The organism is Exiguobacterium algae, from assembly GCF_018617875.1.
GTDB lineage: Bacteria > Bacillota > Bacilli > Exiguobacteriales > Exiguobacteriaceae > Exiguobacterium > Exiguobacterium algae.
Map to the genome: position 1 here is coordinate 1 of NZ_JACSKZ010000006.1, position 94233 is coordinate 94233.

96 protein-coding genes, 2 tRNA genes, 1 rRNA gene, 1 CRISPR repeat array and 2 riboswitches are annotated in these 94233 nt (G+C 46.8%); of the genes, 66 read left to right on the forward strand and 33 right to left on the reverse strand.

Annotated elements, in window-relative coordinates; genetic code table 11:
- Positions 1-87, forward strand: a 5S ribosomal RNA gene (rrf, locus tag KNP03_RS12195); the annotation flags it as partial.
- Between the two features lie 64 nt (positions 88-151).
- Here rrf and KNP03_RS12200 read toward each other — a convergent pair.
- Entirely contained in the window at positions 152-529 is a 378-nt protein-coding gene (locus KNP03_RS12200) for an HIT family protein (RefSeq protein WP_214829622.1), read from the reverse strand.
- A 109-nt stretch (positions 530-638) separates the two neighbouring features.
- Complete coding sequence (locus KNP03_RS12205) at positions 639-1421, reverse strand: sporulation protein (protein WP_214829624.1); 783 nt, start codon at positions 1419-1421, stop codon at positions 639-641.
- Between the two features lie 138 nt (positions 1422-1559).
- Between KNP03_RS12205 and KNP03_RS12210 the strand changes: the two genes are divergently transcribed.
- The 7 genes from KNP03_RS12210 (at position 1560) to KNP03_RS12240 (ending at position 5002) form a co-directional block, all read left to right on the forward strand.
- Positions 1560-1636, forward strand: a tRNA-Met gene (locus KNP03_RS12210).
- Positions 1637-1661: 25 nt separating this feature from the next.
- Positions 1662-1738: transfer RNA gene (locus KNP03_RS12215), tRNA-Met, on the forward strand.
- Positions 1739-1845: 107 nt separating this feature from the next.
- Positions 1846-2295: a tRNA (adenosine(37)-N6)-threonylcarbamoyltransferase complex ATPase subunit type 1 TsaE gene (gene tsaE, locus KNP03_RS12220; protein ID WP_214829626.1), complete on the forward strand. Its 450-nt coding sequence runs from the start codon at positions 1846-1848 to the stop codon at positions 2293-2295.
- Positions 2292-2948: a tRNA (adenosine(37)-N6)-threonylcarbamoyltransferase complex dimerization subunit type 1 TsaB gene (tsaB, locus tag KNP03_RS12225; RefSeq protein ID WP_214829627.1), complete on the forward strand. Its 657-nt coding sequence runs from the start codon at positions 2292-2294 to the stop codon at positions 2946-2948. The genes tsaE and tsaB overlap by 4 nt, the downstream gene beginning before the upstream one ends.
- Positions 2941-3402, forward strand: a complete 462-nt coding sequence (gene rimI, locus KNP03_RS12230) for a ribosomal protein S18-alanine N-acetyltransferase (RefSeq protein ID WP_214829630.1) — start codon at positions 2941-2943, stop codon at positions 3400-3402. The genes tsaB and rimI overlap by 8 nt, the downstream gene beginning before the upstream one ends.
- Positions 3399-4421: a tRNA (adenosine(37)-N6)-threonylcarbamoyltransferase complex transferase subunit TsaD gene (tsaD, locus tag KNP03_RS12235; RefSeq protein ID WP_214829632.1), complete on the forward strand. Its 1023-nt coding sequence runs from the start codon at positions 3399-3401 to the stop codon at positions 4419-4421. Before rimI ends, tsaD begins: the two co-directional genes overlap by 4 nt.
- A gap of 14 nt (positions 4422-4435) precedes the next feature.
- Positions 4436-5002, forward strand: coding sequence for a hypothetical protein (locus KNP03_RS12240; RefSeq protein WP_214829633.1), 567 nt, complete (start codon positions 4436-4438; stop codon positions 5000-5002).
- Positions 5003-5043: 41 nt separating this feature from the next.
- Here KNP03_RS12240 and KNP03_RS12245 read toward each other — a convergent pair whose 3' ends face one another.
- A complete protein-coding gene (locus KNP03_RS12245) occupies positions 5044-6027 on the reverse strand; it encodes a zinc-binding dehydrogenase (protein WP_214829634.1) in 984 nt (327 codons plus the stop codon).
- A 113-nt stretch (positions 6028-6140) separates the two neighbouring features.
- On the opposite strand from KNP03_RS12245, the gene KNP03_RS12250 reads away from it, so the two are divergent.
- Complete coding sequence (locus KNP03_RS12250; protein WP_214829635.1) at positions 6141-7004, forward strand: LysR family transcriptional regulator; 864 nt, start codon at positions 6141-6143, stop codon at positions 7002-7004.
- Between the two features lie 26 nt (positions 7005-7030).
- Here the strand turns inward: KNP03_RS12250 and KNP03_RS12255 are convergent, their stop codons facing one another.
- The 5 genes from KNP03_RS12255 to KNP03_RS12275 all read right to left on the reverse strand — a co-directional run bounded on the left by KNP03_RS12255 (position 7031) and on the right by KNP03_RS12275 (position 11700).
- On the reverse strand, positions 7031-8194 hold the full coding sequence (locus KNP03_RS12255) for an iron-containing alcohol dehydrogenase (RefSeq protein ID WP_214829636.1): 1164 nt from the start codon (positions 8192-8194) through the stop codon (positions 7031-7033).
- Positions 8195-8197: 3 nt separating this feature from the next.
- Positions 8198-8491: a putative quinol monooxygenase gene (locus KNP03_RS12260; protein WP_214829637.1), complete on the reverse strand. Its 294-nt coding sequence runs from the start codon at positions 8489-8491 to the stop codon at positions 8198-8200.
- Between the two features lie 86 nt (positions 8492-8577).
- Entirely contained in the window at positions 8578-9240 is a 663-nt protein-coding gene (locus tag KNP03_RS12265; protein WP_214829639.1) for a type 1 glutamine amidotransferase domain-containing protein, read from the reverse strand.
- Positions 9241-9394: 154 nt separating this feature from the next.
- Entirely contained in the window at positions 9395-9802 is a 408-nt protein-coding gene (locus KNP03_RS12270; RefSeq protein WP_214829641.1) for a hypothetical protein, read from the reverse strand.
- The gene (locus KNP03_RS12275) at positions 9799-11700 is read right to left on the reverse strand and encodes an ABC-F family ATP-binding cassette domain-containing protein (protein WP_214829644.1); all 1902 of its coding nucleotides are present in this window, start codon (positions 11698-11700) and stop codon (positions 9799-9801) included. The genes KNP03_RS12270 and KNP03_RS12275 overlap by 4 nt, the downstream gene beginning before the upstream one ends.
- 150 nt (positions 11701-11850) lie before the next feature.
- On the opposite strand from KNP03_RS12275, the gene KNP03_RS12280 reads away from it, so the two are divergent.
- From KNP03_RS12280 to KNP03_RS12300, 5 genes are all read left to right on the forward strand, one after another.
- On the forward strand, positions 11851-12507 hold the full coding sequence (locus tag KNP03_RS12280; protein ID WP_214829645.1) for a redox-sensing transcriptional repressor Rex: 657 nt from the start codon (positions 11851-11853) through the stop codon (positions 12505-12507).
- Positions 12507-12725: a twin-arginine translocase TatA/TatE family subunit gene (locus tag KNP03_RS12285; protein ID WP_214829647.1), complete on the forward strand. Its 219-nt coding sequence runs from the start codon at positions 12507-12509 to the stop codon at positions 12723-12725. The genes KNP03_RS12280 and KNP03_RS12285 overlap by 1 nt, the downstream gene beginning before the upstream one ends.
- Positions 12726-12728: 3 nt before the next feature.
- Positions 12729-13517 carry a twin-arginine translocase subunit TatC gene (gene tatC / locus KNP03_RS12290; protein WP_214829649.1) on the forward strand — a complete coding sequence of 263 codons (789 nt, stop codon included), beginning with the start codon at positions 12729-12731 and terminating at the stop codon, positions 13515-13517.
- Positions 13518-13638: 121 nt separating this feature from the next.
- Positions 13639-14112 (forward strand): hypothetical protein, encoded by a 474-nt coding sequence (locus tag KNP03_RS12295; RefSeq protein ID WP_214829651.1) that lies wholly within the window; start codon positions 13639-13641, stop codon positions 14110-14112.
- 3 nt (positions 14113-14115) lie between these two features.
- Positions 14116-14697: an NADPH-dependent F420 reductase gene (locus KNP03_RS12300; RefSeq protein WP_214829653.1), complete on the forward strand. Its 582-nt coding sequence runs from the start codon at positions 14116-14118 to the stop codon at positions 14695-14697.
- A 42-nt stretch (positions 14698-14739) separates the two neighbouring features.
- On the opposite strand, the gene KNP03_RS12305 is transcribed toward KNP03_RS12300, so the two are convergent.
- Entirely contained in the window at positions 14740-15075 is a 336-nt protein-coding gene (locus KNP03_RS12305; protein WP_214829655.1) for a TM2 domain-containing protein, read from the reverse strand.
- 117 nt (positions 15076-15192) lie between these two features.
- Between KNP03_RS12305 and KNP03_RS12310 the strand changes: the two genes are divergently transcribed.
- Both KNP03_RS12310 and KNP03_RS12315 read left to right on the forward strand, forming a co-directional pair.
- Positions 15193-15351 (forward strand): hypothetical protein, encoded by a 159-nt coding sequence (locus tag KNP03_RS12310; RefSeq protein ID WP_214829657.1) that lies wholly within the window; start codon positions 15193-15195, stop codon positions 15349-15351.
- Positions 15348-15746, forward strand: a complete 399-nt coding sequence (locus tag KNP03_RS12315) for a hypothetical protein (protein ID WP_214829658.1) — start codon at positions 15348-15350, stop codon at positions 15744-15746. The genes KNP03_RS12310 and KNP03_RS12315 overlap by 4 nt, the downstream gene beginning before the upstream one ends.
- 17 nt (positions 15747-15763) lie before the next feature.
- Here the strand turns inward: KNP03_RS12315 and KNP03_RS12320 are convergent, their stop codons facing one another.
- Together KNP03_RS12320 and KNP03_RS12325 are read right to left on the reverse strand one after the other, a co-directional pair.
- Positions 15764-15973, reverse strand: a complete 210-nt coding sequence (locus KNP03_RS12320; RefSeq protein ID WP_214829660.1) for a YdiK family protein — start codon at positions 15971-15973, stop codon at positions 15764-15766.
- Positions 15974-15990: 17 nt separating this feature from the next.
- The gene (locus KNP03_RS12325) at positions 15991-16686 is read right to left on the reverse strand and encodes a CPBP family intramembrane glutamic endopeptidase (RefSeq protein ID WP_240544609.1); all 696 of its coding nucleotides are present in this window, start codon (positions 16684-16686) and stop codon (positions 15991-15993) included.
- A gap of 213 nt (positions 16687-16899) precedes the next feature.
- Here KNP03_RS12325 and groES point away from each other — a divergent pair, with 213 nt between their 5' ends.
- From groES to KNP03_RS12365, 8 genes are all read left to right on the forward strand, one after another.
- Complete coding sequence (gene groES, locus KNP03_RS12330; protein WP_214829662.1) at positions 16900-17184, forward strand: co-chaperone GroES; 285 nt, start codon at positions 16900-16902, stop codon at positions 17182-17184.
- A gap of 38 nt (positions 17185-17222) precedes the next feature.
- Positions 17223-18857 (forward strand): chaperonin GroEL, encoded by a 1635-nt coding sequence (gene groL / locus KNP03_RS12335; RefSeq protein ID WP_214829664.1) that lies wholly within the window; start codon positions 17223-17225, stop codon positions 18855-18857.
- Positions 18858-19558: 701 nt separating this feature from the next.
- The gene (locus KNP03_RS12340) at positions 19559-20845 is read left to right on the forward strand and encodes a competence protein CoiA family protein (protein WP_214829666.1); all 1287 of its coding nucleotides are present in this window, start codon (positions 19559-19561) and stop codon (positions 20843-20845) included.
- Positions 20846-21035: 190 nt separating this feature from the next.
- Positions 21036-21380, forward strand: coding sequence for a hypothetical protein (locus tag KNP03_RS12345; protein WP_214829668.1), 345 nt, complete (start codon positions 21036-21038; stop codon positions 21378-21380).
- A gap of 260 nt (positions 21381-21640) precedes the next feature.
- On the forward strand, positions 21641-22681 hold the full coding sequence (locus KNP03_RS12350) for an OB-fold nucleic acid binding domain-containing protein (RefSeq protein WP_214829670.1): 1041 nt from the start codon (positions 21641-21643) through the stop codon (positions 22679-22681).
- A gap of 2 nt (positions 22682-22683) precedes the next feature.
- On the forward strand, positions 22684-24120 hold the full coding sequence (locus tag KNP03_RS12355; protein WP_214829672.1) for a tripartite tricarboxylate transporter permease: 1437 nt from the start codon (positions 22684-22686) through the stop codon (positions 24118-24120).
- Positions 24121-24301: 181 nt separating this feature from the next.
- Entirely contained in the window at positions 24302-26452 is a 2151-nt protein-coding gene (locus tag KNP03_RS12360; RefSeq protein WP_214829674.1) for an ATP-binding domain-containing protein, read from the forward strand.
- 11 nt (positions 26453-26463) lie between these two features.
- A complete protein-coding gene (locus KNP03_RS12365; protein WP_214829676.1) occupies positions 26464-27363 on the forward strand; it encodes a DUF5655 domain-containing protein in 900 nt (299 codons plus the stop codon).
- Positions 27364-27410: 47 nt separating this feature from the next.
- On the opposite strand, the gene KNP03_RS12370 is transcribed toward KNP03_RS12365, so the two are convergent.
- Positions 27411-27986, reverse strand: coding sequence for a cysteine hydrolase family protein (locus tag KNP03_RS12370; protein WP_214829810.1), 576 nt, complete (start codon positions 27984-27986; stop codon positions 27411-27413).
- Between the two features lie 152 nt (positions 27987-28138).
- Here KNP03_RS12370 and KNP03_RS12375 point away from each other — a divergent pair, with 152 nt between their 5' ends.
- Positions 28139-28561 (forward strand): Lrp/AsnC family transcriptional regulator, encoded by a 423-nt coding sequence (locus KNP03_RS12375; RefSeq protein ID WP_214829678.1) that lies wholly within the window; start codon positions 28139-28141, stop codon positions 28559-28561.
- A 77-nt stretch (positions 28562-28638) separates the two neighbouring features.
- Positions 28639-29331 (forward strand): DUF3841 domain-containing protein, encoded by a 693-nt coding sequence (locus KNP03_RS12380; protein WP_214829680.1) that lies wholly within the window; start codon positions 28639-28641, stop codon positions 29329-29331.
- Positions 29332-29348: 17 nt separating this feature from the next.
- On the opposite strand, the gene KNP03_RS12385 is transcribed toward KNP03_RS12380, so the two are convergent.
- The gene (locus tag KNP03_RS12385) at positions 29349-29579 is read right to left on the reverse strand and encodes a hypothetical protein (RefSeq protein ID WP_214829682.1); all 231 of its coding nucleotides are present in this window, start codon (positions 29577-29579) and stop codon (positions 29349-29351) included.
- 120 nt (positions 29580-29699) lie between these two features.
- On the opposite strand from KNP03_RS12385, the gene KNP03_RS12390 reads away from it, so the two are divergent.
- The 8 genes from KNP03_RS12390 (at position 29700) to KNP03_RS12425 (ending at position 34724) form a co-directional block, all read left to right on the forward strand.
- Positions 29700-30443, forward strand: coding sequence for a nucleotidyltransferase domain-containing protein (locus tag KNP03_RS12390; protein WP_214829684.1), 744 nt, complete (start codon positions 29700-29702; stop codon positions 30441-30443).
- A gap of 5 nt (positions 30444-30448) precedes the next feature.
- Positions 30449-31495: a flavin monoamine oxidase family protein gene (locus tag KNP03_RS12395; protein WP_214829686.1), complete on the forward strand. Its 1047-nt coding sequence runs from the start codon at positions 30449-30451 to the stop codon at positions 31493-31495.
- Positions 31496-31586: 91 nt separating this feature from the next.
- Positions 31587-32048 (forward strand): hypothetical protein, encoded by a 462-nt coding sequence (locus KNP03_RS12400; RefSeq protein WP_214829688.1) that lies wholly within the window; start codon positions 31587-31589, stop codon positions 32046-32048.
- Positions 32049-32078: 30 nt separating this feature from the next.
- Positions 32079-32546, forward strand: a complete 468-nt coding sequence (locus KNP03_RS12405) for a hypothetical protein (protein WP_214829689.1) — start codon at positions 32079-32081, stop codon at positions 32544-32546.
- Between the two features lie 76 nt (positions 32547-32622).
- Positions 32623-33048, forward strand: a complete 426-nt coding sequence (locus KNP03_RS12410) for a DMT family transporter (RefSeq protein ID WP_214829692.1) — start codon at positions 32623-32625, stop codon at positions 33046-33048.
- A gap of 11 nt (positions 33049-33059) precedes the next feature.
- A complete protein-coding gene (locus tag KNP03_RS12415; protein WP_214829694.1) occupies positions 33060-33719 on the forward strand; it encodes a Crp/Fnr family transcriptional regulator in 660 nt (219 codons plus the stop codon).
- 12 nt (positions 33720-33731) lie between these two features.
- On the forward strand, positions 33732-34205 hold the full coding sequence (locus KNP03_RS12420) for a DMT family transporter (RefSeq protein ID WP_214829695.1): 474 nt from the start codon (positions 33732-33734) through the stop codon (positions 34203-34205).
- Between the two features lie 33 nt (positions 34206-34238).
- Positions 34239-34724 (forward strand): hypothetical protein, encoded by a 486-nt coding sequence (locus KNP03_RS12425; RefSeq protein ID WP_214829697.1) that lies wholly within the window; start codon positions 34239-34241, stop codon positions 34722-34724.
- 141 nt (positions 34725-34865) lie between these two features.
- Here the strand turns inward: KNP03_RS12425 and KNP03_RS12430 are convergent, their stop codons facing one another.
- From KNP03_RS12430 to KNP03_RS12440, 3 genes are all read right to left on the reverse strand, one after another.
- Positions 34866-35594, reverse strand: a complete 729-nt coding sequence (locus tag KNP03_RS12430; protein ID WP_214829699.1) for an ATP-binding cassette domain-containing protein — start codon at positions 35592-35594, stop codon at positions 34866-34868.
- A 9-nt stretch (positions 35595-35603) separates the two neighbouring features.
- Positions 35604-36329, reverse strand: coding sequence for a hypothetical protein (locus tag KNP03_RS12435; protein WP_214829701.1), 726 nt, complete (start codon positions 36327-36329; stop codon positions 35604-35606).
- Positions 36330-36443: 114 nt separating this feature from the next.
- Positions 36444-37940, reverse strand: coding sequence for a phytoene desaturase family protein (locus tag KNP03_RS12440; protein WP_214829703.1), 1497 nt, complete (start codon positions 37938-37940; stop codon positions 36444-36446).
- A 200-nt stretch (positions 37941-38140) separates the two neighbouring features.
- Here KNP03_RS12440 and KNP03_RS12445 point away from each other — a divergent pair, with 200 nt between their 5' ends.
- Positions 38141-38527, forward strand: coding sequence for a hypothetical protein (locus KNP03_RS12445; RefSeq protein ID WP_214829705.1), 387 nt, complete (start codon positions 38141-38143; stop codon positions 38525-38527).
- Between the two features lie 30 nt (positions 38528-38557).
- On the opposite strand, the gene KNP03_RS12450 is transcribed toward KNP03_RS12445, so the two are convergent.
- Positions 38558-39163: a TetR/AcrR family transcriptional regulator gene (locus tag KNP03_RS12450; protein WP_214829707.1), complete on the reverse strand. Its 606-nt coding sequence runs from the start codon at positions 39161-39163 to the stop codon at positions 38558-38560.
- Positions 39164-39334: 171 nt separating this feature from the next.
- Here KNP03_RS12450 and KNP03_RS12455 point away from each other — a divergent pair, with 171 nt between their 5' ends.
- Together KNP03_RS12455 and KNP03_RS12460 are read left to right on the forward strand one after the other, a co-directional pair.
- Positions 39335-40063, forward strand: a complete 729-nt coding sequence (locus tag KNP03_RS12455) for an ABC transporter ATP-binding protein (RefSeq protein WP_214829709.1) — start codon at positions 39335-39337, stop codon at positions 40061-40063.
- Positions 40056-41069 (forward strand): ABC transporter permease, encoded by a 1014-nt coding sequence (locus tag KNP03_RS12460; protein ID WP_214829711.1) that lies wholly within the window; start codon positions 40056-40058, stop codon positions 41067-41069. Before KNP03_RS12455 ends, KNP03_RS12460 begins: the two co-directional genes overlap by 8 nt.
- A 16-nt stretch (positions 41070-41085) precedes the next feature.
- Here the strand turns inward: KNP03_RS12460 and KNP03_RS12465 are convergent, their stop codons facing one another.
- Entirely contained in the window at positions 41086-41631 is a 546-nt protein-coding gene (locus KNP03_RS12465) for a GNAT family N-acetyltransferase (protein ID WP_214829713.1), read from the reverse strand.
- 253 nt (positions 41632-41884) lie between these two features.
- Here KNP03_RS12465 and KNP03_RS12470 point away from each other — a divergent pair, with 253 nt between their 5' ends.
- From KNP03_RS12470 to KNP03_RS12490, 5 genes are all read left to right on the forward strand, one after another.
- Positions 41885-42367, forward strand: a complete 483-nt coding sequence (locus KNP03_RS12470) for a hypothetical protein (protein WP_214829715.1) — start codon at positions 41885-41887, stop codon at positions 42365-42367.
- A 279-nt stretch (positions 42368-42646) separates the two neighbouring features.
- Positions 42647-46813: a type II CRISPR RNA-guided endonuclease Cas9 gene (cas9, locus tag KNP03_RS12475; protein ID WP_214829717.1), complete on the forward strand. Its 4167-nt coding sequence runs from the start codon at positions 42647-42649 to the stop codon at positions 46811-46813.
- 15 nt (positions 46814-46828) lie between these two features.
- Positions 46829-47710 (forward strand): type II CRISPR-associated endonuclease Cas1, encoded by an 882-nt coding sequence (cas1, locus tag KNP03_RS12480; RefSeq protein ID WP_214829719.1) that lies wholly within the window; start codon positions 46829-46831, stop codon positions 47708-47710.
- Positions 47707-48027: a CRISPR-associated endonuclease Cas2 gene (gene cas2 / locus KNP03_RS12485; RefSeq protein ID WP_240544611.1), complete on the forward strand. Its 321-nt coding sequence runs from the start codon at positions 47707-47709 to the stop codon at positions 48025-48027. Before cas1 ends, cas2 begins: the two co-directional genes overlap by 4 nt.
- Positions 48024-48893, forward strand: a complete 870-nt coding sequence (locus tag KNP03_RS12490; protein WP_214829721.1) for a hypothetical protein — start codon at positions 48024-48026, stop codon at positions 48891-48893. The genes cas2 and KNP03_RS12490 overlap by 4 nt, the downstream gene beginning before the upstream one ends.
- Positions 48894-48961: 68 nt before the next feature.
- Positions 48962-49920: a CRISPR direct-repeat array (repeat unit 36 nt; unit sequence GTTTTAGACCTGTGTAGTTTTAGAGCAGTAGACAGC).
- A gap of 103 nt (positions 49921-50023) precedes the next feature.
- Here KNP03_RS12490 and KNP03_RS12495 read toward each other — a convergent pair.
- Positions 50024-51520: a DHA2 family efflux MFS transporter permease subunit gene (locus KNP03_RS12495; protein WP_214829723.1), complete on the reverse strand. Its 1497-nt coding sequence runs from the start codon at positions 51518-51520 to the stop codon at positions 50024-50026.
- 156 nt (positions 51521-51676) lie between these two features.
- On the opposite strand from KNP03_RS12495, the gene KNP03_RS12500 reads away from it, so the two are divergent.
- From KNP03_RS12500 to KNP03_RS12530, 7 genes are all read left to right on the forward strand, one after another.
- Positions 51677-52549, forward strand: a complete 873-nt coding sequence (locus KNP03_RS12500; protein WP_214829725.1) for a TetR/AcrR family transcriptional regulator — start codon at positions 51677-51679, stop codon at positions 52547-52549.
- A gap of 256 nt (positions 52550-52805) precedes the next feature.
- On the forward strand, positions 52806-53819 hold the full coding sequence (locus KNP03_RS12505; RefSeq protein ID WP_214829727.1) for a LacI family DNA-binding transcriptional regulator: 1014 nt from the start codon (positions 52806-52808) through the stop codon (positions 53817-53819).
- 198 nt (positions 53820-54017) lie between these two features.
- Entirely contained in the window at positions 54018-55325 is a 1308-nt protein-coding gene (locus KNP03_RS12510; protein ID WP_214829729.1) for an ABC transporter substrate-binding protein, read from the forward strand.
- Between the two features lie 60 nt (positions 55326-55385).
- Positions 55386-56285 (forward strand): carbohydrate ABC transporter permease, encoded by a 900-nt coding sequence (locus tag KNP03_RS12515; RefSeq protein WP_214829730.1) that lies wholly within the window; start codon positions 55386-55388, stop codon positions 56283-56285.
- Between the two features lie 3 nt (positions 56286-56288).
- Positions 56289-57218, forward strand: a complete 930-nt coding sequence (locus tag KNP03_RS12520) for a carbohydrate ABC transporter permease (protein ID WP_214829731.1) — start codon at positions 56289-56291, stop codon at positions 57216-57218.
- A gap of 24 nt (positions 57219-57242) precedes the next feature.
- Positions 57243-58595 (forward strand): GH1 family beta-glucosidase, encoded by a 1353-nt coding sequence (locus KNP03_RS12525; protein WP_214829732.1) that lies wholly within the window; start codon positions 57243-57245, stop codon positions 58593-58595.
- A gap of 86 nt (positions 58596-58681) precedes the next feature.
- Positions 58682-58927, forward strand: a complete 246-nt coding sequence (locus KNP03_RS12530) for a hypothetical protein (RefSeq protein ID WP_214829733.1) — start codon at positions 58682-58684, stop codon at positions 58925-58927.
- Positions 58928-58960: 33 nt separating this feature from the next.
- Here KNP03_RS12530 and KNP03_RS12535 read toward each other — a convergent pair whose 3' ends face one another.
- From KNP03_RS12535 to KNP03_RS12560, 6 genes are all read right to left on the reverse strand, one after another.
- The gene (locus KNP03_RS12535) at positions 58961-59926 is read right to left on the reverse strand and encodes a quinone oxidoreductase family protein (protein ID WP_214829734.1); all 966 of its coding nucleotides are present in this window, start codon (positions 59924-59926) and stop codon (positions 58961-58963) included.
- Between the two features lie 110 nt (positions 59927-60036).
- Positions 60037-61365, reverse strand: coding sequence for a PTS sugar transporter subunit IIC (locus KNP03_RS12540; protein ID WP_214829735.1), 1329 nt, complete (start codon positions 61363-61365; stop codon positions 60037-60039).
- Positions 61366-61377: 12 nt separating this feature from the next.
- On the reverse strand, positions 61378-62784 hold the full coding sequence (locus KNP03_RS12545) for a GH1 family beta-glucosidase (RefSeq protein WP_214829737.1): 1407 nt from the start codon (positions 62782-62784) through the stop codon (positions 61378-61380).
- A 14-nt stretch (positions 62785-62798) separates the two neighbouring features.
- Entirely contained in the window at positions 62799-63107 is a 309-nt protein-coding gene (locus tag KNP03_RS12550; protein WP_214829739.1) for a PTS sugar transporter subunit IIB, read from the reverse strand.
- A complete protein-coding gene (locus KNP03_RS12555; RefSeq protein WP_214829741.1) occupies positions 63104-63451 on the reverse strand; it encodes a PTS lactose/cellobiose transporter subunit IIA in 348 nt (115 codons plus the stop codon). The genes KNP03_RS12550 and KNP03_RS12555 overlap by 4 nt, the downstream gene beginning before the upstream one ends.
- A gap of 152 nt (positions 63452-63603) precedes the next feature.
- Positions 63604-64314: a GntR family transcriptional regulator gene (locus KNP03_RS12560; protein ID WP_214829742.1), complete on the reverse strand. Its 711-nt coding sequence runs from the start codon at positions 64312-64314 to the stop codon at positions 63604-63606.
- A 291-nt stretch (positions 64315-64605) separates the two neighbouring features.
- Between KNP03_RS12560 and KNP03_RS12565 the strand changes: the two genes are divergently transcribed.
- Together KNP03_RS12565 and KNP03_RS12570 are read left to right on the forward strand one after the other, a co-directional pair.
- Positions 64606-65118, forward strand: coding sequence for a hypothetical protein (locus tag KNP03_RS12565; RefSeq protein ID WP_214829744.1), 513 nt, complete (start codon positions 64606-64608; stop codon positions 65116-65118).
- Positions 65119-65209: 91 nt separating this feature from the next.
- On the forward strand, positions 65210-65581 hold the full coding sequence (locus KNP03_RS12570) for a hypothetical protein (protein ID WP_214829747.1): 372 nt from the start codon (positions 65210-65212) through the stop codon (positions 65579-65581).
- Between the two features lie 8 nt (positions 65582-65589).
- On the opposite strand, the gene KNP03_RS12575 is transcribed toward KNP03_RS12570, so the two are convergent.
- Positions 65590-65931 (reverse strand): hypothetical protein, encoded by a 342-nt coding sequence (locus KNP03_RS12575; protein WP_214829750.1) that lies wholly within the window; start codon positions 65929-65931, stop codon positions 65590-65592.
- Between the two features lie 411 nt (positions 65932-66342).
- Between KNP03_RS12575 and glmS the strand changes: the two genes are divergently transcribed.
- From glmS to KNP03_RS12605, 6 genes are all read left to right on the forward strand, one after another.
- Positions 66343-68139 carry a glutamine--fructose-6-phosphate transaminase (isomerizing) gene (gene glmS, locus KNP03_RS12580; protein ID WP_214829754.1) on the forward strand — a complete coding sequence of 599 codons (1797 nt, stop codon included), beginning with the start codon at positions 66343-66345 and terminating at the stop codon, positions 68137-68139.
- A gap of 143 nt (positions 68140-68282) precedes the next feature.
- On the forward strand, positions 68283-68552 hold the full coding sequence (locus KNP03_RS12585) for a PTS sugar transporter subunit IIB (RefSeq protein ID WP_214829757.1): 270 nt from the start codon (positions 68283-68285) through the stop codon (positions 68550-68552).
- A complete protein-coding gene (locus KNP03_RS12590) occupies positions 68542-70572 on the forward strand; it encodes a BglG family transcription antiterminator (RefSeq protein WP_214829760.1) in 2031 nt (676 codons plus the stop codon). Before KNP03_RS12585 ends, KNP03_RS12590 begins: the two co-directional genes overlap by 11 nt.
- Positions 70573-70739: 167 nt before the next feature.
- The gene (locus KNP03_RS12595) at positions 70740-72161 is read left to right on the forward strand and encodes a PTS mannitol transporter subunit IIBC (protein ID WP_214829763.1); all 1422 of its coding nucleotides are present in this window, start codon (positions 70740-70742) and stop codon (positions 72159-72161) included.
- 45 nt (positions 72162-72206) lie between these two features.
- A complete protein-coding gene (locus tag KNP03_RS12600) occupies positions 72207-72638 on the forward strand; it encodes a PTS mannitol transporter subunit IIA (RefSeq protein ID WP_214829766.1) in 432 nt (143 codons plus the stop codon).
- On the forward strand, positions 72639-73787 hold the full coding sequence (locus KNP03_RS12605; protein WP_214829769.1) for a mannitol-1-phosphate 5-dehydrogenase: 1149 nt from the start codon (positions 72639-72641) through the stop codon (positions 73785-73787).
- A gap of 37 nt (positions 73788-73824) precedes the next feature.
- On the opposite strand, the gene KNP03_RS12610 is transcribed toward KNP03_RS12605, so the two are convergent.
- The gene (locus tag KNP03_RS12610; RefSeq protein WP_240544613.1) at positions 73825-76182 is read right to left on the reverse strand and encodes a bifunctional diguanylate cyclase/phosphodiesterase; all 2358 of its coding nucleotides are present in this window, start codon (positions 76180-76182) and stop codon (positions 73825-73827) included.
- A gap of 140 nt (positions 76183-76322) precedes the next feature.
- Between KNP03_RS12610 and KNP03_RS13620 the strand changes: the two genes are divergently transcribed.
- Both KNP03_RS13620 and KNP03_RS12620 read left to right on the forward strand, forming a co-directional pair.
- Positions 76323-77177 carry a CPBP family intramembrane glutamic endopeptidase gene (locus tag KNP03_RS13620; RefSeq protein ID WP_338082737.1) on the forward strand — a complete coding sequence of 285 codons (855 nt, stop codon included), beginning with the start codon at positions 76323-76325 and terminating at the stop codon, positions 77175-77177.
- 5 nt (positions 77178-77182) lie between these two features.
- Positions 77183-77698, forward strand: coding sequence for a GNAT family N-acetyltransferase (locus KNP03_RS12620; protein WP_214829774.1), 516 nt, complete (start codon positions 77183-77185; stop codon positions 77696-77698).
- 32 nt (positions 77699-77730) lie between these two features.
- Here the strand turns inward: KNP03_RS12620 and KNP03_RS12625 are convergent, their stop codons facing one another.
- The 3 genes from KNP03_RS12625 to KNP03_RS12635 form a co-directional block, all read right to left on the reverse strand.
- Positions 77731-79236, reverse strand: a complete 1506-nt coding sequence (locus tag KNP03_RS12625) for an N-acetylmuramoyl-L-alanine amidase family protein (protein ID WP_214829778.1) — start codon at positions 79234-79236, stop codon at positions 77731-77733.
- 189 nt (positions 79237-79425) lie between these two features.
- Entirely contained in the window at positions 79426-79677 is a 252-nt protein-coding gene (locus KNP03_RS12630) for a hypothetical protein (RefSeq protein ID WP_214829780.1), read from the reverse strand.
- 65 nt (positions 79678-79742) lie between these two features.
- Positions 79743-80417: a hypothetical protein gene (locus KNP03_RS12635; protein ID WP_214829783.1), complete on the reverse strand. Its 675-nt coding sequence runs from the start codon at positions 80415-80417 to the stop codon at positions 79743-79745.
- A gap of 259 nt (positions 80418-80676) precedes the next feature.
- Between KNP03_RS12635 and KNP03_RS12640 the strand changes: the two genes are divergently transcribed.
- Positions 80677-81942 carry a tetratricopeptide repeat protein gene (locus tag KNP03_RS12640; protein ID WP_214829786.1) on the forward strand — a complete coding sequence of 422 codons (1266 nt, stop codon included), beginning with the start codon at positions 80677-80679 and terminating at the stop codon, positions 81940-81942.
- Between the two features lie 100 nt (positions 81943-82042).
- On the opposite strand, the gene KNP03_RS12645 is transcribed toward KNP03_RS12640, so the two are convergent.
- Together KNP03_RS12645 and KNP03_RS12650 are read right to left on the reverse strand one after the other, a co-directional pair.
- On the reverse strand, positions 82043-82360 hold the full coding sequence (locus KNP03_RS12645) for a hypothetical protein (RefSeq protein WP_214829789.1): 318 nt from the start codon (positions 82358-82360) through the stop codon (positions 82043-82045).
- 199 nt (positions 82361-82559) lie between these two features.
- On the reverse strand, positions 82560-84401 hold the full coding sequence (locus KNP03_RS12650) for an ATP-binding protein (RefSeq protein WP_214829792.1): 1842 nt from the start codon (positions 84399-84401) through the stop codon (positions 82560-82562).
- A gap of 220 nt (positions 84402-84621) precedes the next feature.
- On the opposite strand from KNP03_RS12650, the gene KNP03_RS12655 reads away from it, so the two are divergent.
- From KNP03_RS12655 to KNP03_RS12680, 6 genes are all read left to right on the forward strand, one after another.
- Positions 84622-85227, forward strand: coding sequence for a flavin reductase family protein (locus KNP03_RS12655; RefSeq protein ID WP_214829795.1), 606 nt, complete (start codon positions 84622-84624; stop codon positions 85225-85227).
- Positions 85228-85396: 169 nt separating this feature from the next.
- On the forward strand, positions 85397-86350 hold the full coding sequence (locus KNP03_RS12660; protein ID WP_214829797.1) for an AAA family ATPase: 954 nt from the start codon (positions 85397-85399) through the stop codon (positions 86348-86350).
- Positions 86347-87417 (forward strand): DUF58 domain-containing protein, encoded by a 1071-nt coding sequence (locus KNP03_RS12665; protein ID WP_214829799.1) that lies wholly within the window; start codon positions 86347-86349, stop codon positions 87415-87417. The genes KNP03_RS12660 and KNP03_RS12665 overlap by 4 nt, the downstream gene beginning before the upstream one ends.
- Positions 87414-89510: a transglutaminase domain-containing protein gene (locus tag KNP03_RS12670; protein ID WP_214829801.1), complete on the forward strand. Its 2097-nt coding sequence runs from the start codon at positions 87414-87416 to the stop codon at positions 89508-89510. Before KNP03_RS12665 ends, KNP03_RS12670 begins: the two co-directional genes overlap by 4 nt.
- A gap of 41 nt (positions 89511-89551) precedes the next feature.
- Positions 89552-89652, forward strand: a riboswitch (purine riboswitch).
- 109 nt (positions 89653-89761) lie between these two features.
- On the forward strand, positions 89762-91285 hold the full coding sequence (gene guaA, locus KNP03_RS12675; RefSeq protein WP_240544617.1) for a glutamine-hydrolyzing GMP synthase: 1524 nt from the start codon (positions 89762-89764) through the stop codon (positions 91283-91285).
- Between the two features lie 135 nt (positions 91286-91420).
- Positions 91421-91522: riboswitch (purine riboswitch) on the forward strand.
- Positions 91523-91610: 88 nt separating this feature from the next.
- Complete coding sequence (locus KNP03_RS12680; RefSeq protein ID WP_240544614.1) at positions 91611-92972, forward strand: NCS2 family permease; 1362 nt, start codon at positions 91611-91613, stop codon at positions 92970-92972.
- A gap of 29 nt (positions 92973-93001) precedes the next feature.
- Here KNP03_RS12680 and KNP03_RS12685 read toward each other — a convergent pair whose 3' ends face one another.
- Entirely contained in the window at positions 93002-93835 is an 834-nt protein-coding gene (locus KNP03_RS12685) for a VanW family protein (protein ID WP_214829805.1), read from the reverse strand.
- Positions 93836-94233 lie beyond the last annotated feature (398 nt).

Below are 94233 nucleotides of genomic sequence, written 5' to 3' on the forward strand. Positions count from 1 at the left end.
GTTCCCATGCCGAACACGGAAGTTAAGCGTCTCAGCGCCGAAAGTAGTTGGGGGATCTCCCCCTGTGAGGATAGGACGTTGCCAGGCAACAGCGAAGACGACCGAGCATAGCGCTCGGTCGTTTTTTTGTTCTTGAAATTCTACTATTGATTTATTCAGGACGTTTCAACCAATGTCGTAATCCCTTTCCAGCGTGCGGTCCGTTCGTGTAACGTGGAATGACATGAAGATGTGCATGGGGAATGGTTTGGTTCGAAGCGGTTCCGACATTCCAACCGAGTGTATATCCGTCGGGGTGGAACCGTTCATCGAGATGTAATTTCGCAGCGTGGAGTAGTTCGTATGTATGCTGCCACTCTAAAGGAGTTAATTCGAACGTCGTCGCACGATGTTCTTTCGGAACGATGACGCCCGAGCCGACGAGAACGTCCTGCTCATGATCATGCATGAGGAAATAACAAGAGTCATTCTCAGCAATGATTGTTTGATGTGGGTCACGCATGGGGTGGCAAAATGGACAATAGGTCATGCTTCGTACACTTCCTTTCTCCATAACAGTGTATCAGAAAAGGTACTCAGACAAGGTTAAACCAGTTGATTGACTAGGATTAAAGAGAAACCGTACACAAAAACACCGCTCACGAGGAGCGGTGACTACGTAGTGTCTCTTGAATGCCGACACCGAGTTGTTCACGTTCACGTTCTAATTGGTCCCAGGTGAGGGAGCGATGTCGAAGCTCGACATCGTTTGCGATGGATTCAAGTGTACGTTGATGCTCTATGTTGTCCAGCCAATAATAGATGTCGACACCGTCTTCATCGAGGCGCCAGAATGATTTTACCACCTCGAACTCATCTGCCCATTCACCGACTGGTCTGAAGCCATATTTTTCAACAAACGGGTACGGCCTTTCTTCTCCGAGTGGATCAATGACATTTCGGACGAACATTGGCTCGAGCCCGGCATGTTCCGTTGCTTCAAGCAGCCGTTTCAGTTCAGGCATCGGCTCCACTTCAATATGTTCGAGAACGTCGAACCAGACACGTTTCGTCTCATTGTCCCATAATGTAGCTTCCACACTGTAAGGTGCGCCTGCTGTAGAAGGGGCATACATGGTCAGTTCAAAAGAAAAGGGAATATCTTCTTTTTCACCCGGCTCCAGCGCGGCAGATAGTGGAATCGGCACTTCTTGAATGTCGGCTTCCCGATTAAACTCGTTCCCTTCAATCGTAATATCTTTAAATGTCGTCAAAAAGTTGAGTGTCAACTCTTGCAGACGGACGACATTCGTTGTTGGATTCGAAACGTGTAGCGTACCCGTCACTTCTTGTTTTGGGATGAATGTCACCGGATCAAACGTGATCTCCGCTTCAATCTCTGAAAAGAACCATTTTTTAAATCGATTTCCCCATTTTGACATGATGGTCGCGCCCCTTTTTCTAATAGATATGACTCCTTTATGTGTTCCCGATTCCAAAATACGAAAAACATGTAGAAAAAGGTTGCATTTTATAACTGTCTCGCTTATTATAGAGGATGTCGAAACAATTCAAACCATCGCGGGGTGGAGCAGTCTGGTAGCTCGTCGGGCTCATAACCCGAAGGTCGTCGGTTCAAATCCGGCCCCCGCAACCAATTTTTATTTAATTTCATATGTCGTCGCGGGGTGGAGCAGTCTGGTAGCTCGTCGGGCTCATAACCCGAAGGTCGTTGGTTCAAATCCAGCCCCCGCAACCAATTTTTTAATGAGATAGCGAAACGATGGCGTTTCGTGTTTTTTTTTGCATAAAATGGAGTGTACAATGAGTACGTATCGCTACAACCGATAAAAAGGAGAAACATTCATGTATACATTGATAACCCATTCCGCGGCGGAGACGCAGGCGATGGCAGAGAAACTTGCCACGCTCGTCGAAGCAGGAACGGTCATTACGCTAAACGGTGATCTCGGAGCCGGGAAGACGACATTCACCCAAGGATTCGCAAAAGGATTAGGGGTGACACGTAACGTCAACAGTCCGACGTTCACCATCATGAAGCAATACAAAGGTCGCCTCCCTCTCTACCATATGGATGTGTATCGTCTCGAGGACACGGGGGATGACATCGGACTAGAAGAGTATATAAACGGAGACGGGGTTGCCATCGTCGAATGGTCAAACTTAATCGAGTCCTCCCTACCGAATGAGCGATTGGCGATTACAATCGAGCGGACTGGAGACGAGGAACGAAAAATCACACTCACACCGACCGGTACATCGTATGAACAACTCGTCAAGGAGGTGCTCGCATGAAACAATTGATGATTGATACGGCAACGACACGTTTATCTGTCGCATTAAGTGAGGCTGGAGAAATTCAAGCCGAAGCGACGGTCATGGTGTCAAAAAACCATGCAGTGACCCTTATGCCGATGATCGAGCAATTGATGACAGCCGTTAAATGGACGCCGAATATGCTGGAGCGGATCATCGTCACGACAGGACCAGGCTCTTATACGGGGATCCGGATCGGGGTGACAACGGCTAAAACACTTGCCTACACGCTCCGTATTCCACTCATAGGAGTCTCTGCCCTTCAATTGATGGCGGCGGCACCGAATTCAGATTTGCCCGTCGTCGCACTGATCGACGCCCGTCGTGGCAATGCCTATATCGGACATTATCAGAAGAATAAAGCAGTCACACCGGATATTCACGCTTCTGTATCCGATTGGCTCAAAGTGAACGGACAAGCGCGTTTCATGGTAGTAGGTGATGTCGAACCGTTTCGTGACACGTTGGCTGACTATGATTACGTCGAGGCACCGGCCGCGCACAGCTATGGCCGCGCCAGTGATTTAGTTCTGTTTGCCGATGAAACAACGGACGTGCACGCTTTTGAACCGGAGTACCTTCGTTTGGCGGAAGCAGAAGCGAAATGGTTAGAGGGACAAAACAATGGCTGACGTCACAATTCGCCGGATGACGTGGCTCGACGTGGAAGAAGTCGCGAAAGTCGAGGCGGCCTCTTTCTCCATTCCGTGGACGAAAGAGGCATTTATGAACGAGATGCTTCGAAATGATCAAGCGGTCTATTTCGTCGCCGTCCATGAAAAACGGGTCATCGGATTCGTCGGGGTTTGGAAAATCGTCGACGAAGGACACATCACGAATATTGCTGTCTTGCCCGAGTATCGGGGACAAGGGATCGGTCAAAAATTGTTAGCCCAACTCGTCGCTTATGCGCGGGAGAAGGACTTAGTCGGATTGACGCTTGAAGTCCGCGTTTCAAACGTCGGGGCGCAGAAGTTATATGAACAATTCGGTTTTCAACAAGCGGGTCGAAGAAAACGCTATTATCAAGATAATAATGAAGATGCCTTTATTTATTGGGTCAAGTTAGGAAGTGAATCAGAATGAACACATCACTCATCCTTGCGATTGAGTCGAGTTGTGATGAGACGTCGGTTGCCATCGTTCGTGATGGAAAAACCCTCTTGTCTAACGTCGTCTCGTCGCAAATCGAGAGTCATAAACGTTTTGGCGGGGTCGTGCCGGAGGTGGCGTCTCGCCATCACGTCGAGCGGATCACATACGTCATCGATGATGCGCTCAGTGAAGCAGGCGTGACGATGGAGGAGATCGATGCGGTCGCGGCCACGCAAGGACCCGGTCTTGTCGGAGCGCTTCTTGTCGGGATTAGTGCGGCCAAAGCACTCGCTTTTGCGCATCAATTGCCGCTCATCGGTGTCCACCATATCGCTGGTCACATTTACGCGAATGAATTGGTGGAAGAAATGGAATTCCCACTCGTCTGTCTCGTCGTCTCAGGAGGGCATACAGAGCTCGTCTATATGCCGGAGCATGGGACGTTTGAAGTCATCGGTGAGACACGTGACGACGCAGCAGGTGAGGCCTATGACAAAGTGGCGCGTACGCTCAAGCTCCCTTATCCAGGTGGTCCTGCAATCGACCGGTTGGCGGCTTCCGGGGAAGACACGTACAACTTCCCGCGTGTACGTCTCGAGCCGGGCAGCTTTGACTTCAGCTTCAGTGGTTTGAAGTCATCGGTCATCAATGCGGTCCATAATGCCGAACAGCGTGGTGAAATCGTAGTGCCGGAGAACCTGGCGGCAAGCTTCCAAGCAAGTGTCGTCGAAGTGCTCGTGGAAAAAGCGATCCGCGCGGTGAAAGAAAAAGGAGCGAAGCAACTCCTCGTTGCCGGTGGGGTTGCGGCGAACCGTGGCCTGCGTGCGGCGTTGGCGGAAGCGACCGAACGGGAAGGAATCCGTCTTGTGATTCCGCCGCTGGATTTGTGCGGCGACAATGCCGGGATGATCGGAGTAGCGGCACATCATGCGTATATGCGAGGGAAGCGCGATACGCTAGCGATGAACGCGGTTCCTGGGTTATCCTTAGAAGAGAGCATGTCAGTCTAGGGGGAAACAGAGAAATGATGAAACGCATCATAATTGGGGGACTCGTCGTCCTGCTCGTCATCGCGACATTTTTACAAGTACGTGAAATCATCCGTGCCTATACTATCGCCTATCAAGAAGAAATCGTCCCGGAAGAGACACGCGTGAAATCACTCACTGGGGAAGAGTCGCTTGAAGGAATCGGTCGCGTGACAGGTGAAAACACCCTCGTCGAGTCTTTATATGGCTATCGAAACGTGGTCGACCAGGAAACGAAGAGTGTCATTGTCGTCGACCGGAACCTTGGAGTACAGCCGAAGGCGAGCGACGCCTATTACGAGATTGAGTCGGGACGGGAAGCAACAGAAGAGGAAGCAGCGAAGTTTGACGACCTCGTCGAAGAACTCGATACGCAGCAACTGTTCGCTCAAGTCATTTCGACACATGAAGCACGTTATGTGACGAACCGGGAAGAACCGCTCACGTTCTATAAGGTGTTCGTCCGGGACGTGGATACGAACGAATATGTCTTCTTTATCACGGAAGACGGCATTAAACTTGATTTTCACCGTATCGGATTCCAACCGCTACGATACTTTTAATATGAAGAGAGGCCAGCGTATTAAAACGCTGACCTCTTTTTTCATGCCTTCAAGTTGGCAACGATTTTCCCGACGACGTGTCGGTCTGAGAGTTCGACCAACTTCTTCGGGATATCCGCAAATGGAATTGTCTCTTGAATCATCGGTTGAATCTCACCCGCTGCAAGCAGTTCGAGCATGTGCGTACCGATGCGGACGATGTTTGCTTCGCTCACACGGTCTTGTTGATGATGAATCGCATTGAGTGCGACCTCATGGTAGGAGATGACACGTGTGAAAGGTTTGATGACACTCATGTCAGGGGCTCCTGCGATATGGGCGATGTGTCCGTTGTAGGCGATGACTTGGAGGGAAGCGGTCGCCGTCTCACGACCGACGGGATCGATGACGGCATTGACACCGTGACCGCTCGTCAATTCCATCACTCGTTGTTGCCAGTCTTCCGTATTGTAGTCGATCGCTTCGTCCGCTCCGAGCTGTTTGACCCAGTCATGGTTACGCGCTGAAGCGGTCGTGATGACGCTTTTCCCGAGATACTTCGCAAGTTGAATGGCAAAGCCACCGACACCGCCGGCACCAGCATGAATGAGGATTGTATCAATCGCATTCATCGGAAGTTTTTCAAAAATGGCTTGATACGCCGTGAATCCAGCTGTCGGTAAAGCGACCGCATCAGCGAACGAGATCGATTCCGGAATCGGTACGACCATGTGCGCCTTTGCACGAGTGAACTCGGCGAAACCACCCCATTCATTCCAGTTGCTGTGATAGAGGACGCGGTCACCGACTTGTACATTCGTCACGTCATCCGCGACAGCGGCAATCGTACCCGCGACATCGAGCCCGAGGACGTGAGGGTATGACCATTCGGGTTTGCCGTTGGTTGCCGTTTTATAGTCGACCGGGTTGAGCCCCGCATATTCTCCCCCAATCAATACCTCGCCGGAACGAAGTAATGGTGCATCGACCTCCTCGATTTGCATCGTCTGCCATGTGTTCGGTTCATGTAGTAATAAAGCTTTCATCTAACAGCCACTCCTTATAAAATTATTTATCGATATATCCTTTAAACGTTATTTGTCTTATGATTTACTCCCTTTTATACTGAAGATAATGAATACAAAAGGAGTTTACACAGATGATTGATTTTGAATGGTATCGCAGCTTTATACACGTGTACCAACAACGTTCCGTATCGGCAGCGGCGCGTGTCCGCTTTTTGACCCAACCGGCTGTTAGCCAACATATCGCCGCACTCGAAGCAGAACTCGAAACGTCCCTCTTCACAAGGGCACCACGTCAGATGATTCCGACAGACGCAGGGAAGGAGTTGTACACACAAGTGGTCGGCTTGATCGACCGTCTCGAGGAACTATCGCTTGAGGTGAAATATGTCTCAGGGGAGCAACCGCGTCCTGTCCTCAAGTTCGGTGGACCGACCGAGTTCGTCACACATGAGATTATACCCGCTTTGCCGCTTGATGCTGCACAGTACATCGCAGATTTCGGGATGACAGCAGATTTAATTAAACGCTTAGCGGACGGTGAGCTCGACTTCGTCATCGCGACGAAGCGGATGGATGAGCCAGGGATCCAATACGTCCCGATTGCCGACGAATCGTTTTTGTTAGTAGCACCGAACGATTGGGAAATCCCAACCGACGAGTTAAAAGATTGGATGGATCGTCAGCCGTGGATCAGTTACGGATTGGAGCTTCCCATCATCCGTCGATACTATCAGACACAGTTCGGGGAACGCCCAGACATCCGTCCGGAGATGATCTTACCAAACGTCGACGCGATCCTTGCGGCAATCGAATCGAAGTGCGGCATCAGTATCTTACCGAACTATTTGATTCGACATGCACTCGAGCGAGGAAGCGTTCAAATCGTAGCACCGGAGCGTTTTGCGACGAACGTCATTTATCTCGCGCATCGGACAGAGTCGAAGCATGACCCCGTCATCAACCAAGTCATCCAAGCGTTGCAGGATGCAAAATGAAGTAGGACCCATGAGGGCCCTACTTTTTATAATGCATTTTTTAGGATTGTTGCTACGTCTTGTTGACGGAGCGGGACGTACTGACCGATCTGTTCGGCGACCATTGCCCGTTCTGCCATCAATTCGAGATGTGTGGCGTCAATTTCATAATCACTGAGACGTGACGGTGCGCCGATTGATGTCCAGAAGTCTTGTAACGCCTGAACCGTCTCCTTGACGAGCACGTCATCCGACTTGCCATTCACGTCAATACCGAAGACGCGTTCACCGAGTTGAATAATGCGCTCGGGACGTGTCTTCCCAACATAGCGAAGCCATTCCGGGAAGAGAATCGCAAGTCCGCCACCGTGTGGGATATCGTAGACGGCAGAGACCGCGTGTTCAATCATATGAGTCGCCCAGTCCGTCTTCACGCCCATCGATAATGTCCCGTTTAAGGCAAACGTTCCGTTCAACAACATCGTTTCCCGTGCGTCGAAATCATTCAAATTTTCGACGAGGCGAGGTGCCGTTTCCATCATGGTCCGTAAAATCGATTCCCCGAACCGTTCTTGGAGTAGGGCGTTCTCTGAAGCGTGGAAATATTGTTCGAAGACGTGCGACATGATATCGACGATTCCGTATACGGTTTGGTTCGCCGGTACACTCAACGTATAGGTCGGGTCGAGTACGCTGAATTTCGGATAAGTGAGGGGCGAGCCGAACGAGCGCTTATCTTGCGCCTCCCAGTTTGTGATGACGGCGCCACCGTTCATTTCCGATCCCGTTGCCGCTAATGTCAAGACTGTCCCAATCGGTAATGCATCTGTGACGGGGACTTGTCGTGTCACGATGTCCCACGGATTCCCGTCATATTTTGCACCGGCTGCGATTCCTTTCGCGCAGTCGATGACGCTACCTCCACCGACAGCTAGGATGAGGTCGATTTGATGTTCATGGACTAAGTCGATCCCTGTTTGAACTGTCGTTAGACGCGGATTTGGTTCGACACCAGAAAGTTCGACGACGGTTACGTTCATGTCGGCTAATAGAGCGGTTACTTCTTCATAAAGACCGTTCGCTTTGATGCTCCCTCCACCGTATAAGAGAAGGACGCGGTCCCCGTATCGTGGGATTTCGGTGCGGAGTGATTCAAGTTGTCCTTTTCCGAATAAGAGTTTGGTCGGGTTGTGATATTGAAAACGTTCCATTGATTAGTCAACCTCCTTGATTTCTTCTAAAAATTGAACGTCGCGACTAGCGAGAAGTGCCTCTGCTTCTTTGCGATACGTTTGATAGTGGGGTGAGGCGATATGCGCATCGAGTGCCTCCTTGTCGTCCCACTTTTCATAAAAGACGAACGCGTCCGGGTTGCCTTCAACACGATGTAGCGTATAGAAGACACAACCTGCCTCTGCGCGTGATGGAGTGACGACTTGACGTAAGTGTGTCTCGAGCGCGGACCCGAGACCAGGCTTCGCTTGAATCTGGGCTAAGATGGTAATCATCTTCATTCCTCCTCATCTATAAAACCCGCCTGTTCGAGAACAGGCGGGTCGTCCTCTTTCATCGATTGGCAACGAGAAAGAATCGATTAGTTTAACGTGTTGATGACGGCTTTTGCGACAGCAACGGTCGATTGTGGATTTTGGCCTGTTACCAAGTTTCCATCGACTTGAACGTTTTCTGTGAAGTTGTCTGCGAGCACGATGTTCGCACCGAGTTCACGAAGACGCGTTTCAAGTAGGAACGGCATGTAGATATCAAGACCTGTCGCACGTTCTTCTTCATCCGTGAACGTCGCAATCGTTTTACCGTTCACGAGTGGTGTGCCGTCAGACAATGTCGCACCGACAAGACCAGCGGGACCGTGGCAGACGGCAGCGACCGTTTTGTCTGCTTCAAATAGTGAACGGATAGCAACATTCAACGCTTCGCTTTGTGGAAGGTCGAACATCGTTCCGTGACCACCTGGCATGAAGATGGCATCGAATTGGTCGAAGTTTGTGATCGTCTTCAAATCGATTGTGTCTTCGAGAAGGGGAGCCGTCGCTTGAATGTCAGCAGGTACTTCTCCTTCTAAACTGCGTGCGTCGATTGGAGATTGACCACCGTTCGGGCTAGCGACCGTGATGTCATATCCTTGTTGTTTGAATTCGACGTATGCCTCACCAAACTCGGATAACCAAAGTCCAGTCGCGTGACCTTCCTTCATTTCTTTTGCGTTCGTCACGACCATTAATACACGTTTACTCATCTGTCATTCCTCCTAAGAAATAATCCGTTGTTTCGGTATGTGACTAGAATAACGCGCACTTTAACGAAAAACAAATTAAGAAAAAACACCTTATCTATAAATAAATTTATACATAAATGAAAAAGCCGTCCCCTTCAAAAAGAGGACGGACTGTTCAGGCTTTCGGTTGTCGAAAATTCTCCCGATGCCACGTGTTGATGCGGCTGATGATGAAGACGATTAAGGCCAGGATCCACATGAAGAAGGTCTCTTCATAAAAGTGGGCCCACACCGAACCGGGTGCATAAAAGCTGTAGACGGTGACGTCGACCGGCCAAACAACAAGACGGATGAAGAGTGTACTCATCAACATTCCGCTCATCAGGCTGATGATAATCCCGGTCCACGTCTGAATGACAAATCCGATTACGAGGGGTAAGAAATAAAACAAGATAGACGGCACGACAGTAGGTTCCCCGCGGATGAGTTCAGAAACGTACTCGGTTCCGGTCGGCACGATATAGGCCAGACCGGTCAAGAACGCCTGAATCCATTCGATCCGCATGGCGCGGGTTCGCATCATGAATGGAGTTCCTCCCATTCTGCATACAGCGCCGTGATGGATGCCTTCGCCGCATCGGATTCGGTCGACAGTTCCTGAGCACGGGCGAAGTCGTTAAAGACGTCAGGCTCACAGAGGAGCTGTTCGATTTCTTCAAGGCGGAGTTCATGTTGTTCAATCATCTGTTCGATTTCCTCGATACGCTGTTTGATGCGTCGTTCTTCCCGCTGCTGAATTTTATCGGCGCGTTGTTTTTTGACGACGACCTGCTTCGTCTCCTCGCGTGCGAGGCGGGCCAACTCTTCGAGCTCTTCTTTCTTCTCGACGTAGTACGAGTAGTCCCCGAGGTATTCATCGATGCCGTTCGGCGTGATTTCTAACACACGTGTCGCCAGGCGGTCGATGAAGTAACGGTCATGGGAGACGAAGAGGATGGTTCCCGGGTAATCCAGCAGGGCGTTCTCTAGAATCATTTTCGAGTCGAGGTCCAAGTGGTTCGTCGGCTCGTCCAGGATGAGTAGATTCGGCTGCTCAAGTTTAAGCTTGGCGAGCGTCAAGCGGGCGCGTTCTCCACCTGACAGTTCATGGACACGCTTCATAACGTCATCTCCGCTGAAGAGGAACTGTCCGAGGAGGCTTCGTACTTCCTGCTCGCGCATGAGCGGCCAGTCGTTCCAAATCTCGTCGATGACGCGGTTGGTATCGGACAAGTTTTGTTGCTCCTGGTCGTAATAGCCGATCTCGACGCCGGTCCCGTAACGGATGTCTCCGGTGAGGGCGGTCTGTTGCTTCGTCAGCACTTTCAAGAGTGTCGACTTCCCGACCCCGTTTGGACCGACGAGGGCGACCGATTCACCGCGCTGTAATTGGAAGCGAAGATTCTGGGCGATCGGTTCTTCATACCCGATGGCAAGATCGCTCGCACTGAGTACGTCGTTTCCGCTTTGCCGTTTGATTGTGAACGAGAGGACGGCGCTGCGCTCGTCTCCGTCCGGTGCCTCGAGACGGTCGACCTTCTCAAGACGCTTCCGGACGCTTTGTGCGCGCTTCGTCGTCGTCGCGCGGGCGATGTTGCGCTGAATGAAGTCCTGCATCTTCGCGATTTCTTCCTGTTGCGACTCGAACTGCTTCTTCTCCTGCTCATAAAGCGCGGCCTTCTGCTCGAGGTACTTCGTGTAGTTTCCGACGAAACGACGGCTTCTGTGGCGGGACAGCTCATAGACGACCGAGACGACCCGGTCGAGGAAGTACCGGTCGTGCGAAACAATCAGGACAGCACCTTTATAGCCACTCAAATATTTCTCGAGCCAGGCGAGCGTCTCGATGTCCAAATGGTTCGTCGGCTCGTCCAGGATGAGCAGGTCCGGGCTTTGGAGAAGCATCTTCGCCAAAGCGAGTCGCGTCCGTTGCCCACCGGAGAGCGTATCGATGCGGCGTTCGAAGTCCTCGGGATAAAAACGCATCCCATGGAGCACCGAGCGGATTGTCGCCTCGTATTGGTAACCGCCCCGGTCCTTGAACGTGTGTTGCTCCTCATCGTACGCGGCAAGCAAACGTTCATATGCGGCTGCATCATTTAGGATGCGCTCAGATCCCATGTCGGCTTCCATGCGGCGAAGAGTCTTTTCCTGTTCAATCAAGTCGGTGAAGACGGTGATCATCTCGTTCCAAATCGTCTCGTCCGACTCTAGCCCGGAGTCTTGGGCGAGATACCCGATTGAGACATCTTTCGGCTTCATGATGTCACCCGAATCGTAATTGTATTCGCCGGCGATGACTTTCAGGAGGGTCGACTTGCCGGCACCGTTCCGACCGACGAGGGCAACGCGTTCCCCTTCCTGGATTTCCAGTTTAACGTTCTCTAAAATCGGCTCAACACCGAATGATTTGGATAAGTTGTTAACTTGCAGTAGGATCAAGTGAAAAAACCCCTTTCTCTCTATTTAGTATACTGTATTTTTCAGTGTTTTTAGGTATATTCATTGAGTGCTTATGTGAATTCGTTTACAATCAAGGTGTATGAAATTTAGATTCGTTTGTAACGTGTCGTAAAAAGGAGGCTCTTTCCGTTGAGTCAAAACGAACCAAAGATTCCACAAGCGACAGCCAAACGGTTGCCACTATATTATCGGTTTATTCAAAGCCTACATGCATCAGGTAAACAGCGTGTCTCCTCTGCCGAGCTAAGTGAGGCAGTCAAGGTCGATTCAGCAACGATTCGCCGTGACTTCTCGTACTTTGGGGCGCTCGGGAAAAAGGGTTATGGCTATAACGTGCAGTATCTGTTAGACTTTTTCCGTAAGACACTGAACCAGGACGAGATCACAAATGTCGCCTTGGTCGGGGTCGGTCATCTTGGGACCGCATTCGTCAACTATAACTTCCTTAAAAACAATAACACACATATTGTCGTCGGGTTCGACGCAGACGAAACAAAAGTCGGCACGACGATGTCAGGTGTCCCAATTCATCACGTCGATGAGATGGAGCAAATCATGAAGCAAAATAAAATTGATGTCGCCATTCTGACGGTACCGTCGGCCTATGCGCAGTCGGTCGCGGATGATTTGGTCCGCTACGGCATCAAAGGGATTTTGAACTTCACACCGGCACGACTTACTGTACCGGACACGGTTCGCGTCCACCATATCGACTTGTCGATTGAGCTGCAGTCACTTATTTACTTTATGCAACATTATCCAACCGCTGAGGGGGTTCATCAATAATGGAATTACTATCATCATCACTCGTCGTCGGGATTCCGGGTGGTGCGAGCCTGTTCGTCATCGCCATCATCGCGCTCATCATCTTCGGACCGAAGAAATTGCCGGAGTTCGGGCGTGCTGCCGGACAGACGCTCCGTGAGTTCAAAAATGCCACGAACGGCATGATGAACGAGCACGAAGAGAACGACAAGAAAGCTATCGAAAAGAAAGAGCAGTAAGCCATGAATCATCAACCTGATCAAGAGCGGGAACTTACCGATCACTTGACAGAGCTGCGGAGACGACTGATGCTGTCTGCATTTGTCGTCTTTGCCTTCTTTTTGATGGCTTTGCCGAGTGTGAAATATGTGCTCGCTTATTTGCAAGAAGACCTCGTCGAGCGAGGACTCGAGCTGAACGCCTTTGGGGTAGCGGACCCGCTCATGATTTACTTGAACCTGGCGCTCATCATCGGGCTCATCGCGTCGAGCCCCTTCCTACTGTATCAACTGTGGGCGTTCGTCGCACCCGGTCTGCATCCGAATGAACGAAAAGGGACGCTCGCGTATATTCCAATCATCTTCGGGTTGTTCTTGATCGGCCTTGCGTTTGCCTATTACTGGCTGTTCCCGCTCGTTTTGGATATCTCCACAGACCTTGGTCAAGACCTTGGACTCGAACAGATCATCGGGGCGAACAATTACTTCACGTTCTTGTTACAACTGACGATTCCGTTCGGTCTCTTGTTCCAGTTGCCGGTCGTGACGATGTTCCTGACCCGGATTGGTGTCGTGACACCGTACTTCTTATCGAAGATTCGGAAATATGCATACTTTGCGTTATTCGTAGTCGCGGCATTCATCACACCGCCGGACTTGACGTCGCACCTTATGGTGTCATTGCCACTCTTCTTCCTCTATGAGATCAGTTTATCGATTTCACGCATCACCTACAAAGGGGTGCTCCGCCGGGAGAAAGAAGCGATGGTGCAGGAACAGATGGATTTAATGAAACAGATGAATGAGAAATAAGCATCGTACATTGTGCGGTGCTTTTTTGTATTTGAATGATGGGGGTTTTTCACAGTGAAAAGGCGGGGATTTGAATAGGGAACGTGATTCGTCGCTGTTGTATAAAAAAGGAGGAACTCCTATGGCCAAGAAGGAAAAACAACCGTATCATATCGTCACCTTCACCTTCCCGGAAGAGTCAATTTCGTATCAGGCGTTCAGCAAACTGAAGAAATACCATGCAGAGGGGCTCGTCGGTTTTGAGCAGCTCGTCGTGATCAAACGCGAAGACAACGGTGCGTTCTCGTTTGAGGATGCGGCTCAACTTGAACCCGTCAACAAATCGACGAAAGGGGCACTGATCGGCATGGCAGTCGGGATACTCGGAGGGCCGTTCGGTATTTTATTCGGGACGTTAACCGGTGGACTCATCGGCGGTTCGAAAGATGTGAAGCATCTCCAGGACATCCAAGACACGTTCAAGCGGACAGTCGGGAATATTGAACCTGGACAAACAGGGGTCATGGCGATTGGGGATGAGTTCGATCCATCGATTTTGGATGGTCTGGCAGAAGAGTTTGGCGGTACGGTGACACGGACAGACGAGGAGTTGTGAGCGATGAAGATTGGGATACTCGGTGCGGGAAAAGTCGGTCGAACGCTAGGACACCAATTTGAACATGCCGGTTATGAGGTCTACTACGGGACGCGCACAGAAGGCGAGGGAACATTGACGCTCCAGGAAGTCGCGACACAAAGTGACTTACTGTTTCTTTGTACGCCGTTTGCGGCTGCCGTCGACCTTCTTCCGTTATTAAAAGACATGGACGGGAAGGTTTTGGTCGATGTGACGAATCCGATTGCCATCGAATTCGATGAAATCGAGCGGCCGGGTGGAACCTCAGGGGCCGAACACCTCCAACAACTCGTTCCGAATGTGCGAATTGTGAAGGCGTTCAATCAGACCGGGGTCGAAAACCTGGAACAACCGAACGGTTCGATGATGTTCGTCGCGGGTGACGACACGGAAGCGGTAGCACAAGTCGCCGCACTCGCCAAAGAAATTGGATTTGATGTACACGTACTCGAACAGTTAAAGCTGGCCAGAGAGTTAGAGTCGCTCGCGTGGCTGTGGATTCACTATGCGGTGAAAGAGCGGAAGGACCGTCACTTTGCCTTCTACTTAAAAGAAACCAAATAAAAAAAGACGATCGTGGCAGATTGCCTCGGTCGTCTTATTGTATTAGAAAGCAGCTGTGCGTTCTTCACGAGCTTGGAGTTGCTCGATTGTTTCGCGCTCGATTGTTTCCACTTCTTCTTGTGACCATTTTGGCATCAAGAAGGCGTCAACGAGTGCCCAAATTCCAGTGACGAGTGTACCGATTCCGATTGTTAAGACAACAATCAATGTCATCGCGATCGCCGATTTTGTTTTGCCGAAGTAGTAACGGTGGGCACCGAGTGCGCCAACGAAGAACCAAAGCAAGTATGCGACAACCATGTTACGCTTACGCTTTTCTACTTCGCTGTTGACGAAGAGCAAGTCTTCTGTCGAAAGGTTAGCTTTAGAAGGATTCATGATTTCCCTACTTTCCCATAAGATAGTATAATAATTTCAGTCTTCATTATATCGGAAAAAAATAGGCATTACCATGATTTTCTAATAAGTATTTATAAAAAAGTGGGGTAAAATTGGATGGTATTTGCGATATTGACGTTTATTGTGGCATTTTTACATGTGGTGGGAGGAGCGGTCGTTCTACATAAATTTCCACGCTATAAAATGATGGCCATCAGCATGATTGTACTTGGATTCGTTTATGGTGGACTGACGGTCGCGGTGACCGGGTTATGAACGGTGGACTTTCAAACAAGGCGTTGAGAGCGAGCGTTTCGCATAAAGCGATCTACCAAGTCTTCACGTTTATCTTTTTGGGGCTCATGATGATTGAACTCTTGATGGGCGATTTGCCATCAAGATCGTGGACGCTGTGTTCCATCTGGTTTTATGCGTGGCAGCGTGAACGTGCCGTTGGAGGGGGACCCGATCACGTGATCGCCCAATCGAATCATTGGACGCTTCAACTGCTCATCTTCTCTCTGCTTGTCGGTTACTTCGTTTCCCAGAGTATTGAGCTGAACGTTTCCGTTCCGACGATGATCGAGTACGCTTTTTCCTTCTTACTTACACTGAGAGGGATGACCTTAGTCTATGCGCTTCGTCAGCATAAAAATAGCCCAAACCTGTAACAAGGCTTGGGCTATTTTTATGCTGACTTATTGTTACCGTCTTTTTTGACTTTTCGAGCAAGTGCCAGGATTTGATACACTTTGAAGAAGTCATAAGCGGCGACGGCGATGATAAAGTATGACCAAAAGCTGAAGCCATACTCTTGTACCGAATAGTAAGCGAGTACGGTGAACAATACACCGAACGAGAGGCTGAAAAGCATCATCACTTTTAATTGTCGCGGCATGGAGAGCCACCTCATTTCTACATTAAAAATAATACAAGCATCACGAGCGCGTTGTTGAACGCGTGGATGGCGATTGGGACAATCAGACGCCGTGTTTTTGCATAGGCGACCGAGAAGGCGAAGCTCATCGCGATATACACAAGAAATCGATTATCCTGGTGGATGAACGCAAACAGGATTGAGCTGACAGCGAACGCGATCCAAAACCCGAACCAGGTGTTCAGGTTTCCGAACAGGATATGACGGAACAAAATCTCCTCGATGATCGGTCCAAGTAAGATGACCGGCAAAATCATGAGCGGGATGACCTCGACCATATCCGCGATGCTTTGTGTGTTCATCGACTCGACGAACTCTCCGGTGATCGCCGTTTCAATCAGGTTCGCGACGATGACGAGCCCGTATTGCATCAAAATCCCGAGCCCGATCCATTTGACCGTGTCGTTCAAGTTCGACTGGATGCCTTGTGCTTTATATTGTTTCAAATCCGGCCAGATGAGGACCAGTGAAACGATGATGGTGACAGTAAACCCGATGGCCATCCATAATCCGACAAACGTATCCGTCAACCATCCCGGACGCAGCTCACTGATGGCAAACGGGAATAATTGGACGAAGGCGTATAATAAAATCGGGGTAAGGTGCCGGAGGCGAATGTTAGGGGCCATCGAAAAACGGGTATTTATCGATTGGTTTGAGTTTAGAGTAGCCAATTCAACACGTCCTTAATCATAAGAAGTTACCTATCTTTTACCCATTGTAACAAATAAGGTCTCTTGACCGCGAGTAGGAGTATTTTTTCGTGCACACTACTTGATTTTTTAATCGTCGCATACTACACTAATCAGTGTTAGCACTCCTTTTTGATGAGTGCTAAAACCTTACGATACACATTACATCATTCATATTCGGAGGAGGGTTTTTCCATGTTAAAACCATTAGGCGATCGTGTCATCATCGAAGTCGTGGAGAAAGAAGAAAAGACGATCGGAGGCATCGTGCTTCCTGATACGGCAAAAGAAAAGCCGCAGCAAGGGAAAGTCGTCGCAGTCGGTACGGGCCGCGTGACAGACCAAGGCGAGCGCATCGCTCTCGACGTGAAAGAAAATGATTTGGTCATCTACTCGAAGTACGCAGGTACCGAAGTGAAGCATGATGGAAAAGAATACTTAATCGTTCGCGAGAGCGACATTCTCGCAATCGTAGGCTAATCACCATTATTCAAAAACTTTTTAGGGGGAAATGAACGATGGCAAAAGATATCAAATTCTCAGAAGACGCACGTCACGCAATGCTTCGCGGGGTCGACGCACTGGCTGACGCAGTAAAAGTAACGATTGGACCAAAAGGACGTAACGTCGTCCTCGAGAAGAAATTCGGTTCACCGCTCATCACAAATGACGGCGTGACAATCGCGAAAGAAATCGAACTTGAAGACCGCTTCGAAAACATGGGCGCGAAACTCGTCGCGGAAGTCGCGTCGAAAACGAACGAAGTCGCGGGGGACGGTACGACAACAGCGACAGTCCTCGCACAAGCGATGATCCGTGAAGGGCTCAAAAACGTCACAGCGGGCGCAAACCCGATGATCCTTCGTAAAGGAATCGACAAAGCGGTCACACGCGCGCTCGATGAGTTGAAGTCGATTTCAAAACCAATCGAATCAAAAGAAGCAATCGCACAAGTTGCGGCCATCTCGGCAGCGGACGAAGAAGTCGGTGAATTGATCGCAGAGGCGATGGAGCGCGTCGGCAACGACGGTGTCATCACAATCGAAGAATCACGCGGCTTCACGACAGAACTCGACGTCGTTGAAGGGATGCAGTTCGACCGTGGCTACCTTTCACCATACATGATCTCAGACTCTGACAAGATGGAAGCGGCACTCGACAACCCGTACATCTTGATCACAGACAAGAAGATTTCAAACATTCAAGAAATCATCCCAGTGCTCGAGCAAGTCGTGCAACAAGGGAAACCGATCTTGATCGTCGCAGAAGACATCGAAGGTGATGCACTCGCAACACTCGTCTTGAACAAGCTCCGTGGAACGTTCAACGCGGTTGCGGTCAAAGCTCCAGGATTCGGTGACCGTCGTAAAGCGATGCTCGAAGACCTCGCGACACTCACTGGTGGTCAGGTCATCACAGAAGACCTCGGTCTCGATCTTAAATCAGCATCACTCGACATGCTCGGTCGCGCATCGAAAGTCGTCGTCACAAAAGACACAACGACTGTCGTCGAAGGCGCAGGAAACGAAGACGCGATCAAAGCACGCGTTCAAACAATCCGCAACCAAATCGAAGAGACAACGTCTGACTTCGACCGTGAAAAACTCCAAGAGCGTCTCGCGAAACTCGCTGGTGGCGTAGCCGTCGTTAAAGTCGGTGCAGCGACGGAGACAGAGCTCAAAGAGCGTAAACTCCGCATCGAAGACGCACTCAACGCGACACGTGCGGCAGTTGAAGAAGGAATCGTTGCGGGTGGTGGGACATCACTCATCAACGTGATCCCAGCCGTTCGTGCGCTCCTTGCAGAAGTGACAGCGGATGAAGCGACAGGTGTCAAACTTGTTCTTCGTGCACTCGAAGCACCGGTCCGTCAAATCGCGGAAAACGCGGGTGAAGAAGGCTCGGTCATCGTTGAGAAGCTTAAGAACGAAGCAGTCGGCATCGGATACAACGCGGCGACTGGCGAATACGTCGACATGATTGCACACGGTATCGTCGATCCGGCGAAAGTGACGCGTTCAGCACTCCAAAACGCAGCATCTGTTTCAGCGATGTTCCTCACAACAGAGGCTGTCATCGCAGACAAGCCAGAAAAAGACGCTCCTGCAATGCCTGACATGGGCGGCATGGGTGGAATGGGCGGTATGATGTAATACTTTAGAGAGTCCCTTTACTTATGAGGGGCTCTCTTTATATATGAACTTCTCATAACGAAACTTAGATTTTTATCGAAAAGATAGCTGGAAGGAGCGCGAAAGCTTGATGTATGAGTTATTAGGTAAAATATTATTCAGTGTTAATCTTTTCTATCCTCTACTTTTAGTTTCAGCTATTTTAATAATATACGCTATTTTTAAACGATCTTGGATTGTGATGGTCATAAGTGCTTTAACCTTATTACCAAGTACTTTGTATTTTCTTTATACTGCACCACCATTTCAATTTTCTATCATGATAACGTTGATACAACTATTCGTTGCTGCGTTATTCTATAAGAAGTCAAATAAAGAATATAAGAGCTTCACTTCATAACTTTTATTTTGTCCTTCCTTATTTCGAGATAAAAGGAAAGAGGATTTTAAGGTGAGAAGTTCCGGCAGAATAAAGTACAATGCATGAGCGGCATGATTTAAGTCATACGCATTTACAAGAACCATTCATCAGCGAAGCTGGTGGATGGTTCTTGTCGTTATTGATTACTAACACTCGGATTAATAAGTGGCAAAGTTAGTTAAGAATTCTTCTTCACTACGGATTATAGTCTTAAAGTGTTTTATGTGTTATATAATGGTATTGATAAAACGGAAAAGTAATATAATGTATTTTAAAACCGTTATAGTAGGAGGGATTGATTTTGCAAGAAGCGATGTATGAAGGAAAGAATATAACTTTATCAGTATTATTAGATGGAAAGAGAGAAATTAGTGAACTGAAAAAAAGTTCGGCTAAAGGAGCATTTAGCTGCCCATATTGTAATGAAACACTGAATTTAAAGTCTGGAAATAATCGAATACAACACTTCGCTCATCGGCATTCCGAGTCATGTGAACCCTCCATTGAAAGCGAAAAATATCATAAACAGGTTGAAAGAGAGTCAAAACAGCATTCAGTTATAAAAAACTTTATTCATGATGAATTAAAAGCTCAACAAAAATTAAATAAAGAACTCGAAGTTGAATACGGTTTTGTAGCAAAAGCTACTGAAAAGTGGCGTTACTATCCTGATATTATCGTAAAGAATGTGGAAAAAGAAATTGCGATTACGGTGCTTACAAATGTGACAAAAAATCGAGATGAAAGATTGGCTAGTCAAATTATTAAACGGAATACATACTTTAAAGAAAAGGGACTTATACCGATTTGGTTCATTGAAAATACAGAACAGTCGATTGATTTAGGTCGTCATGTGATCCATCTTTGGGAAGCTGAATTAAATCTTGCAATGAAGACTCCTGAAGATTTAATGTGGGAAACCTTATTGAATGAAACAAAGAGTGATCAATCCTTATTCGAACTATTCGATTACCATCATCAAAATACTCCGAATTCTTATAAGGTTCGAAGCCTTTACTACATTCAATCTAAAGAAGATCGTATCCAATTCTCTGTTCGACGCTTTATTGAAGATGAGCAAAAAAGTCCATTCCGAGCATTTGCCTTAAATGGAGGATATGAAATAAGCCTATCTACTGCCATGCTGACTACTAAAACCTTACAGCTAAGCGATCCGAAAATCGAAATGCAGCTAAGGAATTCATTTTTACAAGAATTGGAGCAGAAGAAAAAAGAACATTTGGCAAAACAAAAAGAAATCGCAGACGCAAATAGAACTGAATTACTAAACAAGCGTTACGATTCGTCAAAACGCCAAGTAAGCTCAAAGAATTTACTAACAAAAAACCATTTTCGAACGGCAATTTTAGAATATATCAAAACTGGTAGGTTAAGATTGATAAATGCTGACGATGTAGCAGACTATCTAGTACTTAATGGTGCTTCAAATGAGTCATACAATACAGGACGCTACAAAATTTACTCAGACGTCTGTGCTTGTCTCGATCAATTGGCCGAAGAAAATATAATTGAACTTTCGTCAACGGGCGGGCAGCGAAATAGAACATATGTTGTAAAAAATATATAAAACTATAAAACACCTTAATAGCCTAATTGCTCGATACTGTAACGCAAGTCTACGGGATTCAGATGGCCTGATAGACGTTGCTACAAGAATATGATGATATTGGCAAAAGGACAATGCACTTGTTCTTACTTATAGAACGAGTGTAGGTCATCTTTCACGTAGAATGATGTGCTAAAAGGAGCAGCAGAATATGAGACGAAGAATATCTATAGTTATGATAGCAACTGTCTTTTTGCTAAGTGGTTGCGATGGAATTGATAAATTTGGAACCAATGCGGATCATGCTGCTGAAGAAGCAGAGCGTGGGATGGAAGGACGAGCAGAAGCGTTTGAATACGAGGAAGAGCAATATCAAGAGTATCTAGAAATGGTTGAAGAGTTAGAGCATCTCCGAGAGAGAAACGAAGAGTTGGAAGAAGAAATCTTTAACTTAACAGAGTATCGAGATAGTCGTGAAGATGCATATGAGTATTTTTGTGAATATGGGAACGACGAGGTTAGTGAAGCAACGTATAATGAATTATGCCAATATTGATTATCGAAATGAGCATCGTCCAAATAGGACACGATGCTCATTTCTTTTCACAAAACGTTTCGCTTAAGAAAAGAGAGCAATGGCATGCTGCAGCTTTTTCAGTTCAGCCTATATGAATATTGCGGAGAAAGGGAGCCGCTGGTGAAAAGCTATGCAAGGAGTATCGATTTTTATGTTGAATCAACAATAAAGCAAGGTCTGTCTCAGTTTTGTTTGAAAACACTTGGACTTTAGAAAACCATTCGTTCTTAGGAGGACACATGAGTAATCGGAATCGTTCCTATCAGTTAATTATTATACTAATTCTGTTTTTATTTTTAGGTACGTCTGGATGGTTAAGTTATAAAAACGCTTCAATTGATGTACTCGCTGATCATGTTCCAGTGTCTAGTTTGAATGAACTTTCACAGTTAAAAGTTGGAGAACCCGTAAAAGTGATTGGCGTCATCAAACGTACATATATTTCGAAGGAAGGCATATTAATGTTTACGCTGCAGGAAGAGAACAATGAAGTTGCCATCTCTGTTTTTCCCAGTTTTGGACGTCTGAATAAAGATTTTCAAATTGGTGATCAAATTCAAGCGCAAGGTATCTTATCCACTTATAAAAATCGATATCAACTTCAACCATTTTCGAAAGACTCGATTCAGTTCATCAAGAGAAGTCTAGATGAAATCGGGGTGGTTCAGACACCACTTCATAAGATTGATGACTATCGAGATGAGAGAGTAATAGTGAAGGTGGATGAAATACACAATGTTTATAGTTTCACGAGTCAAGCAGAAAAAACACACTTAAGCTTTATCGTAAGTGATGGGGATTTAGAAGTGGAAGCAATTATGTTCGAAGGATTGTGGTCTGAAGAAGATCGAAGAGTTCTCAATACGTCAAAAGATCTCTATTTAATTGCCGAACCTAAAAAAGAATTTGATGAGTGGTCGTTAATTGTATATGAGGTCTTTGATGATATTGAAGGCTCGGACTTGGTAATTGATGAGTCGTTAAATCAAGATGAGGTATACATCAAATTATCTAATATAAATCGTTACCTCGGAGAAGAAGTATCCATCGGACCCGTATATTTTGATGGATTTGAGATTTATACAAGTCAGTCGGGTAAAGAACATCTCCGATTTAACGTTCAACAAGACACCGCTATCGTAAATGCGATTCTATTTGAAGGAAACTGGTCGGATCGTGACCTTAAAATGATGACGGTTGATCAAGAATATTACATTGAAGCGACAGTGGATGAATACGATGGTGAGATTTCACTTATTGTCAATGAGATTAAGGAGTAGACATGGAAGTCATAGTGATCCTATTTTCAATCATTGCTGGAATTATGACCGGAGTTATAACCGGTCTAATCCCAGGTATACATGTCAATACAATCGCTGCGATTATGGTCAGTCTTTCTACAGTTTTATATGGATATGGGATGGATGGAACAAGTATTGCAGTATATATCGCATCGGTTGCGGTGACACACGCCTTTTTTGACTATATACCAAGTTTATTTTTAGGCGTTCCGAATGATGAGGTGTTTGCTTTGTTACCAGGTCATCGGATGGTTAGAGAGGGTAGGGGGATTGAGGCATTAAATCTTTCCATCAAAGGGAGTTGGAATGGAGTTCAGATAGGTGTTGTGATTTTGATTATCGTGTTAATTATGCAATCAAGAGGGATTGATTTACTTGGAGCAGTAGATGCATATATCAGACCTTACTTGTTTTGGATTTTGCTGACTACCTCCCTAATTCTCATTCTAAGTGAAGCACGAAAAATTTGGGCTTTGTTGATATTCATGTTAAGCGGTTTATTCGGAATAATCGTCTTGGGATCTCCACTGGTCCCGAGCACGGGGGCGGCATTCAATGGTCTGTTTCCTGCGCTTGCAGGAATTTTTGGGGTGAGTGGATTGATTCTGTCTTTATTTGAAAGGACAGGTGATTTTCCTGAACAAAAAAATAGTACGGAACTTCCCATGAGTTCATTTGGAGTATTAAGTAGTTCAGTTCGAGGTACGGGTGCTGGAATGGCAGTTGGACTGTTGCCTGGATTGGGTGCTGCGAACGCAGCGACATTACTACTAATGATTGAAAATTATTTGGGGAAAAATAAGAAACGGGATACCTCGACCTACAGTTACATTGTGACGACAAGTGCAATCAATACATCTGACACACTCTTTGGGATTGCGGCTCTTTACTTTATTGAAAAGACGCGTAGTGGAGCATCGGTTGCGATGTCTCAACTGTTTGATGGAACATTTCCCTTATTCGCATTAGTCGCAGTGATCATTGGAATAGTGATTTCTGGATTTGTGGCAATGACAGTCATGCAACACTACAGCATGTACATCGCGTATGCAATTTCAAAACTGGACTTCAAAGAACTGAACCTAGCAGTATTAATCTTTCTAGTGTTATTCATTTATTTAACACTTGGTAGTTGGGGTATTGTCATTTTAATGGGAGGTGCCTATTTAGGGTTACTTCCTCCATTATTACATGTACGTCGGGCGCAAGCGATGGGATTCTTTTTAGTTCCTGTGATGCTATTTTATTCAGGTCATCAAGCTAATATCGTATCTTACTTACATCTTGAAGCAAAAATTAAGTATTACGAAGAATTAGATGTTACAAAAATGGCTCTGTACTTATTGAGTTCATTAGGAGTTTCCAGCTTGATGTACATTTTGAGTGTACTAATTAAGAGAGTTTGGATGAAAAGATAGCGAGCTGTTAAAAACAAGTCTGTCACTATGGGCTTTTCGTTCATGTTAAAGTGTTGTAATTAAATTTATAACTCATTATAAATAATCATTCAAATTCAAAACATTCATCAAGAAGAATAGGAATCACCCCTCTCATTTCTGGTAAAATAAGTATATGAAGTGATAGGGGGAGGAATAGTTTGTGAAAGTAGTAGACCGAGAACAAAAACGTTTAGATGATTTTTGTTCGGTTATTGAATCTCATTTATATGGGGATTCACCAAAAGAAAATCCGGGTCTTGAGTCAAGTGATTATGAAATGATTGACATGAGAGGTCATTCGCGTCGTAGTGATAATACTCAAGAGCGTCGACAATACGAAGATACGTTGAGAGAACTGTATGCATTTACTTTTCACATTGATTATGAAGGGGAAGAGGAGTCCTATCCTGTCGGGAAGTTTGGGGTGGCACATCCAAAATCACCCGATATCCCGTTGGTTCTTGACTGGCGAAGTGAGATGGCGATGAGAGCCTCAATGTTCAATGGAGAAGTCATTGAGACACAGGGTGGAAATATTGTTGGGGTGACACAACTGGAATTAGACCGGAGACATCGACGGGTCGTCAATGCGAACCATCAGAAAGCCTCATCAGGTCGGGCGAAGAAATTTACACAGCGATTCACCGAACAAATCAAATCGACATTTAAGAAACCTGAACCAGACGTCAAACCAACTACTTTCATGGAGAAAGAACTGACGAAAAAGCAAAAAGACCGCTCGATTGACGGGTTCATCGCGACACGACAGGCGGAGCAGAACCATATCATTCAAGCGCCGGTCAATACATATATGATTGTTCAAGGAGCAGCTGGAACGGGGAAATCTTTGACGGCACTTCATCGCATGTCTTATCTACAGTATCAAGATATCCGTCGTAACATGCTATATTTGGCACCGAATGAGGCGACGATCCATCAACTACTGAAGGATGCAGATCATCTACAAATTAAATCGGTTTCGACAATGACGTTTGACGATTATGCAATCCACTTGAGTAAAAAATACTTAAATCAAGAGGGGCGAAAAGAATTACTGCCATTGTATGAATCAAATACGCTTCTTAAATGGACTGACGAAGCATTAGTCGAATGGAATGAAGATATTTGTGAAACATTAAAGAGCTATAATCCCCTTGATGAACTGAATGAATTGCATCAAAGAGCATATGATATGTGGGTATTTGGACAAGGAACTTTTCCTGAGAAAAGGAAACGAGTTATTCAAGAGATTAGGAGTGAATTTGAACGAATTGATATTATAAACAGGCAAGCATATGAGGAAGAATACATTCGTGATGTTGCAATATGGACGAAGTTTTTAAATGCGGATAGTCGGGGCGGTTTGACTGAATTGATGAGGGAAAATGTTGAGAATCGAATAGCTGCAGAAAAAGCGGAGAGGGAAGAATTTCTTACGTTTTGGAGTAATATTTTACTCATTGATGCGTCTATGGTTTGGAAAATGTTAAAAAACCCCTTGATGTTAGACCACTTAAAAGTGGACATTGATGAAAGTGTGCTAGATGCCTGGCATCGATTCAAAACACCATCAAAAATTGATTTGTTTTTCTGGTTATACCTTCACTATGAAACGAATGGTTATCCTAAAAAGTGGAGTCACTTATTCATAGATGAAGCACAGACGCTTCGTCCAGTCGATTTGATGGTACTCGAGAAAGTTTGTCACGGAATGACCGTGTTTGGCGATACACTGCAAAGTTACCAAAGCTTAGAAACGAAGTCTTGGAAACCAATTGAAACGTACGGGAAGTCGGAATGGAAAGTTGAGTATTTAACGAAAACGTTCCGAACAGCGAAGCCAATTGTCGACTTAGCGAAAGAATTACTCCGTGATGCAGGGCACGACACATCATGGATTGATCCGTTTAACCGTAGTGGGAAGCCGGTCGAATTTTTAAGAACGAAAAAAAGTCGCGAATTAAAAGAGGTGTTGGCGCGTTGGCGGCGTGAACAATATTCGATATGCATTGTCACTTCGACGATGGAGCGAGCAACATTCCTACATCACAAACTTCAACTTCCCACACAGCTGATTCAATCGGAGACGACTAAAGTTGGAGAAGAAATTGTCATCTCGACAATCGACTATTTGCGAGGAATGGAATTTGATGCGGTTCTGCTTATGGATGTCGATCAAACGCATTATCCAGACAGACCAGAGGAGGCACGACGTTTGTACGTTTCACTAACACGAGCGTTACACGAGGTAGTGTTACATACAAAAGAGGAATATTCATTACTACTAGCTAATCACTTCTTAGAAGTGTAAAGGGGATCAATATGGGCGATTTAAAATTATTTCGAGTGTCAGAACATCAAACAGAAGAATTGCATGGTCAATCCATGACCATCGAAAAATCACTACAGCAACTATTTGAACGAAATTTAGAACAGTTGTTAGGGATTCGTTTTGTCGCATCCGAGTATAGTACCGGAAGAACACATGGGGGACGAATCGATACGCTCGGGTTAGATGAAAATAATTCCCCGGTAATCATAGAATATAAGCGCTCAACGAACGAGAACGTTATTAATCAAGGTCTATATTACTTAGATTGGCTCTTAGATCACCAAGCAGAATTTGAGTTATCCATATTGAATCAATATGGAAAAGAAATCTCTAACATGATTGATTGGAGTAACCCTCGTCTTGTCTGTATTGCAGGTGGATTTACAAAATATGATCAGCATGCTGTGAAACAGATCAATCGAAATATCGAGTTATATCAATATAAATATTACGATACGGGGCTGCTATTACTTGATCTGGTGAATGCGACGACAGCAAAACCGGTCGTCGGAACTGCAGAGATTGGGAATACAAGTAAAACTGTGAGTGATTATTTAAAGCAAGCCACTCGAGAATCAAAAGATCTCTTCGATTCGGTGGTTACTTATCTGATGTCTCTTGGGGATGATGTTCAAGAGAATGTGACAAAGCATTATATTGCATATAAACGTATTAAAAATTTTGCTTGTGTTGAATTTCACCCGAGCACTCAGAAGATTTTGATGTATGTAAAAGTGGATCCTGACACAGTGGTGCTCGAACAAGGATTTACACGTGATATGCGCGGAATTGGTCATTTCGGAACCGGAGATTTAGAGATTGTCATTTATACTTCGGATGACTTTGAAAAAGCAAAACCCCATATTCAAGTAAGTTATGAAGCCAATTGATGAAAGCATTCGAAAAAATGACTACAGAAGAAAGAAGTACGATCTCGTCACAGAGACCGTACTTCTTGTTCGTTCATCATTAAAATCACTTCTTCAGTCGTTTGAATCTTCGCAAACTCCTCATTCAAATTGGCGAGGGTCACGTTATGGATAACTTCGGCCGGAATCCATTGTCCGCTCAATAATTGACGATCGAATGTTGCCGTCGCGTCAGACACGAGAATCGGATTGAACCCTAAGTTTCCTGCCATCCGTGTCGTCGTCTCGACACAGTGATTGGTCGTCAATCCGGTGACGACGACCGATTCGGCTCTCTGCTCCTCCAAAATCTTTTGTAAATCGGTGCCGATGAAGGCGCTGTTCACGCTCTTTGTCACAATCCAATCCTGTTCCCGAGGTTCAATGAAATCCTGAAATACATGACCTTCCTTTTGAAAATGGAATAAAGAATTTGTCTGTGTGGAAATATGCTGCACATAAATAATCGGTTGGTTCAGCTGTTCCCATACATGAATTAAGCGGGCGATATTTGTTTCGCACATCGGGTTGTTCCGTTCTCCCCAACTCGGATCATGAAATGCTTTTTGTACATCGATGACGAGTAATGGGATAACTTGTGTAATTTTCACTCGATTTCCCCCTATCAAAAAGTTATCTTTAGTTTAGAAAGATTAGTTGGCTTAATACATAAGAAATTGATGGAAGTTTATGAATCATGCTTTTAAAAAGACTGTATTTTTATTTCTATACCTTACTTTTAAAAGGAGACTTTGCAATGGACGAAATCGATCGGCATATCATCGGAATTATGCAGGAAAATGCTCGAATTTCTGTCACGGACCTCGGGAAGCGAATCGGGTTATCGACGCCTGCCGCGAACGAACGCTTGAAGCGGTTGGAGGAACGGGGTGTCATTACAGGTTATCGCGCAATCATCAATCCTGAAAAAATGGACAAACAAGTGACCGCGTTTATTCTGTATGACACACATCGATGTGAGGCGTTCCGCGAATTTTGTAAAGATCATGGGAGTGTCGTCGAGTGTCACCGTCTTGCGGGTCAATACAGTTATCTCGTGAAAATCGTCACGGAGAATGTCCGCACTCTCGAGGCGTTCATCGATGCATCGATGGCTTACGGACAGCCGTCATCTCTCATCAACCTATCCTCTCCCGTTCCCTTTAAGCCAATCGTATAAAAACCTCACAAACTTTTTTAACAGCCTCCTTCCAATGTTTTTTGTAAGCTGTTGGGAGACATGAATGAAAGGGCTGAATGAATTTGGGGATTTACTATACTTATCAACGTGAAGAGGCTTGGAAAGTGGCATTGGAGAAAGGGGAGTTGATTGCGACAGGTGAACATGCCCTATTTACCGATCCCGTTTATGATAACTTTAAACCTGCATATGACTGGATGGTCGAGCAATACGAGGAACGAATTGGCATTTCAATGAATGGAAATTACCCGATTTGGTGCTGGGATGAGTTCCCTGACCTTGGGAGAGGGGGACATGTGGGGCAAGGCAATAAAGGTGTGGTATTGACCGTCGAGATTCCGGACGAAGAGGTTCTCGCTTCGGAGTTTTCTTATTGGCACCATGTGTTAGGGGATTTTCCATTGTATGAAACCTTGGAAGAATATGATTCGGATGAGATGCCGCCTCCGGAAATTATTCGTCAATCATGGAATCGAATCTTTGATAAAGCATGGTGCGAAGCTTCCGTCGTGGACCAACCGAATGTCGAACTGGTCTATCAACATGTCGTTCACCGAATTGATTTGAGCCAGGTTCGCGCCGTCATGCCGTTTGTCGACCGCAAAGAGGGTTGGTGGCATGCTGTTTGTGGAATCGGATGGCGTATCGGATATAAACTCGGCCTTATCCGTTCCAAACCGTTCCAGTGGAACAATCAATCGAATCAGTCTGAATCATTTCCGTTACATATGAAGGGAGATGTAATGTAAAACGCAGCGAACCTAAGTCAGCTGCGTTTTGCATTTGGATCTAATTGTTGTTCGATGCGGTCGAGTCGTTCAATCAAAACTTGGAATTGTTCTGCATTTTGACGTTCGAGCTGGAGTTGTTCCGTCGCTCGCGCCTCATGACGGCGAACCACCCGAACAATCCACCAAATCAAGATGATTGGTACGATTAGCATTAGAAGTAATGGTAAAAGCGCTACGAGTAGTTCAAGAATTGACACTTGATTCATCACTATTCCTCCTTCATCCTTTTTCATTATACTTCCAAAACAATCCAGAAAGAAATAGGGCGATGGTAGCGTCATTCATCCATTATTCGTTAAGCTAATGAGAGAAGAGGAGGATTCAATATGAAACAACCGACCCGACTTGGAACAGACCAAGCAGGTTATGTCATCAATCCGACCTCCCGAGACTCCATACAACCTGATTTCAAATCAGTCCTCAGCAAAACCATCAACCTCCTGAACGGAGTGTTCGGGGATAACCTGCATAGTGTCTATCTATACGGAAGCATCGGGCGGGGAACGGCTGTCGTCGGTCGATCGGACTTGGATTTGACCGTGCTCGTTCACGAGGATGTTGATACAACTGAATTGATGGAACAGACGGAGCGGTTGTTGAAGGAACATCGGGAAGTGATCAAAATCGATTACGATATCGGAAGGGTTGATACAGCGCTCGATCCAAACAAGCGGTTTGAGTGGGGCTTTTGGCTCCGGCATCTTTGCACCTGTATTTATGGAGAAGATTTATCCACCCGCTTCCCCCTCATGAAGCCGGATGTGCACGTGAGTCAGGCGTTAAATCAGGATTTTCCGATTCGACTCGTTGCCGTGCGGGAACAGCTAAAGAGCGGAACAATCTCATACATCGAAAAGCGTTCGATGGTGAAACGGGTCATTCGGGCATGGTATCTCACCATCAACGCCCGAGATGAAAGTTTTGCCATGACCATTGAAGAACAAATGGAAATCCTGCGCCTCTATTTCCCGAAAGATGATCGGATTCATCGTTTAGAAGAGCTCATATACCGTGAGGAAATGACAAATCGCGAACTATTAGAAGTGTTGAACGAAATCGATTGGACGTGATCACGATGACAAAACAAGTCACAATCATCGGAGCGGGGGTGAGCGGACTCTATGCGGCACACCTCCTTCAAAGAAAAGGAGTTGACGTCACCGTCTTTGAGGCACGTGACCGGATTGGAGGACGAATTCTCTCGATTGATGGATTCGACCTCGGTCCGACGTGGTATTGGCCGGATACGGAACGGACGATGTCACGACTTGTCGAAGAATTGGGGCTCGAGACGATCCTTCAATATACGACAGGGGACATGATGCTGGAGCGTCAGACGACGACCGCACCGGAACGGCACACGTTACCGGACGAGAGCATTGTCGTGTCCCGTCGAATCAAAGGCGGGATGACGAAACTCGCCGAAGCACTGCATCGTACGTTACCGGAAGGGACGGTACGACTCGGGCAGCGTCTTACGTCGATCCAAAAAGAAGAAGACCGCGTCACGCTAACCTTCAATCGGAATGCACCGTTCACAACCGATGCGGTTATTTTGGCACTTCCGCCACGCCTCGTCCCGAACATTCAAATCGAGCCGCCACTCGCATCGAACGTGATGAGATCCCTGCAGACGACGCCGACATGGATGGCGTCTCAGGCAAAAGCGTTGATTGTCTACAAGCACCCGTTCTGGCGGGCGGATGGCCTGTCCGGGTTTGGGATGAGCTGGGTCGGACCGCTTCAGGAAATTCATGACGCTTCCCCGATGGATGGGCGCGGAGCGCTGTTCGGATTTTTTCAGATGCCATCGTATGAACGGGAAGCACTAGGGGAAGGGCAAATCAAGACGCGTGTCTTTGAACAGCTGGAGAAACTGTATGGAGCGCAAGCGAACACGTTCCTCCAATTCTATTTTGTCGACTGGGCAAATGATGCCGATACAGCGACGGAAGCGGACAAACTCCCGCTCACGGCGTTTCCGACGTATGGACCGATCGATTTGGGGGATCGTCTCCATTTGATTGGTTCCGAGACAGATGCCCAGTTTGGCGGGCACATTGAAGGGGCGCTGCGCTCGGCGGAACGGATTGTAGACGAACTGACAAATCATGCGATATGAGAGAGGAGGGACTGTTTCCCTCCTTTTTAATTTGTAAAAAAACGGAACTTATTCTACTTTTTTAGCGTATATTGATAAAGAGGTGACGAAGATGAATAAACAAGAACGGTTGGACCAAGTAACGACCATGAAAGAACAATGGCTATTCAAACGGATCGCGCTCGGGGTTTTGGCGGGTCTTTCGATTTACCTGTTGTTGCAGGAAGTGGTACCGGTAGGCGTTGGCGTGATGGCCATCGGGATCACGCTATTCCTGTTGCACCACTATTTGATGCAAGAAGCGCATGTTTTGAAAGAACTGACGGAGAACGAACGGGTGAAACGAATCGTCCTGCTGCAATATCGGCTGGATACACTGTTTATCGTTCTCATCGCATTGTTGTTTCCACTCACGATGCGTTTCATGCCGGGGTCATGGAGCACGCAGATGTTGTACATAGGAGCTGGTGTTTATATTTTGTGGACGCAAAGAAGACTTGACGGTCAGTTACGTCAGTTGGATGAACATCAACCGACACGTCGGGAGATTCAACGCAACCGCTTTTCATTTTAAAGATCGGATTTAGAAGAAGGGGACAATCATATGATTGGAAAAGAACAACGAATCAAACAATTGCGCTCTCAAGCGAACCGTGACTGGTATTGGCGTTACTGGGGATTTGTCACGAGTCTCGTGATTGCCGCCGTCCTTGCTTACCAGGACATGTCGAATCTGGCACTGGTCCTCGTCGTGATGTTCTTTCCGAGGCTTTGTGCGGAGTGGCGCAAAACCAAACTGCTTCTCAGTTTCAACGAGGATACACGATATTGCCGTCTGGTCCACGCCGGATTTGGATTGCAATGGATCGGATTTGTCACGCTTATCGGTCTGGTTCTCGCCTATCAGGAAGAGTGGATCACGCTGACGAACTTGGTAGGCGTCGTTCTTTTGATCATGGGGAGCGGAGAACTGCTTACCCGGAAGGTGAACCGGGCCGTTCGAAAAGTGGATGCAGACCATGTGACGGACAAAATGGTTAGACAGGCGGAAATAGAACGCCGGGTGAGTTGACGCTGTTTCAGGACATCGGTCCTTTCGATCCTTTCTTCGTTATTGTTCACTAGAAAGAACGAAAGGGGATGTCGAGATGAAGGGAGTCGTATTCGCCATCAGTGGCGGTTTTTTTCTCACGCTTCAAAGTGTCGCCAACGCACGGATCAGTTCACATATCGGGACGTGGCAGGCGGCAACCCTGACGCAGTTCACCGGATTTGTCGTTGCGCTACTCATCATGTTGATGCTACGGGACCGGACGTATATCGAGATGCGACATGTGCAGCCGCTCTATTTGTCCGGCGGGGCGTTCGCGGCACTCATCTTGTTCAGCAACATGACCGCCGTCCACGCGCTCGGTGTCACCTTGACGATTTCTTTGTTCCTCATCGCCCAGTTGACCCTTGCCCTCCTCATCGATTGGCGTGGTTGGTTCGGGATGGTACGCCGTCAGTTAAGCGTACCACAGCTCATCGGTGTCTTGATGATGGTTGCCGGGGTGGTGATTTTAAAATGGTAGGAGGCAAGTCCGTGGTTACGAACTATCTCGAACAGTTTCAGCTCGATGTGTTACCTGAACAAGCGATCGATTTCCTTCGACTCGAACATTTCTCACCCGGAGACGTCATTTGTGCGCAAGGGGATGAGGCGGGGCATCTCCGCTTTCATGTGAAAGGGAAGATTCGGGTCTCCCATACATCGGTGTCGGGGAAACGGCTCGTCCTGTCGTTCAAATATCCGCTCGATTTGATCGGGGATATCGAGTACGTCAGGCGGACGCCTTATTTGAACACGGTCGAGGCGGTCACGGACGTCGAAATGCTCGTCATTCGATTTGATGACTTGGCACGGCATGCGACCGATGCGGTTCCTTGGCTCCACTATCTGCTTGAAGAAATCACGCGGAAGTTCGAGTTGAAATCGCAGTCGCTCAGCTTCAACTTGTTTTATCCGGTCGAGGTACGACTCGCGAGTTACGTGCTGTCGATGACACCGGACGACCCATCGCTTGGCTCGACAGTCGATGATTTGAATGATATTGCAGATCTGATCGGGACGAGCTATCGACACGTCAATCGGACGTTACGACGCTTCGTCGAAAAGGGATACATCGAGCGGGACCGACGGCGCATTACGATTGTGGACCGGGAAGGATTGCTTGAAGTTGTCGGGGAAAGTATTTATGAATAGGGGGCGAGTCGGATGGTGATTGGGATGGTACTCGCTGTCACCGGCGGGATGCTCGTCTGTGTGCAAAACACCTTTAATGCGAACGTCAAAAAGCGTGTCGGTGCGTGGGCGACGACGACACTCGTTCTCGGGCTCGGTTTTTTGGCATCGCTATTACTCGGGTTATTCAGTGAAGGGATGAACCTTTTCCGTGTCGATGAGATGGAGGCATGGTATTGGTTCAGTGGTATCCTTGGGATTGGGGTCGTCATGAGTGTCACGCAAGGCGTTGAGCGGCTCGGTCCGAGCTACGCCATCTCGATTGTGATGGTGTCGCAGATTTTGTTTGCCTTACTTTGGGATACGCTCGGCTGGTTCGGTCTCGAGGCCGTTCCGTTCACGGGGAAGACGGTACTCGGAATCGTCTTGATTGTCGGGGGCGTACTCGTGTTTCAGTTGAGCGGGAACGGACAAAACGTACGCACGCCGGCTGAACGCGCGAGCTAAGAAAAACGAACAGATGAGTCAGGGGGAAGGCGGATGGTTGAAAAGCATGAACGATTACAACAAATGGTCGAGCGCGATCTCGATGCGAGAAGCACAGGTTTCATTTTCGGAATCGCAGGTCTTTTCGTTGTTCTGACCGCTACGGTGATCCAAGGAGTTACTGTGACCACAATGGCAATGGCCTTTTTGGTGACGCAGCTGCCTACATTGTATCAATCGTGGCAACGGATGAAGCTGTTGAGCACATTCAACAAGGATCCACAATATCAACAGCTCGTAAGTCGTGAGTTCACGATTGTATTGACGATGTTTGGCTCACTGGCCAGTTTCACCTTCATCTCAAGATTCTTTACGGACTCGGTTTTGGAACTGGTGGGTTTCAGTTTGATTTGGTTCATCCCGCTTGTCATTTGGTACATGTCGGTACAACGCGAACTGGCTCAAGTCGATCCGGAACACGTGTCACATCGTGAGTTACGACGGGCTTGCCGTGACGCCTTGCGTGAACAGACCGACTGAAGAGTCTGTACCCGATATAAAACCAGCTCCGGAAACGTGTCCGGAGCTGGTTTTTTCATGAGAACATCGCAATCAAGTAGCCGCAGATGACCATGCCAATCGTATAAAATTTAAAGCGGTGTCGTTCCCAAAACGAGTCATTCATCGTGTCACCGCCACATCGTCAAGCGGCGTGTCGACCATTCGAACGAATGCTTCGTCCGGGTCGGTCGTTCCAGACTCGTCGAGCCAGTCTTGGAAGTCACCTTCATATAAAATACGTCCACCGTGCAGGAAGATGACGTGGGCATCGAGTTGAGCCAAGTCGTGTAGTTGATGCGTCGAAATGAGACACGTCTTGCCCTCGTCGACGAGTCGTTGTAGGCGGCGCATGATTTGAATGCGGGACGCCGGGTCGACTCCGCTCGTCGGCTCATCAAATAAATAAAGAGATCGTTTGATTGAAGATAATAGTGTCACGAAGAGCCATTTCTTCTCCCCAACCGACATCTTCCCGAGCTTCATCGTCCATAGATGTTCGAACAGTTCTTGTTCGCGAGAGGTTGAAAGGTTATTCATGTACGATTCGAGTTTCTTGAAGTCGGGGCGCTGCGACAGACGTCCGATGAAATAGGCGAAGTCCTTGCCTGTCAACTCATGATGGTTATACATGAGTTGTGTCAAATACAGCATGTCCGTCGTCGGAACGAGGTCGAGTGACGCTTTGTCAACGGGAAGGGTACCCGTCATACAATCAAACAGTGTCGTCTTCCCGGCACCGTTCAGTCCGATTAAGACGTTCAGTTTATTTGGTTGTAGCGTGAACGAGACGTCATCGAGTACAGGACGTGTCGCTTTCGGATAGCGATAAGTGAGTTGGTTTACGTGCATAAGAACCTCCTAGCGTGTGATGAGTGAGACGAGACTGAAGCGTTTCAACGCAATCGCACCGATGATGAAGTAACCGAGTACGGCAAGGAATGTCGCCCATACTCCAAACGAGAGTTCGACTTGAGTCGTCAGATGCAGCAATCCGAGCGCGAATTCATGGAGTGTATAGAACGGGTTGAGGAAGCTGAACCATTGATCGGGTGATTTTGTCGCTAATATGAAGAGCGGAAACATCAGAATGTTCGCGAACGTCCCGAGACTCGATACCTTCACTGGAAGTGCCGTGACGGCGACACTGGCAACTGCGAACGGGATACTCCCGATCAATACGAGTAAAGACGTTGCAATCAACTTGAACGAGAAGAAGCCATGTACGAGCGTGACGACCGTTGTGAATAAAAGCAGGCTGATGGATGCGAATAAGAGCTGTGCTAAGATGACGGCGATGACATACGTCAGTTTGTTCCCGGAAATCATCACGTACGTTTTCATCAGTCCATATTCGCGCATGCGAGCGAGTTCGATACCGACACCATTCACATATGTAGCAAGGACAATGTATACCCAAAAATAAGCGATTTGTCCGTAATATTCTGCAGGTGTCGCTTGATGAACACCTGATAATGGTGTCGTCAAAGCGATGACGAGTGGAATTCCGAGTGTCCAAAAGAATGGAACTTTATCCGTGACGACCACTTTGGCATACATAAATAAATAACTTGTGATTTGATGCATCCTGTTCCTCCGTTTGTATGTTTGATTGTTTGTATCGTAGCACAATATACGGAAGGTGATTGGAAAAAGTTTCAAAAAAATAATCCCTCATATCGAATGAGGGATGAAAGAAAATCATTTCACTTTGTCCCGCTTTGCAATCTTGTCGCTCACTTGCTGACCGCTCAGCGTCACCATCGGCATGCCGCCGCCTGGATTGACGGTCCCTCCAACGAAGTAGAGGTTGTCGTACAGCTCGCTCTGTTTCTTATGCTTGAAGCCACCGTTTCGCTTCTTGTCGGAGACGGTCCCGTAAATCGCTCCGCGGTCGGAACCATACGTCCGTTCAATGTCGTGTGGCGTCCATACATCCCGCGTTACCGTATGTTCGCGTAAACCATCCAGTCCCATCCGTTCCAGCTTGTCGAGCACCCGCTCTTCAAACGCGGCATACTCGTCCTCGGTGAACGGTTCGTCCTGAATATACGGGATATGCGGTAAGATTTTAATGTTCTCATAGCCGGGCGGTGCCTGTGTCGGGTCCGTCTTGTTGACGTTGACCAGATAAATTGTCGGGTCGTCCGGTAGCTCATGCTTCTCGAACACCTTGTCCATCTGCTCATGCAAGTTTTCCGAGAAGAAGAAGTTATGATGCGCGAGCTGCGGATAGGATTTCTTCACACCGAGATGCAGGACGAAGCCGGAACTGGCCGGTTCATACTTTTTCACCAGCTTCTCGACATACCGTTCGTCCGCGTCGACCATCTTCTGATAAAACGGGATCACTTCCATGTTTGAGACGAAGTAATCGGCCGAGCGGAGACGCCCGTCTGAAAGTTCGATCGCTGTGATGTTTTTGTTCACGGTATGCACACGGACGACACCTTCTCCGGTATGGAACTGGACACCGATCTCTTCCGCGAGCTTCGTCAATCCTTCCGCGAGTTTGTGCGTGCCGCCTTCCACGTACCAGCATCCTTGCGCGTATTGCATGTAAATCATCATGTTGAGGACGGCCGGGGCACTGTAAGGGGAAGAACCGACATATTTCACGTAATACGACAGCATGTCCCGGAGGTGCGGGTTCGAGATTCGTTTGTTGATGGCGCTATACATCGTGGACGTCAAATCAAATCCAAACAGTGTCGGAAGGATGCCCGTTTGTAGGACGGCGCCTAAAGGGGATTCGAATCCTTCGTTTAAGTATCCTTTTTCTGTCGTCTTATAGATGCGTTCGGCATATTTCAGGAGTTCACGATATTCCTTCATGTCTTGTTTCGACAGCGTCGGGTTGGCACGGTGCATCTGTTCGAGGTCGTGATAGAGGTCGAGCGTCGTGCCGTCGGGGAAGAAAGAGCGCCACTCGAGTTCCAGACGTTTGATCGGCACATAGTCCTCCATCCGTTTGCCACTGCCCCGGAATAGTTTGTCGAAGATATGCGGCATCGTCAAAATGGAAGGGCCGAGGTCAAAACCGAAACCGTCTTTCTCAAGGCGGTTCACTTTCCCGCCGAGATGCTTGTTCTTTTCATAGAGGGAGACGTCATATCCTTTTTGTGCGAGCGAGATGGCCGCGGATAACCCGCCCAGACCTCCTCCGATCACGATGACCGATTTCTCAATTTTTTGCATAGATCCGCCGCCTTTCAAAAATGTGTTGGGTTAAGGATGAAAGCTACTCGTTTTATTCCCTTAAGACGGTGAATCGAACACATTTTTACGCATTCAATAAATCCACACAAAGATGTCATCCCCCGGAGTGGGGAAGTTTTGTATAGTAAGGCTAGAAGGATTGGTTAAAGGAAGAGACCGGATGAAGGTAGGGAAGTGAAATGAACATCAAATCGATTACGCTTTTATTTGAGAATGGTGAGGATATGCGATTCTCCATTGAACAAGTCGAGTCATGTCGGATGAAAGACATTCAGGACGGGGCTCGTGTCGTGGCTGACGGCCAAATAGTTCAGGAAAAAGTGATGTACGGACTCGACCTTGTATTGAAGGCTTCAGCGAATGAAATCGCGTGGGAGGGCGACGAAGCACCGTTCGCTCGCATTCAAAGACTGGCGGACCTCCGTCATCTCTCATTCGAATTTGAAGGGATGCGAGGGAAAACGTATCGGGTGGCGTGGCACGATCTCAACGCATCAAGCAATGCATACCAACAGACGACACTTGATGAGACAGGTGAACTGCATATACTCGTACAGGTCCCATAAAACCTGCCTCCCGCTTTGCGCGGGAGGCATTTATCGGTTGCGCAGGCCGCCGGCGACGAGCGGCCCTTCAAACGTGATCGTGTAAATGATGCGGGCGATATCTTCTGCCGTCTCATCGGTGGACGGTTTGTTCAGCCATTCGTAAATGACCCCCATATGTGCGGAAGAAATATAGGAAACGAGATATTCAGACGGCACGAGTGCTTTCGTTGCATCGTACAGGATTGCCGGGGAGCGCTGGAACAGCGCGGCATGCATATAGGCGCGCAGTTTCGCTTGAAATGCCGGGTCACCGTTCGGTCCGAGGAGCGGTTTCATGATGATTTGATTGTCCTCGATGAACCGGATAAAGGGGACGAGGAAATGGTATGAGGCTTCGGTCCGCTCGTCACCCAAAATTTTTGGGATATTGCGGATGAGTTTCTGTTCCGCTTCTTCAAAAATTTCCCCGACACACTTCTCCATCAACTCAAACTTATCTACATAATGACTGTAAAACGTACCGCGATTGATCCCGGCCCGCTCGGTCAATTGCTTCACGGTGACGGCATCGAATCCGTTCTCCTCAATTAATTCGAGAAAGGCCTCTTTGATCAATTTTTTCGTTCGCACGACACGTAAATCGGTCTGTTCCATCTTTTTTCCTCTTTTCTTCAACATTTCAGCTCCAACTGTTGGAAAACCAACACGGTGACGAAGATTGACGATTGTTGCCTCACTTTTCTAGGACTATACTAAAACTATAAACCAACACGGTGTCTATTATCTAGGTTAAACAAATTCGGACATCGCAAAGGAGTGGGGAAGATGAACATTCAGTTGACACACGTCGAGAAGTCGTTCGGTGAGCAGTTAGCCATCAACGACATCGACTTTACCATTCAATCCGGTGAGATTTGTTGTTTGCTCGGGCCATCCGGGTCCGGGAAAACGACGCTCATCCGGCTCATGATCGGGGCGCTCGCACCGGACCAGGGAACGGTGCGCGTCGGCGAGACGAAGATGCCAAGCATGAGCATGCTCCGCCAGATCGGATTCATGCCACAAAACGACGGACTGTATGAAGATCTGTCGGCCGAGGCGAACCTCGAGTTCTTCGGTTCGATCTACAAATTAGGGAAGAAGGCGCTAGAGGCGCGGATCACGGAAGTACTCGCCCTCGTCGATTTGACACAGGACCGCAAAAAGCTCGTCCGGAACTTCTCCGGGGGGATGAAGAAACGGTTGTCGCTCGCAATCGCGATTCTTCACAAGCCGGACGTGTTGTTCTTAGACGAACCGACGGTCGGGATCGACCCGATTTTGCGCCGGCAAATTTGGGATCAGTTTCAGACGATCCGTGCAGAAGGGACGACCATCATCGTCTCAACTCACGTCATGGACGAGGTCCTTGAGTGTGACCGGGCCGCACTCATTTATAACGGTCGCCTAATCGCCTATGATACGGTGCAGCATTTATTGGATCAGACAGAGAACGGCCGGGTCGAGGAATTGTTCTTGATCGCCGGTGAACAGGAGGTGGGAGAACATGCGTAATTTAGCGAAGCGTGTCATCTTCCAGACATTGAATGATAAACGAAGCGTCGCCTTGATTTTAATCGCCCCGCTTCTCATCTTGACGCTCGTCTACTTCTTACTCGGAGATTCGGATTATGTGCCGACCGTCGTCCTGGATGAAGACGCACAGGAACAGCTTGTCGAAGCATTCGAGGAGGAGACGTTGGTCGTGAAGCAGGCCGCATTCGACGACCCGAAAACGTATATCGAAGACCATGAGGATGTCGATGCTGTCTTTGAAATGACACCGGACGGGACAGCCATCACGTTACGCGAACCGTCAACGAAGTCATCAAAAGCCGTCCGCGAGATTCAGGATGCTCTCACGACACTGAACCCCGCGGTTGAGATGGATACGGCATTCGTCTATGGGGAAGAAGACCAATCGACCTTTGACTCGTTCGGCTTCGTCTTCTTATCGCTTTTCTCATTCTTCTTCGTCTTTATCTTGTCCGCGATGGCGCTCGTAAAAGAACGAAGCGGGGGGACACTCGAACGGTTATTGATGACACCGATCAAACGGGCACAGGTCATCCTGGGCTATACGGCAGGTTACGGTGTGTTTGCCATCGTGCAATCGATCTTCATCGTCCTTTACTCGATTTATGTGCTCGGTCTCGCGTCGATCGGCAATATGGCGTGGGTCATGTTGACGATGCTTCTCATGGCAGGGACGGCCGTCTTGTTCGGTGCGACGATTTCCGTGTTTGCCCGTTCTGAGTTACAGGTCGTGCAGATGATCCCGTTCACGATCATCCCGCAAGTATTCTTCTCGGGACTGATTCCACTCGATTTGATTCCTTACGGGCTCGGGAATTTGAGTTACGTCATGCCGATCTATTACGGAGCGACAGCCATCAAAGAAGTGATGGTGTATGGAAGCGGGTTCGCAGGCATTTGGATTTACCTCCTCGGTTTGATCGTTTATGCCGGAGTCCTTTTCCTCTTGAACATGCGTGCGCTCGGAAAGTATCGGGGACATTAAAAAAAGACTTGATTGCTCAAGTCTCAAACGTGCGTCCCATTAAAAGGGTATCGTAATATGAACCATCCGCGAGGCGTTTGTCTTTTCGCAACACGCCTTCGACTTCAAAGCCGTACCGCTTATAAAGCGAGGCGGCTTTTTGGTTGGTTTCGAGCACACTTAAACTCATTTTGACGAGTCCGATTTGCTCTGCCCAATCGATTGAGGCTTGAAGAAGAGCAGACCCTAAACCGAGTCCCCAATAGGCTTCTAATACCCCGACACCGAATTCGACGACATGGGCTTTTCGTGACAACGGGCTGCCCTCACAACGTGAAAAGCCGACAATCCTGTCCTGGACCGTCGCCACGAGAAACAAGTGGTTACCCGTCTCTCGGTCATTTTGGATGAGCCGTTGAAAAGCTTGTTCATCCAGGACGCCTTCCCCCGGTGCCCGGTCTAAAAATTCCGTTTCTTCGTCTACTTTGGCGCGGACCGCGGTGAGTTCATGTGCGTCGGCGACTTCAGCTGTTCGAATCGTGCAGGTTAGATTGTTTTTTATATAGGTGACCGGTTGAATCATGAATTTCCTCCTCGTATTTATGCATATAAAAAAAGCATCTTGTCGATGCCTCTCCTGACTGCTTATTGACGTTTAAATAAGAGGACGACGCCCGTTACGAAAAGCGCAAGTCCACTGTACAACCTTACTTGTTTGCAAGTCACGATCCTTCACCCCTAAACTCAAATCTTCTATTATCAGAATAATCGAAAAAACCGAAAAAGGGAACGAAAACCAATTTATTCATTGTAGAATAATCTGGAGGTGAATCAAGATGAATAAAGAAGAACGAGCGATTGAACTAAAACGATTCCAAAGAGGACGAATGATGAAACGAATTGCATTTATACTTGTATTGGCCATCCTGATGGTAAGTCTTATCGAACTTGTCATCATGAAGTCAGAAATCGATATCGAGGTGTTCGTCGATTTTATGATTGGCTTCATCCTTGTCCTGTCTTCGCTTCTGTCGGCCTGGCTTCAATATGAGGAGAAAGAACTGTCCCAGAGCTTGACGGAAATCGAAGAAGCGAAGATGCTGATTGGAAAACAGTATTTTTGGACATACATTTGTATGATTGCGACCCCGACGATTTTATACACGGTTGTCCTGACAGAGTTTTACTTCCTCATGTTTCCGTTTATCCTTTCATATTTTGTCACTGCGGCGGTTGAGGGATACTTTGAGGACCGCGTCCAGGAAATAGATGAGGGACATCCGATTAAAGATGAAATTGACAAGGTATCGTTGTGGTGAAATGAATAGACAGTGCGAGCGGCGAAAGCCGCTTTTTGTTTTGAACTGCATAATAAAAACCCCATTGAGAACAATGGGGTGAGGCGTCAAAACGCCACTGTTACGCTTTAAGCTTATTTTAACTTACCTGTGTAGTTGTACAGCAGTAGATCTGTACAACCCCATTATAGATGACACAGAATTTTATGTCAAATCAAATATCATAAAAATTGGTTATAAATTAGATATTAATGGTAATCTATAAGAAGGATAGTTCTTAATTAAAGGAGCGTGATTCGAGTGAGTAAGAAGTCGAGAAAGCGTTACGAGAACAGCATAAAAGAACGATACGATGGAAATTATTCAATTGGACTAGACATTGGGACGAACTCGGTAGGCTGGGCGGTTATTGACGACTCCTACCAAATTCCTGTTTACAAAGGAAAGAAAGCGTGGGGTGTGCGACGGTTCGATCAAGGAAATACAGCAGAAAACCGCCGTTTGAAACGAGGTTCAAGAAGACGGATTAATCGGCGTAGGAAGCGTCTTGAGTATTTGAAAGAGATATTCCAAATCGGTTTGAATGAAATCGATGAAAAATTTTTAATAGCCCATGACTTGATTGATCAGGAAGATAGCGCGCAGGCGATTGAGAAATTCAAGCGAGATTCAACTATGCACTCGCTCCAAAAAGTGTTAAAAGTCATCAGCAAAAGTCAGAAGGAGTATCAAGAGTTAATCGCTACATATCCGACGATGTTCCATCTTCGGTACGACATCATTTCAAATCCAAATCGAAAGTTTGATTTACGACTCATTTATTTAGCGCTCCATCATATCACGAAAAAAAGAGGTCACTTTATTCAAGAAGGATTAGAAGTGAAAGAGTTGCTTAACGTTGATGTACAACAAATCCGAAACATTATTGAGGAAATTTCCACTCACTACTCAGATGAACCGATTAGCTTAACTAATGAAGAAGCGGAACAGTTATCAACTATCTTACGAGATACTCATATAACAAGGAATGACCGAGTGAAGAAAGCGAAGAAAATTCAAAAATCACTTGATCACTTCGCAAGAGCACTGTTAGGGATGAAGTTCTCGGTTACTAAATTGTTTAATATCGATGACGAGGACAAAAAAATCGAATTTAACAAAGAGCTCGAACCACAGTTAGAGGAGTTGTCTGATATCTTGGACGATATCCAAACACATTACTTATTCGATTTGCAATCAGTATACACATCTCTTGTTTTTGAAGATGTAATGCAGGGGAGTCATTATTTTTCAGAAGCAAAGGTAAAGGAGTTTAACACATATAAAGAACAACTCTTACAACTTAAAGAGCTGTTGAAACCGCACGAAATGCTTTATAAACAAGTTTTTATTACACCGAAACCTATCATGAAAGAGTGGAAAAAAACACGAGAGAAAACGTTATATAAACAATTTTCGCTGCTTGATCGCTACAACTACAGTGATATCAGTTCAAAAAATGACATTTTAGATCACGAAGCATTTTGCAAGTCGCTTGAATCCGTATTGAAAAAAGTGACTGATTCAAATGAAAAAGAAGAAATATTGGATGAACTGGAAAAGAGAAAATTTTTACTTAAATTAAATCGACGAGATAACGGAACTATTCCATATCAGTTACATTTGGCCGAAGCAGAAAAAATTCTGGAGAATCAGAAGAAATTTCACGATGTGATTGATGATGAAATGATTGACCGAGTCTGTAAATTGATATCATTTAGAATTCCTTACTATGTCGGTCCCCTTACGGATAACGGGAATTCGGAGTTCGCCTGGATGGAGCGTACAGGGCAAGCGGTAAGACCATGGAATTTTGACGAGACGGTGGATCATGCCACAAGTGCCGAGCGTTTTATTTCACGTATGGTCGGAAACTGTACGTACTTGTATAAACAGCGTGCGTTGCCGAAGCAATCGTTAACGTATCAATTGTTTGAAGTGTTAAATGAAATCAACGTTATAAAAGTGGACGGAGTGCGAATCAGTAAACCGGAACGAGACGAACTGCTTAAACTCTTTTTAAAGCAGAGCAAAGTAAAAATTGCTGACGCAAGTAAATGGCTAGGAGATAAGAAAATATCAGGGACGGCGAAAGAAACGGAATTTTCGAGCTCCCTAAGAAGTTGGCACGAAATGAGTCGGATTCTTGGCGACATCAATCCGGATAAGGTCTTTTCAGAAGCGTTCGATTCGCAACATGGTCAACGATTTGAAATGGCAGAAAATCTAATTTTATGGTCTACCGTCTTCACGGACCGGATGATATTGAAAAGTAAGATTGAACAGACCTATCCCGAGTTTAAAGGCGCCAAACAAGTGTTAGGTCTTAAATACACGGGGTGGGGCCGCTTATCAAACCGCCTTTTGGTCGAGATGGGTGGGAAAGGTCAGCATAATGGCATACAGACGCTGATGTATGATTGGAAACTTGGGAAGGGCAAAGATGAAATTTGCTATGGATTTCAGGAAATCATCACCGATAAAAATCTTGGGTTCAAGGAAGCGATACAAAGCTATAACCGCGAAACACTAGGGGAAGATCATCGTATCAAATTAGAGTGGATTGAAGACTTGGCAGGGTCACCTGCTATTAAACGCGGTATTTGGCAGTCGTTTCAGCTGGTAGAAGAATTAGAACGTATTTTTGGAAGACCGAAGCGAATTGTGGTCGAAATGGCTCGAGAAGATCAGCTCAATCCAAAACGAACGAAAAGCAGAGAAGATCAATTTAAAGAAATTGCTGAAAAATTCCCTGAAGACGTAACGTTACAAAGGTTGAAAACAGAGAACCTTGATTGGGGAGATGTAAGAACGTGGCTTTATTGTACCCAAAAAGCTCGATGTGCCTACTCGAATGAAACATTAGATCGCAATCTTCTGCACCTATATCAAATTGACCATATCGTTCCGTACAGCATTTCGCTTGATGACAGTCTTGATAATAAAGTGCTTGTCAAAAGTAAATTAAATCAAGATAAAGCGGATCATTTGATGCCACTTGAAATTATACCTGAGCGTCGACATTCTGAAATGAAACAGAAGTGGCGTGAATGGCATGAAAAAGGATTGATCTCGAGTAAAAAGTATCATCGGCTATTAATTGAAACGATTACGCCAAATATGGCTGAAGGATTTATCAATCGGCAACTCGTTGAAACTAGACAAATCACAAAGCATGTTGTCGAGATGTTAAACCACCGCTATGCGAAAGAAGATAATCCACCGGATATACTCGGACTAAAAGCTGGGGTAAATGTAAAAGTTCAAAAGGATTTAGGTATTGTGAAAGTTCGGGAAGTGAACGATAAACACCATGCAATTGATGCATACATGGCTGCAACGATTAGTGAGTATGTATACACGATTGGAAAAGGTTCATGGATTGATGGAAAAGCATATTGGAAAAGAAATCGTACGGGAGATCAGTTGAACGATTCTTATCGAAAGAAAAATACTTGGATTGTAAAAGAAATGAAGAAGAACGGCTTGGTGAGTGCGCAAGGTGAACCGTTGACGGAAGCAAATAGTAAAGCAATCTATAATTGGTTCCTTAAGCAAATTGATGATTCACGTTTCTGTATTACGAGGAAACTTGAATCGAGTGGAGAAGATCGGAAATTTTGGAACGAAACACTCTACTCTCCTAAATCAAAAACAAGTACATTGCCGAACAGCGTAGGGAAGCAGTATCTAGGTATTAATGACAGTGTGAAAGTAGCGGAATCCATTCTTTGTTCACTGCAAGTGAAAAAAGGAAAACGTTCTTCGACCGAATATCGGGTAGAGTCAATCAGTCATTACGAACGAGATGAACCAAAAGACCGGTTGCTCGAATATCGATTTAGCAGGGAGTTGGGGGAAAAGTATGAGCTGGGATCAGTAAAAGTGATTAGAAGGCTACCATTGAACACGTTATTGTTAACAGATGGTTATCCGGTACATCTATTATCAAAAAAAGAGGTCCGGAACGCCAATCAGATTGATTTTTCTCAAAATATGTTGAAAAAGATCAATTCACTCCAAAAAAGTGCTGAAATCGCAGATTTAATTAATCTCATTAGAGGACTCGAAGAGCAAGTAAGACATCACTTCATTTTTGCATCTGAAGGACAGTTAAAAGAAATGAAGGAATCGATTGAAGATTTGACAAAAAAGCTAGACTCAATAAAAACGGATGATGCTAAGCATATTAATTCACAAGGCGAACTTGAAATGAGCTCGGAAGTGGGGAAAGAAGTTCGTCAAATGGTCCAAAGGCTAATTATAGTACTCCAACCTTCAAGTAAACGTGTAGACGAGTGGAAAGGGATGGGCCGTTTAAATTTAAACGTCTTAAAATCCAGTGATTTGAAAGTTGTGACTCAATCAATTACCGGACTTGAGGAGCGAATTGAGGTACTGAAACGAAATGGGGAGTATGTCTGTTGACTAGGGAGGCAGGTCATGGGATTTCGTAACTTAATCATCACACAAGAATCACGTCTGTCATCGCAACAAGGGTATCTCGTAGTCACAATGCCGGAAGATGTCCATAAAGTGCACTTAAGTGAACTTGACGCGATCGTTTTGGAAAATCCAAGGGTGAAGGTATCCGGGGTGCTGTTAAATCAACTTAGTCAGCATAACATTTCCCTAGTTCTTTGCGACGACAAGCATCATCCATCAACGATGATGCTTCCGTTGCACGGGAATTTTCATCGAGTCAAAAATATTAATCAACAAATTGCATGGAAAGAAGATGTGAAAGAACGTGTTTGGCAAAAAATTATCCAACATAAGCTGTCTATGCAAATTCAAATTTTAAACACGTTTCAGCGTGATGCATCGCTCTTAGCGGAATATGTTCAAAATGTCGAACCTGGTGACGCGACGAATCGCGAAGGATTGGCCGCGAAAGTGTATTTCCATCAATTATTTGGTAGTTCTTTTATACGAGGTTCAGAAAATCCTGAAAACTGGGCACTAAATTATGGGTATGCCATTTTGTCCAGTTATTTTTCTAGAACGATTGCCGCAAAAGGATATTTGACGGAGCTAGGGATTAAACATAAAAATGAGTTCAATGCCTTAAACTTAGCCTACGATTTGATGGAACCGTTTCGACCGCTTGTGGATCAACGTGTAAAAATGCTAGTTCAAAACGAGTTTACTCAAAAAGAACGGCATCAATTGCTTGATGTAGTTAATGAAAAGATAAAGATTAATGAGACTGTTCAATTTTTACCTAATGCAATCGATTTGTATTGTCAAAATATTTTCAATGAATTAGATGGGAAAGAAGAGAAGCTAATGGCGCTACATTGGAATAAGAGGAGGAAAGGATGAGTTTTCGATACATGCGACTGTTCGTGATGTTCGATTTACCTGTTGAAACGTCTGCCCAAAAGAGACAGTATCGGCGTTTTCGGAAATTTTTAATTGAAAAAGGGTTCATTATGGAGCAGTACTCGATTTATAGCAAACTTGTGCTAAATCATTCCGTAGCTAGCAGTTATCAAAAACAACTCAGGGCCAATTTACCACCGCAAGGAAATATTCAAATGTTAATTATTACTGAAAAGCAGTATTCAGACATCATCGTACTTAGAGGAGAAAAACAGACAAATATCGAATCTTCTACAGAGCGGAAGGTTATTTTATGAATATTTCTTGGGGCAATCACGACTTGTCAATTGCAATATATGATGGTGAATTCAATGTGATTCATTTTGAGAGTCAACGGGACTATCAGTTATGGAATGAGCCAATCATGCGCCTTGTTAAGCAAGTAAAAGGGGATATCGAAATTGATATTAATGTTTGTTCTGAGGATGGGAAGGAGCTGAAGCCATCTCAAATACTTTATATAAGTGCCACGAATCAAGATGCTTTGGAACAACGTGCTCTCCTAAAGCTGATTCACGGAAGAATCCGTGACATCATTGAGCAAAACCCAATCTTGTTCGAAACGTATGAAGAAATTCACGCTCAGCTTGTTCACCTATTCAGTTCGACCTATTTTGAGGATACTTTAAGGGGATTTGAACTCGATTTTGATGTCGAACGTCTCAGTTTAATCAAATTAATCGAAGCGATCCCGTTTGAAGTTGTACCTGAAAACGGTGAGAACTGGGAAGTGAATTCTCGGAAAATCAAGGAAACGATTATATCGCTGCACATAGAAGCAAATCCTGATTGTCAGCTCATTATTCTCGATTATCCAGAGCATAGAATGTCAATTCGTGAAAAACAGAAGTTTATCGAGTATTTGAAAACGCTATCTCAGACGGTCCTCATTGTGACAAGTGATTATCATTTCTTAAAAGCTGTGAATCATGTTGACCATCTACAAATGATCAGTGATTTAGGTGAACGGTATCCGATTTCTGAAGTGGTTCTGGAACAACAGCTCTTCTATTCTGAAGACGCAGGTGTATTAGAAAAGACACTTGCACAGATGTTGGGAGTTGTTTCATTTTATTCTTCAGAAGAGCAAAAAGCGATTGAAAGTGTGTTGAAACAATTATAAAAAAGATGGGAAGACTGCTTCTTCTGCTTCTAAAAGGCTGAAACCTAAAATTAAACCTGTAATTTGAGGTTTTAGACCTGTGTAGTTTTAGAGCAGTAGACAGCTGGATGCTCTCCAGTTCCTCCGCGCTCGGCGTTTTAGACCTGTGTAGTTTTAGAGCAGTAGACAGCAGCATCACCTCGCGTTGCATCGCTTTGACCGTTTTAGACCTGTGTAGTTTTAGAGCAGTAGACAGCACTTAATGGTTCCAATGTATTCTTAGTTCGGTTTTAGACCTGTGTAGTTTTAGAGCAGTAGACAGCTGCCTCAGACGGGAACGCGATGGTCTTATAGTTTTAGACCTGTGTAGTTTTAGAGCAGTAGACAGCAAACGAATCAGAATAATCGACCGATTCCAAGTTTTAGACCTGTGTAGTTTTAGAGCAGTAGACAGCAACGTGTCGAAGAATACACCGCATTTTTGCGTTTTAGACCTGTGTAGTTTTAGAGCAGTAGACAGCCGCATCCATCAAGTGATTGTATTCATCGATGTTTTAGACCTGTGTAGTTTTAGAGCAGTAGACAGCCAGCGACTTCGGCGGCTCTTTGACAAGTTCGTTTTAGACCTGTGTAGTTTTAGAGCAGTAGACAGCTTGGCAGACGTAGCAACTTCAGTATCAAACGTTTTAGACCTGTGTAGTTTTAGAGCAGTAGACAGCGCTGATGCCACTCCTGTTGCGCTTTCGTCAGTTTTAGACCTGTGTAGTTTTAGAGCAGTAGACAGCCTCGCGCAGTTGGAAGAAGTTCCCCCCGCGTTTTAGACCTGTGTAGTTTTAGAGCAGTAGACAGCATCCGTCAAAGACCTGGCGCTCGGCATTCAGTTTTAGACCTGTGTAGTTTTAGAGCAGTAGATAGCAGCCGATGCCTCACATTTTGTCTCGGTTGTGTTTTAGACCTGTGTAGTTTTAGAGCAGTAGATAGCCCGACCAGGTTGAACTCCTGCGTCTGGTACGTTTTAGACCTGTGTAGTTTTAGAGCAGTAGATAGCTTGAAACGAATCATCGAAGAGCACGTGAAAGTTTTAGACCTGTGTAATTTTATTTTTGACTAACTTAAAAGCCGTTCTGAGACCTCAGAACGGCTTTTTACAATTAATTCGCTTCTTTCAATTCTTCCACAGTTTCTTCGTTAAAGTCGAGTTTCTTCACGTCGACGCGTTTCACGAAGAATGCCAGGAGGAGGGCCAACAGGTTCATCCCCAAGGCGACGAAGAACGAATATTGAATTCCGGCAAGCAGTGCTTGTTGGGTGATTGCACCCATCGTGCCCTCTGTTAACGTTGCAGGGTCGATCCCTGTCATCAATGACTCGGCTTCCGTTTTCGTGACCGAGTTCATGATTGTCACGAGGACGGCTGTTCCGATGGCACCCGACACTTGCTGGGCCGTGTTGTTGATGGCCGTTCCGTGTGGGTTGAGATGGGTCGGCAACTGGTTGAGTCCGTTTGTCATGATCGGCATCATGACCATCGACATTCCGAACATGCGGAGCGTATACGTTAAGACGATATACGTGTAGGTCGAATCAAGTTGTACGTGTGCGAGCATATACGTCGAAACGGCTGTGATCGATAGCCCGATGATGGCAAGCAGTTTTGGACCGAACCGGTCAAAGAGTTTCCCGGTGATCGGTGACATGATGCCCATGATCAATGCCCCAGGGAGCAACATGAGTCCGGAATGGAGCGGCGAGATGCCGCGTACACTTTGGACGTATGCCGGTGTCAAAATCATCCCGGAGAACATGGCGACCGCATTGACGATTGCAATGACAGAAGCAAGTGCGAACATCGGATGTTTATAAGCGCGTAAGTCGAGAAGCGGTTTCTCCATGTTGAGCTGACGGATGACGAAAGCAACAAGTGAAATGCCACCGACAATCAAAGTCGTCAAGACGATCGTGTCGTCCCAACCGTCAGAGCTGGCCGAGCTGACACCGTACAAGATGCCCCCGAATCCAAGTGTTGATAAGACGAGGGATACATAATCGAGCGATTGATCTTTGTTTTGGACCATGACATTCTCCGCTTTCCAAATCGCCAGTCCGAGACCGAGGATCGCAAGCGGCAAGATCATTTCAAACAACACACGCCAGTCATAGTATTCTACGATGTATCCGGAAAGCGTCGGTCCGATTGCGGGTGCCGAGATCATGACGAGACCGAAAATCCCCATTGCCGCGCCACGTTTTTCACGCGGGAAGCTGACGAGCATGACGTTCATGAGGAGTGGTCCAAGCGTCGAAGCACCGGCTGCCTGAATCATCCGCCCCGTGAGCAACCAGCTGAAGTTCGGAGAAAAGGCTGCGATAGCTGTCCCGACTGTGAAAATCGCCATCGAGGTGATGAACAGGTTTCGGTTCGAGAAGCGGGTGATCAAATACGCAGATGCCGGTACGAGTACCCCAGTGACGAGCATAAAGCCGGTCGCGAGCCATTGGACCGTTGAATAGTCGGCAATCTCAAGGTCAATCATAATCGACGGGAGCGCGACGTTAAGTAGAGAGTTGTTCAAAAAGGCGATAAACGCCCCTGCAAAAAGAACCGCTAACATGATATAAGGCGGCTTCTTTTGAAATTCTGGTTTCATAGAAGATTTCTCCTTTATAATCTAAATAGTTATATGTTTGTAAATGTCGATGAAATGATTTTATACCTGGCGTATAAATAAAGCAACTATTTTGTACTGCTAGTTCAAAATGGTATACTGAATCCACAATAGATCAGAAGAACGGAGTAACAATGAATGAAAGATAAAAAACGAAAAGTTGCCGATATTGCGATGACCTTATTTATCGAGAATGGTGTTCAGCAGACGTCCGTCCAGGAAATTATCGAGCGTGCGAACATCTCAAAAGGGACATTTTATAATTATTTCGCTTCGAAAACAGACTGTGTGGCAAGTATTCTGGAGAACTTGCGATATGACGCCGCCCAGCGACGCATCGAGATGCAGATGGGGCGGGACAAGCGTGATAAAGACGTGTTTATCGAGCAGATTTCAATTCTGATTCGATTGAACGAGGAGCGGAACCTATACGCTTTGTTCGAGTCCATTATGTCTTCCAGTGAAGCGGAGTTGAAAAAACTCGTCCTCCAGCACCGGGTGTATGAGATTGAATGGATTGCGATGCGTTTGACCGAAATCATCGGCGAGGAGATTCGTCCGTACTCGGTTGAATTGACGGTCCTCTTTAACGGGATGTTGCAGCACATCCTGTTTACAAATCGCATCACCAACTCCGCCTATTCACCGCAAAAGGTTGTCCGCAATCTCTATGCGTACGTCGAATTGATGGCAAAACGAATGGTTCAAACCGGGGAGCATGTGTTGAATCCGGTGACAGTCGATCAAATGCGGGGGACAACGGATAAGCATTTGATCACGCTGGAAGAATTAGTCGAGATGGCCGGTCAAATTGAAGCGAATGTCGACATGACAGAGGAACAACGCGATTTATTCGAAGCGATCACGTTTGAACTCCGGCAGGATCGCTTGCGAAAAATTGTGTTAGAACAACTTCTCAAGCCGTTCCAAAGGTTGTTTAAAGGTGTCACGGGCGAAACCGAGGTACAAAAGTTCACCAACCTCGTTTGGCTGTATACCAGAACGCATTGAATCCAAGTACCTATTTTAAAGAAAAAATTCGTGGGTAATAGGAATTAGGTGAAAAGTTAGGTAAAGCGCTACCAAAGTATGCAAATCAGACACAGGAATGACATAAGTACGTAATGGTGCAGTAATATAGAAGAAACGCGGAAAAAGAAAATTATTCAAAAATATTCATCGAAAATCGCCGAAAAAGAATTGATTCCTACAAATTCATGCGCTACAATCGAAGTACCGAAAGCGCTTTCGGGAAGAGGAGAATGACATGGGTACGATTTACGATTTAGCCAAAAAAACCGGGTTCTCGATTACAACCGTGTCCAAGGCGTTGAACAACTACAAGGACGTGAGCGAGAAGACGAGAGCCAAAATCCTACAAGCCGCTGTTGAGATGGACTATCTACCGAACGCACATGCCCAGTCGTTATCAACGAAAAAATCGTGGGCGATCGGCGTCATGTTCTCAGAAGCAAATGAAGTCGGGATGAAACACCCGTTCTTCAACGGTATTATCGAAAGCTTTCGTCATGCGACAGAGGAGCAAGGTTACGATTTAATCTTCGCCTCGCGTAATCTGAGAAACCGTGACATGAGCTATCTCGAACATTTTAAACACCGTGCGGTCGACGGCATCGTCGTCATCTGCTCGGATCGAATGGATGAGCAAGTTCAAGAACTCATGCGAAGCGACATCCCGATTGTCGTCGTCGATATGGACAGCGCTGACTGTAGCGTCGTCTATTCGGACAACATTGAAGGCGCACGCCTCGCTGTGAACTACTTGTACGAACTCGGACATCGAAAAATTGCTCACCTCGCTGGGGATGAGACGACAGACGCGGGAACTGCGCGAGTCGAAGGATACAAGCTTGCGATGCAAGGATTGGATCTGCCGATTCAACCGGGATATCTCGTGAACGCCGGCTTCTTCTCTGTCGAAGAGGGTAAACAAGCGATGCAGCAGCTGCTCGATCTTGAAGATCGACCAACCGCCGTATTCGTGGCCGGAGATCAGATGGCCATCGGTGCAATCGAGGCTATACATGAAAACGGTCTCCACGTACCTAACGACATTTCCGTCATCGGGTACGACGATATTGAAATGATCCAATACATTACACCGAAGCTGACGACAATCCGTCAAGATACTGATGAGATTGGCGAAGCAGCCGCAGAACTTTTACTAGAACAAATGACCGCGAAGGAGCGTTCGCAAGAACGTCGCATCATCCCGGTCAAATTGATTGAAAGGGCGTCTTGTGCGCCTGTGAAAGAGTGAAATACATGTAATGATATTTCGAAGTCGCTCTCTTCTCTTCAGAAGATGGAGGGAAGAGCGCGATTTCGAAAGTCATTTCGCAGTAAATCGAAAACGCTTTCGATATTTTATTTCGAACAAACCGAAAGCGCTTTCGACAATTTTTACCCTCTTCTTGCAAACGCTTTCTACTATTTTTAAAAAGGATGGGAACAACACATGCGTAAATTAGTTAGCTTACTTACAATTGGAGCACTTTCAGTTGGCGTCTTGAGCGCTTGCTCTGACAGCAGCAGTGAAGGATCTTCAGATGCTAAAAAAGACGACGTCTTGAAAATCTGGTCGTTCACAGATGAATTGAAAGAACCAATCAAAACATACGAAGAGCGTAACGGTGTGAAAGTCGAATTGACAATCGTACCAACAGCTGACTACCCAACGAAGTTGAAGCCAGCTCTTGAAAGCGGCGTCGGCGCACCTGACGTCTTCACTGGTGAAATCGCGTTCCTCAAACAATGGGTTGACGCTGGATACTGGGAAAACCTTTCACAAGAGCCATACAACGCAGATGAAGCTGCTGACGACATCGTTCCTTACGTCTTCGACCTTGGGAAAGATAAAGACGGCAACGTTCGTGCCCTTTCATGGCAAACAACTCCAGGTGGGATCTACTACAAACGTAGCTTAGCAAAAGAAGCACTTGGTACAGATGATCCAAAAGAAGTCGGCGAAATGATGAGCACGATGGACGGACTCTTCGAAGTCGGTGAGAAGTTGAAAGAAAAAGGCTACAAACTCTTCCCAGACGAAGGTTCAATCCGTTGGTTCGCACAAGGTGCTGACCCACAAGCATGGGTAAACGAAGACAACGAACTCGTCTTGACTGAAGGAAAACAAAAGTACTTCGAATACGCGAAAGAGCTTCGTGAGCGTGGTCTTACTGCCCTCGCGCCAGAATGGTCACCATCTTGGTTCGAAGGAATGGACAAGCCGATCAAAGTTAAAGAAGGCGGAAAAGAAACTGAAACACAAGTCTTCTCATATGTCCTCCCAACATGGGGTCTTCACGCTGTCTTGAAAGAGAACGCGAAAGAAACTGCTGGTGACTGGGCTGTAACAAGCGGACCAAGCCCGTACTTCTGGGGCGGTACATGGGTCGGTGTTTACAAAGACTCTAAGAACAAAGAAGCAGCATACGATTTCGTTAAACTCATGACACAAGACGAAGAGTTCTTGACAGACTGGGCGAAAGAAACAGGTGACGTTCTTGCCTTCACACCAGTAACTGAGAAGATCAAAGATGATTTCAGCGATGAGTTCCTCGGCGGACAGAACAACTACGAGTTCTTCCTCGGCGAAGCAGATTCAATCAAGCCAGGGATCGTTACGAAGTACGACCAACAGCTCGACACACTTTACGGTGCTGCGGTTACTTCATATGTAGAAGGTAAGAAATCAAAAGAAGAAGCAATCGAAGAATTCAAGAAACAAGCGAAAAACGCTTACCCAGACATCGTTGTTGACTGACGATGACTTACACGAGGGAGGGGATTCCCTCCCTCGGTTCTTATGGAAGGAGAAATACACGTGAAAAAACTAGATCGTTACGGCTATCTGTTCATCGCCCCGTTCTGGGTCGTCTTCTTGACGTTCAGCATTTACCCGGTCTTCTTGACGCTTTACTATAGCTTCACGAACTATACCGGTAGCCCAGGAGAAGAGATTGTCGGATTTGCGAACTATGCACGGTTGTTGACGGACACATACTTCATCGAAGCGTTTTTCAACACCATCAAGATTTGGGGAATCAACTTCGCCTTGCAGATTGGAATGGCACTTTTATTGGCGCTCTTGTTCTCAGATCTCCGTTTGAAGCTAAAAGGACTAAACTTCTTCCGTTCGTTCTTCTATCTTCCAAACTTGATCACAATCAGCTCGGTCGCGCTTTTATTCGGTATTTTGCTCGACTGGCAGCATGGTTCACTCAACATGGTGTTGATGAAAATCGGTTTGATCTCAGATCCAATCAACTGGTTGGCAGAGCCAGTGACGGCTCAATTGTCCGTCTCACTCATCCTGACATGGATGTGGTTCGGTCACTCCTTCATCATCGTGATGGCCGGTGTCTCGGGTATCTCAACAGATTACTTCGAAGCCGCTCACATCGACGGTGCAAACCGTTGGCAAATGTTTACGAGGGTCACACTTCCCCTATTAAAACCGATTCTTTTATACATCATGATCACATCGCTCATCGGTGGACTTCAATTGTTCGACCTTCCGATGTTGATTACCGATGGAATTGGTTCACCAGACGGTTCATTGAACACGATGGTACTTTACTTGTATAACCAGGCCTTCAAGTACAACAACTACGGCTACGCATCAGCGGTCGCTTACGGCTTATTCTTGATCACACTCGTCTTCTCGGCGATGGTCTTCAAAGGTATGTTCCGTAACGAACGCGCGGCAAAGAAGGAGGCGTAAGCAATGGAACAAAATGCAGAAACACGGCGTATGCTTCCTGATAGCGAAGCGCAGCCGAAACGTAAAGAAGACCGCCCACTTCAAGTGGCGCCACCTTCAAAACCGAAAGCGAAGAAAAGTTTTGCTCGAGGCTTAATCTATACAAGTTTGATTTTACTTGCGATTATCTGCTTCATCCCGTTTTTGATGATGATCGTCAACGCGACTCGGACGAACGGAGAAGTCATGGCTGGCTTCACGTTGATCCCGGGTACAGCGTTACTTGATAACTACGCTACCCTCAGCGAGTACATCAACATCTGGAACGGTTTCAAAAACAGCTTGATCATCTCGGTATCGGTGACGGTCCTCTCTGGTTACTTCTCGGCCCTCACTGCATACGGGTTCACGTTCTACAACTTCAAAGGGAAGAATGCGATGTTCATCTTCATGCTCGTCATGATGATGGTACCGGCTCAGCTCGGGTTGATCGGATTCTATGAAATCAGTAAGACGCTCAAGATTCTTGATACGTTCATCCCGCTGATTGTCCCGGCGATTGCGACACCGTTTACCGTCTTCTTCATTCGTCAATACACACAAGCGACGCTTCACATCAGCTTGATCGAAGCGGCACGTATTGACGGTGCGAGCGAGTTGCGTATTTTCCACACAATCGCTCTTCCAATGATGATGCCAGCTATCGCGACGATGTCGATCTTTACTTTCATCGGCTCGTGGAACAACTACTTGATGCCACTTGTCCTCTTATTCTCTCCTGAGAAATACACGTTGCCTGTATTGATGGGCTTCTTGAAAGGATCACAAGTCGCAGAGAACCTTGGCGCGCTATACCTTGGAATCGCTATCTCGGTCGTGCCGATCATGATCGCGTTCTTGTTCCTCTCGAAGTACATCGTCAGCAGTATTTCGGCAGGTGCTGTCAAAGAATAAATATAGAGAAAAGAGGAAAACACTATGCATTTCAACAAAGACTTCGTATTCGGTACAGCCACTTCTTCGTACCAAATTGAAGGCGCTCATAACGAAGGGGGGCGCACTCCTTGTATTTGGGATATGTTCTGTGACATCGACGGCCGCGTGTTTGAAAAACACAACGGCGATGTCGCTTGTGACCACTACCACCGCTATGAGGAAGACATCCAACACATTAAAAAGCTTGGTGTCGACACATACCGTTTCTCGATCGCGTGGCCACGAATCTTCCCGAAAAAGGGTGAGTACAACCCGGAAGGAATGGCGTTCTACAAAAACTTGGCAACACGTCTACGTGAGGAAGGCATCAAGCCTGCCGTTACAATCTACCATTGGGATCTTCCAATGTGGGCGCACGAAGAGGGCGGCTGGACTAACCGTGAATCAGTGAACTGGTTCATCGATTATGCGAAAGTCTGCTTTGAAGAACTTGACGATATCGTCGATTCTTGGATCACACACAACGAGCCTTGGTGTGCCGGTTTCCTCGGCTACCATCTCGGTGTGCACGCACCAGGACATCGTGACCTGAACGAAGCGGTACGCGCCGTGCACCACATTTTGTTGTCGCACGGAAAAGCGGTCGAGTTGTTAAAACAAGAGATGAAGTCCACGACCCCGATCGGCATCACTCTTAACTTGTCACCGATGTATGCGAAGACAGATTCTGCGAACGACCGACTTGCGATGAACAATGCCGACGGGTATTCGAATCGCTGGTTCCTCGATCCGGTCTTCAAAGGTGAGTATCCGGTCGATATGATGAACTTGTTCTCGAAATACGTGCATAACTTCGACTTCATCCAATCGGGTGATATGGAGACGATCTCGACAGAATGTGACTTCTTCGGTATCAACTTCTACAGCCGTGGACTTGTCGAGTTCAATGCAGCGAACGATTTCTTGAAGGCAGACGCATACTCTGACTATGATAAGACGGGCATGGGCTGGGATATCGCCCCGAACGAATTCAAAGACCTGATCCGTCGTTTACGTGCAGAGTACACTGACCTTCCAATCTACATCACGGAGAACGGCGCAGCGTTTGACGACGTGCTGGAAAATGGCGAAGTCCATGACGATAACCGGATCGACTACGTCCGCCAGCACCTCGAAGCCGTCTCAGACTTGAACGACGAAGGCATGAACATCCAAGGCTACTACCTCTGGTCATTAATGGATAACTTCGAATGGAGCTTCGGTTACGAGAAGCGCTTCGGAATCCTCTATATCGACTTCGAGACACAAGAGCGCATCTGGAAAGACAGCGCGAAGTGGTATGCCGGTGTCATCGCTGACCACAAAGCCAAACACGCAGACAGCGTCGAGGCGTAAGACGAAACCCATCCCTGCCGCTACGGGGATGGGTTTTTGTGTGGAGTCATTCCATTATGGGAACGGGTAAGAGAGGAGGGATGATGATGAAACGTGAGTTTGCGACGTATGAAGTGACAGGCTACGACGACCAAGGGAAAATCAAGTTCGTTCATTTGAAAGAAGGGGAGTTTGTCTTACCCGTCGAGATCAAAGGGGACGACTTGAGAAAAATCAAGAAGATGATGGAGCTGAACCCGGGCGTGACGGTCATCGTCCATGCGGCGGTCGACCAAAAGCGGATGCGGCTTTTAGAGGTTGACGGGTATTCGCTTCGAAAAGAAGAGACATAAAAACGCCAGCACCTATAACGGGCTGGCGTTTGTTCATGGAAGTAACAGAATCTTCCCTTGGCTCTTACGACTTTCTAAATAGTCATGGGCGGAAGCTCCGTCTTTCAAGGCGAATGTTGTAGGGGGTTGAACCTTCAACTTTCCGTCTGCAATCCATGCGAACAACTCATTGGAACGGCGGATGCGTTCCTCGGTTGTCGTGAGGATGTTCCATAAGTCGCCCCCGGTGAGCGTCTTCGATGTATCCATCAGCATGCGCGGGTCGACCGGTTTCGGGTCACCGCCTGCCATACCATAGAAGACGACCGTTCCGCCGATACGGGTCGCTTCGAAGCTGTCTACAAGTGTCGCGCCGACTGAATCATAGACGACGTCCGCTCCACGACCGTCTGTTTGTCCTTTGATGGCTTGCACCCAATCGTCCTCATAACGGAACGCTGTCTGTGCCCCGAGGGATTGGACAGTCGACACTTTCTCGTTTGTCGACGTCAATCCAATGACCGTGCCACCTTTTAGTTGAATCATTTGTGTTAACAGTTGACCGACACCACCGGCGGCTGCATGAACGACCGCAACGTCCCCTGACTGGACGTCATAACTGTCATGGACGAGATAATGGGCCGTCAATCCTTGGAGCATAACCGAGGCTGCCGTTTCGAACGAAATCGCGCCCGGTAACGGAACGGCTTTCTCGAGTGGGACCGCGACGAATTCAGCGTTCGCATGCGGGACGTCCGCAAAGGCGATGCGGTCACCTGCTTTAAGGGAAGTAACCTCTGTCCCGACTTCTTCGACGACACCGGCTCCTTCATATCCGAGGATATACGGCGGCTCTCCGACGAGGTGATAATTCCCTTTTCGGCGATAGACGTCGGCGAAATTCAATCCGATCGCTTTCGTTCTTACGAGCACTTCATTCGGTTGGATCGATGGGGTGGGAATGTCTTCAAAGGTGAGTACTTCCGGACCGCCAAATTGATAAAATACGAGTGCTTTCACGTGATCACGCCCTTCTCTAAAGTCATGAATACTATAGCATATCCGGTACGGGACGGCCTTCTTGAATCAAAAACAGCCCTTCTCATTGCTGAGAAGGGCTGTCTGTGTGATTAAGCCGAAGCTTTTTCCATTTCTTCTTGTGCTTTCAACTCTTCACCGTACGAGACGCGGTCTTGAATACGTACGAACGGGAGGTAGAGGGCAACTGACATCGCGATTGTCGCGATTTGTAAGAGTGCTGCACGCCATCCGCCGATCAAGAAACCAGAGATGATTGGTGGTGTCGTCCAAGGTACTTGAAGCGCGTTGAACGGTTCAACCCAACCCCAAAGGATTGCGAAGTACACCATGAATGATGCGATTGCAGGTACGACAACGAACGGTACGAACATGATCGGGTTGAAGACGATCGGCATCCCGAAGATGACCGGTTCGTTAATGTTGAATAAACTTGGTGCGAGCGAGAGTTTACCGAGTTGCTTCAAGTGAGCCGAACGGGCGACGATGAGTGTCGCAATGATAAATCCGATTGTGATTCCAGAACCACCAAGCTTCGTGAAGACATCAAGGAACTGGATTGTCACGATTTTTGCGTTTTCGCCAGCGACGAGTGTACCACCAGCATCAATGATTGCTTGGTTTTGAAGCGCGTTCGCAGTGAGGAGTGGTCCCATGATACCCATGAGGATTGCCGCTCCGTGAATTCCACACCACCACATGACGGACATGAGGACCATGATGATGACCGCTCCAGCGAGTGTGTCTGTCAAGTTTTGAAGTGGTGCTTGAAGAACGTCATAGATGACTTCAGTGAATGTACGGTCTGCGACAGCTTGGAAGATTCCGAATGTCGCAACTGCAAGCGAAATGATCGCAAGTCCTGGTACGAGTGCAGAGAATGAGTTCGATACGCCTGGTGGAACACCGTCAGGCATCTTAATCCGAATACCGCGTTTGATGAACTGGGAGTAGATGAAACCGACTGTCAATCCGACGACGATAGCAGCGAGGACACCTTGTCCACCTGTCCATACTTTCGGGATGACGCCACCAACAAACTCTCCAGATTCAGACAAGACTGATGCTTGTGTGATGATGAGGAACGAGATGATTCCGAGGATACCGGCTGGTACACCTTCGATCTTTTCGTTTTTGACGTATGAGTAAGCGATACCAAAAACACCGATTAAAGCAAGAATGTCAAATGTTGCACCGACAACCTGTGTAAGCGGGAGCGTCCAATCTGCTCCGAAGAGACCAGACATAAAGTCGGCCCAACCTGGAATCGGCAATGCCAGGATGAGAAGGAACAATGATCCGATGATCGTCATCGGCATGGTGAGGATGAACCCGTCCTTGATTGCAAGGACAGGTTTTGCGTTCGCGAAGCGAACAAATCCAGGGGTGAACTTTTCAAACACTTTTTCTAAACGGCTCATAGGGGAACCTCCTTATAGGTCTTCAGCGCGCGTGGCGATGATCTCTTGATACCAGTAGAACGATTTTTTCTTCTTACGCGCGAGTCCGTTTTTATGGTCGACGTAGATGAAGCCGTACTGTTTTTTATAGCCGTTAAGCCAACTGAGGAGATCGATGACCGACCACGCGTAGTAGCCCGCGACGTTGATGCCTTCCTGGACCGCATGTTTGACGGCACGCAAGTGGCTTTCGATGTATTCGATACGTGGCGTATCCATGATTTCACCATCGACGATCGGGTCCTCGTCACCGAGTCCGTTCTCTGTGATGTAGATCTTGATGTCGCCGTAACGGTCTTTCAACATGCGCATTCCTTCGAGGAACGCATCCGGAGCGATTTCCCAGCCCCATTTCGTATAGACTTTGTCATCCATCATGACGGTTTTGTATACGCCATCGAATGACGGGTTACCCGGACGACCAGTCGAATTCTCACGACCCCCGGCCATGACGAGTGCAGAGTCATTTTTCATGACGCGCTGCGGGCAGTAGTAGTTGAGGCCGATAAAGTCGTTCATCGGAGCGGTACGTTTCAGAAGGTCGAGCTCTTCCTCTGTCCATTCAGGGAGGAAGCCTTTCGCTTCAAGCCCGTTCACGACGTATTCCGGATATGTCCCTTTCAAGATCGGGTCATAGAACCAGTGTGTCGCGTACTCATTCGCATGCATTTCCGCGAACTTGTTGTCCGGGTCGTTGTCGATGCTGAAGGATGGGCTGAATACGTGCGTGATTCCGATTTCCCCATCATAACCAGCTTTTTTAAAGATTTCAACCGCACGTGCGTGGGCGACGAAGACGTTGTGTGTTGCTTGGAAGTATGCTTTGACGTCTCCTTCAATCCCTGGTGGATGTGCCCCTGACAAGTAGCCGAGTGAGCAGAAGATGACAGTTTCGTTGAACGTGATCCAGTGACGGACACGGTCACCGAACGCCTGGAAGCAAGTGTCGGCGAAACGGACGAATGCATCAACCGTTTCCTGGCTACGCCAGCCGCCTTTTTCTTCGAGCGCTTGTGGGAGGTCCCAGTGGTAGAGTGTCACGAAAGGTACGATGTTATGTTTTAAACATTCGTCGATGACGTTGTTATAAAATTCAAGACCTTTCTCGTTCACTTCACCTGTACCGTTCGGGAAGATACGTGGCCATGAGATCGAGAAGCGATACGATTCAAGTCCCATTTCAGCCATGAGGCCGATATCTTCTTTGTAACGGTGGTAATGGTCGACAGCGACGTCGCCATTCGTATTCTCAAATGTCTTACCAGGAATTTTCGAGAAGACGTCCCAGTTCGAGACGCCTTTCCCGTCCTCGTTCCATGCACCCTCGACCTGGTAGGAAGCCGATGCGGCACCGAACAAGAAATTGTTAGGCATTTTCAAAATGGTCACCTCTATTATTTATTTGCGAGTTTGATTGCGTGGTCGAGTACTTTCGTCCCGTTCATCATGCCGTAGTCGATTGTGTTGATGACATCGATTGCGACACCTTTTGGTTCGCAAACTTGTTTTCCTTTTGCGAGCAAGTATTTTACTTGTGGTCCGAGAAGGGCAACATCGATGTTGTCTACGTAAGCTTCCATTTCTGATTCAGGGTAAGCTGCGATTTCTGCTTCGATTCCGCGTTCAGCGGCAACCGCTTTCATTTTTTCTACTAACATACTTGTTGACATACCTGCTGCGCAGAAGAGTCCGACTTTAATCATTTTTGATCCATTCCTTTCAATTCGTTGATTTCATTTTGCATGCTCATCATGTACTCAAGCATTTCTTTCACAAGAATCGTATTCATCAAGTGATCTTGCGCGTGAACCATGAGGACACCGACCGTCGCCGATTTTCCTTGTGCTTCAAGTGTGACAAATTTCGTTTGAATCGCATGTGCCTCTTTTAATGTTGCGTCACCTGCAGCGACTGCAGCTTCCGCTTCTTCTTTCTTTCCTTCTTGCATGAGACGCATCGCTTGGTGATAACTTCCTTTGGCATCCCCAGAAAGGGCGATGAGACCGAAAATATCTTCCGGTGAGATTTCAATTGTTTCCGAAACCATAAGATCTCTCCTTTTTTGTATGGATAACTCAAATTCATAGGTACAAATTCTACAATGTGATAATAGCACGATAGCGTTTTCATGTAAACCTTTACTTTATTTCTAAAATGTGAACAAAAAAACGCACGCGAGACATGATCTCTCGGGTGCGTTTAGGACTTGATGTTCGAGACTTTAAGCATTTTAACATGCTGGAAGTGATGGGTCGAGCGTGATACGTCGAAAATCTGACCGTTTGTTAAATAGACGGTGTTGTCGACGAGAAGGGCTGGATCGTTCTCCTTCAAATCGAGCAGAGCCGCGGCATCCTTATTGAGGAAATCGGCATAAATGACGCGGTCGGCAAAACCGATAGCGAGCTTTTGATCGTTCCGTAAATACGTATAAATCGACTTTTGGACAATGTTCTCATCGAGATAGATGACGAGTTCTTTTCGGAAATACGAATCCTCGACCGAGAACGGATGGTCATCGACGAGACGGAGCCGTTTAACGTAGTAGACAGGCGTCCCGACCGGACATCTCATGCGTTCCGCGACTTCTTCGTTAGCTGTTGTCTGTTCGAACTTTAACACCCGGGTCTCGACTTTCCGTCCACTGAAGTCACTCGTCAAACCTTGCAGTTTTTCGAGGTTGATGTAATCGCTATTATAATGGTCGCGCACGAAGACACCACTACCTTGTACCTGATAGACGTACCCTTTATTTACGAGAATCTCGATTGCTTTACGGACCGTGTTCCGGCTGACGCCATACTTCGTCGCGTACTCGTCTTCTGTCAAAAGTTTGTTTGTATGTTGATAGACATGATTCACGATGTCCGATTCGATTTGAGTGGCAACTTGCTTATACTTCGGAGCCATACGTTTCTACACCTTTCAAAAAAATTTGTGGGAATGAATTCGCTAACAGTATAGCAGAATTTTTTTGTAAGCGTATACGAAACATTCGTCAATTGTTGAAAAAAGTCGAATGATAATTGAAAGAATTTTTAGATAATATGAAACAATTGGCAGGGATTTACGTATAAAAGAGGGTAATGGTTTAGTTAGAAACAAGTTTAAGTTGATGCAGTATTTAGGGATTTACAGGACTGGTCGCCAAATACAGGAGCAGGAAACGGAGTCGGATATACGAGAAGGGAAGGATTTGCGATGGAATTGACACCGAAGTTAAAAGCACAAATTGATACGATTTTAAGCGTTCATCGTTGGACTGGATGGGGTATCGGCATCATCGGTATGGCACTTGTGGTCAGTTTTTTGATTTATGCTTCCTATTGGACAGTGGCGGATGGGATCGTCATAGGGATGTTGTATGTCATGATGGCGCTACTGCTCGCAACGGTCTTTGTGCGTTACCGGATGTGGCTTCGCTTCGTGACGAATCAAAAAGCGAGAAACTTGCTGACGTTTAGAATGATGGCACAAACGTTAGCGTTTTCTGGGATTGGATTATATGGAGTATTTTATTTCAGCAGCGGGGCGAGCGAACCACAATCGTTTTTTATGTTTTTGGCAACACAAGTCATATTTCTAGCGGTTGATTACTTAGGAAAACGACTCGACCGGGTGATCCAATCACATGACGAGAACTATTTGACAGGCCGGGATTTAAAAGCAATTCAGGATGTAAGGGCGTATGAAAAGGAGAGGGGAAATGGATAAGCGTGCACAGATGAGGGACCTGCTCCAATTTGACTCCGAAAAGAATCGTTTGTTCGTTGTTCTGTCATGGTTAGTTGTGGGAGGTTTGTTTTTGGCTGTTGAAAAAGGATGGCTCACTGCGGAATGGACTTTACTGATCGGACAGTTAGCGTATTTTCCTGCGATGAAAAAATCGTGGAATCGGGAGACGATCAAACACCGATATTTGACGAATGAAGAGGCGAAGCGACGAATTCACCTGATGACGATCCTTAGCTTTATGAGTTTTCCTATTCTGATCATCTTGATGTATGGATGGATCACGAATCAAATCGAGACACCGCTCTACATCGGGATAATGGTGACCGGGGGCGTGATTTCAATCATCGGGCACAAGATCTATGAACGACATATGGTCCGTCTGGATGAGAACTATGTCACCGAGCGAGAATTAAAGGAAGAACGAGAATGGGGGAGTGCGTAAGCGCTCGCTCATTTTTTTCGATAAATTTTGAGAACGAAGAACAGACAAACTGCAAAAGGAAGCAGAAACCACACGCCGGACCAATCGCCTCGCCAAAACAGGAGCCAGGCAAACAGTTGAATGGATAGAACGCCGATGCCTGAGACGAGTGCGAACCGAATGGCTTTCCACCGGGTTTTAGGATGACGCAACCAGTCTTTGAAAAACGGAAAGCTAAACAGTGCGGCGAGTGCCAGGAAAAAAATTGCCGGGAAAATAATCACATCGCCAATCTCACTTTGTTCCCCATATTCAAACCATCTCGAAAGAATGGATAAAATGATTGCGATTAATAGAAACAGGCTCCCCATTCCGTGTCCCTCCCGTTTAGTGTGTTACTTATATGATGCCCCTTTGTTCCTGCTCTGAAAACTCTTTTAAGATGTGGCTTTTTAGTGAAAGTGGTGACTTTTGCGTGAACACTAAAAAAGTATCACCGACTCGTTTTTCCAATACCACTACTCAGTCATCCATGAAATCGCTAGCATAGAAGTGTATCTGGAGAAACGGCTGGATATGATTGAGAAGCGCCAGAACTCTACGGAGTTGACGAGGACGAAGGTGATCGAAATTTCGGCGGATGCCTTCCAGTCGCCTGTCACGACTGAGAGTGTTCCCTTAAAACGTTCGGGTGACCGGACGGACAAAAGGGAGCACGTTGACAGGACTCTGAAAAGCCCGTTTCCTTTTTCGAGAAATCGTAGAATAGAGGAGAATTGTTTATGTGTGGAATCGTAGGAATGATTGGGCAGGTTGGAACGAAAGAGATTTTGTTGAAAGGGCTCGAAAAGCTCGAATATCGCGGCTATGACTCGGCAGGAATCGCTCTAGTCGGAGAAGACGTTCGCACCTTTAAAGAAGTGGGACGTATTCAAGCACTCCGTGACATCGTACCGGCTGACGCGGAAGGGACCATCGGAATCGGTCACACGCGTTGGGCGACACACGGGGTCCCGAGCGTACCGAACGCCCACCCGCACCAGAGCACGACGGGACGCTTCACGCTCGTCCACAACGGTGTCATCGAGAACGACGAGCAACTAAAAGCAACACTTGACGTCCCGTTCTTGTCAGAAACGGATACGGAAGTCATCGTCCAGTTGATGGAGAAGTACTTCGTCGAGCTCGGCGATGTCGAGGCGGCGTTCCGCAAGACGCTCGCTGATCTTCACGGCTCGTATGCGATCGCGATGATCGACTCAGAGGACAAAGAACGCCTCTATATCGGGAAGAACAAGTCACCACTCCTCGTCGGACTCGGTGACGGCACGTTCAACGTCGTCGCATCGGACGCGATGGCGATGCTTCAGGTGACGGACCAGTACCTCGAGCTCCACGACGGCGAGATCGTCATCCTCACGCGTGAGTCAGCGATGATCAAGACACTCGACGGTGACGTGCTCGAGCGTGCACCGTACACGGCTGAAATCGATGCATCGGACATCGAGAAAGGCACGTACGCGCACTACATGCTCAAAGAGATGGACGAGCAGCCGGCCGTCATCCGTAACATCATCCAGCACTACCAAAACGAGGACGGCAACATCGAGCTCACAGAAGGCGTACGCGAGCTTGTATCAGAGTCAGACCGCATCTACATCGTCGCATGTGGGACGAGCTATAACGCAGGTCTTGTCGGAAAAGACATTTTAGAAAGAATTGCCGGCATTCCGACGGAAGTACACGTCTCGTCTGAGTTCGGTTACAACATGCCGCTCTTAAGCGAGCGTCCGTTGTTCGTCTTCTTATCCCAATCCGGGGAGACAGCGGACAGCCGTGCCGTGCTCGTCGAAGTGAAGAAACGCGGTTACAAAGCCCTCACGATGACGAACGTCCCGGGCTCGACACTCTCACGTGAAGCGAACGAAACGATGCTCCTCCACGCCGGACCAGAGATCGCCGTCGCCTCGACGAAAGCATACACGGCCCAGATCGCCGTCCTTGCGATTCTCGCATACGATATCGCCCGTGCGACAGGCAAAGAGTTACCGTTTGACCTCATGCCGGAGCTCGCTCGTGTCGCGACGATCATGGACTCAATCATGGCCCAAAAAGAGTTGTTCGAAGACCTCGCGGACCGCTATTTGAAGACGACACCGAACACGTTCTTCATCGGTCGTGGACTGGACGCATCCGTCTGTCTTGAAGGGGCGCTGAAAGTAAAAGAAATTTCGTACATTCAAGCGGAAGGTTATCCGGGCGGCGAGCTGAAGCACGGATCGATCGCGTTGATCGAAGACGGGACGCCGGTCATCGCGCTCATTTCGCAACCGAAGACAAACTTGAACATTCGTGGGAACGTCAAAGAAGTCGTGGCCCGAGGTGCGAACGCCTGCGTCATCTCGATGCAAGGGGTCGAACATGAGAACGATGACTTCATCCTACCGCACGTCGAGCCACTCTTGGCACCGCTCATCAACGTGTTGCCGGTTCAACTTATGGCATATTACGCGGCACTCGCCCGTGGCTGTGACGTCGATAAGCCACGGAACTTGGCGAAATCAGTGACAGTGGAATAAAATAGAGGTAGATGATGCACCTTTCCTTGTGAGAGGTGCTTTTTACTTCTTGCCGATAACTTTGCCAAGAAGCAAAATAGTAGGTGAAGAAAGCGGTTCCAACTTATGATTAGATAAAGATAAGCGACGAAAGAAGGTTTGACATGAACGTATACATTGCCTGCCAATTCGGGTTCGTCACGAGCGCATTGGCAGCGAAACTGTTCGCACAGGCAAGCGAGGGGCGTTTGCTGTGCACCATCACCCACGGAACGATTCAAGACATCCCGGAAGAGGTGGACTTGATCATCTACCAGGACGGGGCGACGACAGTCGCCCATCCGACCGCACGTGTACGTTCGGTCCGTAAACTCCTGTCGCTCGAGGAATACCGACTACTTGTCGAAGAATGGATGGATGAGCATGAGACATGAGTGGAGCGCACGGGAGCGCTCAATCTTACTTCATTTATTGGCTACAGAGACATCGACACCGCTCGCGGATATCGCGCAAGCGGTCAATTTGTCTGAGCGGACGATTCAAAGGGAGCGTCAACTGCTCGAAGGCATTTTAAAAGAATTCAATCTCGAGCTCGCTTGGCAACGCGGGCACGGGTTGAGTCTCGTCGGACAACCGTCCGCCAAACAACAGTTACGGGAAGATTTGATTTTGTCGGCAGAAGCCATCCCGACGAGTGAGGACCGGATTTTTGAGCTTGCGTGGCGACTGCTGTTCGAAAGTGACACGCTTAAACTGCAGGCGGTGGCGAAACAGATGCACGTTTCTCCGAGTACGCTCACGCAGGACTTGGAGAAGTTGGATCGTTGGTTTGAAGAATATCATTTAGAGGTGGAACGTAAAAAAGGGGTCGGGGCGAAAGTGCTCGGTTATGAGTCGGAAAAGCGAAAACTCCTAATCAATGCGCTGCTCGCCCATTGGGATACCCTCGCATTCTATCGATTCGTGCGGGGAGAAGACGATTATATCCCGGCATTCTTAAAAGGGGTACCGTGTGAGGCGATGCTCGAGGCACTGCGTGACGGATATGATTACTTGAAATCTCATTCATTTGAACGAATGGATGACCGGACAATCATGCGGGTCACCTTCGCCTATGGTGTCCAACAGGCACGCCTCGATGCCGGGTTCTTCTTGGAAATGTATCCAAAAGGCAGGTCCGATGATTATTTAAAAGTTGCGCGTGACATGGAAGAAGCGCTCGGAATCACGTTCTCGATGGCGGAACGCGTCTGGTTCGCGGAAGAGGCGAACCGTCTCCGCTCGATCAAAGAACAAATGAAAGAAGATGAAGAAGAGCGTTGGGTCATGCAGATTCGGGTGCATAAACTGATCCATCACGTCTCGCTCATCTATGGCTTCTCGTTTGCGGACGATGCCGCTTTGGAACGCGGGCTACTTGCTCACATCCTGTCGAGTATGAACACGCAAGCGTTGCCGGAGACGGGTACCGTCAAGCCGCATATCGACCGGGATTATCCGGGACTCCGTTCGGCGATCCAACAAGCGGCGGACATCGTCTTCGGGACGAACGCCTTCACAGACGAAGAAACGGTGTTTTGGGCGATGCATTTTGCTGCCGCTCTCGTCAAACCGGTGCGTCGCCGGGAATACCGAGCGCTCGTCGTCTGCTCGGCCGGACTCGGCTCGTCAAAAATGCTGGTCAATCGGGTGCGTCAAGAATTCCCTGAGATGCAAGACGTGGTGAACTCCTCCCTCTTTGGACTGGAGCAGCATCGTCTGGAAGACTATGATGTCGTCCTGTCAACCGTGCCCCTTCCTCCGTTGTCGGTGCCGACACTCATGGTAAACCCGTTGTTGACGAGTGAAGAGGTGCAACGGGTGCGTCATTTATTGCTTTCCTTGCCGCAATCATTCCAAACCCATGATACGAAGCCCCGTTCGACGATGCTTAATTTTACGGAATTGAGCGACCTTATTGAAACGTTTGAACGGATGGACCGCCAGTTTGATTTGGTCACGCTCGATAACAGTGAACGTCTCGAGGATATTTTGCTCGACATCGGGACACATTTGGAAGAACAGGACCTCGTTCATAGCGGGATTCAATTGTCCGCCCAGCTGCTTCGTCGCCATGAAGTCGCGGGACTCGGAATTCCGGGGACAAACCTGGCGTTATTCCACGGACGGCACACATCGATCGAACGTGCAAGTGTGTTCGCCTTCGACTTGACCCAATCGATTCCACTGCTTATGATGGACCAGTCGACAGAACCGGTATCACGACTCCTCGTCTTGCTGGCACCGGAAGAAGCCCGGGACGTCGAGTTGCAATTTTTAAGTGCGGTCAGCGGTTCGCTCATTGAGAGTGAGGAGCATATGCGCCTTTACAGTACAGGTACGAAGGAAGAGCTGCGCTTACTATTGCATGATTGTATGAAAAAAATGATTCAAGAGACACTGCATGAGAAATGACCGAACCTTGGTCATTTTTTTATTTGGCACAGAATGTTGCCAAAGTGTGAACTGGATTGAATTGAGAAAGCGCTTACGGTGGGACTACAATACAGGTGTAGAGCACAAACCGGTTAGCTACACTACACATTCAACCTTTCACATTTCAACGACTGGAGGTTTTATACATGGCGAATACGCAAGCGAGCTCGGGCGGGGTCCGAGTCAAAGTACAACGGTTCGGCAGTTTCCTTAGTGGGATGGTCATGCCGAACATCGGTGCCTTCATTGCCTGGGGGATCATCACAGCACTCTTCATTCCAACAGGGTGGTGGCCGAATGAAAAATTAGCAGAATTGGTCGGTCCGACCATCACGTATCTCTTACCATTACTCATCGGGTTCACGGGTGGTAAATTACTTCATGACGTCCGAGGCGGTGTCGTCGGGGCGCTCGCCACGATGGGGGTCATCGTCGGGACAGACATTCCAATGTTCCTCGGAGCAATGATCATGGGTCCACTCGGTGGTTATGTCATCCGCCAGGTCGACCGTGCCCTTGAAGGGAAAGTTAAAGCAGGATTCGAAATGCTCGTCAACAACTTCTCGGTAGGGATCGTCGGGGGACTCCTCATGCTTGGAGGATTTGAAATCTTCGGGCCAATCATGAGCGCTCTTGATAAAGTCATGGCATCCGGCGTGAACTGGATCGTCAGTGCAAAACTTCTTCCAATCGCCAGCTTGTTCATCGAGCCAGCGAAAGTTCTCTTCTTAAATAACGCAATCAACCACGGGATCTTGAGCCCGCTCGGAATTGATCAGGTCGCAGATGCTGGAAAGTCGGTTCTCTTCTTACTTGAAGCAAACCCGGGTCCAGGTCTTGGATTACTCCTTGCTTATATGTTCTTCGCAAAAGGGGCTGCGAAACGTACAGCGCCAGGTGCGGCCATCATTCATTTCCTCGGTGGGATTCATGAGATTTACTTCCCATACGTGTTGATGAAACCGGTCTTGATCCTTGCGATGATCGCAGGGGGCGCAACAGGGATCTTCACATTCGTCCTCTTCGATGTCGGTCTCGTCGCACCTGCTTCACCAGGTAGTATCTTCGCGATTCTTGCGATGGCATCACGTGGTTCATACCTCGGTCTCGTGACAGGAATTTTGTTATCAGCGGCTGTCTCGTTCGCCGTGGCAAGTGTCATCTTGAAATCGAGTGCGGCAGAAGAAGTGTCGCTTGAAGAAGCGACTCAAAATGTCAGCGCCATGAAAGGCAAACAGTCTTACGCTTCAGCTCTCGTGAAAGAACGTCTCGATGAAGTCGATCACATCATCTTCGCATGTGACGCCGGAATGGGATCGAGCGCGATGGGGGCTTCAGTGCTCCGCAACAAAGTGAACAAAGCGAACTTGCCGATCAAAGTGACGAATACGTCGATCAGCAACTTGCCAAAAGATGCACAGTTTGTCATCACACATGAAGATTTGACGGACCGTGCCGAAGCACAAGTACCAAACGCGATGCACCGCTCCGTGACAAACTTCTTGAACGCGGATTACTACGATCAATTAGTAGAAGAAATCAAAGCGGCACGCAGTAAAATTTCTTAAACGACAATAGATAGAGACACGGTTTAGCAATTAGGAGGAACGAAAATGCCATTTATTCAAACAGAGATGATTCGACTCAATCAATCGTTCGCAACGACTGCCGAAGCGATCACAGCAGCCGGAGAGGTCCTTCAGGACGCCGGCTGTGTGACGCCGGAATATGTTGAGGCGATGCATGAACGCCAAGCGCTTGCGAACGTCTATATCGGGAACTACGTGGCGATTCCACACGGGACGGAAGCGGCGAAGTCAGCTGTTCAAAAGACCGGGATTTCATTCCTGCAAGTCCCGGATGGTGTGGACTTTGGCGGGCAGACGGCGAAACTTGTCATCGGGATTGCGGGTGTGAATGATGAACATTTGGACCTCCTCTCGCAAATCGCGATTCTCTGCTCGGACGAGGCGAACGTAGAGCGTTTGGTCCAAGCGAAATCGAAAGAAGAAATTTTAGCACTGTTCATGGAAGAGGTGGCGTAAATGAAAGCTGTACATTTCGGTGCCGGGAATATTGGACGAGGCTTTATTGGATTGCTGTTAAATCAAAGCGGCTATGAAGTGACATTTGTCGATATTAACGACACGGTCATTCAAGCGCTCGAGGAAAAACGGCATTACGAAGTCGGTTTTGCTGAAGAAGGTGTGGCGAACGTGGTCGTAGACCGGGTTCGGGGGGTCAATAGCTTGAAGGAGCCGGAACGGGTGGCTGCTTTGATTGCAGAGGCTGATTTGGTGACGACGGCAGTCGGACCATCGCTTCTTTCAAAAGTCGCGCCGCTCATCAGTGAAGGACTTCGGGCACGTGAAGTGGAAGACGCGCCGGTCTATGTGATTGCTTGCGAAAACATGATCGGAGGCAGCGCTGCCCTTCGTCAGGAAGTTGAAGCTTGCGGGGGCATCGGAGAGGCGAACGCCTACTTCCCGAATGCAGCGGTCGATCGCATCGTGCCCCTCCAGCAACATGAAGATCCGCTCTTCGTCGAGGTGGAAACGTTCCATGAGTGGGTCATCGAAACGGCTGGATTGACAGAACGACCGCCGATTCAAGGGGTGACATGGGTGGATGAAATCGGCCCATATATCGAGCGGAAGCTGTTCACGGTCAACACGGGTCATGCGATCGCGTCGTACATCGGTTCATTGTTCGGAAAAGGAACAATCGATGAGGCATTGAAGGATCGTCGCGTACGTCAAGTCGTACAAGGCGCGTTGTATGAGACAGGGTGGTTATTGCTTGAGAAATATGGTTTCGAGGCGAAAGAACATAGCCAATACATCCAAAAAATCATCAAACGTTTCGAAAATCCGAAGCTGAAAGATGAAGTGTCACGGGTGGCCCGGTCACCGATTCGTAAGCTCGGACCGAGCGACCGTCTCGTCAAACCGGCTCGCGAGTTGGTCGATAACGGCATCGAGCCAAACGAATTGGCCTACGGGATTGCCGCAGCCCTTAACTACTACAACCCTGAGGATTCGGAATCTTCTGAACTCTACATCTCGATTGAAGAGTCAGGCATCGTATCCACAGTGGAAAAATACCTTCAGTTAAACGAAGGCGATCCGCTCACGAAGTTGATTCTTGAACAATATCATTTGATTCGTAATCAGGAAGAAGCAAGCGTCTCCTAATAAGAAAATGCCGATGTCATGCGACATCGGCATTTTCTTAGTGTTCGATTTTCTCAAACTCCAAATAGGTTTTCACTTGCTTCACATGTTTCAAGACATCCTGTTCCTGAAGTGGGCGGCTGAAATAGTAGCCTTGTACGTAATCACAGTTTTCTTGTAACAACCATTCCAGCTGATTTGAATGCTCGACCCCTTCCATGAGCACTTTCATCCCTAAGTTATGACCCAGTTGGATCATCGAGCGGACGATGGCTTCTTGATTGCGGTCGGTAAATAAATTGGTGATGAAGGAGCGGTCGATTTTCAACACTTGAACCGGCAGCTCCCGTAACTGACTGAATGATGAATAACCTGTACCGAAGTCATCCAGTGAGATGAGGATGCCGAGCTGATGAATTTGGGTCAATTTTTCCCGTGTAGAAGACTCGTACGACAGCATCGATGATTCCGTCACTTCTAACTCCAGGTACATCGGGTCCATCCGGGTCTCCATCAAAATAGTTTGGAGGTTTTCCACAAAATCTTCCCGGGCGAATTGCAACGGCGAGACGTTGACCGACAGCACGAACGGTTGAAGACCCGAACGGTTCCAACGAACCCATGCCAGGCAAGCCTCGCGGAGCACCCAGCTTCCGATTGGATGAATCAAACCGGTTTGCTCCGTGATCGGGATGAAATCTGATGGGGCGATCCTCCCGAGCTCGGGGTGATCCCAACGTAATAATGCCTCGACCCCTTCCAGACGATTTTTCGTGAGATTGATCTTTGGTTGATAGACGAGTGAAAATTCGTTGCGCGTAATCGCCATGGCCAGTGCTTTCTCAATCTCGACGCTTCTTAAAATATGGTGTCTGGATTCCTCTTCAAACGTTTTGATTTGGTTCTTTCCTGCGCGCATGGACACGTGGGTAGCCAGACGTGCGAATTGAACGAGCTCATCCGGTGAACAGGTATCGGTTGGATAATGACTGATGCCTGCGCTCATCGACAATTCAATGGAAGTTCCATCGACGTCAAACGGTCGGGAAATGGCCTTGATACACTTTTCGGCTTTTTGTTTTGCGAGCGTACTGCGCTGGTCACGCAATAAGATCACGAACTCAGATGAACCGATGCGAGTCAACACATCGTCCGGATGAATCGTCTGTTTGAGACGTTTGGCGACTTGTACAATCAAATCGTCAGCCCCGTGATGTCCGAGAATCCCGTGCATAAAGCCCCAACGGTTCAGGTCGATATATAGACATGCGACCGGTTTTTCCTGACCAATCTGCTCCTGTAACAACATTTCGAGCTTATGACGATTCGGTAAATCCGTTAAGGAGTCGTGGAAGGCCATATGTTCAATTAAACGCTGAGAGGACATCGTTTCTGTCACATCCCGTAAAAACCACAGAACTTGATCGGTTGTTTCTCCGACTAAAGGATAGCACGTCACTTCAATCATTTTATCCTCGAACTCCACCTTCATCGGAGTATGAAAAGGTTGATGAACCGTGAAGGAAGGGTGATAGTCCTGGAAAAAGGATTCTGCCTCTACGTTACCGAATAATCGGGAGAAAGCAGTGTTTGCATAATGGACTTCCCCGTCTTTTGAGGTCGTGACAATCGCATCGTCCGTCGATTCGAGAATCGCTGTCTGGAAAAGGTCGCGCTTTCGGATTTGCCGGTCCATCGTCATCGAAATAAAGTAAATGCTAAACAGTAGAACGGTCATGGCTGAGACGAGCCAGGCGAGTAGTGTCGGTTCGATGGCCGTCAACTTGGAAGTGGAATCGGGTAAAAAGGTAAAAGAAGCAGCCCGCATCCCAACTTGATGCATCGCAAAAATGGCGACCCCCATCATGAGCGAGAACAGCAGTTTCAGTTCAAATGGGATGTGGCGCTTCGTATAGGTCGAGAAGAAACCGACCCATAAGGCGACAAAAGAAACCGTGAAGGCAATCATGACAGACAATAAGACGAGTCCTGCATGATACGTGATGACCACGCCCTGAATAGACGCCATCCCGATATAATGCATGCCTCCGATTCCGCCCCCCATGATGGCTCCGGATTGAATGAAACGACGCGGGGTAGGTTGATGGGAAATCATCCAAAAGGCGAGGATGCACCCAGCCATGGCGACGACGATCGATAAGAAGATTAAAAAGATCGAATACGTAATATCGCGCATCGCGTCGTGACCGAGCATGGCGATGAAGTGCATCGACCAAATGCCAAGACCAAGCGTGGCACCACCCGAAACGATCCAAATTCGATTCGAAGTCTGTGCCTGACCGTTGACGCGCTGGGCCAACTCGATTGCAGCGAAGGCCGAAACAGATGCGATCAGAAAAGAAAGTGCCATGAGTAGAAGGTTTTGACTCATCGATGGTTCAGTAATTGGGTCCATAGTTACCTCGCAAATTGTGAATTGGTGATTGTGAATAATCTCATTATAAGCGCGCGGTAAGCCGGAAGCTATCACGGAATGAGGATTCTGGACAATATTTAATACGTGTTATGTGGAGTGGGAGAAGGGAGGAGGGCTTCGTGTCAAATAAAGGGGTCTTCATTTTTTGCGGGTTAGCGTTCGGGTATTCTTGGGTGGTATGGGAAACCCTATATTGGATGACCGATTTCCCGATTCAGGCTGTCGTGATCATGGGCGCATTCGGACCTAGCATAGCCGGAATTTATATGGCGTTTCGTCAGGACGGTAGGGAAGGCGTGAAGCGTCTCCTGAGGAGAGGTTTTCGATTCAAGATGACGTTCAAACAATATGCCATTCTGTTTGGATTCGTCCCCTTACTATTTTTCATCGCCTATTGGTGGACCGATGGGAGTGGGGCGTTATTGACTGAACGTCCCTGGCTGTTTTTCCCGTACTTCATTTACATGATGTTTTTAGGTGGTGCGCTGCAAGAAGAGTTTGGCTGGCGTGGCTACTTACTTGATGTACTTCAAGCGAATGGGACGCCGATTCGGGCAAATCTAATCGTAGGCGTGAATTGGACGGTGTGGCACGTCCCGCTGTTCTTCATGAATGGAACCGGACAGGCCAGCCTGCCGTTTTGGGCATATTTTCTCGCGGTAGTGTCGTATACGACGTTGATGACATGGGTGTACAACATGACAAGGCATAACGTCTGGTCCGCCCTCGTCATGCATACGATGTTTAACGTGATGCTTGTCATGCTTGGTCTGATCGGAGCGGGAGGATATCCGATCGGTTTCATTCATTTGGCGATTGTCCTGTTCGCGGCGGCACTGGTTGTGACATGGCGGACTTTTGGACAGTTACGGTATGAGCCGCTGGAGACAATCGTACCCGTTCCATCAAGTGTTATGGATGTACGAGGTGTGGGTAAAGACTTAAACGCACTCGATTTAGAGAAAAAGGAGTGAGCGCATTGGAATTCCGTCCGCTCGAGCAATCTGACGTAAAGAGGCTGCAACGATTGTTCATGGAGAGTTTGAGTGACTTGATTCGCCGCGAGCGATTCGAAGATGCTGATTTACTCGATGAAGAAGTGGCCAGGTTGAATACGACGATCCAGGATAGTTTCGATGATGAGGATGTTCAACTGTATGTTGCTCTGAAGGACGAGATCATTTTAGGGGCGTGCGCTACGCTACCGCCCAATGAAATCATTACGGCACATGCTGATGTGGAGAAAGGCGCTATCGAAATCGGTTGTTTCTATGTTTCGCCGCATGTACAACGTCAGGGAGTCGGACGATTCCTTTTAGAAAGCGTGCAGCAGGAATTGTCCCGACATGAGGCATCTGTTTTTTACTTGGATGCCGGCTTCCCGACAGCGCAAACGTATTGGCGACAGCAACTTGGAGAGCCTGTGCTAATACTTGAACACTATTGGGGACCCGAGGCGTCCCATATGATTTGGAAGCGAGACATAAAAAAATGAGGGGCTTAGCGATTAGGCTAAGCTCCTCATTTTTAGTAGTAGGCACGGATGAACTGATGAACTCCGGAAGCTGTCGCTTCTGCCATACGTTGACGGTACGTCGTGCTCGTCAAATGAGAGCGGTCATTGGAGTTACTTAGGAATCCGTATTCGACGAGGGTCGAAGGCGTCACGTTTTTTCCAACGACATAGACGTTCTGATATTTTACTCCGCGGTTTTGAATCGTTGGGATTCGGGCGGCAAGTTCTTTATTGATAATCGAACCGAACTGGCGGCTGGCTGCCACGTAAGGGTTCGTCGTATAACTTTCAGTCGTCGGGACGAGTACTTCATGCCCACTCGCACTTGAAGCGACGGATGAATTGATATGCACACTGACGAAAGCGTCTGCTTTGTATGATTTTGATAAATCGACACGTTCTGCTAACGAAAGGTACGTATCGTCTTTGCGTGTCAATTTAACGTTATAGTCATACGTATTCGAGAGAACGCTCGCAATGCGGGTGGCGATATCGAATGTGAGTACTTTTTCATAAAGTGACCCGTAGACTGCACCAGAATCATTTCCACCGTGTCCTGCATCGATCACGATGGTACGAGCCGTTCCGGTCGTATCAGTCGGTGTCGTGACCGTCGTCGGTTTCAAGTATTCTGACGCAACGTACCCGGTTTGGCCATTGTAAGTGACTTTGTACCAACTGTCGTAACGGCTGATGTACTTGACCACAGATCCTGCAGGAATCGTCTGCATAATCGTACTCCATGAAGCGGCACTTAGGCGCATGTTCAAGTTGACCGTCGTTTCATAGTAAGAAGACGGTGCAACGGGTGCTGTCGTAGGTGTCAAAAATTCGGATGCGACGTAACCTGTCTTCCCGTTATACGTGACTTTATACCATGACCCGTAGCGGCTCACATATTTGACGGTCGCATTGGCCGGGATCGTCAGGATGACATCGCTCCACGAAGCAGCACTTAAGCGCATGTTCAAAGCGTCTGTAGTTTTGTAATAGGCTGACGGAGGAACAGGTGCGCTTGTTGGCGACAGGTAAGAAGAGGCGACATAACCTGTTTTGCCGTTATAGGTGACTTTATACCACGAACCATATTGGCCGACGTATTTAACTGTCGCACCAGAAGGGATTGTCATGACGACATCGCTCCATGAAGCGGCAGTTAATCTCATGTTCACTTGATTCGTTGTCTTGTAGTAGTCAGACATGGTTGTCACATTGACAAACTCTGAAGCGACATACCCCGTTTTGCCGCCGTAACTGACTTTATACCAAGACTCGTATGTACTGATATACGTGACCGTCGCACCGGAAGGAATCGTGAGTAGAACAGGACTCCATGTGGCTGCACTTAACCGTAAGTTTAAATTTGCGGTTGTCGTGTAAGTTTTCGTCGCAGCTTTTGCGACGCTCGACTTAATCCCGGTTGAATCCAGGGTGTATGGCAGGACCGCTGCCCCTGACAGCACGAGAGAGGAACTAAGCAACAGCTTCAAGCTCCATGATGATTTTCGTAAATTCAATTTCCAAACTCCTTTATTAAAAAACACTCGACAATGACAACAATTTTGAATGAGTCTAAGATGTCCTTATTTATTATATAAGCAAAAAAGTAAAAAATGGAGGTTAATATCTATTTCGTTTATCTTTTTTTCAAAAAAATAAAAAAGACGCACGAGGCGTCTACTGTAAATGAAGTTATATTATGTTACTCAACCAATGCGCGGCATTTCATCTACAAATTGTTGAACTGGTGCATCAATCTTTCCAATGCGCGGCATTTCATCTACAAATTGTTGAATCGGAGTAGTCAATTCACCGATGCGTGGCATTTCATCTACAAACAATTGTACAGGTTCTTCTGCTTTTCCAATACGTGGCATTTCGTCTACTAAAGGTTTAACTGAGCTGCCGAGTAGTAAAACTGCTGTTGCGATACATAAAATCCCTGTTGCTTTTTTCATTTAAGTAACCTCCGAAAATAGTTGTTTTATTTGGATAAGCTGTGATCCCTAGTGTGAGGTGCTCTTTAGTCTATGTTTTTCGTTTCCAATAAATTATATATGGCTTCCGACTGTTGTTCAATCCGATTCTCAAATTTTCCAGTGTAATTTTCAGGAAAATCAGGGCTGTACAACGTAACTTTTTCAGATTCCATTGAAGAAGCTGTCGCAAGAATTGGAACATTTGCTTGTTGACTAAGGAGCGTGCTACATAACGGAGAGAATGATTTTTGAAATTTCACAAGCTGTTCAGGTTGCCAGCACACCGAAGCTTCGGGCAATACATAAAGAATATGACCTTCTTCTAATAAAGTGAGACATTGCTGTGTAACTTGGTCAGAGTCTTGTTCGACATTTATATACTCGTAATCCTGATACTGCTTTTCATACAAAGTTTTTGCACTGCGTTTTAAAATAGATAGAGACAATTCAGGACCAAGTATATACAATTTTTTATAGGATCTAACGTTTCTTAATGATTTTGAAATCAAACGGGGTAGCGATTGATAGTAATCTATTTGAAAAGCGTTTACAATGAATCCTTTTGGAGAACACAACAATTGGGTTAAGTGGTCTAATCCTTCGAATTGCTTTTGCTCATCGAATGAATAAGAGGTGTTTACAATCGGTGCTTGCTTTGATTTGAAATAAATCTTAGGCTTAATGTAATCCTCTGCAAGTAAAAAGCTTAATTTACCCATCTGTTATATTCACCTCCATTTTGTAATGTAGAAATAACTATTAGGAATAAATAACTAGATATATTAAATGAGAATGATTTATTAGTTAAATCTTATCATGCTTCACTATCGAAAGGACTAGCTTCAGGTTGGGAAACTGGTTGGCGAAAATCATATATTTTCTAATGATTTTTGAGGTGATTTTCCTGAGGACACGACAATAAGACTATTTGTTGTGTAAATAAGTAATCAATTTAGTGCGAAGGGGCTACTACTTATAATGGAATATAATTTTGGGAACCTAATAAAAGTAGAGCGCATGCGACAAAGTATGAAACAGTCCGTCCTCGCTCGAGGGATTTGTTCCATATCCTATTTAAGCAAAATCGAAAATAACCAAACTTCGCCCAGCGAAGAGGTTCTAGAATTGATTTTTGACCGGCTTGATTTAGACGTACCGCTTTATTTCGACTTTAGTGAAAAGGTTCATAAAACTAAAAATGAAATTCGTGAGATATTGAAAGAAGCTATTCTATCTCGTAAGGACGAAGATTATTTGAAAAAAGTTGAAAAGTACAAAACGAATCCAGTTGTTTTGCAATCAAAAGAACTTTACATCACATTAATGATGACGCTAGCGCGATTTGGCATGATGCCAGGTGGAAATGTTCAATATTTAATAGAAGTAGGTTGGATTGAAGATCAGTTAAATTATGATGATAAATTGCGGTATGACTTGCTGCATTGTTTATATATGTTTCAATTTCAATCAGCTGATCGAGAAACTACTTTAAATCTATTAGAGCAGATAGGGAAAAAAATTCCGAGCTCTAATATTCCAGATTGGGAAGTCTCTGATATGAGATATATTATGGGGGCGCTATACCATCGTTTTACGGATTATTTACAGGCAATTGAAAATGTTAGAGCTGCGCTTGGATACTTTCAAGAAAATTTTTGTCTTGAACGCATCATCGAGTCTCATATGATTATTGGCTTATCATTTAAACGACGTAAACGTTACACGATCGCTTTAGAACACTATGAAAAAGCAGCTAAAGTCGCAGATACAGCTGGATTAAACAATTATTATGGAATGCTCTATAACAACATGGGTGATATCTATTTTTTAATTGGTGACCAAGAAAAGGCACAGAAGTACTTTTTGGAAAGCTTTAATGTCAAAGAAAATATTAAGAGTAAGCTATATAGCGTAATGTCACTTCTCGAAGTCAATGCGGCGAAAGAGAATCTTGATGGTGTTTTGGAGTGGTTAAATCGGGGATATGAAATGATGGGGACACGAGACGATTTAAAAGAGTTCACCTATCATTTTGATATTTACGACAATCGATACAAAGAATTTAATCAATCAGAATTAATTAACAGCTTGAAAAGAGCGGTTGAATATTTTGAAGCATATGACGAGTACTACACACATAAGTACGCGTTATGGCTTTCTCGAGAATTAAGAAACAGCGGCAAATATAAGCTGGCTACTGAATATTACGAGAAAACCATTGCGATGATGTCAAGATGGGAATAATTGCACATGTCGTTTCACAAAAAACGTCCTCTATGAACTGAACCAAAAAGTTGGGCATGAAAATCCAGCTTTTATGAGGTAGTTCACGATGGACGTTTTTTTATGGTGTTGTGAAATAGTGAATGGTCCAAACGGCGTCTTCGAGCAGGCGTTCTTCTTCAATATGTCCGTTGTGCATTTGCTGTAATAAATGAATGATGTATTTTTGTAGATTGGCCTCGTGTGAACCACTATGGAGGATTCGATCTTCAGAAGCAATAATATAAAAACCGCCAAGACGCAACGGGATATGCTGGCGTACCATAGCAGCCGCGGTCTTGAATTTTGCTTCTTCTCCTTGTCTTGGCACTTCAATCTCAAAACGGCCCCATTGTTTAAAATCATCAAGTTCTGAAAACGGCGGGTCGCGATAATCCAATTTCAAGACCTCCAATCGTGTCTGTCTCTTCTTTAGTAGTATAGCTCTTTTTGTGAGGGTAACGTATGTGAAAAATGTTGAAGGGTGTCACAAATATGCAAAAGACAGGTTTTTGTAAATAATATTCTATATTATGTCAAAGGATTCCTTCTTTGAGAAGCTGAAATGATAATAAACACGGTCGACAAATCGACCGTGTTTACAGAGGGATTCTTTCTTTTATAGTAGGAAGATCGCAAATAAATGTACTTCCTTCCCCATACACCGACTCAACATGTAGCTGTCCGTCGTGGGCTTTGGCGATTTCTTTACAAATCGCGAGTCCTAAGCCGGTCCCCCCGATTTTTCTGCGATCCGAATTGTCTACGCGATAAAACTTCCCGAATAGATGAGGTAAAGCTGATGATGGAATACCGATTCCGTGATCTCGAACTTTCAACGTGACATGCTCGCCCATTTTTTCTAAAGAGACGAGAATGTTTCCGCCATCGGGAGAGTATTTAATCGCATTACTCAACAAGTTCCCGAGGAGCTGACGCATTCCTTCCACATCGGCTTGTATTTGGAAGTTTTGCTGATCATCTGCGTCTACATAAATGTTGTGTGAGTCTGTAGTTTCCTGATAAAACGACACACTTTCATTGACGAGTTGTAAGAGATTGACGGTTTCCCATTCATACGTCTGCTTTCCTGATTCCATCTTTTGCAGGTCTAAAAAGTCGCTCACGAGGAAGGATAAGCGTTTCGCTTCTTCATGAATGGTTTTCAAATACAGTTGACGCCGGTCTTCATTCAAATCCCGGGAAAGCATCAACTCCGTGAATCCGTAAATCGATGAGAGCGGGGTCCGGAGTTCATGGGAGACCGTGGAAACGAGCTCGGACTTCATCCGATCCACTTCTGTTTCGGCCGTCACGTCTCGAAGCACTAACATTGTACCGCGTAATCGCTCGTCCTGATAAATGGATTCCGCGTAAAGTTGCACGTAGCAATCCCCCTGGTCGAGAGAGATGGACAATCCGTCTTCCGGCGGGTCTTTCTGCATGACCCGGTCCACGTATTGAACGAATTGTTGCTTTTGGTCGACCCGCTGTGCGAGTTGTTCGACATCAATGGCGACGACCGCCAATTCTTCATATCCTTTGTAGTCGAATTGCAAATTGTCAAACATCCGGATGAATGCGCGGTTCCCGACGACAGTATGGTCCTGGTAGTTCACGTAGAGAATGGCTTCGCGAATCGAGTTGATCAATTGTGCAGTTTCTTTTCGATCCTGTTGCATCTGACGATAGAGTCGCATCCGGAGTAGGGAAATCGCCAATTGACTGGCAAAAGCAGTCAGCTCTGATTTTTCACCGCCGTCGAATTCTTCATCGTAGCGGGCGAGATAGAGACATCCAATCAGACTATCTTCCGCGGGGTCCATAATGGGAATGACACTCTCATAAATGAAGTAAGGGTGTACATGTATGGCGTCTGCTACGCGCTTTGACGTCGCGGCAGGGGATTTGGAAATCATCACGCGTTTTAACAGATGTGACTCACGTTTTAAACTCTCCTGTTGCGCTTGCGTCATTTCTTTTGGGACAACAGACGTAATTTCCCCATCCTTTATTAATAGAAGGGCGCCGAACTCTGACTTTGTCAGTAAGACGATTTTTTCAATGACTGAAGAGTAATCGAACAGTGATTCTTTCGAGGCCAGTACTTCAATCAACTCGTTCCGGTATTGAAGATTTGTTTCGTTTTGCTTGGAGCGGTTTAACACGTTTTCTAATTTAATTTGCTTCAATCGCAATCGTTCGTTCTGGTCGGTCATTCGTTTGATCAAAGGACGACCGATTAGCAGAATGGCTCCGATTGATAGGAATAAACCAATCAACCATGTCCATCGCAACGCGATCAGCTCTGATCCGGACACGACATTGTCCCGTCCAAACCAAGCTCCCACTGCTGTCAGAACAAGGCTGAATCCACATACACTGTATAAGATGCCGAGTATTTGTCGGCTTTTTAATTGTTCAATCCACTTGCCAATCATTCTTTCTATTTCCTCCCTTAGGACATACAACCCTCACCAATCAACAGCTGGCACACAACTTGCACCAGTGAACGCTCTTTTGACCAATTAGTCAAAGAATAGCTCTAGAGCGATTTACCCGAATCTGATGAAGATTACACTTTTCGGCATTCTCTTCATTGACAGATTCCGGTGTTCGAAGATAGTTTGAAGTTAAGAAAAGAAGAAGGGGAGCTGCACGATGTTATCGATTGAACCTGCTGCTTTAACCGAACGAGAAACGTATAAATTTTTAATCGGGAGTGTTGTGCCGCGTCCGATTGCATTCGTCACCACATTGAACGGAGAAACCATAAATGCGGCCCCGTTCAGTTATTTCAACGTAGTCGCCTCCGAACCGCCACTTGTTTCCCTTTCGATTCAACGGAAGAATGGGATGATGAAAGATACGGCCCGGAACATTCTCACTACAAATGAACTGGTGATTCATATTGTAGATGAATCAAACGTATCGGACGTGAATGAGACGGCTGCCAATCTTGAAGCGGATGAAAGTGAATTGGACCGAACAACATTCACGGTTCAAGCAAGTGATGTGATTGCGACACCGGGAGTGAAAGAAGCTAAAATTCGTTTCGAATGTGTGCTCCATCATCACCTTCCAATCGAACAGGATGAAAAGACGACGGCCGATTTCTTCATTGCCCGTGTCGTTCGCTTCCATATTCAACGGGACTTATACGAGGTGGGTCGAATTGATGCAAGCCGCTTGTTACCCGTTGGTCGCATGGCCGGAAGCATATATTCAAAACTGGGTGAGTTGTTTGATTTAGAGCGACCGAAATAACGTGTGAACGAGCTGATTTTATTAAAAATCGGCTCGTTTTTCGGGTAAAGAAAAGAAAGTGACTTCGAGCGCGTAATTTCTACCAATTTCGTGTTTAAATATGTCACAATAAAGTCAGAACATTCTAACATTAAAGTCATCCTAGACAAGAGAAAAAGGGGAATCAGCCATGTCTTATCGTCCAGCTATTCAGTCCATCATCACCGCTATAGAGACGGTGATTGTCGGGAAAGAAGATGTTATCGCAAAAAGTTTGACCGCCTTGTTAGCAGGCGGGCACGTCCTGCTCGAAGATGTTCCGGGGGTCGGAAAAACGATGCTCGTACGTACGTTCAGTCGGGCAATCGACCTTGAGTTTAAACGGATTCAGTTCACTCCGGATATGTTGCCTTCGGATTTAACGGGGATTTCAATGTACAACCAGAAAACAAAAGAGTTTGAATATCGTCCCGGTCCATTGATGGGGAATATTATTCTGGCGGACGAAATCAACCGGACGTCGCCAAAAACACAGTCTGCCCTTTTGGAGGCGATGGCTGAACGCAGCGTCACGGTAGATGGTGAACTGAAAGTGTTGCCTTCGCCATTCTTTGTTATGGCCACGCAAAACCCGATTGAGCACGAAGGGACTTATCCGCTCCCTGAGGCGCAACTCGACCGCTTCTTATTAAAGATTGAAATGGGTTATCCAACATTTAATGAAGAGATTGCGTTACTCACGCGATTTGAAAAAACAGAGCCGCTTGAAGCCTTACAAAGTGTTGTTTCAAAAGAAGAAGTCGAGCAGATGCAACGTGAAGTGCGGGAAGTGCATGTCTCGAGTGCGGTCAAGCAATACATCGTTCGTTTAATACATGAGTCACGTAAAGACCCGAATACGTATTTAGGGGGCAGCCCCCGGGCGACACTCGCTTTGATGAAAGCTGCTCAAGCATGGGCGTATATTCAAAATCGGGATTTCGTGTTGCCGGATGATGTGAAGGCGCTCGCGACGAGTGTTCTCGGACATCGTGTATTGTTGACGGCTGAAGCACGCTATAAAGGACGTACCGCAAATCAGTTGATCACCGGATGGCTTGAGACGTTACCGGTTCCGATGGATCGTGAGGTTAAAGAAGTATGAAAAACTGGATGAAGCTGTTCATCGTTTGGGCGGCGGCATTCGGGTTGTATGCATTCGCGAGAATAGAAGGGAGTATCGTCTCTTCGACGCTCTGGTGGTCCTTTTTTGTACTAACCGTCTATTGGACACTGTTTATGTTTTATCCGGTGACGGCTGCGAATGTGTCTCGCCGTGTCACGACCAAACGCCTTGTGACGGGACAGACGATGGATGTAGAGGTGAAATTCGAACGGAAATATCCTTTTCTTGTTGGAATGGTGACGCTGAACGAGAAAATTCCTCCGCGTTTAACGGAAGAAGAGTTGGAGCTTGTGATTCCGGTCGACCGTTTCTTTCGCCGGGCTGAATTCGCACATTACGAAGTGGATTCGATTAAGAGGGGCATTCATGTGTTCGACCGTACCGTCCTTCATGTCCGTGACGTATTTGGTTTGTTCGACAGAAAACGGACCGTTCCGCTTGAGACGGTCGTCGAAGTCTCACCAGCCGAGCTCCCGTTTGATTTGCCGCGAGACGAGCATGTCGGCGGACGGGGAGAACAATACAGACGGACTAGAACTTATACGGAAGTCGCCAATACAACGAGCGGTGTTCGGGAGTATGCCGCCGGAGACCGGATTGGACGGATTGATTGGAAGGCTTCGGCGCGTCGCGGAAACTTGATGACAAAAACATTTGATCAAGAACAGGAAAAAAAGTTATCACTTGTATTTGTTCCGGCAACCTCAGCCGGACTGGAAGAGGCGTTTGAACGGTCATTGTCCTTACTCGTTGGGGCGATCCGTCAACTCGAACGGAAAAACCTGCCCTTTGAGCTTTATATCATCGAAGAACAGGTCCGTTTATACCATCTTCCTGACCAAAGTGCAGAAGTCGGTCACTATTTGTTGACGGCGACACCGGAAAAAGAAACGCGTCTTGTGGAACGGGTCAAGCAGCATTTACCGCAACAGTCGGGTGATTTGATTTTGATCAGTCCGCTCGAAACCGCGTCGATTCGTGAATTGATGCATGAGACACAAGGAAGTTATCACTTGTACACGGCAGTCAGTGAGGTGGCGATATGAGAGAGTGGATCGTTCGAATCATATATACGTTACTTGCTGCCTATCTGTTATCGTTCTGGGTTGACCCGATTGTGGGGAGCACGACATTTGATGCAAACTGGCCATTTTACTTTTTGATTATCGTGCCGCTCCTTGCTAGCCTATCCCCTTGGTATACCTTTGTCGGAATCTCCGTTCTCAACTTCTTTGTCGTTTTATATAGCTACCACGGCAGTTTGTTGGATTGGTTCGGGCTATGGATGGAAGACTTATTGGGGATTTTGAGTGGAGAACTACCGAATGAAGCCATTTTCTTCTCGGCAATGGGGCTGATCGGTTTCTTCTTCGCTGTATTGGTGAGCCGTACGTATCCAAGTTACTCCCTTGTACTCGGTATCATCGTCTCGACGTTGGGGATCATGTCATACTTTGACACTTGGACGCTGTATGACGGTGAAGGGGCTATCCTCTTTGCGATCATCGGATCATTACTTTTGTTATTTGTCACGGATTTGGCAAAGCGACCAAGTCAGTCATTCGTACGCTTTATTAGTATCGGGCTTTTGCTCTCGGTCGTTGTCGCACTTGCCAGTATTTCACCGACGCTTGAAGGAGATTGGTCCGATCGGATTACGACCAGCTTCCGTAATAATACGGATGAAGGAAACGGAAGTGGTACTGGGCGAGTCGGCTATGGAGTGAATGATGAAGAATTGGGCGGCCCTTTCGAGCAGGATGATGGAATCGTCTTCATTGCCCGAGGTGTGCCGGCCCGTTATTGGCGGATTGAGGCAAAAGCGATCTACACAGGAAAGGGATGGATTGAAACACCGGTTTTGGACTCGGAGTTCAAACGTGGACAGCTAGTCGATTCAAATGTAGACACGACACCGGAACAAGCGTTACTGCGCTTTGACCGCCGTCAAACATTTGTCCCTTACGGTGGTGAATACCCTCAAGCGGCTGAGACGGAATCGGGCACGGAGTTTTTGGTCGGGGAGATAGAAGAAAGTTTTCCGAACGAGACGATCTTCATTCGACCTACCGGAAAAATCGTATTCAATAACGATAGTCAAGCGACGCCGCGTACAATTCAACTTCGCTACAGTGTACCAGCCTTCAGTGAAGCGCAACTTGCGCTCAATCGAGACATCACGACGTTGACTGATGAAGAAAAGCAGGCCTATTTACAACTGCCTGACACGTTGCCGGAGCGTGTTCGTGAGTTGGCTCTCGAGATTACGGCGGATAGCGAGACCCCTAACGAAAAAGCAAAAGCGGTCCAGGCTTACTTCCGAAATGAAGATTTTAAATATGACACCGAGGATGTAGCGAAACCTGAAGGGGATACGGACTACGTTGATCAATTTTTATTCGACACCCAACTCGGGTATTGTGATAACTTCTCAACCTCTGCAGCTGTCTTGCTGCGGGCGAATGGTGTTCCGACGAGATGGGTGAAAGGTTTTACGATGGGAGATGCGCGCGGGGTCATTCAAGGGGAAACGGAATATACGATTCGAAACCGTCATGCGCATTCCTGGATCGAATACTTCATTGAGGGAGCAGGGTGGGTTCCGCTAGAACCTACGCTCAGCTTCTCGGAATCGAACTTATTGCAAATCGAACGGGAGACGGATACGGATTCAGATCCGGTGGAAAACGACCCACAAGCATCCCAGGACGGGAATACACCGAACCGCCCGCAACAAGATTTGTTGATTGACGATGTTTCGACAGGAGATGTGGCGCAGGAGTCGCGCAGCATCCCGGTTTGGGGATGGATCGTCATCGCGTTCATTAGCGCGGTCATCATCTGGAACCGTAAAATCATCGAGCGGCAAATCATGTACCTGTGGTGGATGAATCGTCCGCTCACGGATTCAAGTCTTGTGTCGATGCATCGCTATTTGATGAAGCGGCTCCGGGCGAACGGATTCAAAGTTGAAGGACGTACGCCTTCAGAGCTCGCTAAAGAGGTGGATGCGTATTACGAATCAAATGATATGATGCGTTTGACTCACTTGTTCGAACAGGCTGTTTACGCAGAACAAGCGCCGAATTCTAAATATAAAGAATATTGGAAAATCATGATTCGTCGAATTATGAGTTGAAGTGAGGAGACGCATCAAGTAAGATAGACGCATTAGTTAGATAATTGAACATGGCATTCCTTCGTATATACTCGTGAATTGGCGCGAGAGTCTCTACCGGACCACCGTAAATGGACCGACTATGAAGGAGCACGTTTCGCATACAAAGAAAAGGGCGTGCTTCTTCTTCGGTTTAGATGAACAGGGGGAGAGGCGCGTCTTTTTTGAGGTGAAGGCAGAAAGGTGGAGGTTTTGTGAAAGTAGAACAGGAAATGATTTTGGTGCTTGATTTTGGTGGACAGTACAACCAGTTGATTACGCGCCGTGTACGTGACCTTGGTGTGTACAGCGAACTGCATTCTCACAAAATGACCGCTGCGGAGATTCGTGAACTGGACCCGGTCGGAATCATCTTCTCGGGGGGACCGAACAGTGTTTATGCGGAAGGCGCATATCGCTGCGATCCGGAAATTTTCGAACTGGGTATCCCGATTTTCGGAATTTGTTACGGGATGCAACTCATGACGCACCATTTCGGCGGACGTGTCGAGCGGGCAGCGCATCGGGAGTATGGAAAAGCGACACTCTTCTCCACACCTGAAGCATCGGCTTTATACAATGGCTTACCGGTTGAACACACGGTGTGGATGAGCCATGGTGACCTTGTCATGGAAGCGCCGGAAGGATTTATCGTAGATGGCACGAACCCGTCTTGCCCGGTAGCTTCAATCAAAAACGATGACTTGAAGATGTACGGCGTTCAATACCATCCAGAAGTTCGACACTCGGAATATGGGAATGACATCTTGAAAAACTTCATTTATGAAGTGTGTGGTGCCAAAGGCGAATGGTCGATGGAGAACTTTATCGACCTCGAAGTTGAAAAGATCCGTGAAATCGTCGGTGACAAACAAGTCCTCTGTGCCCTTTCGGGTGGTGTGGATTCATCTGTTGTCGCGGCACTTGTTCACCGGGCCATCGGTGACCAGTTGACATGTATGTTCGTCGACCATGGTCTTCTTCGTAAAGGGGAAGCGGATAGCGTCATGAAGACGTTCGCGGACGGTTTTAACATGAAAGTCATCAAAATTGATGCGCAAGAACGTTTCTTGACGAAGTTGGCTGGCGTATCGGACCCTGAGCAAAAACGTAAGATTATCGGAAATGAGTTCATCTATGTGTTTGATGAAGAAGCATCGAAACTTGTTGATATGGACTTCCTTGCACAAGGAACGCTCTACACAGACATTATCGAAAGTGGAACAGATACAGCGCAAACGATTAAATCACACCATAACGTCGGTGGATTACCGGAAGACATGAACTTCACGTTGATTGAGCCACTCAACACGCTCTTTAAAGACGAAGTCCGTGCGCTCGGTACTGAGCTTGGTCTTCCTGACTATATCGTTTGGCGCCAGCCGTTCCCGGGTCCGGGTCTCGGAATTCGTGTCCTTGGTGAAATCACGGAAGAAAAGCTCGAAATCGTCCGTGAATCGGATGCGATTTTGCGTGAAGAAGTGAAGAAAGCTGGTCTTGAACGAGACATCTGGCAATACTTCACGGTGCTCACACCGATTCGCTCGGTCGGAGTCATGGGTGACGAGCGTACGTACGACTATGCTGTCGGTGTCCGTGCCGTCACGTCAATTGATGGCATGACGTCAGATTGGGCGCGTATCCCGTGGGATGTGCTCGAGAAAATCTCGGTGCGTATCGTAAACGAAGTCAGCCACGTTAACCGTGTGCTGTACGACATTACGTCGAAGCCACCTGCAACGATCGAATGGGAGTAATGATTACGGAGGGGCTGCCCCTCCGTTTTTTGTTTTAAATCCGAACATTAAATCGTTTTCAAACAATAAAATCCGTTATTTCTGTTGACATCTTATATTGTCGCTGATAAGATAAAAACGTTCTTATTATAACCGAACAATTTAAAAATATTTTGCCGTATAATGTCGGGGATATGGCCCGAGAGTCTCTACGAAATCACCTTAAATGATTTCACTACGGCGAGACATAGATGAGGGTGTATGCCCTCGTATGTTTCGCGTGGGGTCCTCGGTCATTAGCTGAGGACCTTTTCTCGTTTTACGGCGAGTACAAGGAGGAAAACAAATGAGCACACAGCTCGAACCAGAAACAAATCAACAGCATTCAGGAAGTTGGATTGATCGTTACTTCCAACTCACTTCACTCGGGACAAATGTTCGTACCGAGATGATCGCAGGATTTACAACATTCTTAACAATGGCGTACATTCTATTCGTCAACCCGAACATCCTTGGGGCAGCAGGTATGGACACAGGAGCGATTTTTGTAGCGACAGGACTTGTCGCATTAGTCGGTTCGCTCACAATGGGTCTACTTGCAAACTACCCAATCGCGATTGCGCCGGGCATGGGCCTTAACGCATTCTTCGCTTACAGTGTTGTAATTGGAATGGGAGTCCCGTGGCAGACGGCTCTCTCTGGTGTACTTGTATCAGGTCTTTTCTTCATCGTTTTGACGCTTTCGGGTATTCGTGAAACGATCGTCAATGCAATTCCGGAACCGTTAAAAATGGCAGTCGCTGCCGGAATCGGTTTCTTCATCGCATTCATCGGTTTGAAAAATGCAGGGATTGTCGTTTCGAATGAAGCGACGGTTGTTGGGTTAGGTTCGCTTGGAACTGGAACAACGCTTCTTGCCATCTTTGGTCTTGTTGTTAGTGCGTTACTCATGGTGCGCGATGTTAAAGGTGGAATTTTCATCGGGATGTTGCTTACGGCGATTGTCGGAATGATCTTCGGACTTGTTCCAACACCGACTGCGATTTCTGATGTTGTCTCAATGCCACCAAGTATGTCTTCGACATTCGGACAAGCTTTCATTAACTTCAACGATATCTTCACGATTCAAATGCTTGTTGTAATCCTAACGTTCTTCTTCATTGATTTCTTTGATACGGCTGGAACACTTGTTGCGGTTGCTCGCCAAGCTGGGATCATGAAAGAGAACAAAGTACCACGTGCAAGTAAGGCGCTTTTGGCTGACTCGACTGCAACAGTTGCTGGTGCAATCTTCGGGACATCAACTGCAACGTCTTACATTGAATCATCTGCAGGTGTTGCTGCCGGTGGACGTTCAGGATTAACTGCGGTGTTTGCTGGATTGTTCTTCGGATTGGCATTGTTCTTCTCTCCACTCCTGGCGGTAATTACTGCACCTGTTACTGCGCCGGCTTTGATTATCGTTGGGGTGTTGATGGCATCAGCTCTTCTAGACATCGACTGGAAGAAACTTGAGATTGCAATTCCTTCATTCATGACGATTTTGATGATGCCACTCACATCATCAATCGCAACGGGGATCGGTCTTGGATTCATTCTCTACCCATTAATGATGCTTGCAAAAGGGAAAACGAAAGAAATTCACCCGATTATGTACGGGATGTTTGTCATCTTCCTTGCGTACTTCATTTTCTTGCCACACGCGTGATTTGAAATTGAAACAAAAAGTCGACTCGCTCATGAGTCGACTTTTTTATATGCAGTATTCTCTGGAAGAAATGGGTCGTACATCGTGATGGCGTGATTTTCCGTAATAAACTCGTTTCGAAGATGCTCTCCATTCATAGTAGTAACTTCTCTGAAAATTTGATTATGACGAATGGTGCCGCCCCACCATTCCCGTGTGAAGTGATGGTTCTCTTCAAAAATTCGGTAGTTCACTTTCATAGGAAGTGAGGAGCGCCATTCACCTACTAGATAATCTTCTTCTATATATAGAAGGAGTTGAAAAGTTTGAGCGGTGTTATTTGTAATTTGTAAGTCCAGGTAGTTATAAGAACAAGTTGCTCCGCTACCGAAAGGCTGATCACGTCTAGAGTCGGGGAAGACATCGTAACTATGACGATAGCGTTCGGTTACTGTGAGGGGGCTATGTAAAGTGATCCAATAAATTAAGTTGGAAAGTTGGCATAGACCGCCCCCGAGTCCGGAAGTGACTTTTCCGTAGTGAAGAACCATACCATCTACATATCCTTTTCGCTTCGTTGGTTTTCCGATCAATTTCCAATATGAAAATACTTCATTTGGAGAGAGGGTCACTCCGTTTAATTGCTTCAAAGCGATTTTTAGATTCGTGACTTTATTATATTGCATCTCCATGTCGACATCGCGTAAGCGACGATAGAGTGGAGTTCGATGAGTGTGAACTAAATAAGGGAGTGGTTCTGGTTTCAGATCACTAGCATAGCGTCGCCCGTCCGTTTTCCATTTTAACTTCCGTTTTAATGTGTAATATTGTGTACCTGACCATATCCGCAATGGGGATCGTGTTTTCGGTTTTTGAAGTTGCATGTTTTCCCCGCCCTTGATATTATTTGAAAGCTGTCTCAAGGTTTATAAGTTCTCTATATAATGAAATGTTCCTCTATAAACAATGAATGCTATTTCATTTTTTGAGAAATGAGTGAATAAAAAACCTTAAAGTTTTTTTAGAATAATACTTGTCAGATAGTAAATCAGATGATATAGTTATTTTTGTTGTCAACGACACTCGTTAAAACAACGAAAAATTTGTTGACACTTACGAAAGAATGATGTTATTATCATTTAGTCGCCAAGAGCGACAGACGAACTTTGAAAACTGAACGATGAGGCAAAAATAAGTTTTACAATTTTTGAATGAAGCGCAAGCTTCGTCAATTTCGAGCTATATCAAATTCTTTGGAGAGTTTGATCCTGGCTCAGGACGA

Coding starts and splice junctions, on each gene's coding strand:
- KNP03_RS12200 (WP_214829622.1), bottom strand. CDS start 529: ATGACCTATTGTCCATTTTGCCACCCCATGCGTGACCCACATCAAACA.
- KNP03_RS12205 (WP_214829624.1), bottom strand. CDS start 1,421: ATGTCAAAATGGGGAAATCGATTTAAAAAATGGTTCTTTTCAGAGATT.
- tsaE (WP_214829626.1), top strand. CDS start 1,846: ATGTATACATTGATAACCCATTCCGCGGCGGAGACGCAGGCGATGGCA.
- tsaB (WP_214829627.1), top strand. CDS start 2,292: ATGAAACAATTGATGATTGATACGGCAACGACACGTTTATCTGTCGCA.
- rimI (WP_214829630.1), top strand. CDS start 2,941: ATGGCTGACGTCACAATTCGCCGGATGACGTGGCTCGACGTGGAAGAA.
- tsaD (WP_214829632.1), top strand. CDS start 3,399: ATGAACACATCACTCATCCTTGCGATTGAGTCGAGTTGTGATGAGACG.
- KNP03_RS12240 (WP_214829633.1), top strand. CDS start 4,436: ATGATGAAACGCATCATAATTGGGGGACTCGTCGTCCTGCTCGTCATC.
- KNP03_RS12245 (WP_214829634.1), bottom strand. CDS start 6,027: ATGAAAGCTTTATTACTACATGAACCGAACACATGGCAGACGATGCAA.
- KNP03_RS12250 (WP_214829635.1), top strand. CDS start 6,141: ATGATTGATTTTGAATGGTATCGCAGCTTTATACACGTGTACCAACAA.
- KNP03_RS12255 (WP_214829636.1), bottom strand. CDS start 8,194: ATGGAACGTTTTCAATATCACAACCCGACCAAACTCTTATTCGGAAAA.
- KNP03_RS12260 (WP_214829637.1), bottom strand. CDS start 8,491: ATGATTACCATCTTAGCCCAGATTCAAGCGAAGCCTGGTCTCGGGTCC.
- KNP03_RS12265 (WP_214829639.1), bottom strand. CDS start 9,240: ATGAGTAAACGTGTATTAATGGTCGTGACGAACGCAAAAGAAATGAAG.
- KNP03_RS12270 (WP_214829641.1), bottom strand. CDS start 9,802: ATGATGCGAACCCGCGCCATGCGGATCGAATGGATTCAGGCGTTCTTG.
- KNP03_RS12285 (WP_214829647.1), top strand. CDS start 12,507: ATGGAATTACTATCATCATCACTCGTCGTCGGGATTCCGGGTGGTGCG.
- tatC (WP_214829649.1), top strand. CDS start 12,729: ATGAATCATCAACCTGATCAAGAGCGGGAACTTACCGATCACTTGACA.
- KNP03_RS12295 (WP_214829651.1), top strand. CDS start 13,639: ATGGCCAAGAAGGAAAAACAACCGTATCATATCGTCACCTTCACCTTC.
- KNP03_RS12300 (WP_214829653.1), top strand. CDS start 14,116: ATGAAGATTGGGATACTCGGTGCGGGAAAAGTCGGTCGAACGCTAGGA.
- KNP03_RS12305 (WP_214829655.1), bottom strand. CDS start 15,075: ATGAATCCTTCTAAAGCTAACCTTTCGACAGAAGACTTGCTCTTCGTC.
- KNP03_RS12310 (WP_214829657.1), top strand. CDS start 15,193: ATGGTATTTGCGATATTGACGTTTATTGTGGCATTTTTACATGTGGTG.
- KNP03_RS12315 (WP_214829658.1), top strand. CDS start 15,348: ATGAACGGTGGACTTTCAAACAAGGCGTTGAGAGCGAGCGTTTCGCAT.
- KNP03_RS12320 (WP_214829660.1), bottom strand. CDS start 15,973: ATGCCGCGACAATTAAAAGTGATGATGCTTTTCAGCCTCTCGTTCGGT.
- groES (WP_214829662.1), top strand. CDS start 16,900: ATGTTAAAACCATTAGGCGATCGTGTCATCATCGAAGTCGTGGAGAAA.
- groL (WP_214829664.1), top strand. CDS start 17,223: ATGGCAAAAGATATCAAATTCTCAGAAGACGCACGTCACGCAATGCTT.
- KNP03_RS12345 (WP_214829668.1), top strand. CDS start 21,036: ATGAGACGAAGAATATCTATAGTTATGATAGCAACTGTCTTTTTGCTA.
- KNP03_RS12350 (WP_214829670.1), top strand. CDS start 21,641: ATGAGTAATCGGAATCGTTCCTATCAGTTAATTATTATACTAATTCTG.
- KNP03_RS12355 (WP_214829672.1), top strand. CDS start 22,684: ATGGAAGTCATAGTGATCCTATTTTCAATCATTGCTGGAATTATGACC.
- KNP03_RS12365 (WP_214829676.1), top strand. CDS start 26,464: ATGGGCGATTTAAAATTATTTCGAGTGTCAGAACATCAAACAGAAGAA.
- KNP03_RS12375 (WP_214829678.1), top strand. CDS start 28,139: ATGGACGAAATCGATCGGCATATCATCGGAATTATGCAGGAAAATGCT.
- KNP03_RS12380 (WP_214829680.1), top strand. CDS start 28,639: ATGAATTTGGGGATTTACTATACTTATCAACGTGAAGAGGCTTGGAAA.
- KNP03_RS12385 (WP_214829682.1), bottom strand. CDS start 29,579: ATGAATCAAGTGTCAATTCTTGAACTACTCGTAGCGCTTTTACCATTA.
- KNP03_RS12390 (WP_214829684.1), top strand. CDS start 29,700: ATGAAACAACCGACCCGACTTGGAACAGACCAAGCAGGTTATGTCATC.
- KNP03_RS12395 (WP_214829686.1), top strand. CDS start 30,449: ATGACAAAACAAGTCACAATCATCGGAGCGGGGGTGAGCGGACTCTAT.
- KNP03_RS12400 (WP_214829688.1), top strand. CDS start 31,587: ATGAATAAACAAGAACGGTTGGACCAAGTAACGACCATGAAAGAACAA.
- KNP03_RS12405 (WP_214829689.1), top strand. CDS start 32,079: ATGATTGGAAAAGAACAACGAATCAAACAATTGCGCTCTCAAGCGAAC.
- KNP03_RS12410 (WP_214829692.1), top strand. CDS start 32,623: ATGAAGGGAGTCGTATTCGCCATCAGTGGCGGTTTTTTTCTCACGCTT.
- KNP03_RS12420 (WP_214829695.1), top strand. CDS start 33,732: ATGGTGATTGGGATGGTACTCGCTGTCACCGGCGGGATGCTCGTCTGT.
- KNP03_RS12425 (WP_214829697.1), top strand. CDS start 34,239: ATGGTTGAAAAGCATGAACGATTACAACAAATGGTCGAGCGCGATCTC.
- KNP03_RS12430 (WP_214829699.1), bottom strand. CDS start 35,594: ATGCACGTAAACCAACTCACTTATCGCTATCCGAAAGCGACACGTCCT.
- KNP03_RS12435 (WP_214829701.1), bottom strand. CDS start 36,329: ATGCATCAAATCACAAGTTATTTATTTATGTATGCCAAAGTGGTCGTC.
- KNP03_RS12440 (WP_214829703.1), bottom strand. CDS start 37,940: ATGCAAAAAATTGAGAAATCGGTCATCGTGATCGGAGGAGGTCTGGGC.
- KNP03_RS12445 (WP_214829705.1), top strand. CDS start 38,141: ATGAACATCAAATCGATTACGCTTTTATTTGAGAATGGTGAGGATATG.
- KNP03_RS12450 (WP_214829707.1), bottom strand. CDS start 39,163: ATGGAACAGACCGATTTACGTGTCGTGCGAACGAAAAAATTGATCAAA.
- KNP03_RS12455 (WP_214829709.1), top strand. CDS start 39,335: ATGAACATTCAGTTGACACACGTCGAGAAGTCGTTCGGTGAGCAGTTA.
- KNP03_RS12460 (WP_214829711.1), top strand. CDS start 40,056: ATGCGTAATTTAGCGAAGCGTGTCATCTTCCAGACATTGAATGATAAA.
- KNP03_RS12465 (WP_214829713.1), bottom strand. CDS start 41,631: ATGATTCAACCGGTCACCTATATAAAAAACAATCTAACCTGCACGATT.
- KNP03_RS12470 (WP_214829715.1), top strand. CDS start 41,885: ATGAATAAAGAAGAACGAGCGATTGAACTAAAACGATTCCAAAGAGGA.
- cas1 (WP_214829719.1), top strand. CDS start 46,829: ATGGGATTTCGTAACTTAATCATCACACAAGAATCACGTCTGTCATCG.
- cas2 (WP_240544611.1), top strand. CDS start 47,707: ATGAGTTTTCGATACATGCGACTGTTCGTGATGTTCGATTTACCTGTT.
- KNP03_RS12490 (WP_214829721.1), top strand. CDS start 48,024: ATGAATATTTCTTGGGGCAATCACGACTTGTCAATTGCAATATATGAT.
- KNP03_RS12495 (WP_214829723.1), bottom strand. CDS start 51,520: ATGAAACCAGAATTTCAAAAGAAGCCGCCTTATATCATGTTAGCGGTT.
- KNP03_RS12500 (WP_214829725.1), top strand. CDS start 51,677: ATGAAAGATAAAAAACGAAAAGTTGCCGATATTGCGATGACCTTATTT.
- KNP03_RS12505 (WP_214829727.1), top strand. CDS start 52,806: ATGGGTACGATTTACGATTTAGCCAAAAAAACCGGGTTCTCGATTACA.
- KNP03_RS12510 (WP_214829729.1), top strand. CDS start 54,018: ATGCGTAAATTAGTTAGCTTACTTACAATTGGAGCACTTTCAGTTGGC.
- KNP03_RS12520 (WP_214829731.1), top strand. CDS start 56,289: ATGGAACAAAATGCAGAAACACGGCGTATGCTTCCTGATAGCGAAGCG.
- KNP03_RS12525 (WP_214829732.1), top strand. CDS start 57,243: ATGCATTTCAACAAAGACTTCGTATTCGGTACAGCCACTTCTTCGTAC.
- KNP03_RS12530 (WP_214829733.1), top strand. CDS start 58,682: ATGAAACGTGAGTTTGCGACGTATGAAGTGACAGGCTACGACGACCAA.
- KNP03_RS12540 (WP_214829735.1), bottom strand. CDS start 61,365: ATGAGCCGTTTAGAAAAAGTGTTTGAAAAGTTCACCCCTGGATTTGTT.
- KNP03_RS12550 (WP_214829739.1), bottom strand. CDS start 63,107: ATGATTAAAGTCGGACTCTTCTGCGCAGCAGGTATGTCAACAAGTATG.
- KNP03_RS12555 (WP_214829741.1), bottom strand. CDS start 63,451: ATGGTTTCGGAAACAATTGAAATCTCACCGGAAGATATTTTCGGTCTC.
- KNP03_RS12560 (WP_214829742.1), bottom strand. CDS start 64,314: ATGGCTCCGAAGTATAAGCAAGTTGCCACTCAAATCGAATCGGACATC.
- KNP03_RS12565 (WP_214829744.1), top strand. CDS start 64,606: ATGGAATTGACACCGAAGTTAAAAGCACAAATTGATACGATTTTAAGC.
- KNP03_RS12575 (WP_214829750.1), bottom strand. CDS start 65,931: ATGGGGAGCCTGTTTCTATTAATCGCAATCATTTTATCCATTCTTTCG.
- glmS (WP_214829754.1), top strand. CDS start 66,343: ATGTGTGGAATCGTAGGAATGATTGGGCAGGTTGGAACGAAAGAGATT.
- KNP03_RS12585 (WP_214829757.1), top strand. CDS start 68,283: ATGAACGTATACATTGCCTGCCAATTCGGGTTCGTCACGAGCGCATTG.
- KNP03_RS12590 (WP_214829760.1), top strand. CDS start 68,542: ATGAGACATGAGTGGAGCGCACGGGAGCGCTCAATCTTACTTCATTTA.
- KNP03_RS12595 (WP_214829763.1), top strand. CDS start 70,740: ATGGCGAATACGCAAGCGAGCTCGGGCGGGGTCCGAGTCAAAGTACAA.
- KNP03_RS12600 (WP_214829766.1), top strand. CDS start 72,207: ATGCCATTTATTCAAACAGAGATGATTCGACTCAATCAATCGTTCGCA.
- KNP03_RS12605 (WP_214829769.1), top strand. CDS start 72,639: ATGAAAGCTGTACATTTCGGTGCCGGGAATATTGGACGAGGCTTTATT.
- KNP03_RS12610 (WP_240544613.1), bottom strand. CDS start 76,182: ATGGACCCAATTACTGAACCATCGATGAGTCAAAACCTTCTACTCATG.
- KNP03_RS12630 (WP_214829780.1), bottom strand. CDS start 79,677: ATGAAAAAAGCAACAGGGATTTTATGTATCGCAACAGCAGTTTTACTA.
- KNP03_RS12635 (WP_214829783.1), bottom strand. CDS start 80,417: ATGGGTAAATTAAGCTTTTTACTTGCAGAGGATTACATTAAGCCTAAG.
- KNP03_RS12640 (WP_214829786.1), top strand. CDS start 80,677: ATGGAATATAATTTTGGGAACCTAATAAAAGTAGAGCGCATGCGACAA.
- KNP03_RS12650 (WP_214829792.1), bottom strand. CDS start 84,401: ATGATTGGCAAGTGGATTGAACAATTAAAAAGCCGACAAATACTCGGC.
- KNP03_RS12655 (WP_214829795.1), top strand. CDS start 84,622: ATGTTATCGATTGAACCTGCTGCTTTAACCGAACGAGAAACGTATAAA.
- KNP03_RS12660 (WP_214829797.1), top strand. CDS start 85,397: ATGTCTTATCGTCCAGCTATTCAGTCCATCATCACCGCTATAGAGACG.
- KNP03_RS12665 (WP_214829799.1), top strand. CDS start 86,347: ATGAAAAACTGGATGAAGCTGTTCATCGTTTGGGCGGCGGCATTCGGG.
- KNP03_RS12670 (WP_214829801.1), top strand. CDS start 87,414: ATGAGAGAGTGGATCGTTCGAATCATATATACGTTACTTGCTGCCTAT.
- guaA (WP_240544617.1), top strand. CDS start 89,762: ATGATTTTGGTGCTTGATTTTGGTGGACAGTACAACCAGTTGATTACG.
- KNP03_RS12680 (WP_240544614.1), top strand. CDS start 91,611: ATGAGCACACAGCTCGAACCAGAAACAAATCAACAGCATTCAGGAAGT.
- KNP03_RS12685 (WP_214829805.1), bottom strand. CDS start 93,835: ATGCAACTTCAAAAACCGAAAACACGATCCCCATTGCGGATATGGTCA.